This window comes from Nitratidesulfovibrio sp. SRB-5 (assembly GCF_019931275.1).
In the GTDB taxonomy this organism is placed as follows: domain Bacteria; phylum Desulfobacterota; class Desulfovibrionia; order Desulfovibrionales; family Desulfovibrionaceae; genus Cupidesulfovibrio.
Map to the genome: position 1 here is coordinate 1 of NZ_JAIOTY010000002.1, position 115,343 is coordinate 115,343.

Annotated in this window: 77 protein-coding genes, 2 tRNA genes and 1 riboswitch (1 of these 80 running past the window's edge); of the genes, 23 read left to right on the forward strand and 56 right to left on the reverse strand. The window is 66.3% G+C overall.

Annotated features, from left to right (window positions below):
* Positions 1-276: 276 nt before the first annotated feature.
* Positions 277-1,701: a sigma-54 interaction domain-containing protein gene (locus tag K6142_RS07590; protein WP_223380794.1), complete on the reverse strand. Its 1,425-nt coding sequence runs from the start codon at positions 1,699-1,701 to the stop codon at positions 277-279.
* Between the two features lie 464 nt (positions 1,702-2,165).
* Here K6142_RS07590 and K6142_RS07595 point away from each other — a divergent pair, with 464 nt between their 5' ends.
* The 3 genes from K6142_RS07595 (at position 2,166) to K6142_RS07605 (ending at position 5,626) form a co-directional block, all read left to right on the forward strand.
* Positions 2,166-3,173: a TRAP transporter substrate-binding protein gene (locus K6142_RS07595; RefSeq protein ID WP_190245900.1), complete on the forward strand. Its 1,008-nt coding sequence runs from the start codon at positions 2,166-2,168 to the stop codon at positions 3,171-3,173.
* A gap of 78 nt (positions 3,174-3,251) precedes the next feature.
* Positions 3,252-5,180 carry a TRAP transporter large permease subunit gene (locus K6142_RS07600; RefSeq protein WP_411722701.1) on the forward strand — a complete coding sequence of 643 codons (1,929 nt, stop codon included), beginning with the start codon at positions 3,252-3,254 and terminating at the stop codon, positions 5,178-5,180.
* A gap of 11 nt (positions 5,181-5,191) precedes the next feature.
* Complete coding sequence (locus K6142_RS07605; protein WP_190245898.1) at positions 5,192-5,626, forward strand: GlcG/HbpS family heme-binding protein; 435 nt, start codon at positions 5,192-5,194, stop codon at positions 5,624-5,626.
* A 121-nt stretch (positions 5,627-5,747) separates the two neighbouring features.
* Here the strand turns inward: K6142_RS07605 and K6142_RS07610 are convergent, their stop codons facing one another.
* The 4 genes from K6142_RS07610 to K6142_RS07625 form a co-directional block, all read right to left on the reverse strand.
* Entirely contained in the window at positions 5,748-6,818 is a 1,071-nt protein-coding gene (locus K6142_RS07610) for a M24 family metallopeptidase (RefSeq protein WP_190245897.1), read from the reverse strand.
* Between the two features lie 284 nt (positions 6,819-7,102).
* Positions 7,103-8,485, reverse strand: coding sequence for a protoporphyrinogen/coproporphyrinogen oxidase (locus tag K6142_RS07615; protein WP_190245896.1), 1,383 nt, complete (start codon positions 8,483-8,485; stop codon positions 7,103-7,105).
* 287 nt (positions 8,486-8,772) lie between these two features.
* On the reverse strand, positions 8,773-10,743 hold the full coding sequence (locus K6142_RS07620) for a glycosyltransferase family 2 protein (RefSeq protein WP_223380795.1): 1,971 nt from the start codon (positions 10,741-10,743) through the stop codon (positions 8,773-8,775).
* Between the two features lie 73 nt (positions 10,744-10,816).
* Positions 10,817-11,158 carry a TraR/DksA family transcriptional regulator gene (locus K6142_RS07625; RefSeq protein ID WP_012613044.1) on the reverse strand — a complete coding sequence of 114 codons (342 nt, stop codon included), beginning with the start codon at positions 11,156-11,158 and terminating at the stop codon, positions 10,817-10,819.
* A 446-nt stretch (positions 11,159-11,604) separates the two neighbouring features.
* On the opposite strand from K6142_RS07625, the gene K6142_RS07630 reads away from it, so the two are divergent.
* From K6142_RS07630 to K6142_RS07645, 4 genes are all read left to right on the forward strand, one after another.
* On the forward strand, positions 11,605-12,966 hold the full coding sequence (locus K6142_RS07630; RefSeq protein ID WP_223380796.1) for a phosphotransferase family protein: 1,362 nt from the start codon (positions 11,605-11,607) through the stop codon (positions 12,964-12,966).
* Positions 12,951-14,171, forward strand: a complete 1,221-nt coding sequence (locus tag K6142_RS07635) for an ABC transporter ATP-binding protein (RefSeq protein ID WP_223380797.1) — start codon at positions 12,951-12,953, stop codon at positions 14,169-14,171. The genes K6142_RS07630 and K6142_RS07635 overlap by 16 nt, the downstream gene beginning before the upstream one ends.
* 66 nt (positions 14,172-14,237) lie before the next feature.
* A complete protein-coding gene (locus K6142_RS07640) occupies positions 14,238-15,500 on the forward strand; it encodes a glycosyltransferase family 2 protein (protein WP_223290467.1) in 1,263 nt (420 codons plus the stop codon).
* 167 nt (positions 15,501-15,667) lie between these two features.
* Positions 15,668-18,232: a hypothetical protein gene (locus tag K6142_RS07645; RefSeq protein ID WP_223290466.1), complete on the forward strand. Its 2,565-nt coding sequence runs from the start codon at positions 15,668-15,670 to the stop codon at positions 18,230-18,232.
* 133 nt (positions 18,233-18,365) lie between these two features.
* Here K6142_RS07645 and mutY read toward each other — a convergent pair whose 3' ends face one another.
* From mutY to K6142_RS07725, 16 genes are all read right to left on the reverse strand, one after another.
* Positions 18,366-19,670, reverse strand: coding sequence for an A/G-specific adenine glycosylase (mutY, locus tag K6142_RS07650; protein ID WP_190245905.1), 1,305 nt, complete (start codon positions 19,668-19,670; stop codon positions 18,366-18,368).
* 277 nt (positions 19,671-19,947) lie between these two features.
* Positions 19,948-20,676 carry an amino acid ABC transporter ATP-binding protein gene (locus K6142_RS07655; protein ID WP_190245907.1) on the reverse strand — a complete coding sequence of 243 codons (729 nt, stop codon included), beginning with the start codon at positions 20,674-20,676 and terminating at the stop codon, positions 19,948-19,950.
* Positions 20,677-20,709: 33 nt separating this feature from the next.
* On the reverse strand, positions 20,710-21,381 hold the full coding sequence (locus tag K6142_RS07660) for an amino acid ABC transporter permease (protein ID WP_190245904.1): 672 nt from the start codon (positions 21,379-21,381) through the stop codon (positions 20,710-20,712).
* A gap of 139 nt (positions 21,382-21,520) precedes the next feature.
* Positions 21,521-22,267: a glutamine ABC transporter substrate-binding protein GlnH gene (gene glnH / locus K6142_RS07665; protein WP_190245903.1), complete on the reverse strand. Its 747-nt coding sequence runs from the start codon at positions 22,265-22,267 to the stop codon at positions 21,521-21,523.
* Between the two features lie 367 nt (positions 22,268-22,634).
* Positions 22,635-24,587 (reverse strand): heavy metal translocating P-type ATPase, encoded by a 1,953-nt coding sequence (locus K6142_RS07670; RefSeq protein ID WP_223380798.1) that lies wholly within the window; start codon positions 24,585-24,587, stop codon positions 22,635-22,637.
* Between the two features lie 188 nt (positions 24,588-24,775).
* Positions 24,776-25,588, reverse strand: coding sequence for a ZIP family metal transporter (locus tag K6142_RS07675; RefSeq protein WP_012613034.1), 813 nt, complete (start codon positions 25,586-25,588; stop codon positions 24,776-24,778).
* Positions 25,589-25,929: 341 nt separating this feature from the next.
* Positions 25,930-26,226, reverse strand: coding sequence for a SemiSWEET family sugar transporter (locus tag K6142_RS07680; protein ID WP_190243528.1), 297 nt, complete (start codon positions 26,224-26,226; stop codon positions 25,930-25,932).
* Positions 26,227-26,269: 43 nt separating this feature from the next.
* Positions 26,270-27,457 (reverse strand): FUSC family protein, encoded by a 1,188-nt coding sequence (locus tag K6142_RS07685; protein ID WP_190243527.1) that lies wholly within the window; start codon positions 27,455-27,457, stop codon positions 26,270-26,272.
* A 231-nt stretch (positions 27,458-27,688) separates the two neighbouring features.
* Positions 27,689-28,021, reverse strand: a complete 333-nt coding sequence (locus K6142_RS07690) for a DUF6693 family protein (protein ID WP_190243526.1) — start codon at positions 28,019-28,021, stop codon at positions 27,689-27,691.
* 1,379 nt (positions 28,022-29,400) lie between these two features.
* Positions 29,401-30,375 carry a glycosyltransferase family 2 protein gene (locus K6142_RS07695; protein WP_190243525.1) on the reverse strand — a complete coding sequence of 325 codons (975 nt, stop codon included), beginning with the start codon at positions 30,373-30,375 and terminating at the stop codon, positions 29,401-29,403.
* Positions 30,376-30,522: 147 nt separating this feature from the next.
* Positions 30,523-31,656, reverse strand: a complete 1,134-nt coding sequence (locus tag K6142_RS07700) for a DegT/DnrJ/EryC1/StrS family aminotransferase (protein ID WP_190243524.1) — start codon at positions 31,654-31,656, stop codon at positions 30,523-30,525.
* 168 nt (positions 31,657-31,824) lie between these two features.
* Positions 31,825-32,274: a dTDP-4-dehydrorhamnose 3,5-epimerase family protein gene (locus K6142_RS07705; RefSeq protein WP_190243523.1), complete on the reverse strand. Its 450-nt coding sequence runs from the start codon at positions 32,272-32,274 to the stop codon at positions 31,825-31,827.
* A gap of 23 nt (positions 32,275-32,297) precedes the next feature.
* Positions 32,298-33,407, reverse strand: a complete 1,110-nt coding sequence (gene rfbG / locus K6142_RS07710) for a CDP-glucose 4,6-dehydratase (RefSeq protein WP_190243522.1) — start codon at positions 33,405-33,407, stop codon at positions 32,298-32,300.
* A gap of 196 nt (positions 33,408-33,603) precedes the next feature.
* Positions 33,604-34,386: a glucose-1-phosphate cytidylyltransferase gene (gene rfbF, locus K6142_RS07715; RefSeq protein WP_012613026.1), complete on the reverse strand. Its 783-nt coding sequence runs from the start codon at positions 34,384-34,386 to the stop codon at positions 33,604-33,606.
* A gap of 427 nt (positions 34,387-34,813) precedes the next feature.
* Positions 34,814-37,960: an EAL domain-containing protein gene (locus K6142_RS07720; protein WP_190243521.1), complete on the reverse strand. Its 3,147-nt coding sequence runs from the start codon at positions 37,958-37,960 to the stop codon at positions 34,814-34,816.
* 94 nt (positions 37,961-38,054) lie between these two features.
* Entirely contained in the window at positions 38,055-39,371 is a 1,317-nt protein-coding gene (locus K6142_RS07725) for a DegT/DnrJ/EryC1/StrS family aminotransferase (RefSeq protein WP_190243520.1), read from the reverse strand.
* A gap of 81 nt (positions 39,372-39,452) precedes the next feature.
* On the opposite strand from K6142_RS07725, the gene cptA reads away from it, so the two are divergent.
* Positions 39,453-41,255 (forward strand): phosphoethanolamine transferase CptA, encoded by a 1,803-nt coding sequence (cptA, locus tag K6142_RS07730; protein ID WP_223380799.1) that lies wholly within the window; start codon positions 39,453-39,455, stop codon positions 41,253-41,255.
* Positions 41,256-41,508: 253 nt separating this feature from the next.
* Here the strand turns inward: cptA and K6142_RS07735 are convergent, their stop codons facing one another.
* From K6142_RS07735 to K6142_RS07805, 15 genes are all read right to left on the reverse strand, one after another.
* Entirely contained in the window at positions 41,509-43,512 is a 2,004-nt protein-coding gene (locus K6142_RS07735; protein ID WP_190243518.1) for a TIGR04326 family surface carbohydrate biosynthesis protein, read from the reverse strand.
* A gap of 85 nt (positions 43,513-43,597) precedes the next feature.
* The gene (locus K6142_RS07740) at positions 43,598-44,239 is read right to left on the reverse strand and encodes an HAD family hydrolase (RefSeq protein ID WP_190243517.1); all 642 of its coding nucleotides are present in this window, start codon (positions 44,237-44,239) and stop codon (positions 43,598-43,600) included.
* A gap of 143 nt (positions 44,240-44,382) precedes the next feature.
* A complete protein-coding gene (locus K6142_RS07745) occupies positions 44,383-45,288 on the reverse strand; it encodes a phosphoglycerate dehydrogenase (protein ID WP_190243516.1) in 906 nt (301 codons plus the stop codon).
* Between the two features lie 171 nt (positions 45,289-45,459).
* Positions 45,460-46,107, reverse strand: a complete 648-nt coding sequence (locus K6142_RS07750) for an acyltransferase (protein WP_190243515.1) — start codon at positions 46,105-46,107, stop codon at positions 45,460-45,462.
* A 10-nt stretch (positions 46,108-46,117) separates the two neighbouring features.
* Entirely contained in the window at positions 46,118-46,888 is a 771-nt protein-coding gene (kdsB, locus tag K6142_RS07755; protein WP_190243514.1) for a 3-deoxy-manno-octulosonate cytidylyltransferase, read from the reverse strand.
* Between the two features lie 349 nt (positions 46,889-47,237).
* Positions 47,238-48,152, reverse strand: coding sequence for an NAD-dependent epimerase/dehydratase family protein (locus K6142_RS07760; protein WP_190243513.1), 915 nt, complete (start codon positions 48,150-48,152; stop codon positions 47,238-47,240).
* Positions 48,153-48,270: 118 nt separating this feature from the next.
* Entirely contained in the window at positions 48,271-49,038 is a 768-nt protein-coding gene (locus tag K6142_RS07765; protein WP_190243512.1) for an HpcH/HpaI aldolase family protein, read from the reverse strand.
* 388 nt (positions 49,039-49,426) lie between these two features.
* The gene (locus K6142_RS07770) at positions 49,427-50,962 is read right to left on the reverse strand and encodes a lipopolysaccharide biosynthesis protein (RefSeq protein WP_190243511.1); all 1,536 of its coding nucleotides are present in this window, start codon (positions 50,960-50,962) and stop codon (positions 49,427-49,429) included.
* Positions 50,963-51,146: 184 nt separating this feature from the next.
* Positions 51,147-51,818: an acyltransferase gene (locus tag K6142_RS07775; RefSeq protein WP_190243510.1), complete on the reverse strand. Its 672-nt coding sequence runs from the start codon at positions 51,816-51,818 to the stop codon at positions 51,147-51,149.
* 139 nt (positions 51,819-51,957) lie between these two features.
* On the reverse strand, positions 51,958-53,640 hold the full coding sequence (locus tag K6142_RS07780; RefSeq protein ID WP_190243509.1) for an LIC12162 family transferase: 1,683 nt from the start codon (positions 53,638-53,640) through the stop codon (positions 51,958-51,960).
* A 237-nt stretch (positions 53,641-53,877) separates the two neighbouring features.
* Entirely contained in the window at positions 53,878-54,942 is a 1,065-nt protein-coding gene (locus K6142_RS07785) for an N-acetylneuraminate synthase family protein (protein WP_190243508.1), read from the reverse strand.
* Between the two features lie 341 nt (positions 54,943-55,283).
* A complete protein-coding gene (locus K6142_RS07790; RefSeq protein WP_190243507.1) occupies positions 55,284-55,979 on the reverse strand; it encodes a cytidylyltransferase domain-containing protein in 696 nt (231 codons plus the stop codon).
* Positions 55,976-57,991: a cytidylyltransferase domain-containing protein gene (locus K6142_RS07795; protein ID WP_190243506.1), complete on the reverse strand. Its 2,016-nt coding sequence runs from the start codon at positions 57,989-57,991 to the stop codon at positions 55,976-55,978. The genes K6142_RS07790 and K6142_RS07795 overlap by 4 nt, the downstream gene beginning before the upstream one ends.
* Before the next feature lie 7 nt (positions 57,992-57,998).
* The gene (locus K6142_RS07800; RefSeq protein WP_190243533.1) at positions 57,999-59,180 is read right to left on the reverse strand and encodes a DegT/DnrJ/EryC1/StrS family aminotransferase; all 1,182 of its coding nucleotides are present in this window, start codon (positions 59,178-59,180) and stop codon (positions 57,999-58,001) included.
* A gap of 389 nt (positions 59,181-59,569) precedes the next feature.
* Positions 59,570-60,646 (reverse strand): iron-containing alcohol dehydrogenase family protein, encoded by a 1,077-nt coding sequence (locus K6142_RS07805; protein WP_190243505.1) that lies wholly within the window; start codon positions 60,644-60,646, stop codon positions 59,570-59,572.
* 419 nt (positions 60,647-61,065) lie between these two features.
* Between K6142_RS07805 and K6142_RS07810 the strand changes: the two genes are divergently transcribed.
* The gene (locus K6142_RS07810; RefSeq protein WP_190243504.1) at positions 61,066-61,545 is read left to right on the forward strand and encodes a YbaY family lipoprotein; all 480 of its coding nucleotides are present in this window, start codon (positions 61,066-61,068) and stop codon (positions 61,543-61,545) included.
* Positions 61,546-61,553: 8 nt separating this feature from the next.
* A complete protein-coding gene (locus K6142_RS07815) occupies positions 61,554-62,156 on the forward strand; it encodes a DNA-3-methyladenine glycosylase I (RefSeq protein ID WP_190243503.1) in 603 nt (200 codons plus the stop codon).
* A gap of 85 nt (positions 62,157-62,241) precedes the next feature.
* Here the strand turns inward: K6142_RS07815 and K6142_RS07820 are convergent, their stop codons facing one another.
* Positions 62,242-63,219 carry a glycosyltransferase gene (locus K6142_RS07820; protein ID WP_223290200.1) on the reverse strand — a complete coding sequence of 326 codons (978 nt, stop codon included), beginning with the start codon at positions 63,217-63,219 and terminating at the stop codon, positions 62,242-62,244.
* A 272-nt stretch (positions 63,220-63,491) separates the two neighbouring features.
* Here K6142_RS07820 and K6142_RS07825 point away from each other — a divergent pair, with 272 nt between their 5' ends.
* Positions 63,492-63,815, forward strand: coding sequence for an IscA/HesB family protein (locus tag K6142_RS07825; protein ID WP_012613004.1), 324 nt, complete (start codon positions 63,492-63,494; stop codon positions 63,813-63,815).
* 721 nt (positions 63,816-64,536) lie between these two features.
* On the forward strand, positions 64,537-65,106 hold the full coding sequence (locus tag K6142_RS07830) for a TIGR00730 family Rossman fold protein (RefSeq protein WP_190243501.1): 570 nt from the start codon (positions 64,537-64,539) through the stop codon (positions 65,104-65,106).
* A gap of 285 nt (positions 65,107-65,391) precedes the next feature.
* Here the strand turns inward: K6142_RS07830 and K6142_RS07835 are convergent, their stop codons facing one another.
* Both K6142_RS07835 and K6142_RS07840 read right to left on the reverse strand, forming a co-directional pair.
* Complete coding sequence (locus K6142_RS07835) at positions 65,392-65,736, reverse strand: PilZ domain-containing protein (RefSeq protein ID WP_190243500.1); 345 nt, start codon at positions 65,734-65,736, stop codon at positions 65,392-65,394.
* 468 nt (positions 65,737-66,204) lie between these two features.
* A tRNA-Thr gene (locus K6142_RS07840) sits at positions 66,205-66,280 on the reverse strand.
* 573 nt (positions 66,281-66,853) lie between these two features.
* Between K6142_RS07840 and ilvB the strand changes: the two genes are divergently transcribed.
* A complete protein-coding gene (gene ilvB / locus K6142_RS07845) occupies positions 66,854-68,701 on the forward strand; it encodes an acetolactate synthase large subunit (protein WP_190243499.1) in 1,848 nt (615 codons plus the stop codon).
* 43 nt (positions 68,702-68,744) lie between these two features.
* Positions 68,745-69,110 carry an acetolactate synthase small subunit gene (gene ilvN, locus K6142_RS07850; RefSeq protein WP_411722702.1) on the forward strand — a complete coding sequence of 122 codons (366 nt, stop codon included), beginning with the start codon at positions 68,745-68,747 and terminating at the stop codon, positions 69,108-69,110.
* A 120-nt stretch (positions 69,111-69,230) separates the two neighbouring features.
* Here the strand turns inward: ilvN and K6142_RS07855 are convergent, their stop codons facing one another.
* The 3 genes from K6142_RS07855 to K6142_RS07865 all read right to left on the reverse strand — a co-directional run bounded on the left by K6142_RS07855 (position 69,231) and on the right by K6142_RS07865 (position 76,782).
* A complete protein-coding gene (locus K6142_RS07855) occupies positions 69,231-71,009 on the reverse strand; it encodes a methyl-accepting chemotaxis protein (protein WP_012612999.1) in 1,779 nt (592 codons plus the stop codon).
* A gap of 194 nt (positions 71,010-71,203) precedes the next feature.
* Positions 71,204-74,140, reverse strand: a complete 2,937-nt coding sequence (locus tag K6142_RS07860) for an autotransporter outer membrane beta-barrel domain-containing protein (protein WP_190243498.1) — start codon at positions 74,138-74,140, stop codon at positions 71,204-71,206.
* 122 nt (positions 74,141-74,262) lie between these two features.
* Entirely contained in the window at positions 74,263-76,782 is a 2,520-nt protein-coding gene (locus K6142_RS07865; protein WP_190243497.1) for a LuxR C-terminal-related transcriptional regulator, read from the reverse strand.
* A 659-nt stretch (positions 76,783-77,441) separates the two neighbouring features.
* On the opposite strand from K6142_RS07865, the gene K6142_RS07870 reads away from it, so the two are divergent.
* Positions 77,442-78,749, forward strand: coding sequence for a S1C family serine protease (locus K6142_RS07870; protein ID WP_190243496.1), 1,308 nt, complete (start codon positions 77,442-77,444; stop codon positions 78,747-78,749).
* 394 nt (positions 78,750-79,143) lie between these two features.
* On the forward strand, positions 79,144-79,575 hold the full coding sequence (locus K6142_RS07875) for a hemerythrin domain-containing protein (protein WP_190243495.1): 432 nt from the start codon (positions 79,144-79,146) through the stop codon (positions 79,573-79,575).
* A gap of 169 nt (positions 79,576-79,744) precedes the next feature.
* On the opposite strand, the gene K6142_RS07880 is transcribed toward K6142_RS07875, so the two are convergent.
* The gene (locus K6142_RS07880; protein WP_190243494.1) at positions 79,745-80,149 is read right to left on the reverse strand and encodes a hypothetical protein; all 405 of its coding nucleotides are present in this window, start codon (positions 80,147-80,149) and stop codon (positions 79,745-79,747) included.
* A gap of 439 nt (positions 80,150-80,588) precedes the next feature.
* Positions 80,589-80,665, forward strand: a riboswitch (cyclic di-GMP riboswitch).
* A gap of 94 nt (positions 80,666-80,759) precedes the next feature.
* On the opposite strand from K6142_RS07880, the gene K6142_RS07885 reads away from it, so the two are divergent.
* The 4 genes from K6142_RS07885 (at position 80,760) to K6142_RS07900 (ending at position 87,204) form a co-directional block, all read left to right on the forward strand.
* Entirely contained in the window at positions 80,760-81,107 is a 348-nt protein-coding gene (locus tag K6142_RS07885) for a hypothetical protein (protein ID WP_190243493.1), read from the forward strand.
* Between the two features lie 575 nt (positions 81,108-81,682).
* Entirely contained in the window at positions 81,683-83,908 is a 2,226-nt protein-coding gene (locus K6142_RS07890; RefSeq protein ID WP_190243492.1) for a response regulator, read from the forward strand.
* Positions 83,909-84,172: 264 nt separating this feature from the next.
* The gene (locus tag K6142_RS07895) at positions 84,173-85,042 is read left to right on the forward strand and encodes a DUF1837 domain-containing protein (protein ID WP_190243491.1); all 870 of its coding nucleotides are present in this window, start codon (positions 84,173-84,175) and stop codon (positions 85,040-85,042) included.
* On the forward strand, positions 85,042-87,204 hold the full coding sequence (locus tag K6142_RS07900; protein ID WP_190243490.1) for a helicase-related protein: 2,163 nt from the start codon (positions 85,042-85,044) through the stop codon (positions 87,202-87,204). The genes K6142_RS07895 and K6142_RS07900 overlap by 1 nt, the downstream gene beginning before the upstream one ends.
* Positions 87,205-87,259: 55 nt before the next feature.
* On the opposite strand, the gene K6142_RS07905 is transcribed toward K6142_RS07900, so the two are convergent.
* Positions 87,260-88,633: a radical SAM/SPASM domain-containing protein gene (locus K6142_RS07905; RefSeq protein ID WP_190243489.1), complete on the reverse strand. Its 1,374-nt coding sequence runs from the start codon at positions 88,631-88,633 to the stop codon at positions 87,260-87,262.
* A gap of 400 nt (positions 88,634-89,033) precedes the next feature.
* Between K6142_RS07905 and K6142_RS07910 the strand changes: the two genes are divergently transcribed.
* Complete coding sequence (locus tag K6142_RS07910; RefSeq protein WP_190243488.1) at positions 89,034-90,323, forward strand: acetamidase/formamidase family protein; 1,290 nt, start codon at positions 89,034-89,036, stop codon at positions 90,321-90,323.
* Positions 90,324-90,398: 75 nt separating this feature from the next.
* On the opposite strand, the gene K6142_RS07915 is transcribed toward K6142_RS07910, so the two are convergent.
* Positions 90,399-90,475: transfer RNA gene (locus K6142_RS07915), tRNA-Pro, on the reverse strand.
* 538 nt (positions 90,476-91,013) lie between these two features.
* On the opposite strand from K6142_RS07915, the gene K6142_RS07920 reads away from it, so the two are divergent.
* Positions 91,014-91,961 carry a rhodanese-like domain-containing protein gene (locus K6142_RS07920; RefSeq protein ID WP_190243487.1) on the forward strand — a complete coding sequence of 316 codons (948 nt, stop codon included), beginning with the start codon at positions 91,014-91,016 and terminating at the stop codon, positions 91,959-91,961.
* Positions 91,958-93,106 carry a DUF362 domain-containing protein gene (locus K6142_RS07925; protein ID WP_223290199.1) on the forward strand — a complete coding sequence of 383 codons (1,149 nt, stop codon included), beginning with the start codon at positions 91,958-91,960 and terminating at the stop codon, positions 93,104-93,106. The genes K6142_RS07920 and K6142_RS07925 overlap by 4 nt, the downstream gene beginning before the upstream one ends.
* A 229-nt stretch (positions 93,107-93,335) precedes the next feature.
* On the opposite strand, the gene K6142_RS07930 is transcribed toward K6142_RS07925, so the two are convergent.
* The 11 genes from K6142_RS07930 to K6142_RS07980 form a co-directional block, all read right to left on the reverse strand.
* Positions 93,336-95,159, reverse strand: coding sequence for a methyl-accepting chemotaxis protein (locus tag K6142_RS07930; protein WP_190243486.1), 1,824 nt, complete (start codon positions 95,157-95,159; stop codon positions 93,336-93,338).
* 233 nt (positions 95,160-95,392) lie between these two features.
* On the reverse strand, positions 95,393-97,543 hold the full coding sequence (gene ldhH / locus K6142_RS07935; RefSeq protein ID WP_190243485.1) for an L-lactate dehydrogenase (quinone) large subunit LdhH: 2,151 nt from the start codon (positions 97,541-97,543) through the stop codon (positions 95,393-95,395).
* Positions 97,544-97,547: 4 nt separating this feature from the next.
* A complete protein-coding gene (locus K6142_RS07940; RefSeq protein ID WP_190243484.1) occupies positions 97,548-98,177 on the reverse strand; it encodes a lactate utilization protein C in 630 nt (209 codons plus the stop codon).
* 136 nt (positions 98,178-98,313) lie between these two features.
* Positions 98,314-99,375, reverse strand: a complete 1,062-nt coding sequence (locus K6142_RS07945; RefSeq protein ID WP_012612985.1) for a phosphotransacetylase family protein — start codon at positions 99,373-99,375, stop codon at positions 98,314-98,316.
* Positions 99,376-99,531: 156 nt separating this feature from the next.
* Positions 99,532-100,746, reverse strand: coding sequence for an acetate kinase (locus tag K6142_RS07950; protein WP_190243483.1), 1,215 nt, complete (start codon positions 100,744-100,746; stop codon positions 99,532-99,534).
* A 379-nt stretch (positions 100,747-101,125) separates the two neighbouring features.
* Positions 101,126-103,240: a phosphate acetyltransferase gene (gene pta / locus K6142_RS07955; protein ID WP_012612983.1), complete on the reverse strand. Its 2,115-nt coding sequence runs from the start codon at positions 103,238-103,240 to the stop codon at positions 101,126-101,128.
* Between the two features lie 347 nt (positions 103,241-103,587).
* Complete coding sequence (locus tag K6142_RS07960) at positions 103,588-104,880, reverse strand: (Fe-S)-binding protein (RefSeq protein ID WP_190243482.1); 1,293 nt, start codon at positions 104,878-104,880, stop codon at positions 103,588-103,590.
* A 4-nt stretch (positions 104,881-104,884) separates the two neighbouring features.
* Positions 104,885-106,270 carry an FAD-binding oxidoreductase gene (locus K6142_RS07965; RefSeq protein ID WP_190243481.1) on the reverse strand — a complete coding sequence of 462 codons (1,386 nt, stop codon included), beginning with the start codon at positions 106,268-106,270 and terminating at the stop codon, positions 104,885-104,887.
* Between the two features lie 377 nt (positions 106,271-106,647).
* The gene (nifJ, locus tag K6142_RS07970) at positions 106,648-110,295 is read right to left on the reverse strand and encodes a pyruvate:ferredoxin (flavodoxin) oxidoreductase (RefSeq protein ID WP_190243480.1); all 3,648 of its coding nucleotides are present in this window, start codon (positions 110,293-110,295) and stop codon (positions 106,648-106,650) included.
* Positions 110,296-110,965: 670 nt separating this feature from the next.
* Positions 110,966-112,465 carry a sigma-54-dependent transcriptional regulator gene (locus tag K6142_RS07975; RefSeq protein WP_190243479.1) on the reverse strand — a complete coding sequence of 500 codons (1,500 nt, stop codon included), beginning with the start codon at positions 112,463-112,465 and terminating at the stop codon, positions 110,966-110,968.
* A gap of 5 nt (positions 112,466-112,470) precedes the next feature.
* Positions 112,471-115,343 carry the 3' portion of an ABC transporter substrate binding protein gene (locus K6142_RS07980; protein WP_190243530.1) on the reverse strand. It continues 703 nt past the right edge of the window, so only the last 2,873 of its 3,576 coding nucleotides appear in the window; the start codon falls outside the window, past its right edge; its stop codon occupies positions 112,471-112,473.

Here is a 115,343-nt window from a genome sequence, read left to right on the forward strand (position 1 = left end):
TCGGTCATCGAGATCATGACCGACGGCACGCGACTGGCCCCGCCTTTCCGGCGCGATGCCCTGGCCCTGCCCACCCGGCACCTGCCCAAGTACGACCACCTGGACAAGCGGCACTTCGTCAAGTAGCTGCCGCTGCCGCTGTTGCGATGCCCGGCCTTGCGCGCCGGGCATCGCCCCGCATCGGGATATGGAAAAAGACAGGCCCGCCCCTTTGGGGCGGGCCTGTCGCATTGTGGGGCGGCTGACCGCATCCGATCCGCCCATGCCGCCGGTAAGTCAGCTCCCCTGCCTGTCGCGCGAACGCACGGCATGGACGCCGTGCTTCTTCATTTTCTCGTACAGCGTGGCCCGCGAAACCCCCAGCGCGGATGCGGCCCTGGTGACATTGCCGCCCTGCTCGCGCAGGGCATTTTCAATGAGAGCGGCTTCGTTGTGGGCCAGAATGCCCGCAAGGTCGCTCCTGTCCTGCGGCAGCGGACAAGGCGCCACAGGGCCGGTGTGGGCCGGGCGTATTTCCGGGGGCAGGGCGCAGACGTCTATGGCGCTGCCTTCGCGCATGGTGGCGGCATGCAGGATGGCGTTGTGCAGTTGCCGGATGTTGCCGGGCCACTGGAACGATTGCAGCGCGGACACGGCGGCGGGGGTAAAGGTTACGCCCTCGTGGCCCATGCGTGTCAGGAAATGATGTGCCAGGGGCAGGATGTCCTCCTTCCTTTCACGCAGCGAGGGAATCTCTATGATGAAGGTATTGATGCGATAATACAGGTCTTCACGGAACGTTCCGGCGTGGACCATGTCCTTGATGTTCCGGTTGGTGGCCGCAATGAGCCGAAAGTCCACGGGTTCCGCCGTTACCGCGCCCACGCGGCAGATGGTGCGGCTTTCCAGCACGCGCAGCAGCTTTGCCTGCGCCTGAAGGGGCATGTCGCCTATTTCGTCCAGAAACAGGGTTCCGCCGTCTGCCAGCTCTATCTGGCCCATTTTCCCGCTGTGATGGGCGCCGGAAAAGGCACCGCGCACGTAGCCGAACAGTTCGGATTCGAAGAGATCCTTTGGAATGGCGGCGCAGTTGATGCTGACCAGCGGTCCGGCGGCGCGCGTGCTTTCGGCGTGCAGCGCGTGGGCCGCCAGTTCCTTGCCCGTGCCGGTGGCGCCCAGGACAAGGACCGGCGCATCCATGCGGGCGTAGCTGCGCAGGCGGTCCTTGAGCTGGTGCATGGAGGCGCTTTCGCCTTTCAGGCTGGCGAGCGAATACTGGGCATGCAGGGTGGCCGCCATGCGTCGCTTGTACTGGCTGAGCTTGTGCCCCAGCTGCTCTATCTTGTTGGAAAGGCGCTTCAGTTCGCTGGGGTCATTGAAGATGGCCTGCGAGATCATGCCGACGAGCACCCCCTCGGCATCGCGCACGGGAATGCGGTTGACCACCAGCTTCTGATCGGCCCGGGGACCGGGGATGCTGCACAGGTCGCCCATTTCGGCCTGGCCCGTGGTCATTACTTCCGGCGCGCGCGACGAGGGAATGACCTCGGTAATGTTCCTGCCGATGATGTCGTGGGGGCGCTTGCCCAGCAGTTCCGCATAGGCCTTGTTGGCAAACCGGATCACGTAGTCGGCGTCGCAATACAGAATGCCCATGGGTAAATGGTCGAATACCAGAAAAGTGACTGCGTCGTTGGCTATGGCATCATGCGTTTTGGACATGCGTAATCCTGTTGACGGTGTGGCTTTACATTGCGTTCCAGGAAGCACATGTGCATGTGGGGAACGCGAGTGGCTACTGCTGTTCTTGCGGTTTTTTTGCCGCGCGTTCACCAGTTGTTCGCGCAGACGTATGGTAAACCGACACTATTCTGAAAAAATGTCTGGGAGTCTGGACGGTTTTTGGTGCCCCGTGTCCGGGTGCTGTTGGATTCGAGTTGTGGCGGTACGGGCAACTTGCCAGCTTCACAAGATATTTTCAGTTTGTTCTAAAAATCTCAAGCGACGGCATGTCGGTTGCAACTTACTCGCCCAGAACGCGCCGCCCCTGGCCGGGGGGACGCACGTTGCGGAAAGACATGAAGGATACGGTGCCATGAAAACAGGGTGGACTGTATCGTGTCGGTCATGGGCATGTGATGCACATGGTCGATGATGGAAAACCATGTAGCACAAGGAGAGAATCCATGAAAAGAGCAGCCATGCTGGTAGCCGCGCTCCTCATGACCGTCGCGTTGGCGGCACCTGTACAGGCGGCCTACGATGGTCCCAAGATCAAGTTCCGCCTGGCGCACACCACGCCTCCCGGCAACCATATTACCCTTGCCTACCAGAAGTTTGCCGACCTGGTGGCGGAAAAGTCCGGCGGAAAGATCACCGTGCAGGTGTTCCCCAACGCCATTCTGGGCAGCGACCGCGTGCTGGTGGAAGGGGCGCAGAAGGGCACGCTGGAAATCGGCGTCAGCTCTACCCCGAACCTTGCCAACTTCTCCAAGCTGTATTCGGTGTTCGATCTGCCCTACATCACCTCGCCCAAGTTTCAGAAAAGCCTGTACGCCGCCATCGATCCGGGCGGCACGCTGAACGACTACTTCCTGAAGGTGGCCAATGACGTGGGCCTGCAACCCATCATGTACGCGGAATACGGCTACCGCCACTTCGTGTCCGTGAAGCGCCCGCTGGGCAAGGCCTCGGACCTTGCGGGGCTGAAGATGCGCACCACCGATTCGCCCGTGGAAGTGGGCGTGGCCAAGGCGTTGAACACCAACCCGTCGCCCATCGCCTGGGGCGAAGTGTATACCGCCCTGCAACAGGGCACCATCGACGCCGAAGGCAACACCTTTCCCCATCTGTTCGGCGCCAAGCACCATGAAGTGCTGAAGTACGCCATCACTTCCGCGCACAACTACTGCATGCAGGTGGCCATGGCCAACAAGGCATGGTGGGATGGGCTGCCCGACGCCGCCAAGCAGGTCATCAACGCGGCCGCCCGCGAGGCCACCCAGTATCAGCGCGATGTGCTGTACCCCGAAAACGAAAAGGCCGCCCGCGAAGGCTTCATCAAGGCCGGCATCACCATTCACGATGCCACGGACGCGGAAATCGACGAATTCCGGAAGCTGACCCGCCCGGTGTGGGACACCGTGACCCTGCCGGCCGATCTGATCAAGCTCGTGCAGGACACGCAGAAGTAGCATTGCGCGTTCGGCCCGAAGGGGGGAGGGGCGAGCCTCCCCCCTGTTCTTTTGCCTGCCCGCCATCTTCCGGAGACCATGCACATGTCTGAAAGAAACACATTTTCCTGGGCAACCGCCAACGAGTGGCTGGAAAAACCCTTCCTGGTAGCGGGGCTGATGGTCATGATCCTGGCCATCACCTACCAGACGGGCTTCCGCTATTCCATGGCCACGATCAACGAAATGCTCAACGACGCGGGAACGGTGGCCTTCCTGGCCCGGTTCGTCGACGTCGAGGGGCTGAAAGCGGGGCTGCAACGCATCATCGGCTGGTCGGTGTGGTCCGAGGAACTTTCCCGCTACCTGTTCATCTGGATTTCATACCTTGCCGTTCCCCTGGCCATCATGAAGCGCAGCAACATCCGCGTGGACGTGCTGTGCGCCAAGCTGCCGCCGCGCGCGCAGGGCATGGCCTGGGTGGTGGTGGACGTGTGCACCCTCGTGCTGACGGGGGCGCTCTGCTACATGGGTTTCGGCCATGTGCAGATGCAGATCGCCATGCCCCAGACCACGCCTGCCATGGGCATCAAGTATTTCATCCCGTACCTGATCCTGCCGGTGGGCTTTTTCCTCATGACCCTGCGCACCGTGCAGGATTTGGTGCGACAGGCGCGCACCATGCCCGCCCTGGACGTGGCGGGCGGGGTGGCCTGCGGCTTGCTGCTGTTTCTGCCGGTGCTGCTTTCCGACCAGTGGAGCGCGGTGTGGCTGCTGTTCGGCTACTTCGTGCTGTTCCTGCTGGTGGGGGTGCCCATTGCCTTTTCGCTGGGGCTTGCCACCATCGCCACGGTGCTCGGCGCGGGTACGCTGCCCCTGGAATACCTTGCGCAGATCGCCTTCGTTTCCATCGACAGCTTTCCGATCCTGGCCATTCCGTTCTTCATCGCGGCCGGGGTGTTCATGGGCGCGGGCGGTCTTTCGCGGCGGCTGCTGGCCCTTGGCGATGAACTGGTGGGCGCCCTGCCCGGCGGCATGGCGCTGGCCACCATCGTGACCTGCATGTTCTTTGCCGCCATCAGCGGATCCGGCCCGGCCACGGTGGCTGCCATCGGCAGCATCACCATTCCGGCCATGGTCGAGCGCGGCTACGACAAGTTCTTCGCGGCCGCCGTGGTGGCGTCCGCCGGGTGCATCGGCGTGATGATCCCGCCGAGCAACCCCTTCGTGGTGTATGGCGTGGCCGCGCAGGCCTCGGTGGGCAAGCTGTTCCTGGCGGGCATCGTGCCCGGCGTGCTGTGCGGGCTGGCCCTCATGGCGGTGGCCTATTACATCTCGCTGAAGAAGGGCTGGCGCGGCGAGGCGCGGCACCGCGACTTCCGCTCGGTGATGCGGGCCATGTGGGAAGCCAAGTGGGCGCTGCTGGTCCCGGTCATCGTGCTGGGCGGCATCTACGGCGGCATCATGACCCCCACCGAGGCGGCGGCGGTGTCCGCCCTGTACGGCATGATCGTGGGCCTGTTCATCTACCGCGAGATCACCTGGCGCGGGATGTGGGACTGCATGGTCGAATCGGCGCAGACGTCGTCGGTGATCATCGTGTTGATGGCCATGGCCACCCTGTTCGGCAACATCATGACCATCGAGCAGGTGCCCGACCACATCGCGGCCATGATCCTGGGCGTGACCAGCAACAAGATCGCCATCCTGCTGCTGATCAACGTGTTCCTGTTGTGGGTGGGCACCTTCATGGAGGCTCTGGCCGCCATCGTGATCATCACCCCCATCCTGCTGCCGCTGGTGACGAAAGTGGGCGTGGACCCCATCCACTTCGGGGTGATCATGGTGGTGAACCTGGCCATCGGCTTCATCACGCCGCCGGTGGGGGTTAACCTGTTCGTGGCCAGCAGCATCAGCAAGGTGAGCATCGGCGACGTGGTGCGGGCGGCCTGGCCGTTCCTGTTGGCCATGATCGCCCTGCTCATGGCCATCACCTATATTCCGGCCATCTCGCTGTGCCTGCTGTAGGCGGAGGCTGCATGCGGACCATACTGCTGGACGATGCGCTGCACGCCACCATGGAGGCCGAACGCCTGGCCCGCGCCGACGGCGGACTGCCTGTCTGCCTGTGCGTGACCGACGGCAGCGGCGACCTGCTGGCCTTCGTCCGCATGGACGGGGCGCCGGAACGACTGGTGCCCATCGTCATCGCCAAGGCGTATACGGCGGTGCGCATGCGAGCCACCACGGAAGCCTTCAGGAAGCGGCTGCTCGACGGCGGCCTGACCCTGAACGACTTCTGCGATCCGTTGCTGACCAGCCTGCCCGGCGGGGTGCCCCTGCTGGCGGAGGATGGCCGGTGCGTGGCTGCGGTGGCCGTGAGTGGCCGTGCGCTTGCCGACGATGCCGCGCTGGCGGCGACGTATGCCCGCCTGTTGCGAGAACGGTTGGACCCGGCCCGGGGAGCGGACTGAGGCCGGAGCCCGCGCATGGCGTGCAATGCATGTCGGCGCCCATGCGCACAAACAAAGGCCGCCCCTTCGGGGGCGGCCTTTTCTCGCATCTGCCGTGCCAGTCGCGTGGCCGATGAGGGGGCTAGAGAATCTCCACCCCGTCCCCGGTGACCAGCACCATGTATTCCCAGCGGATGCCGCCCCATTCGGGGTAGTACAGGCCGGGCTCCACGGTCACGATCATGCCGGGCTTCAGGATCATTTCGTTGCGCGGGTTCAGGCTGGGCGGCTCGTGGGTTTCGAGGCCTATGCCGTGGCCCAGCGCGTGGGTGAAGTGGGCGGCCACGCCCTGCGCCTCGAAGTGGGCGCGCGCGGCGCGGTAGGCGTCGGCCACGGGCAGGCCGGGGCGCATGATCCTTATGGCCTCGGCCTGGGCGGCCTTGGTCTGTTCCAGCGCGCGGGAGAAGTGGTCGGCGGGCTTGTCGCCCACCCAGAAGGTGCGGGTCTGGTCCGAGTTGTACAGGTCCAGCCGCGCGCCCACGTCCACCAGCACCGGGCAGTTTTCGGTCAGGGGCACGTCGCCGGGGGCGTAGTGGGGCAGGGCGGCGTTGGGGCCAACGCCCACGATGCTGGAGAAGGCCAGTTCGCTGGCGCCATGTTCGCGGAAGAACTTTTCTATGTCCCAGGCGATTTCCGCTTCGGTGCGACCGGGCACGAGGATGCCGGGCACCCATTCCATGAGCTGGTGGTTCAGCGCGGCGGAACGGCGCATCAGCTCGATTTCCTCGGGTTCCTTGATCACCCGCATTTCCTCGACCATGCCGTCGGCCCGTTCCATGGTCAGGCCGGGCGAGACCTTGTCGAAGAAGTCCAGGGTCACGGCGCGCGCCTCGAAGCCCACGGTGCCGCGCACCTTGTCCTTGAGCAGGCCGTTGATCTGGCCCGGCGCATCGCCGGAATAGATGAACACGCGCTCTTCGGGCCACAGGCGGCGGGCCGCGTCGAGGTAGCGGGGGTCGGTGCACAGCCAGTCGTTGCCGTCGGCGGTGACGATGAGGTACCCGGCGCTCTCGTTCAGCTGCACGTCGTGCAGTTCGAAGCCGGAAAGGTAGAATCGGTTGGCCGCATGGCTGACCAGCAGGGCGGACAGGCCTTTTTCGCGCATGGCGGCGCGCAGGGTTTCGCGCCGCGCCTCGTAGCGTTGTGCATTCATGGTGTGTGCCTCGGAAATGGAACCGGTATTGGTGGGAAAAATGAGAAGCGTATTGCTGGGGTGGCGCACTCCGCCACGCCAACGACGAGTTTCCCACAATGAAGAAGTTTGGGGGGAGGGGTTCGGGGAGGGAGGCCCTTTCACGCTCTGCGGACGCCATCCGCGCGTTGCGGTCCCTATCCGTAAGGCTCGCAATCTCGCCTAACGGCTAGGGCAAGGTTCGCGCGGTGCGCTCACCCAACGGCTGCCGCAAAGGGACCCCTTTCCGTTGCCTCATTATCTCATCAAATTTTATACGTCGTTTCCTCTTCGCCGAGCACCATGCGCCCGGCCCATTCCACGCCCTGCATGACCGAATGGTCCATGTTGGCGGCCTCGTATTTCCACCCGCCGAAGCGCCCGCGCGAGTATATGCCGTGCGCCTCCAGCCACGGCTGGATGCGGCGCAGGGCGGCGTCGCGCCCCAGGGTGGGCACCGGGTAGCCGTAATCCACGGCAATGGACCACCGCGACGCGATGCGCTCCCGCTCGTCCGGATGGAGCATGGAGGTGTGTACAAGCCCCTCCACGGTCTTGTCCATCAGGGTGTCCAGCTGTTCCGGCTTGTGCACGGACCACGAGGTCTCGGCCATCAGCGCGCGCTGCTGGCCGGGCCGGGCCGCGTTGTTGGGCGAGTAGTTGTGGAAGTTGGTCAGGCGGTAGAAGGGCGCGTTGGATTCCGGAAAGTACATCCAGCAGGTGTCGTCCTTGCGGATGTCCTCAGGCCGCATGTCGTCCACGCCAACCCCGGCCACGTACACGCCGTTGCGGGCCAGTTGTCCGGCGGCGGCGCGCAGGTCGTCGCCCACCATGGCGGCGGCTGGCCCCGCGCCGATCTGGTCGCGGACAAGGAGGTCCAGCGGGCCGGTGGCCAGCATGTGGTCGTAGGTGATGGCCTGGCCGTTGCCCGTGCGCACGGTGCGTTTTGTCGGATCAACCGCCGTCACGGGGGTGTTCAGGCGCACCTTGTCACCCAGACGCGCGGCCAGCCGGGTGAAGATTTCTCCGGTGCCGCCGTGCAGCGGAAAACGGAACAGGTTGTTGGGGCCCCAGCTCACGTTGTCCAGTTGCAGCACCAGGTTGCGCAGCACCATTTCAAGGTCGATGACGCTGACCCGCTCGCCGATCCACTGGTAGCTCATCAGTTCGGCGGGGGTGGCCCACACCTTGAAGTTGTAGGGCCGCATGAAATGTTTGGCGATGCCCGCGCCAAAGACGTATTCGAACCATTCCGCAAAGTTGGTGGGCGCCTGTTCGCGCCGGTTGCCGGGCAGCAGGGCCTGCACGCATTCCCACTGCATTTCCGGCGGCAGGTGGCGGATGTTGTTCTGGAAGGGGTAGGGCACCCAGCGCCCGGCGATGCGCACCCGCGCGATGCGCATGTGCTCCAGATACTGGCCGTCCAGCAGGCTTTCCACCAGGTTGTCGAAGTAGGCGTAGTGCGAGAACACCACGTGCCCGCCGATGTCCCAGGTGAACCCCGCCGCGTCGCGGAAGCTGGCGGCCAGCCCCCCGGCGTAGGGGTTGCGCTCCAGCACCAGCACGGAGTGTTCGCCAAGTTCCGCCAGCCGGTGGGCCGCGCCAAGGCCCGTGGGGCCTGCGCCGATGATCAGGTATTTGACGTGCATGCGGTATCCTGCGGGTCGCGCGGTGTGTACGCGTGGCAGCCGTATGCCCCGGTGCGGGGCGTGATGGCCGTGGTGGGCCGGGTCGGCCCGGGCATTCCGGGCGCAAGGCCACTCGGCCCGTTCGGGAAGTGGTCGTGCCTGCTCGGGTAATGGCGCCAACCTGAAGAATCGTGCCAGCCCGGAGAATCGTGCCTGACGGGCCCGGTCCACGCAAGTCCCGTCGGCAAGCCCCGCCAACAAGTCCCGTCGGCAAGCCCTGTCTCAGGCCTTGCCGTCAGGTCCTGCCGTCAGGGGGCCTTGCGCGCGGCCAGCGCCGCCAGCTTGCGCAGCAGGTCGCGTTCCAGCGCCTCGAATTCGCGGCGGCGCATGGTCAGCACCTCGACGGCGTCGAACATGCCCGAAAGCTTGTACCGGTTGCCAAGGCCGTTGCCGAACTGCGCCGCCCCCATGCGCACGGCCTTGCCGCTGCGCTTCATGTGGCGCACGGGCAGAAAGCCGGTGTAGCAGGCCAGGCGCCCGTCGCGGGCCCGGCGCAGGTCGTGTTCCAGGTCGTCGTATTGCGAAGGCGACAGCGAAAGGGAAAACCCCCCGCCCTCCAGCAGTTCCGTGGTGCGGAACATGTGGCAGCACCCGGTTACCGAAATGCACGGCCGCAGGTAGTCGAAGCGGCCCATGTCCGTGACCTGGGCGTGCAGGTCGCTGACCGAAAAGGGCAGCGCATGGGCGCGGGCCGGAGAAAAGGCCACCTCCGGCGACAGGGTGTCGCGCTGCGGCTCGCCGGTCGCGCTGTCGGGCGGTGGCGGGGTGTCGTCCGCGAAGGCGGCGAGGTGCGGCGGGGTGCCTTCCGGCGCGCGGAAGTGCGCGGTCAGGTGCAGGTCGGCGGACTGGACCATGTACGGGGCGTGCCAGTCCAGGGTGCGCCCGCCCCAGGCGGCGGCATCCGGCTGGCGGCGCACCGCCCCGGCCAGTCGGCGCAGCCAGTCGGGCGGCACGGCGGCGTCGTCGTCCAGATAGGCGGCAAAGTCGCAGGCGGCCACTTCCGGCAGGCGCATCAGCCAGTTGCGCGCGGCGGCGGCCCCCACGTTGACCGGCAGGTGCACGGCGGTGCAACGGTCCGCGCCGAACCTGTCGGCCCAGGCGCGCACCACGTCGCCGGTGCCGTCGGTGGAGCCGTTGTCCAGCAGGGCGATGCGGGCCACGTCCGGCAGGCCGGGTGCCAGGTGGACAAGGGCGGTGTCGAGCTCCTGCGCCTTGTTCCACGAATAGAGCAGCACGGCGGTGGACCCGGCGGGTTCGGCCTCCGGGGTGTCCACGCCGCGCCAGACGTCGTGGGCGCGCAGGGCAAGGTTGACGTGCCAGGGCCGGGCGGCCAGCACCGCATCCCACAGGGGCAGGGCGGCGGGGACATCGCCCAGGCGGACCAGGCAGTGGGCGGCGTGTTCCACCGGGGCCAGCCAGCAGCCGTTGCCCGGCGCGGCGGAAGATGCAGGCTGGCCGGACGCGGGCAGGCCGGACACGGCCAGCGCGGCGGCGCGAAAATGGGCCAGCGCGGCGTCATGGTGGCGGGCGGCGGTGGCCGTGCCGTCAGCGTGCCCCACACAGGCGGAGGCGCGGTTGGCCGCCAGGCAGCCGTGAAGATGGGCGAAAAGCGGGGCGAGAGGTGGCCCGGTTCCGGCTGGACCGGCAGGACCGGCTGAACCGGCTGAACCAGATGCGCCAGACGGGGCAAACCGGGCTGCGGCCCGATGCAGGTGCCCATCCAGCCAGTCCAGATCGCCGGAAAGTTCGCCCACGGCCACGGCCTGCTGCATCCAGAACAGGTTGTCCGGTTCGCGTTGGCGCTCGGCGTCCACATGGCGTTGCAGGCGCACCCAGTCTGTCTGGGCGGCCAGCCGTTCGTAGCGGGTCAGATCCGCCGGGCGGCGCCAGGCCCCGTGCACGGCGGCCAGCAGCGCGGCCAGCGCGGGGTGCAGCCAGGGCATGCGCTGATGCAGCAGCAGTGCCTGCCCGGCCAGCTGGCCGTTGCAGGGGTCGTCCTCCCACGCGGCCAGCAGCAGTTCGCGACCGGTGCGCAGCAGGTCTTCACGCCCGTGGGGGCCTGTGGTGTCGGCGGGCGAAGCGGCGGGGGATTGCGAGCGGGTGATGGCGTCGGCGGCGCAGCGCAGCCGGTGGACGGACCCCACGCTGCCGTGCACGAGGCGGATGCGCAGCCACAGCGGCAGGCGCTGCCAGGCAAGGGCAAGGGAGGCGTGCGGCATGGCGTCGTCCCGTAGGTAGTCCGTCGAGGGTCGATGCCCCGTCAGGGTCGAGAACGAAGGGCGCGGGCCGGGATCAGTCGGCGCAGTTCACGCAGCGGCTGGCCTCGGGCATGGCCATGAGCCGGGCCAGGGGGATGGGTTCGCCGCATTCCACGCAGAAGCCGAAGTCGGGATCGTCCTCGTCGATGCGCTTCAGGGCGTATTCCAGGCCCACCTGACGGTTGCGCAACTGGGCCAGGGCGGCCTCGTTGACGCTCTTGTTCTGGATGGCGTCCATGCGCGAGACTTCGTCCATGCCGTCCGCGCCGGGGGGAACAGGCTTGGTCAGTTCCTTCAGGGCCTCGATGTCCTGCGCGATGCGGGCAAGATCGGCGACGATCCGTTCCCGGAGTTTTTGTCTGTCGTTGGGCGTCATCGTGTGCTCTCTTCCGGGGCGAGCGGGAAGGGCGGTGGTTGCTTGTTTCGTCGCGGCGCGTCCGGCCCGCGCCATGCGCGGCACAAGACGCGGCGACGCCGGGCGAAACGCCGCAGGTAACCGCCGTGGGGCGGACCGGCGCACGCCGACCAGCCGACACGGTTCAAGCGCCGCCGTGCGGCGGCGCCATGGGTTGCCGGAGCTTCGTCCGCATGGAACCCGGACGAGATTCCAGCCCTACCCCATTTGCCCGCGCTTTCCAACCCCTTGACGCATGAGGGGACGCATGAGGGGACGGACGAGGGCGGCGGACGAGGGGGCATCGGCCGGTGCCGGGCCATGCCGGAGATGGCGCGCGATGACGGGGGCGCAGGCGTGGCAGGGGCTGCCGCGTTGAGCGGGCGGCGGCTTCCTGCTATGGCTGGGCATCGACACGGGAGGCGGATGTGCACACGGCGGCCATGGTTGCGGAATTTCTCGGGCGCATGATCCTGCAAAGGGAGGGCGACGGGGCGGGCGCCCTGTCAGGTGCTCTGTCCGGCGCCATGCCCGATCCCGCGTCCTGCGCCACGTTCGGCTCCACGCCGGGCTTCCCGCAGGCCGTCCCCGGCGAGGCGGACGCGGCCACCCCCCAGGCCTGGGCCGCCGCGCTGGGCGTGCCCGTGGCCGGGAAGGGGGCCGGGGCCGCATCCGCACCCGGAACCGCACCGGTATCGGCGGAGGACGTCTCCTTTCTGGCCGCCGGTGAATACCATGAAAACTGGCTGGTGCGCTCCCCGGCGGGGCCGGTGGTGCTGCGCGGCAACCGGGGCGGCGCGGCGGGCAGCCAGCTGGGGTTGGCCGACCAGATTTCCTACGAGTACCGGGTGCTGCATGCCCTGGCCGGGTGCGCCGCCACCCCGCGTCCGCTGGCGTTGGCCCCGGCGGCGAAGCTGCCCGACGGCGATCCGGCTGACGTTCCATCATCCCCGGCAGAATTTCCGTCATCACCAGCGTCGGGGCCAGACACCCCTACCCCGACCGGCGGCGCCCTGCTGATGCAGTGGCTGCCGGGCCGTCCGCTGGACTACCGCGCCGATGCCCGCCACGCCGCGCGGGTGTTCGCCGCCGTGCACGCGGCCCCCGTGCCCCCGGCGGTGGAACTGCCCCCGCCCGGCCCGGTGCCGCACGTGCTGCCGCGCGGCGTGCTGGCCGCGCAGCCGGACCCCTTGGCGGCCATCGTGGCGGAAAGCTCGGCCCTGCTGGCCCGCCACGCCGACCATCCGCTGGCCCCGCGCATGGCCACCGCACGCCAAGCGCTGCTGGACTACCGCGACCGGGTGGCCCGGCTGGCCGGGGATACCCGCCACCTGTTCGCGGACGAGGCCCCGGTCATCGCCAATACCGAGGTCAATTCCGGCAACTTTCTCGTGCCCGAAGGCGATGCCGCCGCCTTTCCCGCGCCCTGCGGCGCATGGCTGGTGGACTGGGAAAAGGCGGTGGTCACCACCCGCTACCAGGACCTGGGCCACTTTCTGGCGCCCACCACCACCCTGTGGAAGACCGACTTCACCTTTGACGCGGCCACGCGCGCGGCCTTTCTGGACCATTACCGGGCGGCCTTGCGCCATGCGGGGCAGCCCGTGCCGGACGCGGAGGAATGCGCGGCAAAGGCCGACGTCATGGTGCGCGCCGTGCTGTTGCGCGGCCTGTCGTGGTGCCTGATGGCCTGGCATGAATACGCGGGCGGCGGGCGCGCGCTGGCCCATGCCGACACCTTTCGGACCATCGAACGCTATCTGGGGAACATCGCATGGTTCTTGCGGTAGAGGGGCTGTGCGCCTCGTACGGAGAAGGCGATGCCGCGCCCGGCGGCGCGGGGCTGGTGGCAGCCGCCGTGGGGCGGGCCGTGGGGTTCGTCGCCGGGCGGCGCGGGCCGCGCGCTCCGCTGCCGCAGGCCCGGCCCGATCTGCCTGATCTGCCCGATCTGCCCGATCTGCCCGATCTGCCTGACCGGCCTGACCGGCATGACCAGCCTTCTCTTTCGTCACAGGCCGGGCACAACGGGCACTCCGCATCGGCCCCCCCGGTGTTCAGCGGGGTGTCCTTCCATCTGGCGCAGGGCGAAATGGCCTGCCTGGTGGGGCCTTCCGGAGTGGGCAAGACCACCCTGCTGCGGGTGCTGGCCGGGCTGCATCCCTCCGACGCGGGCGGGTTCACCGTCACCCCGCCGGACGGGCACGACGACGCGGTGATCCTGGTCTTTCAGGATTACATGCTGTTCCCGCACCTGACCGTGCGCGACAACGTGGCCTTCGGCCTGCGGGCGCGCGGCATGGGCCGCCGCCAGCGCATCCAGCGGGCCGGGGACATGCTGGCCGACTTCGCCATCGGCGACCTGGCCCACCGCTATCCGGCCCACCTTTCCGCCGGGCAGCGCCAGCGCGTGGCCCTGGCGCGCGCGCTGGTGTGCAATCCGGCCCTGCTGCTGCTGGACGAGCCCTTCGCCAACCTGGACCGCACCCTGCGTCTGGAGATGGCCGCCTACGTGCGCGACACGGTGCGCCGCTACGGGGTGACCACCCTCAGCGTCACCCACGACCTGGAAGAGGCGTTCGCCGTGTCTGACCGCATCGGGGTCATGCTGCACGGGCGGCTGGCCCAGTTCGGCACCCCGGCGGAACTGTACGCCCGGCCCGTGTCGCTCGACGTGGCGCGCTTCATGGGGCCGGTCAACGTGCTGGACGGCCCGGCGTGCACGGCCTTCGGCCTGCCCCTGCCGGGCGGCTGCCTGTGCGGCGGCGGCGACGATTGCGCGCCGCTGGCCCTGCGGCCCGAAGGGCTGGCCGCCATCCCCGACCCGGACGGCCCCGCCGTGGTCGCGCGGGCCGTGTTCACCGGGCAGGTCACCCGGCTGACCCTGTATCCGGCGCGCGGGGGGGCTGACCTCCGGCCCGGCATGCCGGAACTGGTGGTGCACACCCTGCGCGCGGACATGCCGGAAGGGACGCGGGTTCGCGTGGAGTTGGCGTAGCGCGACGTGACCGTGCTACATTTTCGTTGCATTGCCGGAATCGGTGCGATGGGCTATGACCCCGCCATGATGCCGCATTCAACGCATGAAACGCTGGCCCCGCAGTCTTCCGGTGCCGCTGGTGCCGCGCCTGGCCGCCTGCCCGACGCCGGTGCGCCGCGCCGCGTGGTGTCGCTGGTGGTGCCCGTGCTGAACGAGGAGGACGCCGTCCCCCTCTTTCTGTCCACGGTGCGGCCCATCGTGGACCGCGAGCCATACGACTTCGAATTCGTGTTCGTGAACGACGGCAGCAGCGACCGCACCGTGGAGGTGCTGCTGGCCGAACACGCCCGTGACCCCCGCGTGAAGCTGGTGGACCTTTCGCGCAACTTCGGCAAGGAACTGGCCCTGGCGGCGGGGTTGCAGGCCGCGCGCGGCGATGCCGTGGTGCCCATGGACGTGGATCTGCAAGATCCGCCGGAGGTGTTGCCCAACTTCTTGCGCGCCTGGGAGCAGGGGGCCGAGGTGGTGGTGGGCGTGCGCCGCGCCCGCAGCAGCGACACCGTGGGCAAGCGGGTCAGCGCGCGGCTGTTCTACCGGCTGTTCAACCGGGTGAGCGGCAGCCCCATCGTGCCCGACGCGGGCGACTACCGGCTGCTTTCGCGTCCGGCGGTAGATGCCCTGAACGCGCTGCCCGAGCGGGTGCGCTTCACCAAGGGGCTGTACACCTGGGTGGGCTTCCGGCAGGTGGCCGTGCACTTCGACCGTGCCCCGCGCTCGGCGGGCACGGGCAAGTGGAAGCCGTGGAAGCTGTGGAATTTCGCCATCGACGGCCTTACCGGGTTCAGCACGCTGCCCCTGCGGATGTGGAGCTACCTGGGCATGCTGGTGGCTCTGGCCGGGTTCGTCTACGCGGCGGTCATCGCCGGGCGAACCCTGCTGTTCGGCGCGCAGGTGCCCGGTTATGCCTCGTTCATGGTCACCCTGCTGACCCTGGGCGGGCTGGTCATGGTCTCGCTGGGGATCATCGGCGAGTATCTGGGCCGGGTGTACGAAGAGGTCAAGCGCCGCCCGCAGTATGTGGTGCGGCGGCGGGTTGGCTTTCATGGGCCGGACAACTTGCCGGGCAACTTGCCGGGCAACGCCGTTTGCCCCCCGACGGGCGCGGCGGGATATTGCCCCTGTTGCGGCGCAAGGCTGGCCGGGCATGCGGGGCCGGAGTCCCCGTCCGTGCATTCGCCGGGCATTTCAACGGGGCATGCGCCCGGTCAGGCGACGGGGCATGCGCCCGGTCAGGCGACGGGGCATCCGACCGTTCCTGGCGACGGCAACGACCGGCATCGCGCCTGATGCCCCGTATTCGCATGGATCGCCATTCCCCCGACCCGCCGCCCGTAGCAACCGGCGGAACCGGCCCGGACGTTCCGGCTGGCCTGAACGGTTCGGCCAGACCCGCCAATCCGGCCGGTTTCCTCCCCGGGAGCGCGTCCGCGCCACTGTCCGCCAGCCCTTGCCCCATGCCGTCCGCCACCACCCGTCAGGCCGTCCTGTACCTTCAGGCATCCGTCATCGGCACGCTGGCCAATTTCGTGTCGCGCTTCGCGTGGTCGGAACTGCTGGGCTTCGAGGCGGGCGTGCTGCTGGCCACCTATACCGGCATGGTCATCGTGTTCCTGCTGTCGTACCGCCGGGCCTTCGGGGTGCGGCGGCCCGATGCGGCCATGTGTCTGCGTTTTGTCCTGGTGGCCCATGTGGGCATGGCCGTGGTGTGGGTGGTGTCCGTGGCCGCGTTGCGGGTGGTGGAGTCGCTGGTGGTGTTGCTGCCGGGCTGGCCCGTGCCTGCGGATACGGGCGGGGCGGCTGGCGGCATGGGTGCGACCCTGCACGATGCGGCCATCTGGCGCGCCGTGCTGCCGCGCGACGTGGGCACGCTGCTTGCCCCGGTCATGGGCCGGGCGCTGGAGGGCGGCTGCCACGCGGCGGGCATAGTGGCCGGGTTCGTGGTCAATTTCGCGGGGCACAAGCTGTACAGCTTCCGGCGGCGGGGCAGGGACGGCGCGCCTCGCGGGAGCGCCGACGAACCTGGTGAACCTGCCGGGCACGCCGAAGATACCGGGCGGCACTTGCCGGACATCTGCGGTACGGAACGCGGCTCGTCGCGCACGCGCGGCGTCGCCACCCCCGCCCGGCTGGCCAGCCTGCTCGCCGTGGCCGTGCCCGTGCTGTACGTGGTGGCCTACGCGCCCCACGGCATGGACACCACCGACTTCGGCTTCTTCTACGGGCATGCCTGGCGCGTCCTGCTGGGCGAGGTGCCCTACCGCGACTTCTTCTACGTCAAACCGCCGCTTTCACTGTACTGGCACGCCTTCTGGCTGTGGCTGACGCCGGAACGGGTTTCTGTGCTGGCGGGCAAGGCCGGGTTCTACGCCGAGATGCTGGCCGCGTCCTGGCTGGGGGCGCTGTACCTGGCCCGAGCCGTGAACCTGCGCCGCCTGGGCGTGCCCCTGCCGCTGCTGGCCACGCTGGGTTTCGTGTGGTCGGTGCATGCCTTTCCGCCCATGCCGTGGCACACGGTGGAAGGGGTGCTGTTCGGAGCCGGGGCGCTGTACGCCGTGGTGGCCGGGCACTCGCTGCTGGCCGGGGTGCTGGCGGCGGCAAGCGCGCTGACCAAGCAGTCGTACGCGCTGGTGCCGCTGGGCGTGGCCGTGGCCGCGCTGGTGGCCGGGCGTGGGGAGTGCTGGCGGGATGGTGCGGCCCCGCACGATACCCCGCACGCCGCCGCCGTCGTTCCACTGCGGGTGCGTTTGCGCGGCCTGCACTGGCGCGACACCGCCATGGCGGTGTCGGGCGCGGCGGCATCCTTCGTGATATTCGCCGGGCTGCTGCACGCAGCCGGGGCATGGGACGCCTTTCGGGCCATGACCGCCGGAGTGGGAGGCCAGACCGGGCTGGACGAGGCGTTGCAGGCGGGCATCGTGCTGTACCTGACGCAGGAACTGCGCCTGCCCGCGCTGGCCCTGCTGCTGTGGGGCGCGTGGGCCGTGCTGGATGGCAGGCCGCGCGGCGGCATGCAGCCGCTGCTGCTGTACGTGCTGCTGCTGGCGGCGGACTACCTGTACACGGTGGCGACCACCCGCGCCTGGATCGGCTACGGGGCGGACTGGCCGCTGTTTCTGGTGACCGTGGGCGCGGTGTGCGTGGTGTTTCGCGATGACCTGTTGGGGCGCTTTGCCGTGGGTGCCGGGACGCGGGGCGTTGCGACGCCTGACGCCGGGACGCCTGACGCCGGGGCGGGGGGCGAAAGGGCGGTGCCGGGCGCGCCCCCTGCCGTTGTTGCGTCCCCTGACGCCGTTGCCTCCTCCGACGGGGCTGCTTCAGCCGCGCCGTCCCCCGCGCCGTATCCCCTGAGGGGCGCATCCGCCGCCGTATCCCCGGCGGGCCGGGCCGCCGTGCTGCTGGGCGCGGGGCTGCTGCTGGCGTGGTCCACGGGCATCAGCTGGGGCTACAAGACCCCGGCCTTCTTCGCCGCGCCGCTGTGGCTTGCGGCCATGCTGGTGCACGCGCGCCTGGGGGGCAGGGCGGCCACGCTGGCGTGGGTGGCCCTGGCCTGCGGGCTGGTCATGTTCCGGGCCGGGTACCAGTACCCGTACGTGTTTCCGCAGCGGCCCCTTTCGCGCGCGCAACTGGTGTACGACGCGGGCACGGTGTTTCCGCGCCTGTCCGGGGTGAAGGTGGACACCGTCCTGCTGGGCACCCTGCGCGACCTGCGCGACCTGCGCGCGCGGTACGGCGCCAACTACAAGACGCTGCCCGGCTTTCCGCTGGCGTACCTGCTGACCGGCGACCGGCCCGCCCTGCCCGCCGAATGGTTGCAGGACGGCGAGATCAACGGGCGGGTGGACGAGGTGTACGGCCTGCTGGTGGCCCGCGACGTGGTGGTGTTCATGGAGCGCGACCAGATGGACACCGTGGCCCCGGACGGGTACGAGCGCACCCGTTATTCCGTGCCCGCGCGGGTGCGGCGGGAGTGGCGCGCGGTGGACGAGACGGAGCACTTCGTGGTGTTCCGGCGTCCGTAGGCGGGCATGCAGGGGCGTTTTTGGGGATGCCTCCGGTGGCTCCGTAGCTATCGCCCCTCGGAATCTCGTGAGTGCGGCCCGATGCGGAGGCCGTGAGTCGGCCCGCTGAAGGGCAGGGCGACCCGGCGGAGCGCTACCGGTACGGCGCGAAGCGCAGGTCCGTGGTCAGCTGGTCGATGAGCTTGCGGTGCCCGGCGGGAAAGGTGAAGCGCGGCAAGTCCGCGAATTCCACCCAGCGGTATTCGGTGGCCGCGTCCAGCACCGGCGGCACCGGCGGTTCCCCGGCCATGTCCCCGTCCAGTTCGCACAGGTAGCAGTGCAGGGCGACCCGGTAGGTGGTATACCCGTGGCGGATCACCGCCAGCTTGTCGCGCACCGCAATGCGGAAGGCGGTTTCCTCGGCGTATTCGCGCACGATGGTCGCGTCCGGGGCCTCGTCCTTTTCCACGTGACCGCCGGGAAATTCCCAGAACCCCGCCCACACGCCCTCGTCGGGCCGCTTCTGGATGAAGATGCGGTTGCCATGCACCAGCACGCCGGTGGCCACGTCCAGCGGAACGATGGGCTGCTTGCGCCCCGGCACGGGCCGCTCGTGCGGAATGCCCAGGCGCAGGCTTTCGCACAGGCCGGACAGCGGGCATGAAGCGCATTGCGGTTTCTTGCGGCAGACCAGCGCGCCCAGTTCCATGAGCGCCTGGTTGAAGTCGCGGGCGCGGCCAGCGGGCAGCAGCGCCGTGGCCAGCGCCCGGATGCGTGCGGCGGCGGGCTGGGCGCGCACGGGGGTGTCGATGTCGAACACCCGCGAGAACACCCGCTCCACGTTGGCGTCGATGCAGGTCACGTCGCGGTTGAAGGCAATGCCCGCGATGGCCCCCGCCGTGTACGGGCCGATGCCCGGCAGGGCGCGGATGGCCTCCGGGTCGTCGGGCAGTTCGCCGCCGTGCCGCCCCACCAGGGCCTTGGCCGCCTTGTGCAGGTTGCGCACCCGCGAATAGTAGCCCAGCCCCTCCCACGCCTTCAGCAACTCGTCCTCGCTGGCGGCGGCCACGCTGGCCACGTCGGGGAACCGGGTCATCCAGCGCAGAAAGTAGTCCACCCCCCGGTCCATCTGCGTCTGTTGCAGCATCACCTCGGAAATCCACACCGAATACGGCTCGTAGCCGAACCGCCACGGCAGCGGGCGCTTGTGCACGGCAAACCAGCCCAGCAGGGCCGAGGCAAAGGCTTCCGCAAAGGCGGCGGTGGGCAGTTCGCGGGGCTGGCCGGTGTCGGCGGTGGCGGCGGCGCGGGTGCGGCGGGCCGTGCGAGTGGGGCGGGCGTCGGAGACGGGGGCGGCGTCGGGCGGGGTCTGGTTCGGTTGGGCGTCCGGCTGGGCGTTTGTCAGGCCGGGGGCGGCGGTAGCGCAGGCGGAATGGGGGGAAGTGTCGCGGGCGGGCATGGGCGGGGATGTACCGCACGCACGGCGCGGCTGGCAAGGCGCGGAACTGCACGGGGGCGTGCGCAGGCTTGCCCCTTTAACGAGCAAGGGGAACCGGATATGTTCCGGCTCCCCCCTCTGGAAACATCAGGTCGGCACGCCGCGCGGTGCTGGCCGCACGCCCGTCCCGCGTCAGGCCGGTCCCGCGTCAGGCCGGTCCTGTGTCAGGCCGGTCCTGTGTCAGGCCGGTCCTGTGTCAGGCCCGTCCCGCGTCAGGTCCGTCCTGTGTCAGGCCAGCCTACGCGTGGCGCACGCGGCCCAGGAATTCGCGCAGGCGCGGGTTTTTCGGCGCGCTGAAGAATTCGTCCGGCGGACCTTCTTCCTGTATCCGGCCCTGGTCGATGAAGATGACGCGGTCGGCCACCTCTCGCGCAAAGCCCATTTCGTGGGTGACGATGACCATGGTCATGCCTTCCAGCGCAAGGGCGCGCATGACTTCCAGCACTTCGCCCACCAATTCGGGGTCCAGGGCGCTGGTGGGTTCGTCGAACAGCAGCACCTTGGGCTGCATGGCCAGCGAACGGGCAATGGCCACCCGCTGCTTCTGCCCGCCGGAAAGCTGGTCCGGGTAGGCGGTGGCCTTGTCGGCCAGGCCCACCTTTTCCAGCAGGGCCAGGCCCAGCCGGTCGGCCTCGGCGCGGGGGGTGCGGCGCACGCGGATGGGGCCCAGGGTCACGTTGTGCAGCACGCTCATGTGCGGGAACAGGTTGAACTGCTGGAACACCATGCCCGCTTCGGTGCGCACGTAGTTGATGTCGGTGGCGGGGTCGTACAGGTCGTGCCCGTCCACGACGACCGTGCCGGAGGTGATTTCCTCCAGCCTGTTGATGCAGCGCAGCGCCGTGGACTTGCCCGAGCCGGACGGCCCGATGATCACCACCACCTCGCCGGGACAGACGGTAAGGTCTATGCCGCGCAGCACCTCGTTCTGGCCGAACCGCTTGTGCAGGTTGCGGATCTCGATCATGGGGGATTCGCAGGTCTTCATCGTGTCATCCCCCTATCTGCCGGAGCGGGCGTTGAGCTTGCGTTCGTAGACGCGCAGCGCCCGCGCGATGCTCAGTGTCATCACCAGGTACATCACGGCCACGGTCAGCCACACCTCGAAGGCGCGGAAGTTCACGGCGATGATCTCCTGCCCCTGCCGGGTCAGTTCTCCCACCCCGATGACCACCAGCAGCGAGGTGTCCTTCAGCGAGATGATGAACTGGTTGCCCAGCGGCGGGATCATGCGGCGAAAGGCCTGCGGCCACACCACGTACAGCAGGGTCTGCATGCGGGTAAGCCCGATGGAGCGGCCCGCCTCGGTCTGGCCCACGTCGATGGATTCCACGGCGCCGCGCACGATTTCGGCGATGTACGCCCCGGAATTGACCGCAATGGCGATGATGCCCGCCGTCACCGGCGGAATGCGCATGCCCGTGGCCAGTGGCACGCCGAAATACAGGAACATCACCTGCACGATGAGCGGGGTGCCGCGTATGGCCTCCACGTAGATGTCGGCCAGGACGCGGGGCAGTTTGCCGCGCGCGGTCTTGGCGAGCCCGGTGGCGGTGCCCAGCAGAAAGCCGATGGCCAGCCCGCCCAGGGTGATGATGATGGTCAGGTGCACCCCGCCGAGCAGCAGGGGCACGCTTTCCCACATGACGCTTGCTTTGAAGTCCAGTGCCATGGAATGCCTTTGGGTGATTCTCGCGGGGTGCGGGAACGGGCAAGGGGATGGCCCTGCGGCCATCCCCGTCGTGTCCGTTCAGGCGGCCGCGGGGGACGGAATGTCCGCCGCCGTGACCGTCATCGGCAATGGGGCAGGGCTACTTGCCGGGGGCGTAGCCGAACCACTTGATGTACAGCTTTTCGTAGGTGCCGTCGGCCTTGGCCTTCTTAAGGGCCTCGTTCACCTTGGCCACCAGCGGGCTGCCCTTGGGGAAGCCGATGCCGTACGACTGGCCCTGGTACAGGGGGCCAACGGTCTTCACCTTGCCCTTGCCGGCGGTCATGGCGAATTCCTTCACCACGGGCATGTCGAACACCACGGCGTCGGCGCCGCCGCTCATCAGTTCAAAGAACATGCCGTCGTTGTTGGGGAACAGCTTCACTTCCTTGGCGCTGGCGCTGGCCTTCACGAAGTCCACGGACGAGGTGGCGGTCTTGGTGGCCACGATCTTGCCCTTCAGGTCTTCCACCGACTTGATGGCGGTGTCGCCTTCGCGCACCAGGATCATCAGGCCGGAATCGTAGTACGGGTCGGAAAAGTCGATGACCTGCTGGCGCTCGGCCTTGATGGTGATGCCAGCGATGCCCACGTCGATGTTGCCGGTTTGCAGGCCGGGGATGATGCCGTTGAAGTCCATGGGCTGCAGTTCGTACTCCACGCCCACGGTCTTGGCCACGGCCTGCCACAGTTCGATGTCGAAGCCGGTGTACTTGCCGTCTTCGCCCTTGAACTCGAAGGGCTTGAAGTTGGTGTCGTGCGCGACGACGAGCTTCTTGGCCATGGCGGGGGCGCACAGCGCGGCCACCAGGGCAAGGCCGAGGGCGATCTGGATAAGACGCTTCATGTGGTTCCTCCGGTCTGTTGCGGCTGGTGCGCCGGTGCGCGCACGGCCCGTGGTGCGTCCGCGCGGCGTGCGCGCGAACCGGATAGGCATTGCAGAATCCGGGCGGGAAATCAAGGGCGCCGGACCGCGTGAGCGGCTGGTGCACGGAAGCATCAGTCGCTGGTGCAAGGGGTCCGGCTGTTGCTGCGCGAAAACGGGCCGGAAGGCATGCTCCTTCCGGCCCGTGGTGTTGCTGTGAATTGCGGGGGACGGTTACACGTGTTCACGCACGTCCCCTGCGCGACTTTACACAAGGCGGCTACGCGGCCTTGCACAAGGCGGCTACGCGCCTTTACACAAGGCGGCTACGCGCCTTTACACAAGGCGGCTACACCGCCTTGCCCCCGGCGGCGGGGACGGCGGGCGCGGGGCAGGCGGGCTGGCCCGGTTCGCCGTCGTCGAAGAAGGCCAGGCTGGCGGACGAAATGACCACGATCACCGACCCCACGTTGTGGAACACGGAGGCCATCACCGGCGAGAGCAGGCCGTAGCCGCTGCCCAGGATGGACAGCGCGTTGAACAGCACGCCGAGGCCGATGTTGATCTTGATGAGCGAGATGGCCCGGCGCGAAAGCCGCACCAGAAAGGGCAGGCGGCCGATGTCGTCGTGGGTAAGGGCCACGTCGGCGGTTTCCAGCGCCACGTCGGTGCCCGCGCCGCCCATGGCCACGCCCACGTCGGCCCCGGCCAGGGCGGGGGCGTCGTTGATGCCGTCGCCCACGAAGATCACCGTGGCCCCGGACTGCTGCTGGGTGCGGATGGACGCCAGCTTGTCGGCGGGCTTCAGCCCGGCGCGCCAGTAGTCTATGCCGGCCTCTGCCGCAATGCGCGCGGCGGCGGTTTCATGGTCGCCGGACAGCATGCCCGCGTGGGCAAGACCGGCGGCGCGCAACCCGCTGACCGAGGCGCGCGCGCCGGACCGCAGGGTATCGGTGACGGCCAGCAACCCGGCGGGGGCCGCGTCCACGCGCACCAGCAGGGCGGTGGCCCCGCGCGAGCGCAGGGCTGCCAGCGGCTGCGCCAGGCCGGGCGCGCGTTGGGAAAGTTCCGCCTCCACCTCGGCGGTAACGCCGCAGACCTCCACGGCGTGGCCGTCCACGGTGGCCCGCACGCCCACGCCAACTTCGGTAAAGGCGCCTTCGGCAGCGGCGGGTGCGACGGACCGCGCCTGGGCCCCGGCCACGATGGCCCGCGCGATGGGGTGGGTGCCGCCGCCTTCCGCCCCGGCGGCCAGGGCCAGCAGCCGTTCTTCGGTCATGCCGGGCACGGGCAGCACTTCGTCCAGTTCGGGTCGTCCGTAGGTGAGGGTGCCGGTCTTGTCGAACAGTACCAGGGTGGCGGCGGCCACCTTTTCCAGTGCCTGCCCGCCCCGCACGATGATGCCCGCGCGGGCGGCGCGGCCCACAGCGGCCACGGCGGCGGTGGGGGCGGCCATCAGCAGGGCGCAGGGGCACCCGGCGATGAGCACGGCCACCGCGCGCGACGATTCGCCGGAAACGGCCCATGCCGCGGCGGCGCAGGCCAGCACCACCGGGGTGAACCACTGGGCGTACTTGTCCACCAGGCGGGCCGCCCTGGGATTGTGGGCCTCCGCCTCTTCCACCAGGCGCACCACCCTGCCGATGGTGGTGTCTTCGCCCACGCGCTGCGCCTCGACCACGATGACGCCGTTGTAGTTCATGGTGCCCGCCAGCACCTTGTCGCCCGTGGTGCACGAGCGGGGCAGCGGTTCGCCGGTGATGGAGGATTCGTCCACGGCGGTGATGCCGGACAGGACCACCGCGTCAACGGGAATGCGTTCGCCGGGGCGCACGCGCAACTGCTGGCCCACGCGCACTTCTGCGGCGGGCACGGTGCGCTCGCGGCCACCCGGCTCGATGATGGTGGCGGTGTCCGGCGTGACGGCGGCCAGTGCCTTGATGGACCGCCGGGCCGCATCGCTCAGGAAGCCTTCCACCAGCGAACCGGCCTTCATGATGCAGGCCACGATGGCGGCGGACAGGTATTCACCCTGCGCCACCGAGGCGATGAGGGCGATGGACACCAGTTCGTCAACGTTGACCTGCTTTTCCACCAGGCCTTCCACCGCGCCCTTGACGATGGGCAGGCCGTTGATGGCGGCCCCGGTCAGGGCCAGGGCGGCGGCCAGCCACGCGGGCGCGCCGGAAAGCGATGCGACCCATGAGACGGCGGCCAGCACGCCGCCCAGCAGGCAGAGCAGGGTTTCTCGGGAAGAAATCAATTCGCGGTAGGAACCGGGGCAGGCGAAGCGTCCGATCACGGGGTGTGCCTCCAAAATGTTTGACGGTCAAACTTCTTTATGTCCAAGATAGTTTGACCGTCAAGGTATTTTCCGGAGCACGCGCATGATACTGGAATACAAGGCGAATGCAGAAGGGCTGCGGCGGCAGGGCGGCGGTGGTGTGCCCCGCAGGATGCGGCGGGATCGTTCTTGCCGTCCCGCAGGAGCTACCCCAGGGCAACGTCCAGGGTCATCATCAGGGTGAACCCGGCAATGACCCCCATGGTGGCCAGGTCGCCGTAGCCGGAGCCCTGCGATTCGGGGATAACTTCCTCCACCACCACGAAGATCATGGCCCCGGCGGCAAAGGCCAGCGCGTAGGGCAGCAGGGGCTGTGCCCACAGCACCGCCGCCGCGCCGATGACGGCGGCGATGGGTTCGACCATGCCCGAGGCCTGCCCGAACAGGAACGCCTTCATGCGCGAAAAGCCTTCGCGCCGCAGCGGCACGGACACCGCCGTGCCCTCTGGAAAGTTCTGGATGCCGATACCCAGCGCCAGCGCCATGGCCCCGGCCAGCGATGCCGAGGGCAGGTCCGCCGCCACTGCGCCGAAGGCCACGCCAACGGCCAGACCTTCCGGAATGTTGTGCAGGGTGATGGCCGTCACCAGCAGGGTGGAGCGCTGCCACGTACTGGGCAGCCCTTCGGCGTGTTCGATGGGGTTGTGCAGGTGCAGGTGGGGCAGCACCATGTCCACCAGCCGCAGGAACAGCGCCCCCAGCACGAAGCCCACGGCGGCGGGCACGAACGACCAGCGGCCCAGATGCTCGGACATTTCCAGCGCCGGGGCCAGCAGCGACCAGAAGCTGGCGGCTATCATCACCCCGGCGGCAAAGCCCAGCATGACGTCCAGCGCCTTGCGCGAAAAGCTTTTGGTCAGAAATACCAGGGCCGCGCCCAGCGCGGTGACCCCCCAGGTGAACAACCCGGCGAGAAAGGCCTGCATGACGGGGGAAAGTTCGGTGAAGGCGGTGTACATGTCCGGTCTCCGGATGGGGTGAGGGAAGTCGGCCGGAAGGCTTCAACACCGCGAGTATACCCGGAAATGGCATGCCGTCCACTGGTACGGGCGGGCGTGCCGCATGCTGGGGAGCGCGCAGCGACGCATGGTGTCCGCTGGCGTATGGCGGGGTGCAGGGGGAAGGTGCGGGCCAGCAGGGCTGGACGCGCGTGGCGCGTGTCGTGGCGCAAGCAGGGCGTCGGCAGGTGGACGCGGCTGCGGGCAGGTGACCGCGCGAAACGAAAGGTGCCGCGCGGCCAGCGGGGCGGCGGTGGCCTTCGCTGTTGCTGCTCCCGGTCTTGTCCCGTGCCGTGCGCCGCCTACATCTGGCGGGAATAGCGCAGCTTCAGCCAGATCACGGCCAGGATCAGCGCCAGGCCCACGGCGTTGGCGGCCATGACCGGCCACGACCCGATGCCGATGCCGTAGACCAGCCACAGCGCAACCCCCACGGCCAGCAGCCGGAAGGTGGGCAGCGAGATGTCGTCGGCGGAACGGGTGCGGGCAATGCGCACCACCTGCGGCAGGTAGGCCAGCGAGGTCAGCAGGCCCGCCGCGTAGCCGATGATCTCGAACAGGGTGGACAGCGCGGCGGAATCTGCGGTGGGCGCGGGCATGGGGCCTCCGTGATGGGGGCAGTGCGAAAGGGTGTGTCGCGGGCTACGGCATGGGGGGGCCGTTGTCCGGGTCGGAGGCCACAGCCTCGTTCCCGGCCATGCGTGCGGCCAGCCCCTTCATGTCTTCGGCCAATTGGCGCAGGGCGTAGTAGAAGGCATAGAACTGGGTCAGCATGGCCAGGTCGAAGCGTTTGGTGGCTCCGGCCTCGCGCAGGGCAAGCAGGCGTTCGTCCGCGCGGGCCAGGGCCGCATCCAGCGGGGCGGCGGGCGACGCAGGCGTCTGCGGGGCGGCTTCCTGCCCGCCTTCGGACCGCCATCCCAGGGCCGCCAGCCATCGCGTCAGGGCGCCAGCACGTTGCGCACCGGTAACGCCCGTGGTCATGGCGGCCATGTGCCGCAACGTGCGGGCCACGGTTTCCGCCAGGTCGCGCATTTCCGGCGCCATGATGATGTCATGGCCGTCTGGCGTGCAGGCGTTCAGGCTGCGCAGCATGGTGCGCAAATGGTCGGTGGTGCGCTCCACCGTCGTCGACAGGGTGTCCAGCGGCTGGTTGTCGTAAAAGTAGATCAGCGATTCGTGGCGGCGCACCTTGGAAAGGCGTTCGCGGTTGCGCGAGATGGCGCGGGCCAGATGGTCCAGCAGGTTGGCGGGCGCGTGGGTCTGGCGGGCCAGGAAGTTGTCCACAAGGGTGGTCAGGTGGTCGGCGCAGTTTTCCGCCTGCGCGGCCAGGTCGCGGCGCAGGCCCACCGCCGCGCGCACCGGCCACAGGGTGACCGTGACCACGAAGGCGCAGCCCACGCCCACGGCGATCTCCAGCACCCGGAACAGTCCCACGTCGATGCGTTCCGCATGGCCCGCGCTGGCCAGAATGACGATGCTCACGGTGATGGCGGCCATGCGGTAGCGCGGGTCCCACCGGGTGAGAAAGGCGCACAGCCCGGTGGTGACGAACACCGAAACGCCGTTCCAGACAGGCGTGTCCGGAAAGACCATGATGGCGCCGACACCCATCACGGCGCCCATGACCGTGCCGATGAACCGGTACAGGCACATCTCGATGGCCTCGGCCACGTTCATCTGCATGGCGATGACGGCGGAAATGACGGCCCAGTAGCCGTATTCGATGTGCAGCACATTGGCCAGCACCAGGGCGAGCACGGCGGCGATGCCGGTCTTGATGCCGTGGCGGATGTGGGCGGGGGAAATGTCGGCGAGTGTGGGGCGACGCATGGCGGTCTCGGTCGCGGGGTGGACGGCGGTTGAGGGTGCGTGGGGCGGAATAGTGTGGCGCGGGAGCGGGTGTGGTCCCGTGGCCGCGTCAGCTTCGACCGGTTTCGATCAGTTCCGACCAGTTTCTGCCGGTGTCGGACGAGTACAGTTGGTCCTGGCGGATGCCGGAGGCACCACATACGCCCGGCCTGACCGGCTGGCAAGCGGGCGGGGGGCGGAAGCCGGGCGTGGCTACGCGGGTTCCACGCGGGTGTGCGCGGCCACGTAGCGGCCCACGCCGTACAGGTACAGGAAGTAGGCCAGCCCAAAGGTGACGATGGACAGCAGCAGCCAGATCAGCGCGTGGCCCACCTGCGCGGCCAGGTCCAGATCGCACGCCAGCCGCTGGCGCGGCGCGCCGTCACGCTCCACGTACGTACGGTTGATGATGAACTTGGCCAGGGCGTACGGGTAGAAGAACACGCCGATGCCCAGTGTGCACAGGGTGATCAGGAACCACAACACGGCATGGCCGAAGCATTCGATCATGGTGACGTCGGTGCGGAAGGTGCCGATGGTGTACATGGGGGCTCCGGGTGGAGAGGGTGCGTGCTTGAAGAGGAAGACCAAGAATGAATGTACCATAGCATGGTTGCGCGTGTGCTGGTCAAGCGGGGTGGGGTGCGTAGGCGCGAGGTGGGGTGGGAGAAGGGAGTGCGCAGTTGAGCACGGCTTCTCCGAAGGCAGTTGTGCCCTGTTGCACCCGCCCGATTTCGTTATGTCTCCGACGGGCAGGGGGTGTTGTAACGAACACCCCCTGCACCCCCGCGTTCCAGGGGCTTCGCCCCTTGGAACCCCGGCGTATCCTGCGCGGCGTCCCTTCGGCGTCAGCTTCCCTTCGGCGCTGGGCGCCTTCGGGCGATCTGCCGCCGGTGCCGCCAATGCGCATGTGGCTCTCGTCGTCTTGGTAAAGCTCGGGTGCCTTTGCCCGCAAGCGTCCTGCACCGCATTCCTTCGCCGGGCAGCTTCCCTCGCCCAAAGCGCCTCGGGTGATCTGCCCGGCGGAATGCAATGTGCGTGTTGCTCCCGGTGGCATGGTGAAGGTTCGGGTGGTGCCTTTGTCGGCGGTTCTGTTGCGGTGCGCCCGCGACGCCGGCGCTTCCGCCGTCGCGAAGCCTCCGGCGGTGATTTCCGGCTGCGGGCTCAATCCGCGCGTATGGCGGGCGTTGGGCGTAACGCGTTCCTGGCAGAGTTAGCCGTGGCTGTGGTGTTTTCTGCTTTGCACAACGGAGACGTTACGTGCGTGGAAGCGTATGACGTCGGGCTTTGTCGACGGCATATGCGTCGCAACGGGGGCGAAGGTAAAGACACCCACGTGGATGGGGGCTGCGGGAGATTTGTGCGTATTCGCGTTCCGGCGGGCAGATCACCCGAAGGCGCCTTGGCCGAGGGAAGCTGCCCGAGCTAGGAACGCGGCGCAGGATGGGTGGGGATAGGGCACCCGAGCTATGGCGGGGCGGCGAGAGACAGGCGCACATCGCATTCCCGGCGCCAGATCACCCGGAGGCGCCCAGCGCCGCAGGGAAGCTGGCGGCGAAAGGAATGCGGTGCGGGACGTGTTGGGGGTCCAGGGGAGGCGCAGCCCCCCTGGAGCGCGGGGATGCAAGGGGGCGCCGCTTAGCGGCAGCCGTTAGGCGAGCGCGAAGCGCGAGTCTTACGGATGGCGACCGCAACGCGCAGGCCCCTTGCCCGCCGGAGGCATAGCGAAATCAAGGGTGGGAATAAGGGGTGGCGTGTGTTCGTAGAAGCCGCGCCCATTAGGGCACAACTCCTTTGCCTCTCGCCGGAGGCATAACGAAATCAAGGGGGGAACAATAACGCGGGACTGTCTTCGTAAAGGCCGCACCCATCAGGGCACTACTCCTCTCCACTCCACGCCTTTTAGCCCGCCACCGCGCCGCCCCCTACCTTCTCAAGAACGATGGCAGCGCAAAATATACCCCTGCCACCGCATCAAACATCCCGCCCGGCAGGAACGTGGCCAGCCGGAACAGCCGGAACTTCAGCGAAGATGCGGCATACGGGGCAGTGGCCTCCCGCGCCTCGCTTCCCTTGCCCTCGCGCCACAGGGCCACCCCGCGCTGGAACGCGGCGCGGCGGCGCAGCAGCGCCACAAGGTCGGCGTAGTCCCGCTCGTAGTCGCGGTACATGCGGATATGCTTGGCAAGGATGGCTTCGGTCTCGTCCGCGAACTGGGCGAACTTGCGGAAGGTGGTGCTGCCGCCGTGCACCCGCCAGCGGGCCAGCGGCGCGTCCACGTGGTCCAGTTCCCAGTCCCAGGCGATGCGGTAGAACACGTCCGCCTCTTCGCACACGTTCAGCGACTCGTCGAACCAGTGCCCGCCCATGCCCGGCGCGTCCAGCGCGCTGCGGCGGATGATGGCGGAGGACATGGAAATCCACTGGGTGGTCATCAGCTCGCGGAACACCTTGCCGCGCGCGGGCGGCGCTGCCTGGAACTGGCGGCTCAGTTCCTTGTCGCCGCTGAACATCACCGTGTCGCAGCTTACCAGACCCACGGCGGGGTTGGCGCGGAACAGCGCCACCTGCCGGGCCAGCTTTTCCGGGTGCCACAGGTCGTCGCAGTCCAGAAAGGCGATGAATTCGCCCCGCGCCCGGGCAATGGCCAGGTTGCGCGCCGCGCCCAGCGGCACGGTGCGTTCGGCGCGGAAGTACCGCACCTTGCCGCCGTAGCTCTGGGCAATGTCCGCGCTGCAATCGGAGGAACCATTGTCCCAGAACACGATTTCCCAGTCGTCAAAGGTCTGGGCGAACACGCTGTCGATGGCGGCGCGCAGATGCTCGCCGCAGTTCAGGCAGTTCATGATCACACTGACGGTGGGAGCAGGGGGGGCAGAGTGGGCGGCGGTGTCGGTCATGGCAGTTTGTTTCTCGGGAAAGGAACCACTGCGGGTTACTTTTTGAAGCGTTGTCGAAACCGGTGCAGCCTGGCGCAAGCAGGCTGAACTGGGAGGGTGCAGGGGACAGCGTCCCCTGCCCGCCGGAGGCGTCAAAAAAACCGTCCCCTACGCCAGCGCCTCCAGCAAGGCATCGCACACCAGATCCACGTCGGCGTCGCTCATGCCGGGGTGCAGGGGCAGGGTGGTCAGCTGGCTGCCCAGCATTTCGGTGACGGGCAGGGACTGCGCGCCGCCGCCGTAGTAGGTCAGCAGGTGGTTGGGCTTGTAGTGCATGCCGGTGGGAATGCCCTTGGCCTGCAACGCGTCCACCACGTGGTGCTTTTTGTCGTCCAGGATGCGCACCGGAAAGATGTGCGGCACCACCACGTCACGGGGGTCCGTGGTCAGCAGGGCCAGATGCGGCGCACCGGCAAGCCGCTGGCGGTAGCGCGCGACCAGGCGCATGCGCGCCGGGGCGAATTCGCCGGGCAGGCGGGCCAGCTGCACGCGGCCTATGGCGGCCATGATGTTGCTCATGTGGTAGCGCCAGCCCTGCCGGGTGACGTCGAAATCCCAGCTGCGCTGGCCCGAGAAGCGCTTTTCCGTGTCGTTGGCCACGGACAGCAGGCGCGCGTCGCGGCACAGCTGGGCCACTGTCTGGTCGGCGGTGACGATGCACCCGCCCTCGCCGCTGGTGATGTTCTTGATGCCGTCGAAGCTGAAGCAGGCGATATCGCCGAAGGTGCCGATCATGCGGCCATCGTGCAGGCAGCCGAAGGCGTGGGCCGCGTCTTCGATGACGCGCAGGCCGTGCTTCTGGGCAAAGGCGTACACGGCATCCAGCCCGGCGGGGTTGCTGGCGTAATGCACCGGCATGATGGCGGCGGTGCGCTCGGTCAGGCGGCGCTCGGCGTCGGCAAGGTCGATGGTGCAGGTTTCGGGCAGGGCCTCGCAGGCCACGGGCACTGACCCGGCCCCGCTGATGGCCTGGAACGAGGCCACGAAGGTCAGCGACTGCACCAGCACTTCCGCGCCCGGCTGCACGGCGGCCTGCACGGCCAGGTGCAGGGCGGCGGTGCCGGTGTTGGCGGTGACCACGTTCTGCGCGGGCACGCCAAGGTAGGCGGCGATGTCTTCTTCGAAGCGCTTCACTTCGTTGCCCATGCCGAGGTAGCCGTCCTCAAGGATGACGCGGCTGACGGCGTCGGCTTCGGCCTGGCCCACGATGGACCGGGAAAGACGCAAGGCGGGGGTGGTCATGGCGTGTCGCTCTGGTGTTGGCGCGGACGCGGGAGCGCCGCGAGGCAGGTTGTGGACGGGAAATTCTGTGTCGGCCCCGTGGCGGCCGTCGGGGGTGCCACGGGGCCGGATTGGTGCTTGTGCGTGGCCGGTGGTGGGGCTGAGGCAGCTGTCTCCGCTGCCCGTCGCCTACCAGCGGTACGGAATATCCGCCGTATCCTTCGGTGCGCGTTCGCTTTCCGTGGGGTCGTGCGGAATGTCCGCGCAATTGCAGATCAGCGCGGGTGTTTCGCCCACCGCCGTGAACCCGTACCACACCAGCGGCGGAATGCGCAGCAGCCGGTAGTTGTCCGGCCTGCCCAGCAGGAATTCTTCCGTCACGCCGAAGGTGGGCGAGCCGGGGCGGCTGTCGTGGATGACCACCTTCATCCGCCCCACGGGCACCGCAAAGTGCTGCGTCTGGCGGGTGTGGCGCTTCCACGCCTTCACCGCGCCGGGTTCCACTTCCGAGAAGTACAGCTCGCCGAAACTCGTGAACATGGGTGAATCGGGCCGCAGCATGTGCAGCACCGGGCCGCCCTCTGTCGGGATGACGCGCAGGTCCAGCGTCACCACCCCGTCGATGGTCGTGGCGTTCACGGCAGCATCCTTTGCGCGGCGGGCTAGTTCGCCCAGGCAAGGCCTTTGGCGGCGGCCTTGTCGGAGTATTCCGCGATCTGGTTCATGGTGAAGGCGTACATGTCCGGGCGGGCGGCGCCCTGCGGCGCGTAGAATGCGCGGTACCATTCCGCCGTGAAGCGGATGGTTTCGGTGAAGTTCAGCGTGGCCTGCCAGCCAAGGTAGGCCAGCGACTTGTCGCAGCACAGCTTGAGCAGGGTGCATTCCTTCATGCCCGCCTGCCCGGCGCGGTCCATTTCGCTGGCGAATCCGGGCCAGTACGGGGCCAGGGCGTCCACCACCTCGGCCACGTTGTTGTTCACGTCCGCCGCCGGGCCGAAGTTGTAGGCCTCGCCCGAAAGGGGGAACGGCCCCTGCTCGTTCAGCAGCAGCTTTGCGCCCAGCCACAGGTAGCCGGAAAGGGGTTCCAGCACGTGCTGCCAGGGGCGCGTGGCCCACGGGCTGCGGATCTGCACGGCCTTGCCTTCGGCCCACGCGCGCGCGCAGTCGGGCACGATGCGGTCCGCCGCCCAGTCGCCGCCGCCGATGACGTTGCCCGCGCGGGTGGTGGCGCAGCGCACGCCGTTCCTGAAGAACGAGCGGAAGTACGAGTGCGCGATGATTTCGGCGCAGCCCTTGGACGCGGAGTACGGATCCTCGCCGCCCAGGTGGTCGGTTTCGCGGTAGCCCCACACCCATTCGTCGTTGCGGTAGCACTTGTCCGAGGTGATGCACACCACGGCCTGCACCGAAGGCGCGCAGCGCACCGCCTCCAGGATGTTCAGGGTGCCCATGGCGTTGGCCTCTATGGTGGCCGCCGGGTCGTCGTACGACTTGCGCACCAGGGCCTGCGCCGCCAGGTGGAACACCACCTCGGGCGCGAAGTCGGCCACGGCCTTGCACACCGCCGCGCGGTCGCGGATGTCGGCGCGGATGTCCGTGATGCGGGCGCCAAGGCCCAGTTCGTCGAAATTGGCGGGGCTGGTGGGCACGTCCACCGACAGCCCGGCCACTTCCGCGCCAAGCTGCAACAACCACGCGGTCAGCCACGACCCCTTGAAACCGGTATGGCCGGTGACCAGCACCTTGCGGCCGCGATAGGCATCTGCAAACATCGTATGTCTCTCCGTATTCTCGACGGGGAAGGCGGAGAGGGAACCGGGGGAAGGGACCCTTTGCAAAGGGTCCCCTTCCCCCGGACCCCCATCCCCCTAAACATTCATTGTGGACGGCAGCCATGGAAAGGGGCTGCGGAGAAGTGTTCAGAAGCCGCAGCCAGCGGGCGAAAGGCCCATCTGAACCGTGATCAGGCTATACCTTGAAGCCCTTGGCCCAAGGCGCACTGCCCTTGTCCCACATGGCGTTCAGCTTCTGCCAGTCGCGCAGGGTGTCCATGCATTCCCAGAAGCCTTCGTGGGGGTACATGGACAGCTGGCCGTCGGCGGCCAGGCGTTCCAGCGGCTGCTTTTCAAGGTCGCACGATTCGTCCTCGTCCAGGTAGTCGAGGAATTCGCGCTTGAACACGAAAAAGCCGCAGTTGATGTATTCGTTCAGCACCGGCTTTTCCTGCCAGGACAGGATGTTGCCGTCCGCGTCGGTCTGCACCGCGCCAAAGCGCGAGGGCATGCGCACGCCGGTGAAGGTGCCGATCTTGCCCGACTTCTTGTGGAACTCCACCAGCTTGTCGATGTCGATGTCCGACACGCCGTCGCCGTAGGTGACCATGAAGCGGTCGGTGTCGATGTGCTGGGCCACCCGCTTGATGCGCGCGCCCTTCAGGGTTTCCTGCCCGGTATCGCACAGGGTCACCTTCCAGTCGGTGCAGCTGCTGCACTCGTGGGTGGTCAGCGCGCCGGTGGCGAGGTCCACGGTGAAGTCGGTGTTGCGGATGCGGTAATCGTGGAAATACTGCTTGATGACCTCGCCCTTGTAGCCCAGCGGCAGGACGAAATCCTTGTGGCCGTGGCGGGCGTAGATGCTCATGATGTGCCACAGCACCGGACGGCCGCCGATCTCGACCATGGGCTTAGGCTTGAATTCGGTTTCTTCGCGCAGGCGGGTGCCCTTGCCCCCGCACATGATGATGACCTTCATGCGATACCTCGTGATGGGGTAGTGTGCTGTCGTCGTCCGGGTTGTTATAGCAGAACGCGCGGCGTTGCGGAACGGCCTGCGTGCAAGGCCGACGGGGCCGTGGTGCGAAAGGGCGCACGGCGCCCTCGGCGCGACTGGTGAAAATCGTGAAGTGCGCCAGATGGCAGGGATGCGCCAGATGGCCGGGACGTATGGAAGGGGTGCGGTGGCGTCATGATGACGTGCGGAACCTCCGTTCCGCGCGCGGGTGGGTGGCCGACAATCCGGGGGCGGCGCGGCACACTGGCGTGCCCCGTTTCCGCCGGAATTTCCGGCCCTTCTACGTGGCGTGCTAGATACGCTTGCGCGTGACGCTTGTCCATAGGTGCGGCACGTGATTTTCACGGGGGCAGCCCCCTCCCGGTTGGGGGCGGAGTGCCGCGTCTTCTCAGGGAAGCCGCTTGCCCGCCTTCTGTTCGCGCAACAGTTCCTCGAACCGCGCGGCGGGCACGGGGGGCGAGAACAGGTAGCCCTGCCCCTTGCCGCACCCCAGCGATTTCAGCAGCACGTACTGCTCCATGGTTTCCACGCCTTCGGCCAGCGAGGTGACGCCAAGCCCCGCGGCAATGCCCAGCATGGCCCGCAGCAGCGCCAGCGACGAGGCGTCGGGCAGATCCTTCACGAACGAACGGTCGATCTTGATGATGTCGAATGACAGCGATTGCAGGTACGACAACGACGAATAGCCGGTGCCGAAGTCGTCCAGCACGATGGGCACGCCAAGCTCCGTCACCGCATCAAGCATGGCCCGGGCCTTGTCGATGTTTTCCATGTACACGGTTTCGGTAACTTCCAGAGCCAGTTGCGCTGCGGGCAGCCCGCTGGTGTCGAGAATGGCGCGGATGTCTCCCGTCAGGTTGCCGCGTTGCAGGTGGCGCGCCGAAATGTTGCACGACACGCGCAACCGGCCCAGGCCCGCTTCCGTCCATGCGAGCGTCTGCGAGCAGGCCTGCGACATCACGGCCATGTCGATGCTGGTGACAAGGCCCGTCTGCTCGGCCACGGGAATGAACTCGGCGGGGGCTACCAGTGTGCCGTCCGGCTTGCGCCAGCGCGCCAGCGCCTCTGCCCCCACAATGCGCCCGCTGCCCAGATCCACCACGGGCTGGTAGTAGGGCACGATGTGCCCCTGCGCGATGGCGGGCCGCAACTCGGCTTCCACCTCCAGCCTGTGCTGCGCCGCGCGGGTCAGTTCCGGGGTGTAGAAGCGGTAGGTGTTCTTGCCGGACGCCTTGGCCCGGTACATGGCCAGGTCGGCGCAGCGCACCAGATGGCCGCCGGTGTCCCCGTCGGCGGGAAAGGCGGCTATGCCGATGCTGACGCCAAGGTACACTTCGGAATGGGCCACGCGGAAGGGGCTGGAAAATTCGGCGATGAGCCGTTGCGCCAGTTCGGCGTGGGCCTCGGGCCCGCCGCGTGCCGCCGTGACGATGATGAATTCGTCCCCGCCAAGGCGCGCCACCCTCTCGTCGGGCCCCAGCACCTCCGACAGCCGTCTGCCCACTTCCATCAGTACCACGTCACCCGTGGCGTGGCCCATGGAGTCGTTGACCAGCTTGAAGTCATCCAGGTCCAGCAGCAGCACGCCCAGCGGCTGTTCCGTGCGGCGGGCGTCGGCCAGCATGGCGTCAAGGGTTTCCAGCCCGCGCAGCCGGTTGGCGAGGCCGGTGAGCGAATCGGTGAAGGCCAGTTCCTGCAAGCGCGCTTCGGCCAGCTTCATGTCCGTGATGTCGCGGATGAAGGCCACCGACTGGCGGGTATGGGGAATCATGGTCACGGTCATGGCCGCGTGATGCAGCCCCCCGGCGGCGTCGATCAGCCGGGCTTCGTACTCGCGCGGGGCGACAACGCCGTTGCGACGGTCGGCGTGGTATCCCAGCATGCGGGGCACGTCGTGCTCGTGAAAGAAGCCGGTCCACGAAGGGTGGCGGTCCAGGTCGGCCTGGACCATGCGGACCAGCCGCAGGAATTCCGGGTTGGCCAGCGCGATGGTGGTGTCCTCGTTGATGAGGATGGCGGGCGTGCCGGTGTTCAGGAACATTGCCCGGTACTGCTCTTCCGATTCTTCCAGCATCCGCCGGGTGTGTTCCAGGTCGCTGATGTCGATGAAGGTTTCGAGCAGGTATTCCTTGCCCTCGCGCGCGATGGGCACCACGGACTTCAGGATGTCCAGGCTGCCGGAGACCGTCAGCAGGGTGCGCTTGGCATGGTCCATGGGCTGGCCCAGGTCGCACACCGGGCATGCGCCTTCTTCCGCCGGGCATACGAACTGGTGGCAGCGCCTGCCGGCAACCTCTGCGGCGTCGCGCCCCAGCAGCGCGCAGGCGTGGCTGTTGATGCTGACGATGGTGCGGGTTTCGCGGTCCACCAGCATGACGCCCACCTTGAGGGCGTCAAGCATCTCGGACAGGAACTGCTCGTTCTCGCGGATGGACTGGAATGCCCACGAGGTGACCAGGGCCAGCCTGTCCAGTTCGTCACCGCCCTGCGGCATGGTGGCCAGTTTGGCGGCGGGAACGTTGGCGGCAACCTGGGCGCTGAGGGCGGCAAGGCGCGACAGCACGCGGCGGTCAAGAAAGAGCAGGCCCGCGATCAATGCAAGGATGCTGATCGTCAGCACCACCAGCAGGCCGCTGTGCACGATGTTGCGGGCGGTTTCGCCCAGGGCGCGGGGGGCCTGGACGGTGACGGCCAAGGGGGCGCCGCCGCCAAGGTCTGGCAGTACCGCTCCGCTCCAGATGGTGTCCGAGGTCGTGTGCACCAGAGGGGCGAAGGGGGCGGTGGCCGTCGCAGTGGCAAGTTCGCCCAGCACGGGGGGCAGGCGATCCGGAGTGGCTGGCGCGATGCCCAGAGCCAGCTCCGTCCGGAGCGAAAGTTCTTCCTGGTATTCCGCGTCGACAAGGCGGAACATCCACAGCCAGCCGCGTGCTTCGCGGCTTTGTTGCGAATCGAGTACCGGACGGCACGCGGCCATCCAGATGTTGCCATCCAGATGCACCAGCCCCAGCGCGCCTTCTCGCGAGCCGCCACGGGGCAGGCTGGCGGTATGCCGCCGCACGAAGGCGACAAGGGACGGCTCCGGCATGCCCAGCCTGTCGCTGACGGTGCCAGGCGCGGCGGCGTGCCGCACCGAGCCGTCCGGCGCGATGAAGATGATGGCGTCCAGGTGCTGGTCGCGGAAGACTTCGGGGGTGATGTTGCTTTCGATGTAGGCGGGGTTGACGTCGGTCATGAACTGGTAGGAATCGTCCCACCATGCCCAGTCCTTGAGCAGGGCGTCCACGCGCTGTTCGTCGTGCAGGATGGCGTTGACCGCACGGCGCGCGTTGGCCACGGACAGGTCGTGTTCGAAGGCGTCGAGCCTGCCCACCACCAGAGAACCAGTGGCCAGCACGCATATCAACCCCAACGCGCAGAAGATGCCGGTCAGCCCGAAGGCGGCACCGCCGCGCAGGCTGCGCCGGGGGCCTGTTGTCCTTTGCAGGTCATCCGGCTGCGGTTCCGCCGGGGAACGGTCTGGAATATCCGTATGCATCGTTTCTGCCTATGAATTCGTCTGAACCATATTCCCAGAAATGATGCATGTGGCGGGCGGCGTCAACAGGTGGCTCGGGCGCTGACCGTCTTTACTACGCCTGTCTGGCAACCTGCGCGAAAAACTCCAGCAGCGGGCCTTCCGCGCCCTGTTCCACCACGCACGGCCAGTTCAGCACCTGCGTGCCCACCCGTTCCGACACCGGGCAGGCCCCGGCGGCATAGCCCAGCGAGGCCTGCCCCGCCCGCGCGCCCACGATGGGCTCCATGAACCACGTCCACGCGGTGTGCACCCGCGCATCCATCAGCGCCTTCAGCTGGTCCGCCTTGGGATGGGTGAACGCCAGCCGGTGGGCCACGATGCGCAGCGCCGGGTCGGCATAGGCGGCGGGCAGGTGTGCGGCCAGCGGCGTGCCGTAGGCGGCGGTCAGGTAGCGTTGCAGCAGGGCCTCGCGCCGGGCGGCTTCGGCGGGCCAGCGGTCCAGCTCGAACAGCCCGATGCGCGCCAGCACGGCGGGCAGACGCGCCGGGTAGGCATACGCGCCCGTGCGCTCCACCACGTAGTCGTCGTCCAGAAAGGTCATGCCGGGGTCCGACAGCCGCCGCAGCACCGACTTGGCCAGCATGGCCAGCTGGTACAGGCCGTAGCTGGCGGGCCGTGCCAGCCGCCGCTCCAGCAGGAACTGGCCGAACAGCCGCCGCTGCTGGGCTTCCGGCAGGGTGGGGGCGTCGTTCAGCTGGGCCGCCACCGCGTCGTACAGCCCCGTGTCGCGGGTGTAGAAGAATCCGCCCACCACCGTGTTCATGGGCTTGGAATGGTCCGTGGAAAAGAATGCCGCGTCCCCGGTGTTGCCCACGGCCACGCCGTCGCGCGTGGAGCCCACGGTCAGCGCGCAGTCCTCGATCAGCGCCGCCCCGCAGCCGTTCGCCAGCGTGCGCAGTTCGCCCACCCGGCAGGGAATGCCGAAGCTGTGCTGCGCGATGATGGCCCGCGTCTTCGGGGTGATGGCCTTGGCCACCGCGTCCGGGTCCGTGCCGAAGGTGGCCGGGTCCACGTTGGTGAACACCGGCGTGGCGCCCGTGCGCAGCACCGCGCTGGCCACCACGGAGCAGGTGAACGCGGGCAGGATCACCTCGTGCCCCGCACCCACACCCAGCGCCCGCATGGTGGCGAACAGGGCCATGCGCCCGCCCGCAGTGGCCAGACCGCGCCCATCGCCCACCACCGCCGCGAAGCGGCGCTCGTACTCCGCCACCGTGCCCGTCGCCTGGGCGGGCGATTCCAGCACCCGCCGCACCTCGGCCACCTGCGCCTCCGTCAGGTAGCCGTGCCCGGTCACGAATCCGTAGTAGGGCCGGGTGCCCAGCATGCGGGTCAGTTCCTTCAGCTTGCGGGTGATGGCGGTCAGCATGTGGCGGCTCCTTGGGGAGGGGGCAGGGACGGGAAAGAAGGGGCTGCACGCGGCGCGGAGAGGTCGTGCCCCTCGACGCAGGTGCGGCAATCTGGCATTGCAACACGGTCCGGCTGTCGAAACGGGTGCCCATGGAGCGTAGATGAAGCCCCGTGGAGCACGACGACGGCACGGCCACGCCGCGCGCCAACGCGCCAACGCAACCGACAGCTACTCCGGGTCATGAAAAATCACAAGCATCTGGCTTTCTTCTTCCTGTACGCGGCCATGCCCACATTATGCACGGGCATCCTGGGGGTCGGGGTTTCCTTCAAGTGGTTTCCCGTGGCGGACATGCTGCGGGGGCTCTCTCTGGACATCCTGCTGTTTGCCCCCATGGCGCTGCTGCCGCAATGGGCCGCGCTGGCGTGGATATGGCTGCTTTTTCCCGTGTTGCTGGGCATCACGCTGCTGAGTTCCGCGCACCTTGTCGTCTACGGTGCCGGACTTTCGCGCTTCGCCATTCAGTCGGTGCTCGAAACGTCGCGGGGCGAGGCGCTGGAGTTCGTCAGCGATTTTTCCGGCTGGGGGTCGCTGGCGGTGCTGGCATGCGTGATGCTGGCCGTGTGCTGGAGCTTGCGGCAGGCGTTGCGCCATCTGCGCGGGCGCGATGCGCGCCTTCAGTGGCAGGCCGTGGCCGTGTTGTGCGTGGCCTGTGTCGCTGTGGTTGCCGTGGGTGTGCGCAAGGGCGACCGTTTTCTTGCGTCCAGCACCACCTACATGGTGCTGAAGTCCGTGGGTTCGTACGCCGAGGACATGGAGAAGATAGACGACATGCGCCGCGTGCGGGAGAAGGCGGGGTTTGCCGGGGTGCGCCTGCTCGATGCGGACGATGCCGCGCCGCGCACCTACGTGTTCGTCATCGGCGAATCGGCCAACCGCAACCATCATTCGCTGTACGGCTACCGGCGCCCCACGAATCCGGAGCTATCCGCCCTGGTGGGCAACGGGTTGCAGGTTTTTACCGATGTGGTCAGCGCGGATACCCATACCATTCCTTCACTACGCAAGACGCTGCTTTTCAACGAGCTTGACGCGGACAAGGATGTGCTGGCCCGCCGGTCGCTGATCCGGCTTCTGCGCGATGCCGGCTTCGCCACCTACTGGGTGTCGAACCAGACGGCCAATTCCGACGGGCTGACAGGCACTGCCGTGCTTGCGGGTGACGCCTCGGACACGCGATTCCTCAATCGGGCACGCCACGAGGGCAACAGCGTCAGCCACGACGAGGTGCTGCTGACCGAACTTTCCCGCATACTGGCGGACCCCGCGCCGAAGAAGGCCGTGTTCCTGCACCTGATCGGTTCGCACCTCAGCTATTCGCTGCGCTACCCCGCGCAGTTCGACGTGTTCACCGATACGCCGCAGCTGGCCCCGGCACCGTGGCGCAACGGGCAGGACATCGGATTCATCAATGCGTACGACAACTCCATCCGTTACACGGACCACATTGTCTCCAGCGTGATGCACGCCGTGGATGCGACGGATACTCGCGCGTTCGTGGTGTACTTTTCGGACCACGGGCAGGAGGTGTACGACACCCGGCCCATCCGGGGGCAGGACGCCCGCAATCCCTCCCGGCACATGGTGGAGATTCCCTTCATGTGCTGGCTGTCGCCGGAATACCGCGCGGCCAATCCCGACTTTGCGGCGGAGGTGGCCGGGGCGAGGGCCAGGCCCTTCAGCCTTGCCTGGTTCGCCCAGTCCGGGGCGGAGCTTGCGCGGGTGGCCTTCGAGGGGGCGCAACCGCGGGAAAGCCTGTTCGACGCCGGATACACGCCGGGACCGCGTCTGCTGCCCAACGGCGAAACCTACGAGGCGATGCTGCGACGCAACGGCCAGTAGCGCCACGCCGCGCCGAGGGTAAAACGCATACCCCCCTGCCGGACAGACCAGTCCGGCAGGGGGGCGTGTTTTTCAGGAGGGTACGGCGTGGAGGTGCCGCGCGCGGGGCCGGTGCGCACATGCGGTCCGCGCATGCCGCGTGGAAACGCGGCGTTCTGCGTGGCTGCCCGGTGCGGTCCGGCCTGCGCGGTCGGCCTGTGCGGTCCGGCCTGTGGATTTGTCCGTCGCCTGTCCGGTTGTGCGGGCTATCCGGTTACGTGGACTGTCCGGCCTCGTCCCCCGGGGTCGGCATCCCCAGCAACCGCCGCCACCGGGGCAATCCGCGATCCAGGGCCAGGAAGCCGGGGGGCAGGTCGGGCGGAGCGGGGTGGGCCAGGGCGGCGGCGAGGTCGTCGGCGGTGGCCACGAAGGCGGTGCCGGGCACGCCCAGCAGCGGGCACATGTTGAAGTCGTTGGCGGCGGTCTGCACGATGAGGGGCAGCCGCTGGTAGGCGGCTTCCAGCGCCACGGTGGTGGAGTTGGCGGCCCACACGACCAACCCGTGGGGGCCGGGAACAAGCAGCTGGGCCACGGGGGTGTTCACCACGCGGGGCGCGCCGCCGGAAGGAAAGCGCGCGGCAAGGCGGCCTTCCACGGGCAGGTTGGGGTGCGGCTTGACGACCACGTCGTACCTGTCCAGCAAGCCTGCCTGCGCGGCCTCGGCCAGCACGTCGAGCTGGTTGTCTGTCTCGTCGATGAAAAAGCTGGTGAACACGAGCAGGGTGGGCTTGCCGGGTGCGGCGTCCGGACCGGGGGCGGAAGCGGCGGGGGCCGCAGCCGCATCGGCAAGGTACAGGTAACGCAGCGCCTCGATCTCGCCCAACCGTTCGCCGGGCATGCCCGCATCGCGCATGTGGCCCAGCGCGCCCTGGCCGTTGCAGCACAACAGGTCGGGCAGGGTGGCGGCGGCGTCCGGCTCGGCAAAGGCGCGGGTGTCCTCGTAGTAGCGCAGGTCTGTGGGGCGCACCGTGGAATGCTGGGTGCCGTACACCGGGCCGCGCCGCGCCTCGTGCATGGCGTGGGCAAGGGACTTTTCCCAGGGGTGGTTTTCCATGGGGAAGATGGTCCATTCCTGCGGCGCGCACACGGCGGCGTAGCGGCGGAAGGCCGCGCGCATCAGGCGGCGTTGCAGCCCCAGCCAGCCGCGCGTGGATTCCGCCCAGTTGCGCTCCATGTACGGCCAGAAATCCATGCGCGAACCGGGCAGGCGGCACTGCCCGGCCACGTGGCGGGTCAGGCGCGCGGCGCGGAAGGCCATGCGGCAGTAGTGCAGCACTTCGCGGGCGATGGTGGCCGGGGTCAGGAATTCCTCTATGAAGTGAAAGGCGATGCCGTCCTGCCTGCGGGCGCGGAATTCGTCGCGCAGGCGGATGGCGTCGGCCAGCGAATAGTGCGGCGTGGGTTCGAAGATGAACAGCCAGGTCACCCCGTGCACGCCGCCTTGCTGCGGGTCCAGCGCGTCGTGCAGGTTTTCCCAGTAGCGCGAGCGCAGGCGGCCCTGCTTGGCGGCCTGCACGTCGATGTTGGGAAAATAGGTGGCCACGGTGCCGGGGCGCGGGTGCGCGGGCAGGCTGGCCTTGCCCGTGGCCTCGGGTGCGGCGGGCAGCAGGCGCTTTTCGCGCAGCAGCCACGCGCCAAGGCGCGCCACGGCCTGCACCGGGGCGGGCAGGCGATGGTACAGGGCGACCAGGCGCTGCCTGGCCGAGCGGGGGGCGGCGGCAGGGGCATGCGCGCCGTTTCCGGCTTCCGCGTTGGCCGGATGCAGTTCGAACCGGCGGCCCGTGGCCGCGCAGAAGCGCAGCAGGATGCCCGCCAGCACCGTGTCGTCGGTGACCAGGCAGACATGGTCGGCGCGGGCGTCCTCCATGACCAGTTCCAGCGCGCGCAGCTTGGTCACTTCATACAGGTTGCGGCAGATTTTGGGATGCTTCTCGGCAAGCGTGGTGAACCACCAGTGCGAGAAGGTGTCGCCCACGGCCAGCAGTTCGCGCAGGTTGCGGGTGGAGCGTGCCGGACGGGTCAGCCCGGCCTCGTGCGCCCAGGTGACATACTCGCGCCGGATGTCCGTGAAGTGCGCCTCCAGCAGCGCGGGCACCGAAAGATGCCCGTGCGGCACGTTGCGCCGGGCCCAGTGGGCCACCACCGGGGGCAGGCCGTCGGATGCCGGTTGCGGGTGGGGCGGGGCGTCTGGTCCATCCAGCAGGATGAAGGTGGTCACGAAGGCTCCTTTGCGGCGGGTGCGAAAGGCGCGGGGAGCCGCGCCGATGCGGCGTGCGACTCCCCGGCGAGATGGAGTGGTTGTTCTAGCTTTTGCAGAGGCCTTCCAGCCACGCATTAAGTCCCGTCAGGTCATGCCCCCACGGGTGCGGAGTGGCGGCAAAGGCCTCGCCCCGGCCATAGAACAGGGTGCCCACGGCCTCGGCGGCGGTCATGTCGGTCTTGGCGTCGCCGATCATCACCACTTCCGCCGGGGGCACGGCGGCCTTTTCCACGGCGCGGCGCAGCACGTCGGTCTTGCCGGGCGGCGAACCGTAGATGGCCTCGAAGTATCTGGCCAGCCCGCGCTCGGTCAGGATGTGCACCAGTTCCTCGTGCGGGGCGCCGGAGCACACGTACATGGGCACGCGGCCATGCCACGCGGTTATCACGTCGTGCGCGCCGGGCACCATGGGGGCGTTCAGCACCCCCTCGAAGGCGTAGTCCGCGTACCTGCGGCCCAGTTCGTCCATTTCGTCGGATGTGATTTCGCGGCCCAGCACTTCGGTGAACAGCCACTCGAACTTCTTGTAGCGGCTCACGCCGCCGTGTTCCATGTGGTAGGCCACCAGGCGGTCGCGTGCGTCCGCGCCGAAGGGTTCGGCCACGCGGGCGAAGGCTTCGGTCTTCACGTTCACGCTTTCCAGGATGACGCCGTCGCAGTCGAAGACGATGCAGGAAAGGGGCATGGTACTCCTTGGTGATGGCCGCCCCGTCCACGCACTGGGGACGGGGCGGACCACCGGAACGGGATAGGGCGCGTAGCTGGTCGTCGGGGGGGATCGTCGGCAGCCGATGACTTTCGCCGACGCTTCCCGCCGATGCTCCCTGTCTAGCGGGGCAGCGCGTCCAGCAGGTTGCGGATGGTGTCGGTTTCCATCTTCACGCGGGCTTCCACGGCGTACGAGCCCACGTGCGGGGTCAGGATGACGTTGGGCAGCTCGCGCAGGGGGCCTTCGTAGGGTTCCTTGGCGAACACGTCCAGCGCGGCCCCGGCCAGATGTCCGGAGGCCAGCAGCGCGTGCAGGGCGGCTTCGTCGATGAGCCCGCCGCGCGCGGCGTTGATCACCCACGTGCCGGGGCGCATCAGGCCAAGGCGGCGTTCGTCCAGGATGTACCCGCCGCCTTCCGGCTTCGAGCAGTGCAGCGAGACGATGTCCGCCCAGGCCAGCAGGGCGTCCACTTCCATCCTGGCGTTGGTGTCGCTTTCGGCGAACGGGTCGGCAAAGGCCACCTCGCAGCCGAAGGCCTCGAACAGCTTGCCCGTGGCGCGGCCAATGCGGCCAAAGCCGATCAGGCCCACCTTCTTGCCCGCCAGCAGGTTGCCCATGCGCTTCTTCCACGTGCCCGCGCGCAGTTCGCGGTCCATGCGGCTGACAAGGCGCATCAGGTCCAGCGCGTAGCCCAGGGTCAATTCGGCCACGGCTAGGGTGGGCGCGTCGGGCGTGTTGCGCACGGCAATGCCCAGTTCGGCGGCGGCGGCGCGGTCCACGCTGTCCATGCCGGTGCCGCAGCGCGAGATGACCTTCAGTTCCGGCAGGGCCTGCATCACCCGGCGGGTCAGCGGCTCGGTGCCTGCGGCCACGCCGATGCAGCCCTGCAACAGTTCGATGGCCTCGTCTTCGGTGATGGCGCGGCCCGTGGGGTTGAGCACGTACTCCAGGCCCGCCTCGCGCAGGAGGCGCAGCGGTTCGTCGCTGAACTTGGCGAACGAAGAGGTGGTGATGGCTACCTTCATGATTCGTTATCCTTTGCCGGGGGCGTGGCCCCTCGGCATGTGGCGCGGTATGTGGCGCGTGTCGTTGTCATTCTGATCTGCGGGGCGGCGTGGGGCTGCCCGGTCGCCCGCCTGTTGTTGCGCGTGTTCGCCTGTTGTTGTGCGTGTTCGCTTGACGCTTCGCGCTACCGGCTAGGCTTCCGGAGGCGTGGCCGCCCGCTCGTGCACGCCGCGCTTGCGCAGCGGTTTCGCGGGCACGCCGCCCACCACGGTGTACGGCTCCACGTCTTTGGTAACCACGGCCCCGGCCCCCACCACCGCCCCGCGCCCGATGTGCACGCCGGGGGTGATGGTGCAGTTGGCCGCGATCCACACGTCGTCCTCTATGGTCACCTCGCCGTACTCGTGCCCCTGGAACATGATGGGCACGTCGGTGCGGTCGAAGTTGTGGTTGGCCGCGCGGATGACCGTGCCGGGGCCCACCGTCACGTGGGCGCCCATGCGGATGTGGCCGCCGTCGGCGTCCACCACCACGTTGACGTTGAGGGCTGCGTTTTCGCCCATCTCCAGCGCGCCGGTGCGGGCGTACAGGTGGCAGCCCTTGCCGATGCGCACGCCGTCGGCCAGCGCGATGTTGCGGCAGCCCTGCACCGTCACCGACTGGCCGAAGCGTACCCGGCCGCAGTGGCAGAACAGCGGTTGCCACGTCACAAGGCGCGCGCCCACGCCGATGACGGTGGGAATCCACGCGAACAGCGAAAGCCAGAGTTCCTCGGCAATGGCGGCAAGGCGCGACATGTCGGGCATGCGCGGCATGTGCGGCATGTGCGGCGTGGGCATGTCGGCTCCGTTACTTCGTGTAGACGAGGCGCAGGGTGTCCTCGGCCATCATGTCCACCACGCGGGCGAGGTCTTCGGGGGTGTCCACGCTGAGGGTGCGCTTGTCGGTGGGCACCATGCGGACCTTTTCGCCGTGTTCGAGGATGCGCATCATGTCCACCGACTCGATGATTTCCAGCGGGGTTTCCTGCATGTCGTTGAACTTCAGCAGGTAGTCGCGGCGGAAGGGGATGATGCACACCTGCTTCTGCATGGGCACGTCGGTGACGCCCTTCTTGCGAGAGGGCACCGCCTCGCGCGAGAAGTACAGGGCGTCGGAGTTCAGGTCCACCACCACCTTGACCTCGTTGGGGTCTTCGAATTCTTCCACGGTTTCCATGCGGGCCATCAGGTTGGTGACGTTGATGGCGGGGTCGGCCAGCATGGGGGCGATGGCGGCGTCGATCATGTCGGGGGTGACCATGGGTTCGTCGCCCTGCACCATGACCACGATGTCCACGCGCTTGCCGGTGGCGGCTTCGATCTTCAGCAGGGCTTCGGCGGTTCGGGTGGTGCAGCGCACGTGGTGGTCGCCGGTCATGACGGCCTTCAGGCCCGCGCTTTCGGCGTAGTCCTGGATTTCCTGGTCGCAGGTGGCCACGTAGGTGGCGGTCAGGGTGGGGCTCATGGCCGTGCGGAAGGTGACGTGGCCCACCATGGGCACGCCGTGGATGTCGGCCATGGGCTTGCCCGGAAAGCGGCTGGAGCCCATGCGGGCGGGGATGATGGCGACGATGTTCATGGCTGCTCCTTTGGCGGCGCGGTGCGCCGGGAAATGTCGGGTGTGGGGAGAAAAGGCAGGGGGATGCCTTGGTTGTTGTGCGGTGGTGGCGCTCAGGTCAGCGCGGGCATGCTGCGGGCGGAATCCGTCTTTCGCCGCCGGGTGGCGTTGGCTTGGCATTTTTGATGCTCACATACAGGAGTATGCTCCGCTCAAAAATGCCAATCCGCCTTGCCCGGCGACGAAACTCGTAATTCCTTGCATCATCCCCGCACCAGCCTCCCGCAGCGGTAGACCGCTGCGGGGTATAAGGAAGAAAGGCACTGGAGAAAGGCGGAATCCTCGCGTTCGGGGGGCAGCGGCCTGCGCCCTACTCCTCGCGGGGCAGCAGGTAGCCGCCCACGTTGTGCATGTCGGGGTGCAGTTCGCGGTGCACTTCTTCCATCACGCGCAGCACGCCCTGGCCGAGGTCGGTAGTCAGGTTGGGCACCAGTTTCTTGCCCACCTTGGGCATGAAGGCATAGGGCGTGACCTGGTAGTGGCCGCTGTTGGGGTCGTGCTGGTAGGCGACGTTCAGTTCCTTGCCCAGCATTTCGCCGATCATCTTGAACAGGTCGCCCACGCGCATGGGCTGGTTGCCGGTGAGCACGATGTTCTCGTTGGCGTACTCGGGCTTCAGCACTTCCACGGTGCACAGGGCGGCGTCTTCCACGTGGATGTATTCGCGCAGGGCAGTGGGGCTGCCGTAGTAGGTGATGCCCCCGGTTTCCAGCGCTTCCGCCACGAAGCGGTTGATGGCGTTGCGGCGGTCGGCGCGGGGGCCGTACAGCGAGCCGTAGCGCAGGATGGTGTAGTCCAGCCCGTGCATGGCCTGGTAGTTTTCGATGTACAGTTCGCAGGCCTGCTTGCTGCACCGGTAGAACCCGCCGGATTTGCCGTACACGTACAGCGAACTGGCGAACACGTAGCGTGAAACCTTGGCCTTGCGGCAGGCTTCCAGCAGGATGACGTTGCCCAACACGTTGATGCGCGCGGTATCCACGGGCTTGCGGTTGGCTTCGCCGATGTCGGCGATGCCCGCGAAGTTGAACACGGCGTCGGCCCCGGCGATGGCGGCGTCCACGGCGGCCTCGTCAAGGATGTTGCCGACCACCATGCGCTGGTCGCTGCGCAGGTAGGGCGAGGGGCGCAGGTCCACGATGGTGACCTCGTGCCCGGCGTCGGAAAGCTTGTCGCAGACGTGGGAGCCGAGGAACCCGGCCCCGCCGAAAAAGGTGATCTTCATTGTGCTGCATCCCTTCGGGGCTGTGCCCCATGCCGCCCGTGGGCGGGGTGGTCCGCTGCGCATCAGGGCGCGGTGCGGGCCGTATGGATTCGGTTGCTGGTGTGGCGCGTCGAGGGTGCTAGGCCTTGGGGCACGCGCAGTTGCGGTACAGAAACACCGCATCGATGCACCACGCGATGAACCGGTAGCCTTCGCCGATGCGGCGCGCAAGGTCCGCCGTGTCGGGCTGCACGATGTGCAGGCCCATGGGCACGTCGTGGGCGCGCGCGGCGGCGGCGATGCGGTCCAGCGCGGCGAGAAAGTCCGGGTGGTCGAACTGCGCGGTCAGCCCCATGGAGCCGGAAAGGTCGTACGGCCCCACCATGATGGCATCAAGGCGCGGGTGGGACAGGATGGCGTCCAGGTTGTCCACCGCGCGGATGTGCTCGATCTGCGCCACGAACAGGGTGTCGCGGGCGGTTTCGTTCACGTAGGGCGTGAACTCGCGGCCGAACAGGTTGGCCCGGCAGTAGCCCACGCCGCGCACGCCGGAAGGGCCGTCGGTGCGGGGGTACAGCGCCCAGCCGATGGCGGCGTCCAGCTGTTCGCGGGTTTCGATCATGGGAAAGATAAGGCCCCGCGCGCCGGAATCCAGCGATGCCTTGATGTCGGTCAGGGTGGCTTCGGCCACGCGGGCAAAGGGCGCGGCCCCGCCAAGCTCGATGGCGCGGAAGGCGTCGGGCAGCTGGCTGCGGGTGAAGGCGGCGTGTTCCAGGTCCACGGCCACCCAGTCGTAGCCGGACCGGCCAAGGATTTCGGCCACGTCGGTGGAAGGAATCTGCATCCAGGTGCCGATGGTGGCTTCGCCTCGGCGCATCTTTTCCCGAATGTCGCGTGCGGTGATCATGGTGGTTGCGTTCGCGTGCGGTGCGGCGGCAATGCCGCCGGATGGTGTGGGGCGGGCGCGGTGGCGTCCGTCAAGGATGTGAAAACCGCGCGGGCCGGGCTGCGCAAGGTCGCATAGGGTCGCGTCCCGTTGCGTAGGGTTGCGTCCGGTTGCGCAAGGTAGCGTCACGGCCATGCTGTTGCTGCCGATGCGCGCCCCGTGGCCCGTTGTCCCGTGGCCCCCGTGTGTGGGCCGCACCGCGCGGCCTGGCAGGGGGGCTTTTCAGGCCGTGGCAGTATAGCCGTGCACGATGCGGGGTGCAATATGCCGGTAGTGGGCAAGAAAGGGGTGCCGATACTGTGTGAATGCGGCACCCCGGCCCGATTTTTCGGCAGGACGCCCCGCGCGGTTACGCCCCGGACTTGCGGAACCGTCCCAGCGCCCGCTTGGCCAGCCCGCGCAGGTCCTGCCGGGTAAGGCCCACCAGTTGCGGCACGGCCAGCACCGCCCCGCCCACCAGTGCGGAATAGATCACGCCGGAAACGAAGAAGCGCACGATGTCCTGCGCGTCCCCCAGCCCCGTGGCAATGGTCAGGCTGCGGCAGGCCCACGCCGCGCCGCCCAGAAAGGCCAGGCACAGTGCCTGATGCGCCACGTTGCGCAGGTAGTTCAGCGGGATGATCCGCGAGCTCATCCACAGCATGAAATTGACCGACAGGAACTGGACCAGCACCGTCTTTACCGCAAGGCCCATGGCCCCTAGGCCGAAGCCGAACTTGTCCGCCGGGGCCAGCAGCAGCCACGACAGGCCGAAGCCCAGTATGTATTCCGTCACCGCCATGTTGCGCATGGTGCGGGTGCGGCCCGTGGCGTAGAACACCGACCCGGCAAGCTGCCCGTAGGCCTGGTGCACCGGGTACAGGGCCATGATCTGCACCGGCAGGATGGCCGCCGCGTAGTCCGCCCCGCCGAAGATGCGCACCACCGCCGGGGCCTCCATGGCCGTGAAGCACGAAAAATAGCCCGCCACCGTGAACAGCAGCGGCGCAAAGCGGTCCATCAGCCTGCCCATTTCCGTCCGGTCGCCCTTGCCCCAGGCAATGGACAGTTCGCGCATGACCAGCGGCGTCATGGCCGAAACGAACAGGAAGCAGGCCATGCCCACCTTCTGCGACAGGGCAAAGAACCCCTGCTGCGCGCTGCCGTTGAAGGTTTGTAGCAGCCAGCGTTCCGCCACCAGGAACACGGTGGACGCCAGCGCCTGCACGAACAGCGGCGTGCTGTAGTCCGCGAATTCCCGCGTGTAGGCCCGCCGTTCGTCCTTGGGCATGCGGAAGGTCACCGTGGGCCAGCACCCCCGCAGCACCAACGCATAGCCCACCGCCAGCGCGATCAGCGTTGCGTACTGGTGCGCGAACAGGGTGCCCATGTTCAGCCAGCCCAGCAGGAACAGCGCCAGCAGCGCCCCCACGCTGGCCAGGTTCAGCACCGTGCGCGAAATTTCGCTGGATACCGTCACCCCCAGCGCGTCGTTCATGGAGCGCAGTACCCGGCCCCACCACGACAGAAACGCCCACAGGGCCGCCAGCGGCACGATCCACGCGGGTACGTCCGGCAGCAGCCACTGCCCCAGCCCCGGCACGTACGCCGACAGCGAGAACAGCATGGTGATGGCCAGCACCAGCGCCGCCACCCGCACGTAGAACGACACCAGCCCGAATTCCTGCTGCCGCCGCGACAACGCGTTGTAGAAGCAGGTGGAGGTGCCCATGTCCAGGAACCCCGCGAACTGCTGGAACATGTTCGTGGCAAAGCTGTAGTTGCCGTACCCCGTGGGGCCCAGGGCGCGCGGCAACACCGCCTCCATGGTCAGGTACACCGGGATGGACGCCACGTTCGCCAGCAGCTTGAACGCGTATCGCTTGGCAAGGGTTTGTTGGGTCATGGGGTGGGCTGGTTGGGGAAGAGTTACCGGGGGAAGGGACCCTTTAAAAAGGGTCTCCTTCCCCCGGACCCCCATCCTCCCAAATTTTTCAAATGGGATGATGGGAGCGGGAAATATGTCATGCGTATGATGCGCGAGCGCATACACCGCATCGGGGAAAAAGGGAACGAGGGCGACGCGGGGGCTACGGCAACTGCCGCACCATGCGGGCGGGCGTGCCTGCCACGAGGGTGGCGGGGGGCACGTCGCGGGTGACCACGCTGCCTGCGGCAACGATGGCTCCGTCGCCGATGGTCACGCCCTTCAGGACGATGCAGCGCATGCCCAGCCAGACGTTGTCGCCGATGGTCACGTCGCGGTCACGCTCGAAGGCCGGGGTGGTCAGGCGCGTTTCCGGTGGCCACGGCGCGTGGAAGTCGGAATCGGTGATCACGCAGTTGGGGCCGATCATGGTCCCCTTGCCGATGCGGATGGTGCGCGAGCGGGCGGTGATGGCCGTGCCGTTCATGGTCACGCCGTCGCCGACCAGGATGGCGGCGCTGCCCGCAAAGGTGCGCAGCCGGGTGGGGGCGTGGATGGTGGCCGAGGTGCACCGCCGGGACGAGGAAATGATGCCCACCCCACGCCCCAGTTCGATGCGGCTGCCCGGCCAGCGTTGCAGGATGATGGCGCCGCAGCACTCGCACCCGCCGCCCAGCCGCACGCCGAACAGCGCGGCCTTCAGCCGCATGCGCACCGTGCCCCACAGGCAGGATGCGGTGCGGTGCAGGGCCATGCAACCATAGGACACGATGTCGCGCGGGGTCAGCCCCTCTTCGCGCACCTTGCGCAGCGCCCTGGTGATGAATCCGCCCATGTCCCCGACCTTTGCGCGGCAACCCGCGCCCGGTTCCCATACCCCTTTTTGAAAAATTTGGGGGGATGGGGGTCCGGGGGAAGGAGACCCTTTTTAAAGGGTCCCTTCCCCCGCAAATTTCCCGGTTTGTTTTCTTTTCTTACAACCCGCGCAGCGCGTCCAGCCAGATACCGTTGATGCTGCCGGGGGTGGTCATGGCGTACTGGGCGCACCAGTTGCGGCGGGCCTGCTGCACGGGCTCGCTCTGCCACCAGCCGTGCACGTCGGGCCAGATGCGGCAGATGTGCGCGGCAGCGGCGTCTGGCGTGGCGTGGTGGATGCCCACGGCGGCCAGTTCGGCCAGGGCGGCGGCGGTTTCGCGTCCCACGCGCCAGTGTTCGGGGTTCCAGTACAGCACGGTGGGGGTGTTGGCGGCCATGGCCAGTTCCAGGGTGGTGCCGTGATGGTCCAGCACCAGCAGGCGGCAGCCCAGCATGTGCTCGTCCAGGCTCCCTTCGCAGCGGCGCACGTCGGCAAAGCGGCGCAGCACCCACGGGCCGTCGTCCAGGCCGCTCATGGTCTGGAAATAGGGGCGGTACAGGGCGGATGCGCGCACGTGGTCGGGCAGGGCGGCGAGAAAGCGCGCCTTGTCGCGGCGGTAGTCCAGCCATTGCAGCGGCTGCGGGCGTGAATCCAGCCGGTAGGAGAGCAGGCTCATTTCCGCGCCCACAAGCACCAGCGCGCCGGTGCGGTCGGCGTGGCTGTCCTTGATGCGGTCCAGTTGGGCGTGCGGCAGGGGCACGTAATTGCCCCGGAACGGCGCGTGGCTGGTCCAGCCCCAGGTGACGAAGGCGTGCTGGCGGTATTCGTAGAAGGGCACCACGGCGGATTCGCGGATGTGGCCGTAGTTGCCGCCGTGCTGGATGAACACCAGCCGCGTCCCGGCGGCGCGGTCCAGGGCCACGCGCATGCGGTAGGCGTCGTCGTGGTACGAGGCCACGTTGACCACGCGGGTGCGCGGGCGGCGCTGCCGCACGGTGCGGGGCAGACGCTGCTGGCACAGGGCGCGGGGGATGGACGGCAGGATGATGTCGTCCGGTTCGAAGCGCCACACCGGCATGCGGCCCTTGAGCTGGGCCAGGGGAATGGTGCGGTCCTCGCAGGTGCGCGGCCCGAGCAACGCCATGGAAAACACCAGCGATTGCAGGGTGGAAAAGCCCTTGATGCGCGGAAACGGCAGCGCGTACAGCAGCCGCCGCGCAAGGCTGCGCAGGCCGCCTTCGGCGGGGGCCCCGGAATGGCGGGTGACCGGCTCGGCATGCACGGCCCGCCAGGCGGCGGGCAACTGCGGTTCGAGGATGCGCGAGAACACCCACCAGTTGAACAACTGGTCCTGCGCGCCCGCAAGGATGAACTGGTGGCTGTCCTCGAAGGAAAAGGCGCAGTCGCCCGGCAGCAGGGGGACGTCCAGCTCTTCCGTGCCCCACAGGCGGATCATGTCCTGCACGCGGCGCTGGCGCTCGTGCAGCATCTGGCAGCACAGGGTCAGCCACGGGTACAGGGTCAGGTCCCAGAAGTCGCGCGGCAGGTCGGCCCCGTGGTGCGCGCCAAGGCGCAGGGCAAGGTCCGGGATGCGCGAAATGGCGTAGCTGTTGGCCTCGTCGATGGCGGCGGCCACCTCGTCGCCGCTGGCGTACGGGTCGGGGCCGAAGGTGAAGCGGGTGTCCCAGTCGGGAAAGGCGTCCTCGCGTCCGTGAAAACACCACGGTCCGGCCATCAGATGGGTGTCGGGGGCGGCATCGTCGGGGGCGACGGCAAGGACGAGGGTACGGCGTTGGGTCATGTGCGGCTGCGCGCGGGGCGCGGTGTTTCGTGAAGGCCCGGCGGGGCGGCGAGTGGGCCGGATGATGGCCCGCCGGGCGGTCAGTGCGTTATGCGGTATGCGGAAGACGTTTGGTCAGTGATCGGAACGGGTCCGGTTGGGCATCGGGTGCGCGCCCGTGACGCGCCCGTGACGCGCCCGTGACGCGCCGGTTGTGTCCGGCGCGTACGGTTCGTCAGCGGATGCTTCGCCAGCCGGTTATTCCAGATGGCTCCACTGGAGCACGGTGTCTTCCGCGATGTCGGCGCGGGCGCGCTTGCCGAGCACCGCGTCGATTTCGCGCGGGCTCACGCCGTGGGCCGGGCGCTTCCAGGTCAGGTCGTCGCGGGTGATCACGGCGCCTGCCGCAATGGGCCGCGCCGCCACCAGGCTGCGCCGGGCGTTGCGCCGGGCCGGGGCCTCTGACTCCAGCGCGGAAATGGTGAACGGCCCCACCATGGGCAGGATGCGGTCGAGCGAGGCGTTGAAGTGCGCCAGATCGTCCTTGTCCATGGCGTGGTAGTGGTCGTTGCCGGGCAGGGTCTTGTCGTGGGTGAAGTGCTTTTCAAGGATGCGCGCGCCCAGCAGGGTGGCCACTTCCAGCACCTTCATGTCGCGGGGCAGGGTGTGGTCCGAGTAGCCGATGACGTGCTGCGGAAAGTGCTGGCGCAGCGCCGGAATCATGCCCAGCGCGGCGTTCACGTCGTCGGTGGGGTAGTTCAGCACGCAGTGCAGCAGGGCCAGCGGGTTGCCCTTGGCCTCGATCCACTCCACCGCCTCGGCGATTTCGTGCAGGTGCGCCGCGCCCGTGGACAGGATGATGGGCTTGCCGAACCCGCACATGAACTCGATGAACGGCTTGTTGGTGATGTCCGACGACGAGATCTTGTAGACGTCCATCATGTCGTTCAGGAACCTTGCCGATTCCACGTCGAACGGGGTGGACATGAATTCGATGCCCGCGCTGTCGCAGTGCTTCTTCAGCGCCTCGAACTCGCCCTTCCAGAACTTGTCGTGCCGGGTGAACAGTTCGTACTGGCTGCTGGTCGGTTCCTTGGTGGTGTCCCAGTAGGCCGGGGAATCCTTGGACGCCAGCGTGGCCGCCTTGTACGTCTGGAACTTGATGGCGTGCGCGCCGCCCGCGCAGGCTTCGTCCACCAGACGCCGGGCAATGTCCATGCTGCCCTCGTGGTTCACGCCCGCCTCGGCAATGATGTACGGACGCTGGATGCCCGCGCTGCGCGCGCAGGCAGGCTTGCTGCTGAATATTTCGGTCAGGCGCATGGTCGTGCTCCTTGTGGTGTGGTCGAATGATTGATTTTTCGGGGGAAGGGACCCTTTGGCGCTCTGCGGTCCTCATCCGTAATGCTCGAAGACTCGCATAACGGCTAAGGCAAGGGTCGCCTTCCCCCGGCCCCCTATCCCCCCAAACTTTTCAAAGGGGGTGGGCCGGGGAAAGTTGTGTTGCGGTTTGGATTACCCGGGCGGGTTTCCACGACTCAGTTGCAACGGGCCAAAAGAAAGTTTTTGGGGAAGGAGGGAGGGGGTGCGGGGGAGGGAGGAAGCCCCTTTTGCAAAAGGGGCTTCCTCCCTCCCCCGCGTAACGTCTTCCCGCCTGCCCCTCATTACCCCTTGGGCGGAAAAAGGGCCACGATCTCCTCGGGGGTGATGTCCGGGTGGATGTCCAGCAGGGCGAGGGCGCGGTAATCTTCGGGGGTATCCATGTCCAGCTTCAGGTCGGGGCGGCGCAGGACGGGGTTGGCCGGATCAAAGGTGCGGATGCGGTACAGGCCGGGGTTGTCCCAGATGTACGACAGGCAGTGCTCGCGGTGGGCGGGCAGGGTGGCCTTGGCCGCTATGTCGGCCAGCAGCGCGTAGGACAGGGTTTCCGCGCCCAGGCCGTCGGGATAGCTGTTGTTGCGCGGAATGTGGTTGTACGCGTAGTCGCAGGCACCGGCGGCGTTTTCGTCGCGCCAGAAGCGGATCAGGTCATCGATGGCCGGACCCCAGATCAGCGGGTTGTCGGCGCAGATGCGCACCACCTGCTCCGCGCCGTGGGCGGCACCGGCCAGGCGGAAGCGTTCCAGCACGTCGTCCTCCGGCCCGCGGAACACGGCCACGCCCTGTCGCGAGAGGTGATATTCCAGCACGTCGTTTTCGGGCCGGTCAGAGGTGGCCACGACCACCTCGTCGATGAGCCGCGCCTTGCGGGTGCGGCGCACCACCCAGTCGATGACGGGCAGGCCGTGCAGCGAGAGCATGGTCTTGCAGGGCAGGCGGGTGGAACCCAGGCGGGCCTGGATGAGGGCAACGGTTCTCATGCGGTGTCTCCGTGCGGGCCGCGCGGCATTTCCGGAGCCACGAGCGCACCCGAAAGCGGGGTGCCCGTGGAAACGGGAGAAACGGGGGCGTCGGAGGCGGCCCCGTTGGCGGTGGCCGACCCTTCCACGCTGGGGGATTGTTCGATGAGCGCGCTGCGCAGGTCGAAGTCCGGGCCGAAGGGCAACTCGTCGATGTACGACGGCCTGCGCGGCGCGGCGCCGCCCTGCGCGGGGGCCAGCAGCGCGCCGATGCGCGCTACCACCCCGGCCTTGTTGCGGGTGAAGTCCAGCCGTTGCATGCGCTGGTGCAGGGTGCGGCGAAAGCCTTCGTCCAGCATGCGCGTGAAGGCCCGGCGCAGCGCCCCTTCGCGGAAGGGGTGCATCACGCCGAGGTAGGCGAAGCCGTTGCGGGCACGGGCAAAGGTGTGCCGCGCCTCGCGTTCGTGATGGGCCATGACGATGGCGGGCACGCGCATGTGCGCCAGTTCGTACACGGTGCGCCCGGCGGAACAGATGGCGATGTCCGCTCCTTCCATCTTGCGCGACATGACGTTGGTGGCGTGGGTGAATTCGACCAGCGGCGAGCCCAGGGCATCCACGTGCGCCTGCATGGCCTCGCGGTGGGCGTAGCCCGGCCCGGCCACGATGCTGATGGCGATGCCCCGCTCGCGGCACAGCGGCTCGATGCAGTCCAGGGTGCGGCGGGTGAAGTCGGAATGGTCGGTGCCGCCGAAGGTCACCAGCACCCGCTTCGGCTGCGGGCGGAATTCGTTGCGTTCGCCGGCGATGAATTCGTCGCGCAGGCAGAAGTAGCGGTGGCCGTAGAGCAGGCGCGGGTCTTCGTGCTTTTCCTCGTACAGGGCGTTGACCACAAGGTCGGCGTGGGCCGCTCCGGGGCCTTCGTCCTCGAAGTTCACGGTGCGCACCCCGGCGGCCTTCAGGCGCAGCATGTACTCCGCGTCGGTGTCCAGGATGTCGTTGACCACCAGGTCCGGCGCAAGGCGCAGCACGTCATGTGCAAGCCCGGGTGCAAGCCCGGGTGCAAGCCCGGAGGCAAGATCGTCCGTCTGCTGGATGTAGGTGCGGTAGTCGCGGGCGGCGATGTTCTTCACCGCAAGCTCGCTGTCGCGGGTGCACAGGAAGGTGATCTTGTGGTCGGAAATCTCGTGGGCCAGCATCAGGGCGCGGAACACGTGCCCCATGCCGATGGCCGGGTAGCCCGCCACCACGAACACGATGTGCCGCCGCTCCAGCAGTTTTTCGCACAGCCACCAGTCCTGGTAGCTGTTGATTTCGATGGCCCGGTCGTTGAGGAAATAGGGCATCACGCGCGGGGTGGCGCCGGGGGCCAGGGCGGATGCGCGCAGCATGACCAGCGCCTTGCTTTCCACGTAGACTTCGCGGCTGGGTGACGCGTGGCCGCCAGACCCGCCAGACACGCCAGATCCGCCAGGCGTGTTGCCCGCGCCTGCGCCGCCTTCCTGCCCGTCTTGCGGCCCTTCGCCGGGGTTGTCATCCGCCCCGTCTTGCGGCCCCTCGTCCACCCCGTCATCCGCAAGGATGGCGTCCAGGCTGCCGTCGCGCTTTTCCCACACCCGCTGGCGGATGCTCTTCACCGTCACCAGCACGTCCGCGCCCTCGCTCCGGAAGCGGTCGAAGGCGTCGTCGATGTCGTGGCCGGTCAGCAGCGGGCAACTGGCCCGGTAGATGACCAGGTACGGGTAGGTGGCGGCCAGTTCTTCCAGCACGCCGCGCAGTTCGCGCACGATGTCCAGCGAGGTGAAGCGCAGGCTGGCGTTGTAGTGGTGGCGCACGCCGTTGCGTTCGCAGACCAGGGCGATTTCCTGGCTGTCGGTGACCACCACGATGTCCGCCGCCTCGGCCACGGACCGGGCCGTGTCGATGGCGCGCTGGATCAGGGTCACCCCGGCCAGCCGTTTTACCAGCTGGTCGGGGATGACCGCATTCTTCTTGATGGCGGGTATGACGATGCAGCGCCGGGGGGCGGTCATGGTGCCGCTAACCCCTGCGCAGCCCGTCGAGCACGTCTTTGGTGGCGGCGAGCATGTAGTCGAATTCCGCCTCGGTCAGCCAGTGCTGGAACGGGAAGGAGATCATGTTGTCGAAGAACGCGTCGGCGTTGGGGCAGTCCGCCGCGCCGTAGCCCAGGCGCTGGTAGAACGGATAGCGGTTCAGCGGGTAGTACTGCACCACGCACTTCACGCCCTTGTCGTTGAACATGGTGCGGATGAACGCGTCGCGGTTGCCGTTGGTCATGCGCGCGGCCAGCAGGTGGTAGTTGTGCCGGGTGGTGTCCACCCGATGGAACTCCAGCTCCGGATAGTCGGCCAGCGCGTCGATGAAGCGCACGGCGCGTTCGCGCTTTTCCGCATTGATGCGGTCGATGCGTTCCAGCTGCTTGATGCCCAGCGCGCACTCGATTTCGCCGATGCAGTAGTTGTTGGGCCACAGCATCTCGCCGTCGATCATGGGCATGTCCACGTTGCCCATGGCGGGCACCCAGTAGTCGGGCCGCTCGAAGTCGAAGCCGCAGTGCCCGTTGTGGCGCAGCCCGGGCACCAGCCTGGCCAGTTCCGGGTCCTGCACCACCAGCATGCCGCCTTCGCCCAGGGTGGTCAGGTTCTTGTGCGAGTGGAAGGAATAGATGGCGAAGTCGCCGAAGCTGCCGGACATCTTGCCGTCCACGTCCGCCCCGATGGACTGGGCCGTGTCTTCCACCACCAGGATGCCGCGCGAACGCGCCAGCTCCATGATGGCGGGCATGTCCGCAACATATCCGTACAAATGCACCACCACGATGGCCCTGGTGCGCGGGGTGAGTACCTTTTCGATGCTTTCCGCCGTCACCACGCGGGTCTTCAGGTCGATGTCCGCCCACACCGGCTTCGCGCCCTTTTTCAGGAACGGGTACGCCGACGCCGTGAACGTGTGCGAGGGAATGACCACCTCGTCGCCCGGCTTGAACCGGCACAGCTGCGCCGACAGCTCCAGCGCCGACACCCCGTTCATCACCGCAAAGCAGTGCGCAACGCCCAGGTACTCCGCGAACTTGCGCTGGAATTCCTGCATGTACCGGCCCTGGGTCAGGGTCTCGGCCGTGCGCATGGCCTCGGCCACCACGGCAATCTCGTCCTCCGTGTAGTAGAGGGCGCGGCCGCTGAAATTCACCTTGATATCCATCTGTCCATGCTCCTGCAACGTGAACTGGATTTGCATGCGGGGCTCTGCCCCGCACCCCGCAAGGGGGCCGTGACGCTTTGCGACCGCTATCCGTAATGTTCGCGCTACGCGCTCACATAACGGCTACCGTCCCTTGACCCCTTATGCCTGTCCGTACCGCACTGCGTGCGATACGGACAGGATACGGGCAAGGTGAGGGGGCCAACTGTGCGGTGGTTGTTTTCCCAGTACCGCCAGCATGGTTGCCCATGAGAAAAGTTTTGGGGGGAGGGGTCCGGGGAGGGAGACCCTTTTGCCTCAGCCGTTAGGTGAGCGCAGGGCGCGAACCTTACGGATGAGGACCGCAACGCGTCAAAAGGTCCCCTCCCCGGTAGAAATCCTTCCCGGCCTTACATGGCCTTGAACAGCGAGATGACCTTCTCGTCGGTGAGGATCTTGCGGAAGTCGGGGCCGAGGGCGTTGGTGAGCGGCTTTTCGTGCACCACGGACGAGGCCACCAGGGCCTTGAGCTGGTCAGCGGAAAGGTTGGCGCACAGGCCCTTGGGCAGGTTGACGCCCTGGCGTTCGATCATCCGGGCGTACTTGGGGTAGTCTTCGGGGTAGAATTCGCCCAGCACGCTGAGGGCGTAGCAGTTGGCGATGCCGTGGTGGGTGTGCAGCACCACGGAGAGGCCGGCGGAGATGGGGTGGATGACGCCCACGTTACCGGCGCTCATGCCGCCGAGGTACGAGGCGATCATCATCTTTTCCAGGTTTTCCTCGGCCATCATGTCGTCGGAGAGAAAGATTTCCTCGCACATGTCCACGGCCTTCTGGGCCAGGGCATCGACGATGACGTTGCGGTAGCTGCCCCGCAGCGATTCGATGCAGTGCATGTAGGTGTCCATGCCGGTGTAGAAGTACTGGTCGCGCGGCACGGTGCGGGTCAGTTCCGGGTCCAGCAGCAGCTGGTCGTACATGGTGATGTCGCTGTTCATGCCCAGCTTGATGCCGCGCTTGGCGTTCAGCAGCACGCAGGTGCGCGAGCATTCGGCGCCGGTGCCGGACAGGGTGGGCACGCCAATCTTGTGCGGGGCGGGGTTCTTGACGAGATCCCAGCCCTGGTAGTCCGCGGCCTGGCCGGGGTTGGTGAGCATGTTGGCCACGGCCTTGCCCACGTCCAGGGTGGCGCCGCCGCCAATGGCCACGACGGTGCAGGGCAGGCGGTTGTCATGGGCGCGCGTGGCGGCGGCAAAGTCGTCGATCTGCTCGGTGGTGGGTTCGCTGGTGGTGTCCACGAACAGCACGAGGTCGCCGTCCTTCTTGGGCAGTCGGCCTTCCAGCTCGCGCCCCCGGAAGAAGTGGTCCACGAAGAACACGGCGGGACCGGCCACGGCGGCGCGGCGCGCGTCCACAAGGTCGCCCAGCTGGGCGAAGGAACCCTTGCCGAGGATGTAGAAGGGAACGTTCTTGGTATTGCGGTACATGGTGGTCTCCTGGGGGTTGTGCGGAAAGTGCGCCGCGTCACGCATTCTAGGCGTATTCGCGGGGGCGGGCAAGATGTCCGGAAATATGCGGAGCAGGCGTTTAACCGGGGAAATGTCCCGGCGGCGCGACATGCGTAAGGGATCGGCCCGGCGGGCCGGGGACGCGGAGAAGGCAGGACGGTGCGGGGGTATGCATGGGGGGGGACCGGCGATGCCGGGCGGGGTGTGGCCGCGTGCTGCCGCCGGGGGTGCCCGGCGGAACGGAATGGATAGGACTCGCGACGGATGCAGCAGTAAGGATTCGGCGTGCCAAAGTCAATGGGAAAGGGGCCGGTGCAACGCACAATGCTGGCCTTGGCAGCGCGGGTATGGCAGGGGAGTGGTGCAATGGAACATTCAACAGCCATCGGGGAGGATGCATGAACGACGACTGCAAGACCATGACCCGGCGCAATCGGTCCGCCGCGCGCGGGCTTTCGGCGCTGGTTGCGCTGCTGGTGCTGGCGGCGCTGCTGGCCGGGTGCAGCGAAAAGCTGCAACTGTACCGGCCCGGCGCGCTGGCCATGGTGACGGGCACGGTAAGCTTTCGCCAGCGCATTCTGCTGCCGCTTTCGGTGCAGGGCGAGGTGCGCCTGCTGGACGTGACCGATGGCGGTGAAGGGGTGGAACTGGCCCGCGTGGAACTGCCCGCGCCGGTGCGGGTGCCCGCGCCGTACCGCATCGACTTCGACGCCGCGCGCATCGACCAGCGCCGCAACTACGTGGTCGAGGCCACCCTGTTCGAGCCGGGCACGGGCGGCGGGCCGGGCCGGGTGTGGTTCCGCACCCCGACGCCACAGTACGTGCTGACCCACGGCAACCCGGTCTATCTGGAACTGATGCTGGAGATGGTCCGGTGAGCGGGGGCATGCCGGAAGCACAAGCAGGGGGCACCCGCTGCCCGTGGGCGCGCGCGCCGGAGGAAATCGCCTACCACGACACCGAGTGGGGCGTGCCCGTGCGCGACGACCGCATCCACTTCGAATTCCTGGTGCTGGAAGCGGCGCAGGCCGGGCTTTCGTGGCTGACCATCCTGCGCAAGCGCGAAGGCTACCGCCGCCTGTTCGCCGATTTCGACCCCGCCGTGGTGGCCCGGTACACCCAGGCCGACGTGGAGCGGCTGCTGGGCGATGCGGCCATCGTGCGCAACCGCCTGAAGGTGGAGGCCGCCGTGCACAACGCCCGGCTGTTTCTGGACGTGCAGGCCCGCCACGGCAGCTTCGATGCGTTCATCTGGAACTTCGTGGATGGCCGCCCGGTGTGCAACCAGTGGCGCGAACTGTCACAGGTGCCCGCCACCACGCCGTTGTCGGACACGGTGTCGAAGGAGCTGAAGCGGCTGGGCTTCAAGTTCGTGGGGTCCACGGTCATCTACGCCCACTTGCAGGCCACGGGACTGGTCAACGATCACCTGACCAGCTGCTTTCGCCATGCCGAGGTGGCGGCGGAGCGCCGGGGGCAGATGGAATAGACGGAAAAGGCGGGGGCAGGGCAGGCTCCGCGTCCGTGATGGCCGAGTGCCTGCTGCCGGGGCACGGTCTGGCCTGTGGCGGAGTCTAGGCCTGGCCTGTGGGCTGCGGCTGGTGGCGTTGGCGCACTGCCGCCGCCGTGGCCGCCAACTCGGCCACGAAGTCGTCGCTGCCCATGGCGCTGGCGAACATGGCGACGGGCAGGGCGCCGATGGCGCGGGCACAGGCGGTGACCACCTTTTTGCGCAGCATGAAGTCGGGATTGATGGAAAAGTCCACGTCATGGCCGTGGATGGCGGGCAGGTACCTGCGGGGGCAGTACAGTTCCAGAATGCCGTGCTCGTACAGGTAACAGTACAGCGCGAACCTGTTGATGCCCGTGCGCGGCACAAGGTTCTTGCGGCGTTGGGCGCGCTTGTAGCTGTTGTAATCGGCCCGGGTGCTGGGGGGCGTGCCGAGATCCAGTATCCGGCCCTCCGATGGGTAGCAGATGAGCAGGTACCGGGCCAACTTGGCCCGGTGCGAGTAGTCGGCGTCTTCCTCGCCGTACAGTCCGTAATCCTCGTTCCAGTAGCCAAGCACGTTGAACACGTCGCGCGAGATGGCCGTGGCCGAACCGGTCAGGCTGCGCCGGGTGGCGGTGACCGTCTGCCCGCTGCGCAGCGTGACCTCGTACAGTGCCGCCTGCGGCGTGCCCAGCCGTGGCCCCAGAAAGGCCACCTCCGGGTTGGCCGACCACAGGTCGAGGATGTCCATGATCCACCGCGGGCCGGTCACCTCGATGTCGTTGTCCAGCTTCATGTACAGCGGCGTCGGGCATACGTCGAACCCGAAGTTGGACGCGCAGGATACCCCCATGTTCTTGCGCAGCAGGTACAGGTGGTCGATGACGCCGTGTTCGTGCAGCTTCACCAGGAATTCGCGCGTGCCGTCCGTGGAGCAGTTGTCCACCACCGTGAGCTTCGACGGGACGTGCACATGCCGCTTCAGGGAAAAGATGCAGCGCTTCGTCAATTCCAGGCGATTGAACGTGGGGATGGTGACGTTGACGACGGGGGAATCCATCGCTGCTCCGTGGGGCAGGCGCCCGCGATGCCGTTGGCCCGGATGCCCGGCCAACGCGACGAGCGGGGCCGGGACAGGGTACATTTTCCGGATTCCTAGCGCAGCGCGGCTGGGCAGGCAATAGCATTACTCGTATTTGCCGGTTCTTGCGCGTCCGGATCGCCCCCGCACCGCCCCGGGCGGGGGGGCGTGTCTTGCCAGTGTGAAAATTGATGCATATAATTACTAGTATCGTTTTTATCTATCGCAACAGCAAGGAGCTAGTGGAATTCATGATTACGCTTACCGACCGTGCCCGCACGGAACTTGATGCCTATTTCTCCGACAAGGAGCGCAGCCCCATTCGCGTCTACCTGGCCCCCGGCGGTTGCAGCGGCCCGCGTCTGGCCCTGGCCCTGGACGAGCCCGGCGAGGAAGACAAGGTGTTCGAGCCCGGCGGCTACACCTTCTGCGTCAACGGCGCGCTGCTGGAGCAGTCCGGCGCCATCAACATCGACCTTGGCTCCATGGGCTTTGCCGTGACTTCCGAAGTGCAGCTTGGCGGCGGCGGCGGGGGTTGCAGCGGGTGCGGGAGCTCCAGCAGCTGCTGCGGCTAAGGGCAGCACCCAAATTGTCCTTTCGCCCGTTGGCTTCGTCTAACTTCGCCTGCCATGGCTCTGCTGTCCTTATCCGTAAGGTTTGCTTCGCTCACCTAACGGCTAAGGCTCGGTCGAATACGATAAGCGCGCTGCGGTCGCCATCCGTAATGCTCGAAGACTCGCATAACGGCTGCCGCACGCCCTCATGGCAGGCTTGTTTTCCTTGCCAACGGACGAAAATCCTAATTTGGGAGCAGCCCTTGGCGCTCCGTCTTTTCGTCCTCCGGCGGCGTCGGAGCCCGCCTGTCCCTCCGGTCACGTACGTTTGGGCGCGTTGCGGTCGCCATCCGTAGTGCTCGCACACTCGCACAACGGCTGCCGCACGCTCCCTTCGTGACAGCCGTCTCCTCCTTGCCGGAGAACGAAAATCCCGTCGCGCCAGCGCACGGGGCACGTTTGTTTCTGCCTTGGCATGAAGAACATGCGCGGGGCCGGATATGACATCCGGTCCCGTGTTGTTTTTTTCGGGGTAGCGAAAGGTGCAGGCCCGCCAAGTGTACAGGCGGGCTCGACTTTGCTGCTGTGGGGAGAACCGTCCGCTCTGCCCTTGCACCCGGCGGCGCAGGGGAGTAGGTAACCGCCCTTGTGGGCGGGCGCGGGTGCGCCGCCCGGCAGCAACGTCACTGCATCGGACCATCACGGCATCGCCGCGACAACGCCACAAACGAGGGCATTCGCCATGCGCAGCATCGCCGTGTATTGCGGCTCCAATTTCGGAAGGGGCGACGGGTATCTGAAGGCCGCCGTGGCCCTTGGGCAGACTCTGGCGGCACAGTCCATCCGCCTGGTTTACGGGGGCACCACCAAGGGCCTCATGGGCGTAGTGGCCGACGCGACCCTGCGCGCCGGGGGCGAGGTGCACGGCGTGATCACGGAAAAGCTGGTGGAGCGTGGGCAACTGCACAACGGGCTGACCAGCCACGACGTGGTGCCCGACATGCGCAGCCGCAAGGCCCGCATGGCCCAGCTGGCCGAAGGCTTCGTGGCCATGCCCGGCGGCATCGGCACGCTGGAGGAACTGTTCGAGATATGGGTGGAAGGGCAGCTCTATCCGCCCGCGCGGCCCATCGGCCTGCTGGACGTGGGCGGTTTCTACGGGCCGTTCTTCGGCATGATCGACCACATGATCGAGGAACGCTTTCTGCCGGAAGGGCACAAGGCCATGGTCATGGCCCACGCGGACCCGGCCCGGCTGGTGTCCGCCATGCGCGCCTATACCCCGGTAACCGTGGAGAAGTGGGGGCTGTAGCCCCGGCGGTCTGGCGTCGTCGGGCCGCGTCCGTCACCGGACAGTGCCCCGGCCCGGTCCCGAGCGCGGCGGCCCGTCTGCGGAAGGGGCTGCGCAGATCGGGCCCCGGGCATATGCCAACGATTTACGGCCCTGCCGTTCCCTTGGGGAGCGGCAGGGCCGTCGCGCGTTGCAGGTGCCGTCGCAGGTTTCGTGTCGGGCGGGTGCGCCGCTTTTGGCGGGCTGTAGCCCGTACGCGTTTGCCGCGTGCCCGCCGGGGTGACGATGCGGCGATGCGGCTCGCCCTCAGCGGCAGTTGACCATGGAGCGGCGAAGTTCCTCGCGGTCGGCGTTCAGGGGCGGTTCGAACTCCACGCCCATTTCGTTCCCCCGGTACCAGCGGGTGTGGTAGGGGATGTTTTGCAGGTGTCCCGGTTCGTTCATGGTGGCGTGCAGGTACATGCCCCTGCCCGCGCCGCCCAGGTCCGCGCCGCCGCCATACACCAGCAGGCGCGCGCCCCCGGTGCTCACGTCCAGCAGTCGCGCCCTGTACTCGTGTTCGCCGTAGCGGATGCGGCACGGGTAGTCGTATTCCTCGGCCGCCAGATTGATGCGGAAATGTTCCCTGCGGTCATCGATGGGATCTTTCATGACGTCTCCCTCCGTGCTGGGGCCCGGTGCCGCGAAATGCGGCGTTCCTGCGCGCGTGGCGGCGTGCCGACCTTGTCCGTGTCGCGGCGCGAATGCCGTGGCGGAGACGGATCGTGGAGGAGGGAGAAGGCGCGGGTCGGCAGGCGTTGCGGCCCGAATGCGAAAGCGGGCCGGGAGATGCGGAGAGAATGGGGACGCGCGTGAGCCACTGTATAGCCACATGATATGACGTGTCGCCCGCGCGGGCAATGGTGTGGCCCCTGCGGAAGGCGTGGCGGGCACAGTTTATCATGCCTGAAAGCTAAAGGTACGCGGCACTTGATGGCGCGTGCAGGGGGCGGGCAGGCGCGGAAGGGCGCAGAGGGACACGAACGGCCCAGGTGCGGGAAGACGGGGAAAGACGGCGGAAGATGAGGGAAGACGGGAGCGGAAACGAAGCCGGGCCGCCGGTTTCCCGACGGCCCGAAATGGAGCCCTTGAGCAGGATTGAACTGCTGACCTCGTCCTTACCAAGGACGCACTCTACCGACTGAGCTACAAGGGCGGATCTTGCGTGGCTGGTGCCGCAGACCGCGCGGGCACGAAAGGCCCATCGCGTGCGGCGGACGGTTGACTAGCCTGTTTCGCCAACGCCGTCAAGCCGTGCGGGCGGCGGGAACACGGCGCTTCGGCAATGGGTGGGCCCGGAACGGGCTGGGGGGGCGTTGTTGCCGTGCACCGGCATCGCCATGCGCGTGTACGGAAGCAGATGGCGCGATGTATTGATCGTGCAGCCAATCTATGTATGCCTGCTTGACCTGCTGCGCCGACTGCGGCATACAGTTCGGTACCCATGGTCTTCTAGGTTTTCTTCGCATCTCCAACGCAAGGACGATAGCCCCATGCGCCGCACCGCAGCCACCGCTCTTCCGAACGCCACCGGCCTACAGGCCCCGGTATTCGTAGCGGTCGTCGTACGCGTAGTACGTCGCGTCGCGCCGTAGCCGGGGCAGGTCTCAGCAGCAGAGAACAGTCCAACCCCCGTCGGCGCGAGCCGGCGGGGGTTGTCGTTTTTCCGCGACGCGACGGAAAAGGCGCACCCTCTCCCGGCTCCGCCCGGATACCAGAAGGAGCGCACATGCCAGCCCACACCCCGTCCCGTACCGCACCCGGCACCGCATCCGGCGCCGCGCCCACCCCCCGAAAGCGCCAGCCCAACGGCGCGGACCTGGTCATCCGCCTGCTGGAGCGGCAGGGCATCGACGTCATCGCGGGCATTCCCGGCGGGGCCAACCTGCCCCTGTACGACGCCCTTGGCCGTGCCGGTTCCATCCGCCACGTGCTGGCCCGGCACGAGCAGGGCGCGGGCTTCATGGCCCAGGGCATGGCCCGCGTCACCGGGCGGCCCGCCGTGTTCTTCGCCACCTCCGGCCCCGGCGCCACCAACACCCTGACGGCCATCGCCGACGCCAAGCTCGATTCCGTGCCCGTGGTGTGCATCACCGGGCAGGTGCCGCTGGGACTGGTCGGTTCGGACGCCTTTCAGGAGGTGGACATCTACGGCATGTCCATTCCCGTGACCAAGCACAACTTTCTGGTGCGCTCGGTGGAGGAACTGGCCGAGGTGATCCCCGCCGCCTTCCGCATCGCCGCGTCCGGGCGCCCCGGCCCGGTGCTGGTGGACATTCCCAAGAACGTGCAGATGGCCGAGGTGGACCAGGCCGTGTTCGACAACCCGCCGCAGCCGGGCCAGCCTGCCGCGCCCCCCGCACCCGACCCGGCGGGCATCTCGCGTGCCGCCGCGCTGCTCAACGCGGCCCAGCGCCCCATGCTGTATCTGGGCGGCGGGGTGGTGGCCTCGGGCGCGTCGGACATGGCCGTGCAGCTGGCCGAGCGGGCCGGGCTGCCCACGGTGATGACCCTGATGGCCCTCGGCGCCATGCCCGCGGGGCACCCCCTGTCGCTGGGCATGCTGGGCATGCACGCGGCGCGGCACACCAACCTGCTGCTGGCCGAATGCGACGTGCTGCTGGTGGCCGGGGCCCGCTTCGACGACCGGGCCGTGGGCAAGGCCGAGCGCTTCTGTCCCGGCGCCACCATCATCCACATCGACATCGACGAGAGCGAACTGGACAAGATCTTGCCGGTGCACTGCGGCATCACCGGCGACGTGGGCCTGGCCCTGGCCGAACTGCTGCCCCTGCTGCGCACCCGCGCCGAAGCCGGGCGCGAGGCGTGGCTGACCCGGGTGGAGGAATGCCGCCGCCGCCATCCCTTCGTCATGCCCGGCGCGGAAGACCCGCGCACGCCGTACGGGCTGATCCGCTGCGCCGCCGACGCCGTGGACCACGACGCCATCGTGGCCACCGACGTGGGCCAGCACCAGATGCGCACCGCCCAGGCCTACCCACTGCGCGGCCCGCGCCGGTGGCTGACCTCCGGCGGCCTCGGCACCATGGGGTTCGGCCTGCCCGCCGCCATCGGCGCGGCGCTGGCCCGGCCCGAGGCCACGGTGCTGTGCTTCACCGGCGACGGCAGCCTGCAAATGAACATTCAGGAACTTGCCACCGCTGCCGAGGAAGGGGTGAACGTCAAGATACTGCTGGCCGACAACAACGCCCTGGGCCTGGTGCGCCAGCAGCAGGAACTGTTTTACGAAGGGCGGCTGGTGGCGTGCACGTACCGGCGCAAGGTGGACTTTGCGCGCATTGCCGAAGGGTTCGGTGTGCCCGCCGTGGACCTGGACGCCAGCGAACACCCCCTGCGCGACCTAGCCGACGCCCTGCGCGCGCCCGGACCGTGCCTGATCCGGGTCACCGTGCCCGCCGGGGCCAACGTGTACCCCATGGTGCCCCCCGGCGCGGACAACCTGCAAATGATCGGTGGCGAGCCGGAACCGGGCGACGCCATGCCTGCCCTGTCGGACGATGACGATGATTGCGACACCCATGCCGATGCCACCGGAGGCCGCCATGTCCACGCCTGATACCGCACGCTCTTCCCATGCCTCCCGATCTGCCGGAAGCTCCGTGCCCGATGCCATCGGCGCGCAGGCCGACTCCGCCAGCCCCACCGCGCTGACACCGGATGCACGGCCACTGGTGGCCCTGCGCCTGACCGTGAACAACCACCCCGGCGTTATGTCGCACGTGTGCGGGCTGTTCGCCCGGCGGGCCTTCAACGTGGAGGCCATCCTGTGTACCCCGGTGAACGGGGGCGAGGTGAGCCGCATCTGGCTGCTGGTGGCCGAGGACGAGCGGCTGGAACAGATGGTGCGCCAGGTGCGCAAGCTGCACGACGTGCTGGACGTGCGCCGCCGTCCCGCCGGGGGCGAAGGGTTTGCCCGGCTGGCCGAATGCATGGCCGCGTGGGAGCGCGAAACCGCCGGGCAGTAGCGCCGCCCCCCTTCCGGGGCAAAACGACGCGTCCCGCCACGGTGGCTGCCGTGGCGGGACGCGGAGGGATGTTGTGTATTCCGGACCTGTTCCGGTGGGGTGGGGGTGGCTGGTCGGCCCCTAGCCGTCTTCGCGCATCTTGCGGATAAGCCCCTGCAACACGTGCGTCTGCTGGGCCATCTCGGCCACGGCGACGGCGGACTGGCGCATCACCTCGGCGGATTCGGCGGAAACCCGGCTGATGTCCTCGATGGACCGGTTGATTTCCTCGCTGGCGGCGGACTGCTCTTCGCTGGCCGTGGCAATGGACCGCACCTGGTCGGACACCGAGGCCGCCAGGTCCACGATGACCCCCAGCGATTCGCCCGATTCCGTGGCCAGGCGGGTCACCTGCTGCACGTGCTGCACCGTGTCCTCCACATGCCCCACGTTGCGGCGGGTGCCGCTCTGGATGCCCGCGATGGCCTGCCCCACTTCCTTGGTGGCCAGCATGGTCTTTTCGGCCAGCTTGCGCACCTCGTCGGCAACCACGGCGAATCCGCGCCCGGCGTCACCGGCGCGGGCCGCCTCGATGGCGGCGTTCAGCGCCAGCAGGTTGGTCTGGTCGGCGATGTCGTTGATCACGGTCATCACCCGGCCGATGTCCTCGGCCTGGCGACCCAGTTCGGCCATGTCGGCCTTGAGCTGGTCGGCGGTCTGCTGCACCTGTCCGATGCCCGCCACCACCTGGCGCACCACGTCCTGGCCGCTGACGGCCTTGTCGCGGGCGCTTTCGGCGGAACCGGCGGCTTCACCGGCGCTGCGCGCCACCTCAAGCACCGTGGCGTTCATCTCTTCCATGGCCGTGGCGGTCTCGGACACGCGCTGCATCTGGTGTTCCGCGCCCCGGCTGGCCTGTTCTATCTGTGCGGCCAGTTCCTCGGAGGCGGAACCGAGAACGCCGGTGACGCCCGTCAGGGTATCGGCGGCATGCAACATGCCGTCGCGCTTGGCAGATTCCGCCATGCGGCGGGCCGCTTCCGCCTCGGCGGATGCCTGCCGGGCCCGTTCCGATTCGGCGCGGGCCTCCGCCGAGCGGGAATCGGCCTCGCCTATCTTGTCCTTCAGCGTGGACACCATGCGGCACAGACATTCGGCCAGCACGCCCACTTCGTCACGGGCGTCCACGGCAAGGCATTCTTCCAGCGCCCCGCGCGATACGGCTTCGGAATAGGCAACGGTGCGCTTCAGCGGCACGGTGACCGACCGGGTGATGGCGATGGCGAATCCGGCCAGCACCAGCAGGGCCAGGGTGGTGGCCCCGGCCAGCCGGAACATGGTGTCGTCGTAGCTGGCGTCGGCTTCGGCATTATCCGCCTTGGCCGCCTGCTCGATGATTTCGGTCAGCTGGTTGATGACTTCGCGCATGGCCTCGAATTTCACGCCCACGTCGCCCAGCGAGCTTGCGGCGGCCTTCTGGCGCGCCGCCGGGTCGCCGGAAAGGGCGGCGTCCACCACGGCGCGCGAAAGGGGCATCCAGGTGGCGCGGGCTGCGTCGTACTGCGGAATGAGCGGCCTGGCCGGCTCGTCAAGGGGCAGCTTCTTGTACTTGTTCCAGCGTTCGTCCGACTGGCGCAGGTTGTCTTCGTATTCTTTCTTCAGTCGCTCGATAAGTTTCTTGTCCGCAGGATCTGCAAACAGCAGTGAGCGCTCGGCCACCAGCAACTGTTGCAGGTCACGGTCGGCCTGTATCAGAAAATTCAGGCCGGGCAGCCGGACGTTGGAAACGTCCTTCAGGTTTTCCTGTATGACGCGCGCCCCCATCCAGCCTGCCATGCCAGCGGCGCCGATGAAGAAAAATGCCAGCAGCGAGAGGACGACAAGCCGGGTGGTAATGCCGAACTGGCGGAGGAATTTCATGATTGTCCTCGAAAGTTACGTATTCGTGACTGACGCATGGATATCTTAACACAAGGGGAAGGTCCACACGCAAGTATAAACAGCGAGGTGTTCTCCGTGGCCTGCAGGAGGTTGCCCGGTCGCCGTAACAAAGGCGACCCGCCGCAGTGTGCGCTGCGGCGGGTCGCGGTAAGGCTTGATCTCTCTGAAACGCTTCAGAACTCGTACTTCAGTTGCAGCGAGCCGCTCCAACCCTGACGCATGCCGACGTACCCCTGTGCGCCGAGGTCCACGGAAAAGCCGCCGTCCTCGACGGGCTTCCACTCCAGGCCCAATTCGCCCACGCCGGTGTCTCCGGCCAGTGACGGGGCGGCCACACCTTGTCCGTTCACCGTGCTGCGCGCGGAACCGGCGAATTCGTGGTCCCACGCCGCGCCCACGTAGGGACGGACGTTGGCGGTAAGGTCGCGGCTCAGGCGTGCGCCCGCGCGCAGCCGTTGCGAGTCCACCGCGTCGAAATCCAGTTCGTCGCCAAGGACGGTTGCGGAACTGCCCTCGGTGCGGGTCCAGAAGTACTTGCCGTACATGTCGAGGTCGGTCCTTTCGTCCATGTCCCACACGTAGCCCAGGCCGCCGTGCGCGCCCACGTAGCCGGAGGTGGTCTGGTACGAGGCCCGGCCCAGGGCGGGGTTCAGGTCGTCGCTGCGGTAGGTGGTGTGCAGGCTGCCGGCGCGGGCCGAGGCTTCCGCGTACAGGCCCTTGAGCATGCCCTGCGTGGCCTCCAGCCGTGCCAGCAGGCCTCCGCCCTGATAGTTGCTGTCACCCCAGGCGTGAATGGAATCGTCGCCGCCGGGGCCGTCGTTGTAGCTGTCGTACGAGCCCACGCCCGCCTCGAAGAAAGGCCCGGCCACCAAGTCCGCGCCGTCCAGGCCGAAGCGCTTGGCAAGGCCCAGCATGATCGACACGCCCCGCGCGTCCACATGCGAACCGGTGGCATAGGTGGACATGCCGCCGGAGGTGGCGCCAAACCCGCCCCAGCCGCCTTGCGCGGCCCCGCCCGCGCTGGCCACGCGCGCCGTCTGCCGGGCGCTGGTCATGCCCTGCCCGCCAGCCAGGTCGCCGCCCTGGGTCAGGGCAGCCGCCCCGGCGGCCTGCCCTTCGGACGGGGATTTGCGGACGCCCTCATGGCTGTCGGATGCCGAACTCACCGTGGCCTCCAGGGCGTTGCCGCCTGTCACGCCCAGCGCGAATGCATACACCGTGGAAATGCCCTGCATGCCCGTGGTGGTGTTGGCAATGGTCGGGTCGGCCGTCAGGCCGCCTGCTCCGGTGGCCTTGATCAGGGTCACGGTATCGCCTGCGGACAGGGGCGTGCCGCCGCCCACGATGCCGACGCCCACGGTGGTGGCGGGCTTGCCGGTGGGGGTGCGGATATCCACGCCGCTGTCGTCGGTCACCGTGAGCACGGTGTCATTGGCGGCGATGGTGGACGGCAGGTAGAAGTGCAGGTTCTGGAAGTTTTCCAGTTTGTACACGGAGATGTCCTTGGTCCATGTTTCCAGCGTGTTGCCGGTGCGCACGTCGTCGGTCCCGGAGGGGCCGGCATAGCTGTAGCCACCACGGAGAATTGTGGTTGAACCGAAGGTGGGAGCGCCCTTGATGCGCACGGTATTGTCCGTGACGCTGCCGCCGCTGCCCATGCCGGACAGGCCGCCGTAGACGTCGCCGTTCACTGTGCCGCCGGATATTTCCACGGTGTTGCCTGTGGCGGAGCCGCCATTTGCGGCTTTGCCGCCGGTTACGTTGTCCGTCACCACCGTGCTGTCGCCGCGAATTATCACGGTGTTGCCGGTGGCGGTGCCGCCATCGTTGGCGAGGCCCCCGTAAACGTTGCCCACCGTGCCGCCGGAGATGTCCACGGTGTTGCTCACGGCATTGCCGGTGCCGCCGACGTAGCCTCCGTACACGCCGTTCACCGCGCCGCCGCTGATGCTTACGGTGTTGCGAGAGGCATAGCCGCTGCCGCTGCCGACATAACCGCCGTAGGCGCCGTTGCTCACCTGCGTGGTGTTGCCGGTGCCTTCCGAGATGTTCACGTTGTTGGCCGAGGCATCGCCGGTGTTGGTGCGTGCTCCGTAGATCTTTCTCACCGTGCCGCCAGTCATGGTCGCGTTGTTGCCCGCGGCGTAGCCAGTGCCGAATGCGACGAAGCCGCCGTACATGTTGTCCGCCGTGCCGAGGACCATGGTCACGCTGTTGGACGAGGCATCGCCGGAGCCGGAGCTGACGACGCCTCCGGAAATGTCGCTCGTCTCCACGTAGCCAAGGATGTTCACGATGTTCTCCGTGGCCCGGCCGGAGGAGGTGGAGCCCCCGAACACGTTCCCCACCGTGCCGCCGTAGATGGTCACGGTGTTCTCCGTGGCCCTGCCCGCGCCGGAGTCGACACGCCCGCCGTAGATGCTGCCGGTCACCGTGCCGCCGGACATGGTCACCGTGTTGCGCGATGCGGTGATCGAGGCGTCGGCGGCGTTGCCGACGAATCCGCCGTAGACGTCATAGTTCACCACGGCGCCATTTGGACTCCAGGCGCTGCCCAGGCCATTAATGGTCACGGTGTTGTCCAGGGCGCTGCCGGAGGCAGAGGCGCCGCCGTACACGCTCTCCACCGTGCCGCCATTTATGTTCACGGTGTTATATGAGGCCGCACTCGTGCCGGCAAGGACATGCCCGCCGAAGATGTACTCGCCGACCTGAGCGCCGTACAGGGTTACGATGTTTTGTTTGGCCTCGTCGCTCCAACTGCTGCCGCCGTAAACAGTGCCGGTCACCGTGCCGGTGGTCAGGATCACGGTGTTGGCCTGGACAAAGTTGCCAGTGCTTTGGCCGCCATAGACGTTGCCGGTGTACCCGCCATCAATGCCGACGTAGCTGGCCGTGTCGTATTGGCCGACGTAGGCGTTCATGACGGGGTTGTACGGGTCTGTCTGCTCGGTGCCGCCGGTGTTGGCGGCCCGCAGCGGCCCGCTCAGGGCCAGCAGGGCCAGCAGGGCCACGCCCACCACGATGACCAGTTGCGGTACGGAAAGGTAGCGTGCGCGGGGGGGCCTTGTGGCGGCATGCGCGGACTGTGGGGGAAAGGGCGGGAACATGGAAGCCTCCTGAGGTGTCGCGGGCGCTTTTTTCAACAGGTCGAGGCACGCAAAAATGCCCGATGCAGCCTAGGTGGCTAGCATCGGGCATTTTTTGCGGCATCACCCGTTTCGGGTGATTCTCACGACAGCAGGCGCTTCATGTCTGACCGGGAGGACGTTCCGACTTTCTGGTAGGCGTTCTTGAGGTGGGTTTTCACCGTGTTCAGGCTGATGCACAGGTGCTGCGCGATTTCCCCGTAGGACAGGCCGTCCGCCATCAGGCGGGCCACTTCGTCTTCGCGCGGGGATAGCCCGAAACGGCCCCGGGCGGAGTACAGCGCGTCCGCGACGGCGCGCCGTCCGGCTTCCAGCCGCTCCGCCAGCGAGAAGACGTCCGCAGCAAATGTCGGGGGCATTTCCGGGCATATGCCCGGGCGCATTTTTTTCAGCAGGGGGCCGATCCACGACCAGCATTCCGCAAAAGGCAAAAGCAGGCCGTCCGGCACGGCCAGGGCAAGGGCGGCGCGCAGGGAATCCGCTGCGGCGTCGCGTTTGCCCAGCATGAGCCAGGCGGCGGCGCCGTGCAGATGCCCGTAGGTCAGGGCCAGGGAATAGTTGAGGGCGGAAGCCAGGCCCAGGGCCGCTTCATTTTCGCCAAGCAGCAGTTCCGGCTTGCCGGACAGCAGCAGATAGCGGGCGCGGCACAATTCGGCAAAGGGGAGCACCTGGACGAAGAAACGCCTGGCCAGCGAGCCCGGCGTGGCCTCGCGCAGCCAGTGCGCCATCTCGTCCGGCTGGTGCAGCAGGCTCTTCAGGTAGGAACGGGCCATGTCCGCCGCCATCCGGTTGGCCCGCTGGGGGAATTGTCCCGCGATGCCGGTCAGGTTGTCCATGGCGTCGGCAAGGGCGGCGGCGTTGCCCCGCAGCAGGGCCACCCTGCCCAGAAGAAACTCCGCCCCGATGCCGATGCTGGCCTGCTCCCGCAGGGCGGCCTGGTGCCGGGCCTTGTAGCCGGAGATTTCCGCCGGGTCGGCATCGCCCCGGTGCAACCGGCATTCCGCCTCCATGAGTTCCGGGCCGCCCGCCCCGTGCCCCCCGGACAGGGCAAGATAGTGAGGGCAGTACGTCTGCATGTCCGCCAGTTCGCCGTCCAGCCGACCGGCCTCGCGGTGGAACATGAAGAGCACGGACACATTGCCGAAGGTCCATGAATCGTCCAGCCGGACCATGGCCGTCTGCCTGCCCGCCAGTTGCAGCGCCTCCTGCATGCGCACGCCCATGGCCGCGATGTCGTTGTAACAGGTGAAGGACTCCAGCAGCCGCAGTTCGCCGCGCAGGTAGTCCCGCTGGTGCGGTGCGAAAGGCTCCGTTTCAACGATGTCGGCAAGCTCCGCGAAAAGGGCCCCGAATTCCTCGTGGCAGTTGGCGGACAGCAGGTCGAGGGCCAGCGCGATGGCGGAAAGCGGATGCATGGCCTTCATGGCCCGCGTGCTGTTGGCCGCGATGTCCCTGATCGCGGGGACATAGGCGACGCCGGGCATGTCCAGCAGCCCTTCGCCCTTCATTCCGGAAAGGTCGAGCGCCAGAATGCGCTCGTAGTCCCGCAGCCGGTAATAGAAGACGAAGGCGCGTTCCAGGTCGCCGGACCGGGCGCACCAGTGGCCAGCGGCAAGAAGCGCCTCGCGGCGAGTTTCTTCCGGCAGTTCGGCAAATATCCTGCGCGTGAAATCCAGCAGCGTGCTGTGCGGGTAGTACAAGCCCGAGGCAGGGTCGTGCCGGAGCATGGCATTGTGTTGCAGCGCCGCCCACGTTTCCTGGGGAAGGCGCGCCGTGCCCAGCAGAAACGCGGCCTGTTCCGCGGAAAAGGCGTCAAAGGGTGAAAGACGCAACAGGCACTCCTGCCCGGCCTCGTCCAGATTGTCCCAGACCACGTCCCGCAGCAGGCCGTCCACCCCGGAGTCATGGGCCTGGCTGGAGGCCGGGGCAAACGCCCCCCTTTCGTTCCAGCGCCGCAAATACAGTGTTGCCGCGATGATCCAGCCTTCGGCGCGGCGGTGCAGTTCCTGCGCCTGCGCCTCGTTGAGCGCAATGCCCGCCCTGGTCGCATATTCCCTGGACTCCGCCTCCGTCAGGCGAAGGTCGTCGGCGTTCAGGCGCAGGATGCCGGCCTTTTCATAGGGCAGGATGCGCGTTGCAACGGGCCGGGTGACGACGATCAGTCGCAGGTGCGCGGCTTCGTGTTCCAGAAAGGCCTTCCAGATCGGGGCAGGCACATGGGGTGCAAGGTGGTGAAAATCGTCAAGCACCAGCCAGAAGGGCGTGGAGCAGGGCAGTTCGCGCAGCAGCGAGGCCAGATGCCCGGCGCTGTCCTCGTCGGGCAGGCCAAAGGACAGCATGGCCCTGCCGGTGTGCGCATCGACCTTCTGCATGGTCTGGCAAAAGCGACGCCAGGCGGCCTGGGGCGATTCCTCGACGCAGACATGCCGAACCCAGGTGGCGCCTTCGGGCAGGCGTTCGCGCAGATAGTTCTGTGCGATGGTGGTCTTTCCGTATCCGGACGGGGCCTCGATGAACACGCTGCGCATGTTCAGGGCTTCGTGCAGCCTGGCCTTTAGCCGGGGGGAAAAGTACGGAATATCGGTTCGGCGTGGACGTGCCATGGGATTTTGTCTGTATTTTTATGTGCAGTTGTCTGTATTTTTTAGCTATAGTTTGTTGTGTGCGGCTTTTCAAGCTTGCTGGAGAATGGCGGCATGATCATGTTTTTTATGTAATTTCCGGAGGTGATGGCATTGAGAACTGTATATTTTCTCAGTGTATTGTTCTATGGATGCGTTCAGTGGAGTGTATTGATTGTGTGTCATGGGTTCAAAAAATAAAATATGCAGACATGTTTATTTTGTTATTGTTGTTTTTTGGAGTCTTTTGCATGTCAATTTGTAACGTTTGATGGTGCTTTACTGTCGATGTGGCGATGAATTTTTGTTTTACTCCATCGTTACGTTATGGGTGACGTTTTTTAAATTCGAAAATTTTCCATGAGTATGCCATGATTCTTGGTATACCGTGAAAACATGGGAAAAACATGGCCAGGTATGATGCGGCGTGGAAAATATCCCATGCCCGGTGTCCGCTGTGCAGAGAGTGTTGCTCCATTGGTTGCGACGTCCGGGGCGCATGCCGGCATGCGGGGAATGGCGTGTCGTTTCCTGCGGCGGGAGGATGCCCGCCTCTGCGGTTCCGTCTGTATCGGACATCTTGAACGGCGGGACGAAGTGTGGTGCAATGCGCAACCCAATTTCCCCAGCGGAGGCTCCCCATGCGTTGTCGCAGCATCCTCGCCTGCCTGCTCCTGCTCTCCTGTCTGCCGCTTGTAGCCTGCATGAAGAAGGTGCGGGTGGACCCCGTTCCGGAGCCCGACCTGCGCCCCCTTGCGATGGACGCCAAGGTCCAGCCCATCACGATATACAGGCTTACCCTCAAGATACGCCGGGGCGAGGTGGTCGGAACGGCGGCCTATGACGGCCTGTGCATTCCGCGCGCCGTTACGTCTTCGCTGGGTGGTCGCGCAGAACTGACACAGGACGAACTGGCCGAAGTGTTTCTGGAAGAGGCCGACGGCAACGGGTTCAAGGTGGTGGGCGACACGCGCGCCCTGTTCGATGACCCGGACAAGTCGAAGGCCAACCTGTGGGTAGGCGGCAATATTTCGGAAATCCGCAAGAACATCTGCTTTCCCATGCACGATTGGGGCAACCCCGTTCCCAGCAAGGGCGAAGCCAACATGGTGGTGGACTGGGAGGTGTTTTTGCCGGTGGACCGCCAGGTGGTGCTGCGGCGCACCACCACCGGCTACGGCAAGCTGGATTCGGCCACGGAAGGTGGCGGCGCCGAGGTGCTGCGCATGGCCTTTGCCCATGCCGCGCGGGGCCTGCTGGCGGATGAGGAGTTCCGCAAGCTGGTCACCACGCCCGCAGGTTCGGCGTATGTGGCGCCGCAACTGACGCAGGCGCAGGAACCCCGGCCCATGCTGACCGACGTGCGCGTGCGGGTGGCCGGTCCGGACACGCCCCGCGTGCCGCTGGACAGTGTGCGCCATTCCGCCGTGCTAGTGCAGATGGGGGATAGTCACGGCTCGGGCTTTGTCGTTACCGACGACGGCTACATACTGACCAACTACCACGTGGTGGAAGAGTCGGAACGGGCGCGGGTGCGCTTTCAGAGCGGGGCATCTGTGGTGACTCGCGTGGTGGCGCGCGACAAGCGCCGCGACGTGGCCCTGCTGAAGGCCGACATGGAGGGGTTGCGACCACTGTATATACAGATGGCGGACGTGCCCACCGGAGCAGAGGTGTTTCCCGTGGGCGCGCCCATGTTGGAAACGTTGTCCGGCACCATTTCGCGCGGGATTGCAAGCGGGTACCGCAGGATGCCAGAAGGCAGGGTGCTGCAAAGCGATGCCACGGTCTTTGGCGGCAACAGTGGTGGCCCGCTGGTGGATGGGAACGGCCATGTGGTGGCGATCACCGTAAGCGGCATGCAGGAGAACGGCGTGCCGATCGGCGTGAACTTCTTTATCCCCATCACCGACGCCCTGAAAACGCTGGGCATTCCCGCCAGGCCCTGATCGGGGCTGACGTTGGTTGACACGTGCTGACGTGGTCTGGCGTGGCCTGATGCGGGTTGGTTGCTGTCTGAAGCCGCGCGGGAGCATCCGTGCTGGTGGGGTGGGAACGGGCAGGGCGGCGCGGTCTAGGCGCGCAAACGCGGGTTTTCCGCCGCACGGGCGGGATGCATCAACAGCGCATGTGCAGGGAATATTCGGCAAGGGCCGGGCTGCGGGCAACCGCTCCCGGCCCTTCGATTCTTCTGCAAAAAAGCCGTGTCCGGATGTGACCGCGCTCACGGAAGGGGTCTGGGGTGGTGTCTATATAGGATCCGGACGGGCGGCATGTGGCCGCATCGCCCGCATCCGCCCGAACCCGCATGAGCCCGAACCCGCATCCGCAAGGAGACGCACCATGGCCCCCATCACCACCGCGCATTTCATCCGCGATCTCAAGGACGACCACCAGCGCCTGCTGGACACCCTGGAAGATGCCCGCCGCCTGGGGCTGGGCACGGCAGAGGGCCGCCGCTGCCTGTTCACCTGCAAGGAACTGCTGGCGCGCCACCTGCGCAAGGAAGACACCATGCTGTACCCCGCGCTGCGGCAGGCTGCGGGAAAGGGCGACCTTGGCAACGTGGCCGATGCCTTTGCCTCGGAGATGCAGTCCATTTCCAGCAGTCTGCTGGAGTTCTTTGCCCGCCATGATGCCAGCACGGGCACGGCGGATGCGGGCGGGCTGGATTTTGCGCGCGAGCTCGGGCGCATCATCATTGCCCTGAAGATGCGCATCCAGCGTGAGGAAAGCCGCCTGTACCCGGCCTATGAAAAGGCCCGCGCGGTCTAGACCCGATCCGCCCGGCACGTGTGCGGGCGCGTTGGGCGGGTAACCGGCTCCGGCAGGCGGTTCTGGTATGGGGCCGATGCCGTTGGCGTGCCGGATGCGGCGCGGGCGCCGGATGCGTGGGGCATGGCGCGTGCTGCGGATGGCGGAAGCCCTTCCCCGCAGCGCAGCGTCACCCCCTGCCGCACAGCCACCGCCAAGCCAGGCGCGGCCCCAGCGCCAGCGACACCGGCACCAGCACCCAGACCCGCCCTGCCGTCACATCATAGTCCGCCAGCAGCCGTTGCCACGGGTGCCCGGCCACGTAATGCCCGAACAGGAATTCGAAGGCCACGGTCAGGCCCGCCCAGAACAGGCCGGTGGCCCACATGCCCCGCGCCCCCCACGCGGGGCCCTGACGCCGTGCGTAGAGCAGGGCGGCCAGCCCCACCGCCGCGCAAAGCAGCAGCGTGCTGACCACATGGGCGGCGGCGGTGCCCAGCCCGGGCCCCAGCCACGCCTCGCGCAGGGCGCCATTGGCGATGGCCACGGCGCACAGCGCGCACCAGCAGGCAGTGGCAGTGCGAAGCGGAAACATGGGGCCTCCATGGCGCGAGCGATGTTGGCTTGCTGCATGCCGGGAAGTATCCGGCCAGCCCGTCAGGTGTGCATGCCCCAGCGCGCGGCAGCAGGCAAGGGCGCACGAAAGTGCGCGCCAGGTCGTCGTCAATACGCATTGCCCCTGCATCCCTGCCCCTGCGCCCGGACGCCAGTGAAACCGCACTTCCGTCAGTATGCTTGCCAGCACGCCCGCAACCTCGTCCACACCGATGGCTGCGGCTGTCATGCCGCACCAAGGAGTATGGCAGTGCCGATACAGGCCACTAGGTAAATCCCGTATTTTACAGGTAGGGTGGCGAATGGGGATAGCGGGGCATTGTGAATGTGCCGGAATGATTCTGTAAAATCGTGGCAGACAACTTTGTGTGCTCGGCGTGGCACATTGACACATTCCCTGGGGTGCGTCACTCATAGACACAAGCGAAAGCCAAACCCGCTGCGAGGCGGGGACGGAAAGCCACGGATCTCGCGTAGAGACAGCCGGGTTGCCTGCACCGGAAAGCAGTGCGTCAGCGCGGGTCGTGGCGTCATCCCTTGGGGGGGATATGCTGACGTGTGTTTTTGTTCTTGTGGTGGACTGCAATCCCATGTCCGCATTCATGTGCGAGTGGGAACTGCGCAAGCGCGGTGCGGAAGCCTTCGTGGTGCGCAGGGTGGAAGACGCCCTGCCCGCGCTGGATACGCACCGTTTCGATTTTGCGCTGATCGATGCGGGCACCATGGAGAACGATGCTGACCGCGCCACCCTGCACGAAAGCCTTGTCAGAAACGGTGTGCCTTCATTGTTGATGACACGCCGCAGCCAGGCCTGCGCCGACCACCATGTCTCTGCCTGTGCCCTGCAGGACAGCCTGCGCCTTCCGGCGGACGCGATAAGCTGCATTGCTTACTGTGTGCTGAGCATGGGCAAGCAGGTTACCGCCCGCTTCAGCTGAGCCGCCCCGGTGCGCACCCGCAGTGCGTATTTTCTCTCCCCCGCCCCCGCCGTCTCGTCGTTCCGCCTACCCGCGTGTTGCGGCGCGCTCCCGGCGCGCCTTGCCGCAGCCCGTTGAACCCCGCCCTGTTCGCCCTGTTCGCCCTGTCTCGCCCTGTTCGGCCTGTCTCGCCCTGTCTCGATGTGTCCCGCCATGTCTCGGTGTGTCCCGTCATATCTTGTCATGTCCCGGCGTGATCCGCGCCGTTGCGTGCGCCCCCTGCCGTTCTGACCGGCCCTTCCCCGTCCTTGCCGGTCAGGCTCCTTGCCCTGTCGGTGTGTTGCAGCTTTTCCGGGCGTGTTGCCGTGCGGGCCGCTCCGGGGTATTGCGCAGGCATGACAGTGCCGTAGACACTGCTGCCGACGGCGCCGCGCACTGCCGCCGTGCGCTGCCGCGTCGTGTCCGCCTGCCCGGCGGAATCCGGCGGAACCCGGCGGCATGCAACCATCCGGCCACGCCCGCAACGGGCCGCCGGGGCACGAACATCTGTCGGACCGCGATGCGCGCCAGCAGCGCACCCGTCCACGGGGGAACGCGTGAGACCCAGCAAGACAGTTCTGGTTCTGGCCGGGCCGCTGCTTACGGCGTTGATGGCCGTGACGCTGTTTTTCCTGTCGCACCACGGCGTGCAGGTGCACAACCCGGTGCTGCTGTTCGTGGTGGCCATCGTGCTGGCGGCGTACCTGGGCGGGCATGCATCGGGCCTTGCCAGCGTGGGGCTGTCGCTGGTGTACGTGCTGCTGACCTGGTCCACCGGGTTCGCCACGTTCGTCTATTCAGAGGCCAGCGTCAGCCGACTGGTGGTTTTTCTGCTGACCATGCCGGTGGTCTCGTTGCTGGTGTCGTGTCTGCAAACCCGCAACGAGCGCGTGCTGGAACGGCTGCACGCCAAAAGCGAATGCCTGCGCGAGAGCGAGGCGCGCCTGCGCCGCGCCGAACTGGTGGCGGGCATCGGCAACTGGGAGGCGGACCTGCGCACCGGAGCACTGGTCACCTCTGAAGGCGCCCGGCGCATCTACGGCATACCGGACCACTGCGACAGCTTCGAGGTCGTGAAGGCCATCCCCCTGCCGGAATACCGCCCCGCGCTGGACGCGGCCATGCACGAACTGGTCACCCGTGGCGTGGAATACGTCATCGAGTTCAGGATCCGCCGCCCTTCGGACGGGGGTGTGGCCGACATCCAGTCGCGCGCCAAGTACGACGCCGAGCGGCACCGCGTGTACGGCACCATCAAGGACATCACCGAACGCAAGCGCGCGGAGCGCGAACTGATCGAGGCCAACCGCCAGGCCAAGAGCGCCAGCGAGACCAAAAGCCTGTTCCTGGCCAACATGAGCCACGAGATACGCACCCCGCTCAACGGCATTCTGGGCGCGCTGCAACTGCTGAAGGCAGACCTGGCCGACCCGGAGCAAGCCGGGTACGCGAACCTGGCCATCCGCTCGTCGCAGCGGCTGGCGCACCTGCTGACGGACCTGCTGGACCTGTCCCGCGTGGAGGCGGGTCGCATGCCCGTGGCCAGCGAGCCCTTCGACCTGGCGCGACTGGGCGAGGCCGTGCGCGAACTGTTCCAGTTCGAACTGGGCGCGCGCGGCCTTGCGCTGGACGTGCAGCTTGCCCCCGGCCTGCCGCAAACCGTGCTGGGCGACGAGGGCAAGACCCGTCAGATACTGTTCAACCTTGTGGGCAATGCGCTGAAGTTCACCGAACGGGGCGGGGTGCGGCTGAGCCTGTCGCCGTTGCGAGGCCTGCCCGGCCTGCCCGATCTGCCCGATCTGGCAGACCGGCCCGATCTGGCAGACCGGCCCGATCTAGCAGACCAGCCTGATCGCCCCGAACAGTTGGACCGGTCGCACCATCAACCGTTTCGGTCTGGCAAGGCTGGCGGTGCGGAGGCCAGCGTGGCCGCCGCAGGCGGAAATGGCGCAGGCAGCAACGGGGCGGAAGGAAACAGCGCAGGCGGGAACGGCACGGGCAGGTCGGGGATACCGGGCGGACCTGACGGGTCCGAGAGGTTTGGCGGGGCGGACAGGCCGGGCGCTTTGGACGAAAACGAGGCCACGGCAGGAGACGTGGCGGGCGTGCTGTTCATGGTGGAGGACACCGGCAAGGGCATACCCGACGCCCTGCTGCGCACCATCTTCGATCCGTTCACCCAGGCCGACAACTCGTATGTGCGGCGGCATCAGGGCGCGGGGCTGGGGCTGTCCATCGTGCGGCGGCTGGTGGCGCTGCTGGGCGGCACCATCTGCGTGGACAGCGAGGAAGGGCGCGGCACCGTGTTCTGCGTGGCCCTGCCCTTCCGTACGGCGGAGCGGTGCGAACTGCCGCCGGAAGTGGCGGATTGCCCGCCCCCGCCGCAGGACGGCGCGCCGGTGCGCGTGCTGCTGGCGGAAGACGACGCCACCACCCGCCTGGTGGGGCAGCGGCTGCTGCAAAAGGCCGGATACAGCGTGACCTTGGCCGTGGACGGCGACGACGCACTGGCCCGGCTGGCCGCCGAAGAGGTGGACGTGGTGCTGATGGACATCCACATGCCCAATACCGACGGCATTACCGCTGCCACCACCATCCGCACGTCACCCCGCTTTGCGGACAAGTGCAACGTGCCCATTCTGGCCGTGACCGCAGCCGCAATGGCGGGCGACCGCGAGCGCTTTCTGGCCGCTGGCCTTGATGGCTACGTGGCCAAGCCCTTCGACATGGCCGACCTTGTCGAGGAGATCGAATGTGCGCGGAGGAAAAGGCAGGTGTGTTGAGGGGGAGCAGAGGATCGGTGGGCGACTTTAGGACTGCGTGGCTTAGGTAAAACGAATACCTGCCTCCTTAGTCGTGTGAGATTAAAAAGGGTTCATCTGAGTGTATGCATATTGGACTGGTTTTTTCGATGTGTTAGTGTGTATTGAAAGTGTGGGTGTGCCCGTTGGGCTGCTGTCCGCATGGGCGAAAACTTTTCGGTTATCTTGATGTGTTTTTGTGAGGCGGGTCGGTAGATATTGTAACGCGCAGTAGGTGGCGTGTATATGCGAACGATGGTCAGAAAGGCTACTTCTCTTATAATAAAGCACGAAATATCATTTTCTCAGAATGGTCCACACGCAAAAGACGGCTTCACTCTTTCTTATAATGAGAAGGGTTATAGGGACGTTGATTTGGTTAGATTGATAGCCCACTCTCTGCCTCTGTTTGCCTTGACAGAACGCGAAATACAAGAGTGTGTGGAAAATGGTGAGTTGAGTGCCATACAGGAAATGGCATTGTCGAGGATTTCGCAAGCAAAAAGAGATAAAAAAGGAGACTATGGAGAGGCTTTGCTTTTTATTCTGCTCGCAGCATTTTATGGTAACGAGCGGATCGTAACAAAGTTGAAACTTCGATCAAGCAGCACGGAGCAGATAAAGGGATTTGATTGTGCTAATTTTACATATGAAAATGGCGAATTGACTGTATGGTTAGGTGAGGTGAAGTTTTATCAGGATTTTTCTTCTGCGGTAGATGATGTCATTGAGGAACTAGTTAAACACACAACGGCGGAGTATATAAAGGGTGAATTTAGAGTCCTCCTTCCAAACTGTGAAATAAATAGAAATTCACCGTTGAGAGACAGGATTTTGAGTGTTCTTGATGGTAGTACGTCTCTTGATAAGGTAAAGATTAAAATTCCTGTGCTTTTAACATGTAACTCTACACAATTGAGCAGATTTAATGATGCGTCTTCTGAGAATTTTTTGAATTTTGTCGATAGATATTTTTCGAAAAAATTTGAAATAATAGAGCGAAAAATGCCAAAGAGTCTTGAGCGGTTCGATGTTGTATTTATTGTGTTGCCACTGCATGATGTTAAGCTGGTAAAAAAGAAATTGGATGATTATGAAAAAGTATTGGAGTTGTGATGGTGTTGTCACTTGAATATATTGAAAAAGCATTGATATGTAAAAGTGATTTAGAAGAAAAATTTCTTCTTGATGCTTTGCAATGTGTGTATCATGAGATACAGAGTAAGGGAAATTCTTCTGTGGTTACGTCAATAATCTGTCGTATATCTGCATTGAAGTATAAAAGTGAACTTGTCGTAAATTTGTTGAGAGAGTGCATTGTTGCTTCAAGGATTTTTATATACAGTGATATGCTTGGTGGTGTTGACGGTGCGTGGGGTAGTATTTTTTCAGATGTTGCGCAAGATTGTTATTCGCGTCCGAGCGGTATTGTGTTAACATTGTACCAGAAGAAGATATTGTCAGAATATAAAAAACACAAAAGAATAGTTGTTAGTGCTCCAACCTCGTTTGGAAAAAGCACAATAGTCCCTGAATTGATTGACGAGAGTGATAAAAATGTTTGTATAGTTGTTCCAACGTTGTCCTTACTTTCAGAGTATGTTTCTAGATTTATTCAGGATTCACGATTTCGTAGATATAATATTGTTTACACATCATCTCAGGGGTTGGGTCGGCGCAACATTTTTATTGTAACGCCAGAACGTATGGATATTATTTTGGATCAACATCCAGATTTGGGAGTTGATTTTTTTGTAATGGATGAGGTGTATAAAATATCTAACAGTGATGATCGTTCTTTGATATTTGCAAATTGCCTTTATCGTCTGGCTAATAGGGTCTCTAGATTTTATCTCATTGGGCCATACTATGACGAGTTCAGCGTCAACTTTTTAAAGCGATTTAACGCGCACTTTTTGCGATTTGATGTTGAGGTCGTTGCTAAAAACAAATTAGATATTTCTGATGTTTCCCGTGGGAATATTTATGATGTAAAAGGAGTGAAGGTTAAAAAAACTGCGGACAAATATAAAAATCTTAGCAGACTAGTTGCGGCGTTAGAAGGTCAAACACTGGTGTATGTTGCTAAGACGCATACTGCAGAAGTGGCAGCAAAGCATATTTCATCTAACCTTGTCGAGAGCGCTACTTGTGAAGGGCTGATTGATTTTGTTTCGTCGACGATAGGTCGAGAGTGGTCGCTTGGTGAGTATTTAAAAAGAAAAGTAGCTTTTCATCATGCATTGATGCCTAAGTATGTTCAGCGCGAGATAGTTTATAATTTCAATGTTGGAGCGATTGACACTTTGGTTTGTACTTCAACACTTATTGAAGGGGTTAATACCTCCGCTCAAAATGTTGTAGTTTTTGATAATATGAAAGGTATTGCACCGTTAACGGGTTTTGACGTTAAAAATATTGAAGGTAGATCCGGAAGGCTCGGGAGACATTTCGTTGGCGAAAATTACTTCCTAGTTGAAACACCATCCAAAGCAAATGTTGGAAATGTAGATTTTGTTTTTCTTGATTCAAACGAGCTCGATGATGAAGTGAATTTGCTTGTCAGTGACGGCGATTTGACAGATGTAATGAAGAAGCGACGAGAGCATATTTTGCATGAGTGTCGTGAAAATGGTGTGAGCTTATCTCTATTGCGAAGCAATAAGTACATAAAGGTTGATAAGCAGTTGGCGCTCGTTAGGTACTTTCGGGACAACCCGGATGTTATGCGCGAAATGCATTTTAGTGGTACGCTTCCAGTTAAAGAGACGTTGAAGATTTGGTTGAGGCTTGCGTATGAGTATTTGATGAGCGATTCTCAAAAGCATGAAAAAGATTTGCCTCAAAATATTGTTATAAACAAGGCTATCTATTATGTTTATAAAAATCCAACGATATATGAGTTTGTAAATGGGTGGAGTGAGGGAAGTTTTGATGCAAGGGTCCGTAAGACATTTAAATTGGTGACACGTATATTTGAATTCGCTTTGCCAAAGTCTTTATTCGCACTGGAAAATATATACAATTACATGAATGGTTCGCAAATAGACACTTCGCATGTTGTCTCATTGCTTGAGCATGGGCTGGGAAAAAAACATGAGGTGCTTTTGAAAGAGGCAGGAATTCCGCCAAATATAATTAAAAAAATTTCAAAATTTTTCGATGAGACATATTCAATACGAGACATACAGGCGGCTATAGACAGTGCAGACCTTAGCCGTTTGACGGAGTATGAAAAAAAAATACTACAAAGAACGTTGCTTGGGGAAAACCGTTAAGTGGCTCAGAGAAGATAGGCTGCGGCGATGGTCATACTCTGTACAGAGATAGTATTCACCTGACACATCCCCCCCCTCCCCCCAACTCCTGCCCCATGCACTGCAACAACCCCAGACACCACGGGCAGTCGCCGCACGGCACGGGTTCGCCGTAGCAGTCGGTTTCGAAGGTAGTGGTTTCTATGTCGTCGCAGGGGTACACGTTGCAGTTGGTGCAGAACGGGTAGCCCTTGGCCGTCACCCTGTCGCGGAATGCCCGATACTCGGGGCCGTTCCACACGTCGATGATGTCCTGCCCCTGCGCGGGGTCGACAGTGCCGAAAAAGCGCCCCACCACCTGCTTGCGCATGCCGTACATGTGGCAGTGGTAATCGCGCCACAGAAAGTAGCAGGGGGCCACCTTGCCGTCCCAGGCAATGAAGGCCCCGCCTTCGTCCACGGCGGGGCAGTGGCGCAGGTTGCGGGGGTGCAGGGCGGGCAGGCGCAGGTGCAGGCCGTGCTCGCGGGCCACGGCTCGTGCGGCGTCGAACACCGCTTCCGCCTCGGGCACGTGGGCGTCGGCATCGCGCAGCAGGTTGTGCAGGTGAAGGGGCACGTCCGCCTCGCGCGCGGCCTCGGTCATTTCGCGGATGAAGCTGGTGATCCGCGTTTCCTCCTCGGTAAAGCGAAACCGCCACACCACGTCGAAGTAGCGGCGGATGTCTATGCCATCCCGCTCGGCCCGCGCCTGCCATTCGCGGTAGAAGCGCATCGATTCTTCCGTGTTCGTGCCGAATACGGCCTGTTCGGACATCCCCGGGGCATAGGGCAGCACGTGCGAGACGATGGCGAAGTCCGCGCCCCGCTCTGCGGCCCAGCGCAGGGTGGCGGGCAGCTCGTTCAGGTTGTCGCGCATCACCACGAATTCCACGCCCACAGCAAGCGGCGCACCGGGCCGCGCCGCGCGCGCCGTCGCCAGATTGGCCAGCGCCCGCTCCATGTGGTCCACGTCGCCCCCGGCCCGGCAGGTGGAAAACAGCTCCGGCGAAACGGCGTCGATGGACAGGCATATCCTGTCCAGCCCGGCGGCCAGCAGCGCGTGCGCCCGGCTTTCCGTCAGCAGGTGTCCGTTGGTCTGAAAACCCACCCAGCCTTCCGGCGGCATATGCTGTCTGGCAAGGCGGATGAACGTTTCAAGGTCGCGGTGCAGCAGCGGTTCGCCCACGCCGTTCAGCACAAGGCCGTTCAGGTGCGGCATGGCAGGCAGCAGGGCGGCGTACGTTTCCGCCGTCATGTCGCCTTCCGGCGCTCTGATGTCGGAAGAATGCTTCACGCACATCCGGCAGTGCAGGTTGCAGCGCGAGGTAACCTCCACGAACAGCTTGCGGGGGTAGGGCAGCAGGGCATCGTGCCGGGGGGCCGGGGGTGCGGCAATGGCGGCTGTGGGCATGGGAAGCCTTTGCGGGAAGACACCGCGGCAGGAGGGCGGTTGGCGGCACGGAATGTGCGTATTTGGCAATTTAGCCAAGCAGTCCGGAGGCGTCAATGCCGCCTGTGCCGCCCCTTGTGACGCGGTCTGCCGGGCGGCGCCGGAGAATGCGGGAAGCGCCGGGCAAGGGGCAGCCGTCCTTTCCCGTGCGGGCAGTCTTTCCCCGCCGCCTTGCGGCCCGCCCCTTGACCGCCCGGCCCCCTGTCCCCAGTGCATCCCGGCATTCCGCCCGCCGGGGCGCGCCACGCGTTTCGCCGCAAGCGCCACTCCCATTCTCAGCACTGGTCATTCGTGCGGCAAAGTGCTTAGGCTCTGTCCAGTCCCCCTGCGATATCTCCACCTCAAAAAAAGGAGCACACTCGTGGCGAACAGGACAGTCTTCGTCAACACCTTCACCAACGGCATCCTCGGTCCGGATGTTCCCATGCTGGGCCCGGTGGAAGACGGCGGCATCATCGTCGCCAACACTGCGCCGGGCTGCTGGGGGCCCATGCTTACCCCCGCCATCCGGGGCGGGCACGAGGTGACGCAGCCGGTTTACGTGCAGGGCGCGGAACCGGGCGATTCCATCGCCATCCGCATCCTGTCCATCCAGGTCACCTCGCGGGTCACGGCGTCCGGCAACGACAGCATGTTCGCGGACCGCTGCCTGGGCGACCCCTACGTGGCGGGCAAATGTCCGCAGTGCGGCGCGCTGTACGAAAACACCTGCGTGGAAGGCTGCGGGCCGGACTGCATCCGCTGCGCGGCGTGCGGGGCAGCCGCAGCGCCCTTTGCCTTCACCAACGGCTACACCATCGCCTTCAACGAACAGGGCACGCTGGGCGTCACCCTGAACAAGGCCGCCGCCGAACGGGTGGCCGGCAATGCGCGCGAGTACATGTGCACGCCGGACAATTCCATCCAGAACCCGGTGGTGGCCCTGGCCCCCAGCGACATCCCCGGCGTGGTCAGCCGCATGATCCCCTTTGTGGGGCAGCTTGGCGTCATGCCCACCCGGCAGATTCCCGATTCGCACAACGCGCGCGACTTCGGCTCGTTCCTCGTGGGCGCGCCGCATGAATACGCCATCACGCAGGAACAGCTGGCCGACGTCACAGACGGCCACATGGACATCAACCGCGTGCGCGCCGGGGCCGTGCTGATCACGCCGGTGCGCGTGCCCGGCGGCGGGGTGTACGTGGGCGACATGCACGCCATGCAGGGCGACGGCGAAATCGCGGGGCACACCGCCGACGTGGCCGGGGTCATCACCATGCAGGTTTCGGTGCTGAAGGGCGTGACCTGCGGCGGTCCCATCATCCTGCCGGTATACGACGACCTGCCCCTGCTGGCCCGCCCCCTGAGCGAGGACGAAAAGCGCCAGGCCCGGCAGCAGGCAGACGCATGGGGCGTGCAACTGGAAGAATCCGCGCCCATCTCCTTCGTGGGCACCGGCCCCACCCTCAACGACGCCACCTCCTGCGCGCTGGACCGCGCGGCAACATTCCTGGGCTGCACCGTGCCGGAAGTGATGAACCGCGCCACCATCACCGGCAACATCCAGATTGGCCGCGCGCCCGGCACGGTTACCGCCACCTTCCTTGCGCCGGTGGACACGCTGCGTGAAAAGGGCGTGTACGAACTGATCCGCACCCAGTACGGCCTGTAGGCGCGTTGCCACGGCTTGCGCGCAAAACGAAGAAGGCCGCCGATCTTTCGATCGGCGGCCTTTGCGTGTCTAAGCTGGTCGGGATGAGAGGATTTGAACCTCCGACCCCCTGAACCCCATTCAGGTGCGCTCCCAGGCTGCGCTACATCCCGACACGCGAGAAAAGGTGTGTAGCCCCGGTGGCCGGTGCTGTCAACATGAAAGTGGTCCAAAATCAGCGAAAAGGAGGGAAGGGGGAAACAGGGGCGGCTGGGCGGTAGCTGGGCGGCAACTGGGTGGAGGTGTTGGGTAACGCAGGGGTGATGGCCATGGGGCGGCGGGCATGGCAGGGATATGTCAGGCCCATGCCTGTCCATTGGGGCGCAGGCGGGGTCATGGCAGGGCGGCGTAGCGGCACGATGCCCTTGCAGGTACGGCTGTGTCGGGTAGAATGGCGACAGGCGGCACGCGCAACCGTGCCAGTCGGCCAATCTGGCCGGTCGGGCCAGTCAGGTCAGTCTGGCCGGTCGGACAAGTCGGCCATCGCGTTGGTGCATGCCGGGCTACCCGGTTGCCTGCCGCGTCGATCCCGTGCGCCTGTCAGCCGGATTGACCCCGTGCACTGTCCGGTGGCTGTCCGGTGCGCTGTTTCCCTGTCCGCATGCCCGACCGCCACGCGGCAGCCCGTAGCATCCACCCGCAGGAGGCACCATGAGCCCATCGCCCCGCGTCCCCATCGAGTCCGTTTCCCCGCAGGCCCTGCGAGACTTCATGGCCGCCCGGCCAGAGGGCAGCTACGTGCTGGTGGACGTGCGCCAGCCCGAGGAATACCGGCAGGAGCACATCCCCGGCGCCCGGCTGGTGCCCGTGGGCGAACTGGCCCGCCTGCTGGCCACGCTGGACCCGGCGCAGGACCACGTCTTCTACTGCCGCAGCGGTGGCCGGTCTGCGGCGGCGGCAGTGATGGCGGCGGAAAGCGGCAGGTTCGCCGCGCCGTCATTGGGAATGGGTGGCACGGGCGCCACGGCGGGGGGGCGCATCCTGAACCTGACGGGCGGCATGAATGCCTGGTCCGCCGGGCCCGGACAGGCCGTGGCCAACAGCCCGCGCATCCAGGTGTTTGCCGGGGTGCGCAGCATGGTGGAACTGCTGCGCCGCGCGCTGGACATGGAAAAGGCCGCCCACCTGCTGTACACCCGCGTGCGCGCCGCCGGGCCGAAACCCGCCGTGTGCGCGCTGATGGACCGGCTGATCGGCGTGGAACTGGCCCACGCCAAGGTGGTCTACCACCATCTTGCGCAGCGCTGGGACGCCGACGCCCACGCCGACGCCACGCGCGGCCCGCTGCCCCCCTTCGACGCACTGTTCGAGGCGCTGGAAGGCCGCGTGCTGGAAGGCGGCATGGCCGTGGCCGATCTGGAGCCGTGGCTGCGCGATGCCGCCAGCGGCGACTGCCTGGACATCGCGGAACTGGCGCTGGAAGTGGAAATGAACGCCTACGACCTGTACCGCACCCTTGCCGACGAGGCGCGGCGCGGCAGCGGGCTGGGCGGCCTTGCGGAACGGGCCTTCCTGGACCTTGCCACGCAGGAAAAGACCCACGCCCGTATGATAATCGACCAGATCGCCACCTTTTCCACGGACGGGGAGGACCGGTGACCCACGCGTTCCGGCCTTCGGACCATTCCCGCCCGTCTCGCAGGTCAGGCCACTCCGGCCACTCCGGCCACTCCGGCCTGCCCGTGCCCCTGCCTGCCCCGTGGCGCGGGGATGGGGCGGACAGGCCTTCGGGCGCGGCGGACACGCCGAACGGCGCACCCGTGCAGCCCGCTTTCATCGGCGCGCCCGCTTCCGGCCATCCTGATGCCCTTGCGCCCGATGCCGCCCCGCCCGTTCCCGTGGCCCTGCTGCGCTGCCCGGACTACGACCCGCAACGCGTGGGGCGCGTGGTGGCAGAGGCGCTGGACGCCTGCGGCTGGACCCCGCCGCGCGGCCAGGTGCTGGTAAAGCCCAACCTGCTCCGCGCGGCCCCGGCGCTCAGCTGCACTCATCCGCAGGTGGTGCGCGCGGCCTGCGCATGGCTGCTGGACAGCGGATGCCGCATCACCGTGGCGGATTCGCCCGGCTTCGGCACGGCGCGCGGCGTGGCGGAGGCCATCGGCCTCACCGAGGCCCTGCGGCCCCTTGGCCTGTCGGTCGTGCCGCTGGACGATGCGGTGCAGGTGCCCCTGTCGTTCGGCGGGTCCATCGGCGTGGCCCGCTGCGCGTTGCAGGCGGACGGCGTGCTCAGCGTGCCGCGCCTGAAGGCGCACAGCCAGATGCGCGTCACTCTGGCGGTAAAGAACCTGTTCGGCTGCGTGCCCGGCGTGCGCAAGGCCTTCGTGCATACCCGCCACGGCGACCGCGACCACCGCTTCGAGGGCGCGCTGGTGGAGGTGGCGGCGGCGCTGCCGCCCACGGCGGCCCTGCTGGACGCGGTGGACGCCATGCACGTGACCGGGCCGGGTTCCGGCAAGCCGTATCATCTGGGGCTGGTGGGGGCCTCTGCGTCCGGTGTGGCGCTGGATGCGGCGGTCTGCGGACTGCTGGGCCTGACGCCCGCCCAGGTGCCCCTGTGGGGCGAACTGGCGCGGCGCGGTGCCCCCGGCGCGCACTCCGGTGAAATCGAACTGGTGCGCGAAGGCCCCGGGGCCTTCGATGTCGGCCGGTTCGAGGTGCCCGGCGTGCTCAAGCCCATGAGCTTCCGCCCCGGCACGCTGCTGCGCAGCACCGTGCGCCGCCTGTGGGCGGCCTGGCGGTCGTGACTGACGATTGTGACTGGCGATCGTGCCCGGTTGTCGCCACTGGTGCCGCACCGCACCCGTCGCCGCTGGCGACCTCGTCCGGCGCGGTCCCCGATCTGCTGATGCTGGCGGCGCGTAGCCCGGCAATGCAAACGGGCCGGAGGGTGTTCCCTCCGGCCCGTGACGTTTGGCGTGCCATGGCGCGTGCGGTCCCTGCTTGCCGCATGGCCCCGCGTGCCGCTGCGGGGGGCTACGCGGCTTCCTTCTTCATGCCCTCGATCAGGCGGCGCAGTTCGGCGGCCTGGTCGGCAAGGTTGCGCAGGTCGGTATTGGTGGCGTTGACCAGCGTGCCGTTTTCGCGGGCAATGCGGTCGATTTCCTCCACCGAGCGGGTGATCTCTTCGCTGGCGGCGGACTGTTCCTCCGCAGCCGTGGCGATGGCCTGCACCTGCCCGGCGGCGTCGTGGGCCATGGTCACGATTTCCTGCAACAACTCGCCGGAACTGCCGGAAAGGCGCGCCGCGCCGTCGATGGCGTTGACCGCGTCGTCCATGCCCGTGACGTTGGTGCGGGCCAGGTCCTGAATGGCCTTGATGGAATCGCCCACTTCCTTGGTGGCGCCCATGGTCTTTTCGGCCAGCTTGCGCACCTCGTCGGCCACCACGGCGAATCCGCGCCCGGCGTCACCGGCGCGCGCCGCCTCGATGGCGGCGTTCAGCGCCAGCAGGTTGGTCTGGTCGGCGATGTCGTTGATCACGTTCATCACGTGGCCGATGGCCTCGGACTGCTGGCCCAGGCGGTGCATGTTGTCCTTGAGGTTGCTGGCCAGCCCCTTCAGGTCCTGCATGGCCTTCACGGTCTGACCGACCATGCCCGAACCTTCGTCGGCCTTGGTGCGCGATGCCTCGGTCTGGTCCGCCGCCCGGCCCGCGTTGCGCGCCACTTCCAGCACGGTGGCGTTCATTTCTTCCATGGCCGTGGCCGTTTCGTTGATGCGGGCCATCTGGGTGTCGGTGCCCCGGCTTATTTCCTCGGACCGGCGCGAGATGTCGTCCGCCGCGTGGTCGATGGCGCGCACCACGCCGTCCAGCCGTTCGGCGGCGGTAAGGATGCCTTCCTTGGTGGCCACGGCGGCCTTGGCCATGGCTTCTTCGGCCTGCTGGGCGGAGGCGCGCGCGGCGTCGGCCTGGCGGCCCGCCTCGCGCTGCTTTTCGGTGATGTCCGCGATGTTGTTCTTGAGCGTGGTGACCATGGTGTTCAGCGCGGCCTGCAAGGCGGAAACCTCGTCCCGGCCCCTGGCCTCTATGCGCACCTCCAGGTTGCCTTCGGCCACGGCCTGGGCCGCCGCCGTGGCTTCACGCAACGGACGCACGATGGACGCGATGAGCATGATACACACGGGTATGACGACCAGAAGCAGGATCGCCGCCATGACCGAAAGCTGCCAGGTCAGGGCCTTGCTGGCCAGCCCTTCGAGGTTGGCATTGATGGCGGCCTTGGCCTCGTCGATGTTGTCGATGTACACCCCGGTGCCGATCCAGAACCTGGTGCCGGGAATCATTTCGGCATAGGCCAGCTTGGGCTGGTCGCCCTTGCCCGGCTTGGGGAAGATGTACTCGACGAACCCCCCGCCAGACGCAGCGCGCTGCGCCAGTTCACGCACGAAGTAGACCCCGTTCTTGTCCTTGTTCTCGGACAGGTCCTTGCCCTGCACGCTCTTGTTGGGGGGCAGGGCCACGTTGGTGGTGCCCTGGTAGACGAAATAGTATCCGGACTGGTCCTTTTCGAAGCGGATGGTGTCGATGGCCTTGCGCACCATTTCGATGCGCGCGGCCTCGCCCGCATCAGCAGGCACGTCTGCCAGCAACTGTCCCAGGGCCAGGGCCACGGAGTGGGTGGCCACCTGCAACTTGGCCTTTTCCTCTTCCAGCATCACCTGCTGGGTTTCGGTGACGCCGTGGTCCTTCACCGTGTCTATGGTGGCCACGAAGGCGCCCACAACACCGGTGACGAACAGCACCATGAAGACGAGCAGCGCGATGACGCGCGCGCCGATGGAGAAATTTCTGAACATGCGATCCCCCTTGAGTGTTCGCACGAGTCGCCTGCCGTCGGTATGCCTGCCGCGGACCAGCACCCGGATACTGGTTTGAAGCAATACTATACGTAGATACAGTTCTTGCAAAGGCTGCTAGCGGTTATTCTTGGAACGCCCGCTCGCGCCGCGAGGTTTTAGGAACGCAAGGGGGCCGTCCCCGCAGATGCGGGAACGGCCCCCCTTATGTCATCTATCGGCGTAACTGGCGTTTACTTCAGGTTTTCTGCCAGAAGTTCCGCAATGTGGCCGACCTTCATGCGGCTGCCGCGCTTTTCGGCGCCGCCGCGAATCTGCATGATGCAGCCGGGGCAGTCGGCCACCATGCGGGTGGCGCCGGTGGCTTCGGCGTTGTTCAGCTTCTTGTCCAGCAGTTCCTTGGACAGTTCCGGGAACTTCATGGAGAAGGTGCCGCCAAAGCCGCAGCACACCGCTTCTTCCTGGGCCGGGCAGTATTCCGAGCCGGAAGACGCGATGAGAGCGCGGGGCTGTTCCACCACGCCAAGGCCACGGCACAGGTGGCACGAGGAGTGGTAGGCCACCTTTTCGCCCTTGCCCTTGAAGTCGTCGGCGGTCATGCCGAGCACGTCATGGACGAAGGAGCTGAAGTCGATGACCTTGGAGGCGAACAGCTTCACCTTGCCCGTCATGTCGGTCTGCCCCGCCAGGATGTTGGGGTAGCCTTCCTTCAGGTGCGAGGCGCACGAGGCGCACAGGGTAAGGATGTAGTCGTACTTGGCCGCGTCGAACGCCATGACGTTCTGGCGCGCCACGTCGATGGTGGCCTGGCGTTCGGCCATCATCTGCACGGGCAGGCCGCAGCAGCTCTGGTCCATGGGGAAGTCCATCTCCACCCCGCGCGAGGCCAGAACCTTGACGGCGGCCTTCATCTGCTCGGGGTAGACGAAGTCCTGCACGCAGCCGGAGAACAGGGCCACGCGCAGCTTGGCGTTGCTGACGCGGGGACGGATGGTTTCCCATTCGTCGCGGAAGGCCTTGTCCGCAATGGCGGGCAGCGCGCGGAACCCGTGGTCCTTCATGAACATCTGCGGCAGGTGGCGCAGGTACGGGGTGCCGCCGGTGACCGGCTTCTGGGCGAACTTGCCGAAGCGCAGCAGGGTGTGGAAGAGCTTGCGGTTCTTCAGCACCTTGCCGAGCAGGGTGGCTTCAACGGGCGCGCCGTCCTCTTCGCTGAGGCGGGCGCGGATTTCCTTGATCAGGCGGGGCAGGTCGATGCCGCCCGCGCAGATGCTCTTGCACGATTCGCAGTTGATGCAGTTCTGCACCAGGTTGCGGGCCTTGTCCTTGCCGTGGAAGAAGTAGGTGAGGATGAGGCCGATGGCGCCGATGTAGATGTGGCCCATCTTGTGGCCGCCCACCAGGCGGTACACCGGGCACACGTTGGCGCACGCGCCGCAGCGCACGCAGCGCATCACCTGCGAGAACAGCGGGTCCTGGGCCAGGGCGCGGCGGCCGTTGTCCAGGAACACGATGTGCATTTCCTTCTTCTCGTCGGCGGCAGCCTTGCACTCGTTGGCACCGGTGATCCAGGTGACGTACGAGGTGATGGCCTGGCCGGTGGCGTTGCGGGGCAGCACGCGCAGCGACTTCAGGGCGTCGTTCAGGCTGGGGGTCAGCTTGTCCAGGCCGCACAGGGCCACGTGCACGCGGGGCAGCGTGGTGACGAGGCGCGCGTTGCCTTCGTTGGTGACCAGGCCGATGGTGCCCGATTCCGCGATGGCGAAGTTGGCGCCAGAGATGCCCATGTCGGCGGTGGCGAAGTGCTGGCGCAGTTCGCGGCGGGCCACCTTCACCAGGCGCTGGATGTCCACTTCCTGCTTCTGCTTGGTCACCTCGGAGAAGAGGTCGGCCACCTGGTAGCGCGAAAGGTGGATGGCGGGCATGACCATGTGGGTCGGCCCTTCGTGGCGCAGCTGGATGATCCATTCGCCAAGGTCGGTCTCGATCACTTCAAGGCCGTCTTCCTCCAGGCGGTGGTTGAGCAGCGTTTCTTCCGCCGTCATGGACTTGGACTTGACGATCTTCTTGCAGTTCGAGTTCTTGGCGATGCGCGCGATGATCTCGTTGGCCTCGGCGGCGTCTTTCGCCATGTGCACCTTGACGCCGCGCTTCTCGGCTTCTGCCTTGAACTGGGCGTACAGGGAGTCCATGTTCTTCGCTGCGGCGTCCTTGGCGTCGGCCACTTCGGCGATCATGGCCTTTTCGTCCAGCCCGCGGAAGGCGTTGGCGCGGCTGACGGGGTAGGCCGTGGCGAACTTGTCCATGGCCTCGCGCAGAAACTCGTTGTCGAGGGATTCGCGCAGTTCCTTGCGGTATTCTTTCAGGGTCTTGGCGGTTTGCATCAGACTAGTCCTCCAGCATCAGGATGTGCAGTTCCAGCGGACCGTGCACGCCGATGGCCAGCACGCGCTCGATGTCGGCGGTGCGGCTGGGCCCGGTGATGAACGCGGTGTAGCGCGGCGTGCCGGTGTTGATCAGCGCGTTGACTTCCCGCTCGGCGTCGAAGGCCGTGGCCTTGATGCGCGACTTGGGCAGGATGGCCATGTGGATCTCGCTGATCATGGAGGACAGGCGCAGTTCCTCGCTGGTGGAGTCGATGACGCAGGTGCCGGTTTCGGCAATGGCCATGTCGGCATGGGCCACGCCGATGTCGATGCCCGCGAGATGGCCGCGCAGGCCCTCGCGGATGCATTTCACGCCGCGCTCGGCGCACAGGGCCGAGAAGGCGGCGTATTCGTCCTCGGTAAGGTTGGGGGCGGCCACAACCTTTTCCTGCTTGGTTTCGCACAGGGCCTCGGCCTTGTCCGAAAGCTTTTCCTCGCAGCCGGAAACCAGCAGCTGGCAGGCTTCCTTCTTGTCACAGACGTCGAGGGCGTAGGCGAAGGCCTCTTTCAGGTCCTTCAGTTCCACCACGGTGGCGCCGACCGCCTCGGCTTTCTCACGCATGAGCCGGGCAAGGTCATTGGTAGCACTCATCAGTACTCTCCCTTTGAAACGGATTTACTGTGCAACGCGCCCTTCGGCGTCTGGCGGCGAAACGGGGTTTCGCCCGCGCCTTCGGGGCGGACGGCGCATGCGCGCCGCCAGGGCATTTCCTTCATGTCGAAATGCTCTACTGAATGCCAAGTTGCGCCGTCAGCCGCGCTAGGTCCAGGGCATGCGCCACGAGGTCGGCCCCGCGGCGTATCTTGACCAGTTCGCGCAGCTTCTGGCTGTTCAGGATCTCTTCCATCTTCCGGGCCACGGTGTACGTGTCCTCGCGGACCACGACCACCGGAACCCCCAGCGCCTCTGACCTGGCGCGTATGATCTCATCGGGGGGGATGTTTCCGGTCAGGACCAGGCAAGGGCACTGCCCCTCCAGTGCGACGAGTTGCAGGTCCGTCCGGTCTCCGCCCACGATGGTTGCGCAGTTGGCGTGCCGCCGAAAGTGCGCCATGAAGTTCTCCACCTGCATGGTGCCGATGAGGAACCCATCCACGATGCGGCTGGCCCGCGCCGTGCCCGAGACCATGCGACCGCCCAGGCGGTGCGCCAGCTCCGACACCTTGATGGCGTTGAGGAGCGGGTCGTTGGGCACGATGCCGAGCACGGGCACGCCCCGTTCCGCAAGGAACGGCACAAGCACCTCTTCGGCGTCGCGCAGGTAGCTTTCGGGCACGTCGTTGCACAGGACGCCCGCAAGGGCGTCTCCCAGCAGTTCCTTTGCGTACAGGATGGCATCGTAGTCGATGCCGTGGGCATACCGTTCCACCAGCAGCACCTTGAGCCCGAGACGCCGGACGACCGTGGGACCGTCCACGCCGCGCGCCTTGCCGGTGGTCAGGAATGCGCCGGCACCGCCCACCAGCATGGTGTCGTGCCCGCGCGACAGCGCCCCGTAGGCAGAGGCCACGCGCTCCAGCGCGTTGCCCCCCGACAGGGCGGCCGCCCGGATGTTGCCGGGCATGATTACGGGGGTGAGCACTTCGGGCGGGGCGGAAAGCCCCAGCACCTCCTGCACCAGCAGGGCGTCCTCGTCGCCGGTCTGTTCGTCCACGGTCCGGGGCAACGTTCCCAGGGGCTTCATGAAGCCCACGTTGCGTCCGGTCTGCCGCAGCGCAAGACCAAGCGCCATGCAGACAAGGTTTTTGCCTGCCCGAGCCGCCGTAGATCCGATGTAGATGCCCACCATGTCCGTTTGTCCGTTGTACGCAAGGCCGTGGGGTTGTCCGGGGGGTGCCTTGGGCCGTGGCCGCGGGCGGTATCCCCGGGGGCTCCGGGCCAAACCCGGAGAAACCCCGCCGCACGGTCCTTGCGGAACCGCGCGGCGGGGAATGTCACGTGTCGCCTAGTTCTTGCCGTTCAGCACGGCAACAGTGGTCTGGGCGATTTCCAGTTCCTCGTTGGTGGGCACCACCAGCACGGGCACGCGCTGGCCGGGCTTGCCGATGTGGCGCGCCTGGCCCGAACGCTTGGCGTTGACCGCCTCGTCGATGTCGATGCCCAGGATGTCCATGTCCTTGCACACCGCGGCGCGCACCAGGTCGTCGTTCTCGCCGATGCCGGCGGTGAACACGATGGCGTCCAGCTTGCCCACCACCACGGCGAACGAGCCGATGTACTTGCGGATGCGGTAGACGAACATCTGGAAGGCCAGTTCGGCCATCTCGTCGCCCTTTTCACGGGCGGCGTGGATGTCGCGCATGTCGTTCATGCCGCAGATGCCCTTCAGGCCGCTCTGCTTGTTCATCACGGTGTCGATCTCGGCGCCGGACCAGTCCTTCTTTTCCATCAGGAAGGGGACGAGCGCGGGGTCGATGTCGCCGCAGCGGGTGCCCATCATCAGGCCTTCCAGCGGGGTGATGCCCATGGTGGTGTCCACGCAACGGCCGTTCTTCACGGCGGCCATGGAGCACCCGTTGCCGAGGTGGCAGGTGATGATGTTCAGCTCGTCCAGGGGCTTGCCCAGGAACTCGGCGGTCTTCTTGGTGATGTAGCGGTGCGAGGTGCCGTGGAAGCCGTAGCGGCGGATGCGCAGCGTCTTGTACAGGTCGTAGGGCAGCGGATAAAGATACGCCTTCTTGGGCATGGTCTGGTGGAACTCGGTGTCGAACACGCCCACGGAAGGCGCGTGCGGGAAGAGTTCTTCCGCCACTTCGATGCCCGCGAGGTTGGCGGGGTTGTGCAGCGGGCCCAGCGGAATGTAGTCGCGGATGATGCCCTTGGCCCATTCGTCGATCTTGACGGACTGCTTGATCTCTTCGCCGCCGAGCAGCACGCGGTGACCCACGGCGTAGATTTCGCCCTTGTCGGCGATGACGCCCTTGTCGGCATCGGTGATCAGGTCCACAACTTTCTTCATGCCTTCGACATGATTGGCGAACGCCTGTTCGAGGACGATCTTTTCCTCGGCGTCGGTGTCCGGCTTGATCTTGTGGGTCAGTTTGCCCATGCCTTCGCCGATGCGCTCGACAAGACCGGAGCACAGGGCCTTCTCGGTGGTCATGTCGATGAGCTGGTACTTGATGGACGAGCTGCCGGAGTTGATGACGAGTACGTTCATGCGGGTCTTTTCCTTTCGGGGTGTGGCCCTCCGGGCCGTGTGGGCGGTCCGGAGGGGCGGGTGCCGGGGGGAGTGTGGGCGGTCCCCCGGCTGTGGTTGCAGTGTCCGGGGCTATTCCCAGATTGTCCTTTCGCCCGTTGGCTGCGTCAAACTTCGCCTTCCATTGCTTTGCTGTCCTTATCCGTAAGACTCGCGCTACGCGCTCGCCAAACGGCTAAGGCTCGGTCAAATACGAGAAGAGTACGCTCTGCGGTCGCCATCCGTAATGCTCGAAGACTCGCATAACGGCTGCCGCACTCCCTCATGGCAGGCTCGTTTTCCTTGCCAACGAACGAAAATCCTAATCTGGAAACAGCCCCAGGAAGATAGGGCGGTCAGCCTAGATGAGGCCCTTTTCGGCCTGCGCCTGAATGGCCGTGATGGCCACGGTGTTCACGATGTCGGGCACCGTGCACCCGCGCGACAGGTCGTTGACGGGCTTGTTCAGGCCCTGCAGCACCGGGCCGATGGCCACGGCCCCGGCGGCGCGCTGCACGGCCTTGTAGGTGTTGTTGCCGGTGTTCAGGTCGGGGAAGATGAACACCGTGGCCTGGCCGGCCACCTGGCTGCCGGGCAGCTTGGTGCGCGCCACGTCCATGTCGATGGCGGCGTCGTACTGCAACGGACCTTCCAGCAGGAGTTCCGGCGCGCGTTCCTTGGCGATGCGGGTGGCCTCGATGACCTTTTCCACGTCGGCGCCCTTGCCGGACGAGCCGGTGGAGTACGACAGCATGGCCACGCGCGGCTCGATGCCGAAGATGCGCGCGGTGTGGGCCGAGTTGATGGCGATTTCCGCCAGCTGTTCCGCCGTGGGGTTGGGGTTCACCGCGCAGTCGCCGAAGGCCAGCACGCGGTCCTTCAGGCACATCAGGAACACGCTGGACACGATGGAGAAGCCGGGCTTGGTCTTGATGAACTCGAACGCCGGGCGGATGGTGTGCGCCGTGGTGTTGATGGAGCCGGAAACCATGCCTTCCGCGTCGCCCTTGTGCACCATCATGGTGCCGAAGTAGGTGACGTCGTTCATGGTGTCGCGGGCGCGTTCGATGCTGACGCCCTTGTGCTTGCGCAGTTCGAAGTAGGCCTGGGCGTATTCCTCGAACTTGGGCGACAGGTTGGGCTGGATGATCTGCACGCCGTCCAGGGCGATGCCCAGTTCGCTGACCTTGGCGCCCACCTTGTCGGCGTCGCCCAGCAGGATGATGTCGGCAACCTCGCGCCGGGCCAGGATGTCGGCGGCGCGCAGGATGCGTTCCTCCACCCCTTCGGGCAGCACGATGCGCATGCGGTTCTGCTTGGCGCGCTCGATCAGGTTGAACTCGAACATCATGGGCGTGATGCGGCTGGACTTGCGGTTGATCAGGCGGCGGCCCAGCTCCTGGCTGTCCACGGAACGCTCGAACAGGCCGAGGGCGGTGTTGATCTTGCGCTCGTTGTCCGGCTCGATCTTGCCGTACAGTTCGTTCAGGGTCTGGATGGTCTTGTAGGTGTGGTCCTTCACCGACAGGATGGGAATGGGCACCCCGGTCCAGCCTTCGATGAGGCGGTGCACGTTGGGCGCGGGCTGGATGCCGCCGGTCAGCAGCATGCCCGAAATGTCGGGGTAGGCGCCGGAAAGGCGGGTGGCAAGGCCGGTGAGGATGATGTCCGAACGGTCGCCGGGGGTAATCACGAGGCACCCGGGGGTGACGTAGTCGAGGAAGTTGCCGATCTGCATGGCGGCGATGACGTAATCGTCCACCAGGGTGTCCATGCGGCCGTGGCCGTACAGCACCTGGGCGTTCAGCCACTTCTTCACGTCGCCCATGGTGGGCTTGCCCAGGGTGGGTTCCTCGGGCACCACGTATACGGCCAGGGGGTTGGAGCAGTTGACCTTGCATTCAAGGCTGCTGATCACCACGTCGCGTTCGGCATCGGTGACCGAGGCGCGGTTGATCACGGCGGCCACGATGTCCAGCCCCTTTTCGTCCAGCAGGTCGATGGTCAGCTGGGTGGAGGCGACGATTTCGTGGGCGGTCTTCTGCTGGCCGTTGGCAACCACCATCACGGGGCAGCCCAGGTTGGCGGCGATGTCGGCGTTCAGGTCGAACTCGAAGGCGGCATCCTTGCCCAGAAAGTCGGTGCCCTCGCAGAGCACGAAGTCGTAACTGTCTTCCAGCTGCTTGTACTTCTTGAGAATGTTTTCAAGCAGCGTGGCGTGCTGACCGTTGTTGATCAGCTCCCGGGCGTCCTGCAGCGAGTACGCGTAGGTGTCGGCCACGGGAATGTCGAGGTTGAAGTGGGTCAGGATGAGGTTGGTGTCGTGGTCCACCGCGTCCGTGACAGGCCGGTTGATGATGGGGCGGAAGAAGGCAACCTTGCGGATGTCGCGCAGCAATAGCTGCATCATGCCGAGCACCACGGCGGACTTGCCGCTCTTCGATTCCGTCGCGGTGATGTACAGATTGTTGGCCATGCATATCTCCTTGCGTGCCACTGGGCGGGCGCGACGAGGCGTCCGTGGATCATACATCGGCGGCACGGCCGCCGGTGTTTCCGGGCTTGGCCCGGTGAGCCAAACGGCCCGCGGAACATTCCGCGGGGCCGAAATCCCCTGGCGGGGGGCCGCCGTTCGGCCCCCCGCCGGGGAATGATACCAGAGCGCGGCGCGGCATGCGCGCCCGATCGAAACTCTATAATCCATGGGGGTACGGCCAAGCCGCGCCCGATCGGAACGCTATAATCCATGGGGCACGTCCAGGCCGCGCCCGATCAACAAATACATGATCCGGGGCACGGCAGGCCGTGCCCCGGATGTCCATTCTAGCGCAGCGAATCCGCGTACAGTTCGATGGAGTGCTTCACCGCCACCTTGGCCCCATGCTGCGAGAGCATGTCGGTCATCTGCAGCATGCAGGCGGGGCAACCGGTGGACACAATCTGGGCGCCGGTGGCCAGAATGTTGTCGCGCTTGCGCTCGCCGATCTGCTTGGACAGGTCGTAGTGGTACAGGTTGAAGCTGCCGCCCGAACCGCAGCAGCGGTCGCATTCGGCCATTTCCACCAGTTCGTACTTGGGGTTCATGCCGATGAGGGCGCGCGGCTGCGAGGTGACGCCGAGCGACTTCTTCATGTGGCAGGAATCGTGGAAGGTCACCTTCACGCCGCCCTTGGCCGGGGCCTCGGGCGCAACGCCCAGCACGTCCACCACGAACTGGTTCACGTCCATGACCTTGTCGTGCAGGGCGCGGATCTGGTCGCGCATGGTCGCCGGATACTCGTCCATGAGCTTGGGCCAGATTTCCTTGATGGTGGCGGTGCAGGTGGCGCACGGGGTCACCAGGTAGTCGAAGCCGCCCTTGGAGAACAGGTCGAGGTTGATCTTGACCAGCTTGTCGTAGGCCACGCGGTCGCCCGACGAGATGGCGGGAATGCCGCAGCAGGCCTGGCCTTCGGGCATGTACACGCCAACGCCGTGGTGTTCGAACACCTTCAGGCAGGCTTCGGCCACGCTGACGAACATCTTGTCGCCAAGGCAGCCCGGGAAGAAGGCGACGCGCTTGCCGCTCTTGCCCGCCGGGGTGTCCAGCGCCTTGATCTTGCTGTGCAGCGATTGCTTGGCCAGCCCCACGAAGTGGCGGTCGCCGATGACGGGCGAAAGCACCTTGGAGCAGGAGGAGCCGAGCAGGTCGTCCACCTTGCTGGTGAAGATGCCCTGGAACTTGGAACCCAGGTCCAGCAGGGCGTTGAACAGGGCGGGCTTGGTCAGCATGCCGCGCAGGATGGCCTTCTTGACCGGCGAGAGCCCCATGTAGGTGTTCACGATGACACGGGCACGCAGGAAGATGTCCATGACCTTGACGCCCGAGGGGCAGTTGGCCCCGCAAGAGCCGCACAGCAGACACTTGTTCAGCTTTTCCTGAACGCCCGCCGCGTCGTGGATCATTTCCTTGGCCAGGTTTTCGAGCAGCGCGATCTTGCCGCGCGTCACGTCCGCCTCTTTCATGGTCTCGGCAAACACGGGGCAGACGGCCTGGCACATGCCGCACTTCATGCAGCCGACCATCTGGTCGTCCAGCTCCTGGAGCAGCTTGGCGAGTTTGGTAAGGTCTGCCATGGCGTTAGGCTCCGATGATCTTGCCGGGATTCAGGATGTACTTGGGGTCGATGGCGCGCTTCATGTTGCGCGAGAACTCGATGGTGGCCTTGGAGGTTTCCTTCTCCATCCACTTGGACTTGGCCATGCCGATGCCGTGTTCGCCAGACAGGGTGCCGTGCAGCGAAAGGGCCACGTCGAAGATTTCGTCCACGGCGTGTTCCACGCGCTCGAACTCGTGCTTGTCGCGGCGGTCGCACAGGATGGTCGGGTGCAGGTTGCCGTCGCCCGCGTGGCCGAAGGTGCCGATGGAGATGTTGTACTTGGTCGCGATGTCGTTGATGGCCTTGACCATGGCGGGAATCTTGGAGCGCGGCACGGTGGCGTCTTCAAGCACGGTGGTGGGCTTGGCGCGGGCAAGGGCGGGCAGCGCGTTGCGGCGGGCTTCCCACAGCTTGAACTTTTCGGCGGCGTCCTTGGCCACCTTGATTTCGGTGGCGCCGACCTTGTTCAGCACCTTTTCCACCTTCTCGGCGTCTTCGGCCACCTGGCCGGCGTGGCCGTCCACTTCGATGAGCAGGATGGCCTGGGCGTCGCGCGGCAGACCGGCCTTGGTGAAGTCGTCAACGTAGCGGATGGTGGCCTGGTCCATGAATTCCAGGGTGCAGGGCACCACGTGGGCGGCGATGATGCCGGCAACCGCTTCCGACGCCTTGTTCACGTCGTCGAACACGGCCATCATGGCCTTGGAGGCCTGCGGCGGCGGCACCAGCTTGAGCACGATGTTGCTGAACACGCCAAGGGTGCCTTCGGACGCCACCATCAGGCCTGCAAGGTTGTAGCCGGTCACGCACTTGACGGTACGCGAGCCGGTCTTCACCAGGCCGCCGTTGACGTCGAAAAATTCGATCCCCATCACGTAGTCCTTGGTCACGCCGTACTTCAGGCCGCGCAGGCCACCGGCGTTTTCGGCCACGTTGCCACCAAGGGTGGAAACGGCCTGCGAACCCGGATCCGGCGGGTAGAAGAGGCCGCGCTTGGCCACTTCGGCGGCGAACTTGGCGGTGACCACGCCGGGCTCGACCACGGCGTACAGGTCTTCTTCGTTGATTTCGATGATGCGGTTCAGGCTGTTGGTCAGGATGACGATGCCTTCACGCGGGTCGGGGATGGTGCCGCCCGAAAGGTTGGTGCCGGCGCCGCGAACGGTGATGGGGTTGCCGTTCTCGTTGCACAGGCGAACGACCTTGCCGAGCTGCTCGGTGGTGGTGGGGCGCACCACAAGGGCGGGCACAACGGCTTCAAGCACGGCGGAATCGTAGGAGTACGACTGGCGGTCGGCCTCGCTGGTGAACACGTTGTCCTTGCCGACGACGGCTTCGAATTCCTTGATCAGGGCTGCACTGGGCATGCGGATGTCCTCCGGGTCAAGCGTTGCTCCACCTCCGTCACCGGGAAAGGGCGAGGCGGCGGAAACCTTAGTGGAGCGGAAGTTCCCGCTCCTGTCCTGGCTGTACGTTCAGCCACTCCTCTGTCGAAAACATGGGTATGCGCCCGCAATGGCCTCCGGGCCGCGATACCGCGAACGGGTCACGGTCCGGCGGTTGCCGGTGCGGGGGCACGTGTCACGGACACCCGCAACACCGGCCCCGAGGCGCGGCATGCCGCGCTTCGGGGCCGCTGTGCTCCTCTTGGTCTCTGCGCCCGCCCCGGAGTGCACCCGCCGGTTTGGGAATATGCGGAGGCCGGAGGGGAGAGGCTCCCCTCCGGCGCGTTCATCAGACAGTTCTATTCAGCGGCCCGGCCGTCGTCGCAGGCATCCCCGCCCTTGCGGCGGGCGTGTTCCGGCGTTTCGGTCACGGCGCAGAAGCCGCTATCCCCGTTTCCCACGGTCACCGGGTCCCCGGCGGGGGCGGTAACGGCGGGCGCTTCGGAGATCTGCTTCAGCAGCAGGTAACGTTCGTTGTACTCCTTCTCGATGGCCGCGCGCAGGCGCTTGGACTCTTCGGGAGCGATCTTTTCGAGGGCGGCGTAACGGGTTTCACCAGCCATGAATTCCTGCATGGTGCCGTTGGGCGCCTTCGATTCGAGCACGAACGGGTTCTTGCCTTCGTCGGCAAGTTCGGGGTTGAAGCGGTACAGGGGCCAGTAGCCGGATTCCACGGCCATCTTGGCTTCTTCCATGGACTTGCCCATGCCCTTGCGCAGGCCCTGGTTGATGCAGGGGGCGTAGGCGATGATCAGCGAGGGGCCCTTGTAGGCTTCGGCTTCCTTGAAGGCCTTCAGCACCTGCTGCTTGTTGGCGCCCATGGAGACGCAGGCAACGTAGACGTAGCCGTAGGTCATGGCCATGCGGCCAAGGTCCTTCTTGCCGGTCTTCTTGCCCGAGGCGGCGAACTTGGCGATGGAGCCCAGCGGGGTGGCCTTGGAGGCCTGGCCGCCGGTGTTGGAGTACACTTCGGTGTCCATGACCAGGATGTTGATGTCCTCGCCGCTGGCCAGCACGTGGTCCACGCCGCCGTAGCCGATGTCGTAGGCCCAGCCGTCACCGCCGAAGATCCACACGGACTTCTTGGTGAACTGGTCGCTCATGTGCCACAGCTCGTCCAGCAGCGGATGGTCGTCCGCGCCGCCAAGCAGGCCAAGGATCTCTTCGCCGTACTTCTTGGAGCCTTCGGCGTCGTCCTTGTTGTCCAGCCAGCCCTGCAGGGCGGCCTTCAGGTCGGCTTCCATATCCAGGGTCAGGGCTTCGGTCACCACGTCGGCAAGCTTGGCGCGGCGCTGGTTGTAGGCCATGGCCATGCCGTAGCCGAACTCGGCGGCGTCTTCGAACAGCGAGTTGCCCCAGGCCGGGCCGTGACCGTCCTTGTTGGTGGTGTACGGCGTGGTGGGGGCGGAAGCGCCCCAGATGGACGAGCAGCCGGTGGCGTTGGCCACCACCATGCGTTCGCCGAACATCTGGGTAAGCAGCTTGACGTACGGGGTTTCACCGCAGCCCGCGCAGGCGCCGGAGAATTCCATCAGCGGCTGCTGGAACTGCGAGCCCTTCAGGCTGTCGCGGGCCATCAGGGTGTCCTTGATGGCGATGTTGGCGTCAGCGTAGGCAAGGTTGGCAACCTGGTCGGCCATCTGGGTTTCGATGGGCTTCATGACCAGGGCCTTGTTCTTGGCCGGGCAGACGTCGGCGCACGAGCCGCAGCCCATGCAGTCCTGGGCGTAGACCTGCATGCGGTACTTCAGGCCGTTCAGTTCCTTGCCCTTGGCTTCGATGGCCACGAACGAGGCGGGCGCGCCAGCCAGTTCCTCATCAGAGGCCAGGATGGGGCGGATGGCCGCATGCGGGCACACGAACGAGCACTGGTTGCACTGGATGCAGTTTTCGGACAGCCACTCGGGCACGGTGATGGCCACGCCGCGCTTTTCGAAGGCGGCGGTGCCCACCGGGAACAGGCCGTCGGGTTCGAAGGCCGAAACCGGCAGCTTGTCGCCCTGCTGGGCCAGGATGGGGCGCACCACGTTGGTGATGAAGTCGGGGTCCGCGTTGGCCACGTGAGCGGCGTCGGCGGCGGTGGCCCAGGATTCGGGGTACTTGATCTCGGTGACGGCCTCGATGGCCTTGTCAACGGCGGCCACGTTCATGGCCACGATCTTTTCGCCCTTCTTGCCGTAGGCCTTGTGGATGGAGTCCTTCAGCAGCGCCACGGCCTGCTCGAAGGGAATCACGCTGGACAGCTTGAAGAACGCGGTCTGCATGATCATGTTGATGCGCCCGCCAAGGCCCACTTCGGTGGCAACCTTCACGGCGTCCACGTTGTAGAACTTCAGCTTCTTGCGGGCGATGGTGCGCAGCATGGAGGCGGGCAGTTCCTTCTCCATCTCTTCCACGCTGTTCCAGTGCGAGTTCAGCACGAAGGTGCCGCCGGTCTTGATGCCGTCGAGCACGTCGTACTGGTGCACGTAGGCCGACTTGTGGCAGGCGATGTAGTCGGCGCTGTTGACCAGGTAGGTGGACTGGATGGGGCTGTTGCCGAAGCGCAGGTGCGACACGGTGAAGCCGCCCGACTTCTTGGAGTCGTAGGCGAAGTAGCCCTGGGCGTACATGCCGGTGTTGTCACCGATGATCTTGATGGCCTGCTTGTTGGCGCCCACGGTGCCGTCGGCGCCAAGGCCGAAGAACTTGCACTGCACGGTGCCGGTGGGCACGGTGTCGACGCCTTCGGTCACTTCCAGCGAGGTGTCGGTGACGTCGTCGATGATGCCCACGGTGAAGTGGTTCTTGGGGCCGACAACCTTCATGTTGTCGTACACGGCCTTGGCCATGGCCGGGGTGAATTCCTTCGAACCCAGGCCGTAGCGGCCGGCGAGGAGCTTGGGCATTTCGCCGCGCTCCATGAAGGCGGTACACACGTCAAGGTACAGGGGCTCGCCCAGCGAACCGGCTTCCTTGGTGCGGTCGAGCACGGTGATGGTGTCGGCGGTGGCGGGCAGCACCGACAGCATGTGGTCGATGGAGAACGGACGGTACAGGCGCACCTTGACCAGGCCCACGCGCTCGCCCTTGGCGTTCAGGAAGTTGACCACTTCTTCAATGGTTTCGCAGGCGGAACCCATGGCGATGATCACGCGCTCGGCTTCGGGGTGGCCCACGTAGTCGAACAGCTTGTAGGAACGGCCGGTGATTTCGCCGACCTTCTTCATGTAGTTCGACACGATGCCGGGCACGGCATTGTAGAACGAGTTGCAGGCTTCACGCGCCTGGAAGTAGATGTCGGGGTTCTGCGCGGTGCCGCGGATGTGCGGGTGCTCGGGGTTCATGGCGTTCTGGCGGAAGGCTTCCACCTTCTCCCAGTTCACCAGCTTCTTCATGTCGTCGTATTCGATGACTTCGATCTTCTGCAGTTCGTGCGAGGTGCGGAAGCCGTCGAAGAAGTGGCAGAACGGCACGCTGGACTCGATGGCGGCCAGGTGGGCGACCAGCGCCATGTCCATGGCTTCCTGCACCGAGTTGGAGTTCAGGAAGGCGAAACCGGTCTGGCGGGCGGCCATGACGTCCTGGTGGTCGCCGAAGATGGACAGCGCGTGCGAGGCCAGCGCGCGGGCCGAAACATGGAAGACGCCGGGAAGCAGTTCACCGGCGATCTTGTACATGTTCGGGATCATCAGCAGGAGGCCCTGCGAAGCGGTGAAGGTGGAGGTCAGCGCGCCTGCGGCCAGCGAGCCGTGCACGGCGCCCGCGGCGCCCGCTTCGGACTGCAGCTGGCGGACGGAAACCGTCTGCCCGAAAAGGTTCTTCTTGCCCTGGGCGGCCCATTCGTCCGCCGATTCACCCATGTTGGAAGAAGGGGTGATGGGGTAGATGGCAGACGTGTCGCTGAGCGCGTAGGCGACGTACGCGGCAGCGGTGTTGCCATCCATGGTCTTCATTTTCTTGGCCATTGATCTCTCCTTGGGATTGCTAACCTTGAAGCGGGGGTGAAAGGTCAGCCGTGCCTTGCGGCGCGGTCCGTCACATGACTCCGGAAGCGGGCATGGACCCGGAAAATGGGAATGAACCGGTATCGTGCCTCGTCATGGCGGCCCTTGTGGCGCGGTATCGCTGCCGTTGCCGGGCCGTTGGTGTCGCGTTGCGGCGTGTGCCTGTCTGCCTGGACTTTTCGGGCGGCGCCCCGGTCTTCGTGGTCCCCGCGGCCCCCGTGGTCCTTGCGAACCCCGTGGTCACTGCGGACCCGGCGGACCCGGCGCCGGCACCCTGAAGGGGGGCGGGCAGGCTGCGGCCTTTACGCAACAACAAGAAGTGTGCCAGTTCCGTTACGTCGGTGCGTTGGCTGCATCCTCCTTGGATTGTTGAAGTATCGATTCATCTTATGAAACTGACGCCAGCGGGTGGTCCGAAAATCCGGACGGCAGGCGTGCGGCGCTTGGAAAGGCAGGGGCCGTGGAATGGCTGCGTTGAAGCCTAACGCCGCCGAATTGAATGGTCAAACGGTTCGTCGGGGCAGATTGCGTCCCGTGTCCGAAAAAACGGATGGCGAAAGGGGCGTGGAGGCCGCGTCCGAAAGGTAGGACACCTGCCGGAGGGATGTACTCCGAGCCTACCGCGCCCCGTCTACAGCGACATATTATTCTTTTTCAGCAGGGCATAGAAATGCGAGCGCGACAGGCCGGAGACGTCCAGCATCTCCTGCAGGTTCCCGCCGGTCTGCCCGATGAGGATTTCAAGGTACTTGCGCTCCATGAGACGCTTGAAGCCCTTGAGCGGCGGCAAGGGGCTGGTGAAGGCGGCATCCGGACCATGCAGGCCGTCGGCGCGTTTGGCCGGTGGCACCATGTCCTGTGCGTCGCCGGAACCGTCGCCGTTGCCGTCGGCGGCGGAGTAGGGGGCGGATTCGGCCCCGATGCCGCCTTCGCCCGTGGCGGGGCGGGCAATGGCGGCGCGGGTGATCTTGATGCGGACGTCCTGGGGCAGGTGCAGCGCGTAGAGCACGCTTTCAAGGCCGGAAATGACGAACGAGCGCTCCAGCACGTTGTACAGCTCGCGCACGTTGCCCGGCCAGTCGTACTGGGCCAGCTGCTGGAAGAAGTCGGGCGAAAAGCCCTTGTGGGGCACCCCGTACTGCTCGCACAGCCGGTTCACGTGGTAGATGGCCAGGGGCTTCAGGTCTTCCGGGCGGCTGCGCAGGGGGGGCAGCTCCACGTGCACGGTCTTCAGCCGGAACAGCAGGTCCTTGCGGAATTCGCCGCGCTCCACCATGGCGTCCAGGTCGCGGTTGGTGGCGGAGATGAGCCGGAAGTCGCTCTTGATCTCCTGGGTGCCGCCCACCGGGCGGAAGGTTCGTTCCTGCAGGAAGCGCAGGAACGAACGCTGGATGGACAGGGGCATCTCGCCCACTTCGTCCAGGAACAGGGTGCCGCCGTCGGCCAGCTTGACCAGGCCGTCGCGGTCGGTGAGGGCGCTGGTGAAGGCCCCCTTGCGGTGGCCGAACAGGGTGGATTCCACCAGGCTTTCGGTCAGCGCGGCGCAGTCCACCACCACGAAGGTGCCCGCGCGGCGGGTGCTGTTGCGGTGGATGGTGCGGGCGAAAAGTTCCTTGCCGGTGCCCGTTTCGCCGGTGACCAGCACGTTGGCGTCGGACGAGGCGGCATGCGCCACCAGGTCGAAGCACTGGCGCATGGAGGGGCTGGTGCCCACCACGCCGTCCAGGTCCAGCGCCACGGCGGCGGCATCGCCGCGCGACAGCTTTTCTTCCCGGTATTGCAGGGCGCGGTGCAGGGTGAGGGTGGTCTGCTTGATGGGCGAAGGCTTGACCAGGTAGTCCCACACGCCGCCCTGGATGGCCAGTTCCGCGCCGTCGGGGTCGCCCTCGCCGGTCAGGATGATGACCTCTGGCCGCGATGGCGAAAGCCGGATGCGCGGCAGCGCGTCCAGGCCGTTGCCGTCGGGCAGGCGCACGTCCAGGAACACCACGTCCACGTCGGCGGTTTCCAGCTTGCGCAGCCCCTCTTCCAGCGTGTGGGCCGTTTCGCAGGCGTAGTGCAGGCGGGCCAGCAGGCTGGCTATGGTCTCGCAGACCTGGACGTCGTCGTCGATGACGAGAATGGTGGGCACGCTTGCTAGCTCCCCAGCCGGGCGAACACCCGGCGGATGGCGTCGGCCAGGATGTTCCGGTTGTACGGCTTGTGGACCATGGCCTTGATGTTTCCGGCGACGGCCGCCCCTTCGGCTGCCACCTCGCGGCCCGAAACGAGGATTATCGGCATGTTCGGCGCAATATCGCCCATTTTGCGGGCAAGCTCAAGGCCGTTTGCCTCCGGCATGTCGAAGTCGGTGATGACGAGGTCGAACGAGGCGGGGTGCTCGCGCACGGCGGCCAGCGCCAGCAGCGGGTTCTTGAAGGGCCGCACGGTGTAGCCGAGGCTTTCGAGCACCCGGGGAATGGTGTGCAGCTGGTCGTCGTCGTCCTCCACGAACAGGATGCGCTCGCTGCCCGTTTCCGGGGCCAGCAGGGCCGGGTCGATGAGGCAGGCGTCCTGCGCGTGCATGGGCAGGTATATCTCGAATTCCGTGCGCCGCCACGGCACGCTGGCAACGCGCACCGCGCCCCGGTGCCCCTTGATGATGCCGTGCACCACCGCAAGGCCGAGGCCGGTGCCTTCGGTCTTGCCCTTGGTGGTGAAGAACGGGTCGAAGATCTTGTCCACGATTTCCGGCGCAATGCCGGGGCCGTCGTCGGCCACGGTCAGGCGTAGGGCGCAGCCCGGTTCCATGCCCAGTTCCAGGGCGCGTTCGTCGGACAGCATATCCTGCTCCAGGTTCACCTCCAACACGCCGCCCGTGTCGCGCAGGGCCTGGAACGAGTTGGTGCACAGGTTCATGAGCACCTGGTGGATCTGGGTGGGGTCCGCCCGGGTCACGGACGGGCGCGGCGGAATGGCCTTGCGGATCTCGATGTTGCGGGGCAGCGAGGCCTTGATGAGCACCAGCGCCTCGTTGAGCACCTCGTTGATGTCGGTGATGACGAAGCCTTCCACCGAGGGGCGGCTGAAGGTCAGTATCTGCTTGACCAGGCGGCTGCCGCGCTGGGCGGCCTTCAGGGCGCGCATCAGGTCGTTGCAGGTCAGCGAATCCGCCGCGATGTCGCTGATGGCCAGCTCGATGGAATTGATGATGGACGTCAGGATATTATTGAAATCGTGCGAGATGCCGCCCGCCAGCGTGCCGATGGCCTCCATCTTCTGCGACTGGAGCAACTGGCGTTCCAGCCGGATGCGCTGGGTGACGTCTTCCGCGGTGGTGAGCAGGCCCACCACGTCGTCGCCGTTTCCTTCGGCATGGTTGCCCCGGTCGCTCAGCAGGGGCACCCGGTTGGTTTCCAGCCACACCGCCTCGCCGCCGGGCGAGGTGATGGTGACCTTGGTCTGGTAGCGCGGCTGGCCGGAGCGCACCACGGCCTCGTCGTCGTGGTGCACGCGGGCGGCGTCCTCGGTGGAGGGCAGCACCTCTTCGTCGGTGCGGCCCAGCAGCGCATCGGCGCTGTCCAGCCCCACGAAGCCGAGGAAGGATTTGTTGGCGCCCATGTATTTCAGGTCGCGGTCCTTCCAGTAGACGAACTGGGGAATGTTATCGAGCACCAGCTGCAACATGCGCTGCGAGGCGGAAAGGGCGCGCTCCGCGGCCTTGCGCTGGGTGATGTCTTCCGCATAGCCCTCGATGTGGCGGACAGTGCCTGCCTCGTCGCGCTGGGGGCGCATGGTCAGGTGCATGGTCACGGTGCCGCCGCCGGGCCGGTCCACGCTGGAATCGAACGAGATCACCGTGTCCTGTCCCGTGCCCGGCCCGGAGCCCGGGCCGGAACAGGACATGTCCGGCGCGCCGTGCAGCCGGGCAAAGGTGCCCGCGCCCGACGCCAGCAGCAGGGCCGGCGAGGCAAAGCCCGACATGCGCGCCATGGCCGGGTTGGCGTCAAGGTAGTCGCCCTCCGGGGTGACGCGGAAGATGCCGAGGGGCGAGCTTTCGAACAGCGAGCGGTATTTTTCCTCGGCGGCGCGCAGCCGGTCCTCGGCCTTCTTGCGGTCGGTGTAGTCGAAGACCACGCCCACCAGGCCCGCCACCGCCCCCCTGGAATTGCGGTAGGTGGCCTTGTGCATGATGATGGAATGGGGCGAACCCTCGGGGCCGGGCAGGGTGGTTTCATAGCTGGCCACGCCCGGCTCGTGCATCAGGCTGTTGTCCGAGACGTCGCGCAGCATGGCCACGCCTTCCGGCCCGGCCTGCCATTCGTAGCGGCCCAGCAGCGCCTCGCGGTCCACCCCGAAAAAGCGTTCGAAGGCCACGTTGCATTCGCGCACCCGGCCATCGGCGTCCTTGCTGTAGATGGGGATGGGTATGGTGTCCATCAGCGAGCGCAGGAACGACAGCTGGTCCTTGATCTTGCCTTCCACCCGCCGCTTTTCCAGGATGTTCATGACCAGCAGCACCAGGGTCATCGACAGGATGACCATGCTGACGATGATGGTCCAGAAGACCTGCTTGTTCAGTTCGTAGAACCGGCTGGGTTCGTTGATGATGACGCTGTCCGGCGGCAGTTGTGAGGGGCTGATGAACAGCCGTCGCAACTCGTTGTTGTCGAACATGAAGGCCTGGTCGGCATGCTCCACGATGGGGATGGATGCGGCGCGGATGCCGCTCAGCACCTGCAGGGCCATGCGCGCGGCCATTTCGCCGTGGCGCACCCCCGAGATGAGCTTGCCGCCCACGATGCCGTGCCCCAGCAGGAAGGCCCAGTTGCTGTACAGGGGCGCGGGGGAGGCGGCGTGCACCTTTTCCAGCAGTTCTTCCGCCGAGTAGAACTGGCCGTCGATGTCGCGGTAGATGGGCACGAAGTAGAAGAAGGTGTCCGGGGTCTGCTCGCGCACCCAGTCCAGCATCTGGTCCAGGCTGTAGTCGCTCCACTCCTCCACCACCAGGCGGTCCCTGAACGGCCCCA

Coding starts and splice junctions, on each gene's coding strand:
- K6142_RS07590 (WP_223380794.1), bottom strand. CDS start 1,701: ATGTCCAAAACGCATGATGCCATAGCCAACGACGCAGTCACTTTTCTG.
- K6142_RS07595 (WP_190245900.1), top strand. CDS start 2,166: ATGAAAAGAGCAGCCATGCTGGTAGCCGCGCTCCTCATGACCGTCGCG.
- K6142_RS07600 (WP_411722701.1), top strand. CDS start 3,252: ATGCACATGTCTGAAAGAAACACATTTTCCTGGGCAACCGCCAACGAG.
- K6142_RS07605 (WP_190245898.1), top strand. CDS start 5,192: ATGCGGACCATACTGCTGGACGATGCGCTGCACGCCACCATGGAGGCC.
- K6142_RS07610 (WP_190245897.1), bottom strand. CDS start 6,818: ATGAATGCACAACGCTACGAGGCGCGGCGCGAAACCCTGCGCGCCGCC.
- K6142_RS07615 (WP_190245896.1), bottom strand. CDS start 8,485: ATGCACGTCAAATACCTGATCATCGGCGCAGGCCCCACGGGCCTTGGC.
- K6142_RS07620 (WP_223380795.1), bottom strand. CDS start 10,743: ATGCCGCACGCCTCCCTTGCCCTTGCCTGGCAGCGCCTGCCGCTGTGG.
- K6142_RS07625 (WP_012613044.1), bottom strand. CDS start 11,158: ATGACGCCCAACGACAGACAAAAACTCCGGGAACGGATCGTCGCCGAT.
- K6142_RS07635 (WP_223380797.1), top strand. CDS start 12,951: ATGGTTCTTGCGGTAGAGGGGCTGTGCGCCTCGTACGGAGAAGGCGAT.
- K6142_RS07640 (WP_223290467.1), top strand. CDS start 14,238: ATGATGCCGCATTCAACGCATGAAACGCTGGCCCCGCAGTCTTCCGGT.
- K6142_RS07645 (WP_223290466.1), top strand. CDS start 15,668: ATGCCGTCCGCCACCACCCGTCAGGCCGTCCTGTACCTTCAGGCATCC.
- mutY (WP_190245905.1), bottom strand. CDS start 19,670: ATGCCCGCCCGCGACACTTCCCCCCATTCCGCCTGCGCTACCGCCGCC.
- K6142_RS07655 (WP_190245907.1), bottom strand. CDS start 20,676: ATGATCGAGATCCGCAACCTGCACAAGCGGTTCGGCCAGAACGAGGTG.
- K6142_RS07660 (WP_190245904.1), bottom strand. CDS start 21,381: ATGGCACTGGACTTCAAAGCAAGCGTCATGTGGGAAAGCGTGCCCCTG.
- glnH (WP_190245903.1), bottom strand. CDS start 22,267: ATGAAGCGTCTTATCCAGATCGCCCTCGGCCTTGCCCTGGTGGCCGCG.
- K6142_RS07675 (WP_012613034.1), bottom strand. CDS start 25,588: ATGTACACCGCCTTCACCGAACTTTCCCCCGTCATGCAGGCCTTTCTC.
- K6142_RS07680 (WP_190243528.1), bottom strand. CDS start 26,226: ATGCCCGCGCCCACCGCAGATTCCGCCGCGCTGTCCACCCTGTTCGAG.
- K6142_RS07685 (WP_190243527.1), bottom strand. CDS start 27,457: ATGCGTCGCCCCACACTCGCCGACATTTCCCCCGCCCACATCCGCCAC.
- K6142_RS07690 (WP_190243526.1), bottom strand. CDS start 28,021: ATGTACACCATCGGCACCTTCCGCACCGACGTCACCATGATCGAATGC.
- K6142_RS07695 (WP_190243525.1), bottom strand. CDS start 30,375: ATGACCGACACCGCCGCCCACTCTGCCCCCCCTGCTCCCACCGTCAGT.
- K6142_RS07700 (WP_190243524.1), bottom strand. CDS start 31,656: ATGACCACCCCCGCCTTGCGTCTTTCCCGGTCCATCGTGGGCCAGGCC.
- rfbG (WP_190243522.1), bottom strand. CDS start 33,407: ATGTTTGCAGATGCCTATCGCGGCCGCAAGGTGCTGGTCACCGGCCAT.
- rfbF (WP_012613026.1), bottom strand. CDS start 34,386: ATGAAGGTCATCATCATGTGCGGGGGCAAGGGCACCCGCCTGCGCGAA.
- K6142_RS07720 (WP_190243521.1), bottom strand. CDS start 37,960: ATGCATACGGATATTCCAGACCGTTCCCCGGCGGAACCGCAGCCGGAT.
- K6142_RS07725 (WP_190243520.1), bottom strand. CDS start 39,371: ATGCTGACCGCCATCACCCGCAAGCTGAAGGAACTGACCCGCATGCTG.
- K6142_RS07740 (WP_190243517.1), bottom strand. CDS start 44,239: ATGCCCCTTTCCTGCATCGTCTTCGACTGCGACGGCGTCATCCTGGAA.
- K6142_RS07745 (WP_190243516.1), bottom strand. CDS start 45,288: ATGAAGGTAGCCATCACCACCTCTTCGTTCGCCAAGTTCAGCGACGAA.
- K6142_RS07750 (WP_190243515.1), bottom strand. CDS start 46,107: ATGCCCACGCCGCACATGCCGCACATGCCGCGCATGCCCGACATGTCG.
- kdsB (WP_190243514.1), bottom strand. CDS start 46,888: ATGAACATCGTCGCCATCATCCCCGCCCGCATGGGCTCCAGCCGCTTT.
- K6142_RS07760 (WP_190243513.1), bottom strand. CDS start 48,152: ATGAAGATCACCTTTTTCGGCGGGGCCGGGTTCCTCGGCTCCCACGTC.
- K6142_RS07765 (WP_190243512.1), bottom strand. CDS start 49,038: ATGATCACCGCACGCGACATTCGGGAAAAGATGCGCCGAGGCGAAGCC.
- K6142_RS07770 (WP_190243511.1), bottom strand. CDS start 50,962: ATGACCCAACAAACCCTTGCCAAGCGATACGCGTTCAAGCTGCTGGCG.
- K6142_RS07775 (WP_190243510.1), bottom strand. CDS start 51,818: ATGGGCGGATTCATCACCAGGGCGCTGCGCAAGGTGCGCGAAGAGGGG.
- K6142_RS07780 (WP_190243509.1), bottom strand. CDS start 53,640: ATGACCCAACGCCGTACCCTCGTCCTTGCCGTCGCCCCCGACGATGCC.
- K6142_RS07785 (WP_190243508.1), bottom strand. CDS start 54,942: ATGCGCCTGACCGAAATATTCAGCAGCAAGCCTGCCTGCGCGCGCAGC.
- K6142_RS07790 (WP_190243507.1), bottom strand. CDS start 55,979: ATGAGAACCGTTGCCCTCATCCAGGCCCGCCTGGGTTCCACCCGCCTG.
- K6142_RS07795 (WP_190243506.1), bottom strand. CDS start 57,991: ATGACCGCCCCCCGGCGCTGCATCGTCATACCCGCCATCAAGAAGAAT.
- K6142_RS07800 (WP_190243533.1), bottom strand. CDS start 59,180: ATGGATATCAAGGTGAATTTCAGCGGCCGCGCCCTCTACTACACGGAG.
- K6142_RS07805 (WP_190243505.1), bottom strand. CDS start 60,646: ATGTACCGCAATACCAAGAACGTTCCCTTCTACATCCTCGGCAAGGGT.
- K6142_RS07810 (WP_190243504.1), top strand. CDS start 61,066: ATGAACGACGACTGCAAGACCATGACCCGGCGCAATCGGTCCGCCGCG.
- K6142_RS07815 (WP_190243503.1), top strand. CDS start 61,554: ATGCCGGAAGCACAAGCAGGGGGCACCCGCTGCCCGTGGGCGCGCGCG.
- K6142_RS07820 (WP_223290200.1), bottom strand. CDS start 63,219: ATGGATTCCCCCGTCGTCAACGTCACCATCCCCACGTTCAATCGCCTG.
- K6142_RS07825 (WP_012613004.1), top strand. CDS start 63,492: ATGATTACGCTTACCGACCGTGCCCGCACGGAACTTGATGCCTATTTC.
- K6142_RS07830 (WP_190243501.1), top strand. CDS start 64,537: ATGCGCAGCATCGCCGTGTATTGCGGCTCCAATTTCGGAAGGGGCGAC.
- K6142_RS07835 (WP_190243500.1), bottom strand. CDS start 65,736: ATGAAAGATCCCATCGATGACCGCAGGGAACATTTCCGCATCAATCTG.
- ilvB (WP_190243499.1), top strand. CDS start 66,854: ATGCCAGCCCACACCCCGTCCCGTACCGCACCCGGCACCGCATCCGGC.
- K6142_RS07855 (WP_012612999.1), bottom strand. CDS start 71,009: ATGAAATTCCTCCGCCAGTTCGGCATTACCACCCGGCTTGTCGTCCTC.
- K6142_RS07860 (WP_190243498.1), bottom strand. CDS start 74,140: ATGTTCCCGCCCTTTCCCCCACAGTCCGCGCATGCCGCCACAAGGCCC.
- K6142_RS07865 (WP_190243497.1), bottom strand. CDS start 76,782: ATGGCACGTCCACGCCGAACCGATATTCCGTACTTTTCCCCCCGGCTA.
- K6142_RS07870 (WP_190243496.1), top strand. CDS start 77,442: ATGCGTTGTCGCAGCATCCTCGCCTGCCTGCTCCTGCTCTCCTGTCTG.
- K6142_RS07875 (WP_190243495.1), top strand. CDS start 79,144: ATGGCCCCCATCACCACCGCGCATTTCATCCGCGATCTCAAGGACGAC.
- K6142_RS07880 (WP_190243494.1), bottom strand. CDS start 80,149: ATGTTTCCGCTTCGCACTGCCACTGCCTGCTGGTGCGCGCTGTGCGCC.
- K6142_RS07885 (WP_190243493.1), top strand. CDS start 80,760: ATGTCCGCATTCATGTGCGAGTGGGAACTGCGCAAGCGCGGTGCGGAA.
- K6142_RS07895 (WP_190243491.1), top strand. CDS start 84,173: ATGCGAACGATGGTCAGAAAGGCTACTTCTCTTATAATAAAGCACGAA.
- K6142_RS07900 (WP_190243490.1), top strand. CDS start 85,042: ATGGTGTTGTCACTTGAATATATTGAAAAAGCATTGATATGTAAAAGT.
- K6142_RS07905 (WP_190243489.1), bottom strand. CDS start 88,633: ATGCCCACAGCCGCCATTGCCGCACCCCCGGCCCCCCGGCACGATGCC.
- K6142_RS07920 (WP_190243487.1), top strand. CDS start 91,014: ATGAGCCCATCGCCCCGCGTCCCCATCGAGTCCGTTTCCCCGCAGGCC.
- K6142_RS07930 (WP_190243486.1), bottom strand. CDS start 95,159: ATGTTCAGAAATTTCTCCATCGGCGCGCGCGTCATCGCGCTGCTCGTC.
- ldhH (WP_190243485.1), bottom strand. CDS start 97,543: ATGCAAACCGCCAAGACCCTGAAAGAATACCGCAAGGAACTGCGCGAA.
- K6142_RS07940 (WP_190243484.1), bottom strand. CDS start 98,177: ATGAGTGCTACCAATGACCTTGCCCGGCTCATGCGTGAGAAAGCCGAG.
- K6142_RS07945 (WP_012612985.1), bottom strand. CDS start 99,375: ATGGTGGGCATCTACATCGGATCTACGGCGGCTCGGGCAGGCAAAAAC.
- K6142_RS07950 (WP_190243483.1), bottom strand. CDS start 100,746: ATGAACGTACTCGTCATCAACTCCGGCAGCTCGTCCATCAAGTACCAG.
- pta (WP_012612983.1), bottom strand. CDS start 103,240: ATGGCCAACAATCTGTACATCACCGCGACGGAATCGAAGAGCGGCAAG.
- K6142_RS07960 (WP_190243482.1), bottom strand. CDS start 104,880: ATGGCAGACCTTACCAAACTCGCCAAGCTGCTCCAGGAGCTGGACGAC.
- K6142_RS07965 (WP_190243481.1), bottom strand. CDS start 106,270: ATGCCCAGTGCAGCCCTGATCAAGGAATTCGAAGCCGTCGTCGGCAAG.
- nifJ (WP_190243480.1), bottom strand. CDS start 110,295: ATGGCCAAGAAAATGAAGACCATGGATGGCAACACCGCTGCCGCGTAC.